General features: G+C 54.4%; 110 protein-coding genes, 3 tRNA genes and 1 pseudogene. 26 read left to right on the top strand and 88 right to left on the bottom strand.

From position 1 onward, the window contains the following. The first annotated feature begins 5 nt into the window (after window positions 1–5). Both B1757_RS02655 and B1757_RS15005 read left to right on the top strand, forming a co-directional pair. Window positions 6–1,526, top strand: coding sequence for a Do family serine endopeptidase (locus B1757_RS02655; RefSeq protein ID WP_101536842.1), 1,521 nt, complete (start codon window positions 6–8; stop codon window positions 1,524–1,526). Window positions 1,527–1,592: 66 nt separating this feature from the next. Next, window positions 1,593–1,754, top strand: coding sequence for a COG4705 family protein (locus B1757_RS15005; RefSeq protein WP_253253671.1), 162 nt, complete (start codon window positions 1,593–1,595; stop codon window positions 1,752–1,754). A 174-nt stretch (window positions 1,755–1,928) separates the two neighbouring features. Here B1757_RS15005 and B1757_RS02650 read toward each other — a convergent pair whose 3' ends face one another. The 8 genes and pseudogenes from B1757_RS02650 to B1757_RS15310 form a co-directional block, all read right to left on the bottom strand. Continuing rightward, the gene (locus B1757_RS02650; protein ID WP_172437567.1) at window positions 1,929–2,486 is read right to left on the bottom strand and encodes a hypothetical protein; all 558 of its coding nucleotides are present in this window, start codon (window positions 2,484–2,486) and stop codon (window positions 1,929–1,931) included. Between the two features lie 22 nt (window positions 2,487–2,508). After that, a pseudogene (locus B1757_RS15975) lies at window positions 2,509–2,808 on the bottom strand (efflux RND transporter permease subunit); the annotation flags it as partial. Window positions 2,809–3,373: 565 nt separating this feature from the next. Continuing rightward, window positions 3,374–3,901, bottom strand: coding sequence for a hypothetical protein (locus tag B1757_RS15000; RefSeq protein ID WP_141565701.1), 528 nt, complete (start codon window positions 3,899–3,901; stop codon window positions 3,374–3,376). A gap of 60 nt (window positions 3,902–3,961) precedes the next feature. Next, window positions 3,962–8,608, bottom strand: a complete 4,647-nt coding sequence (locus tag B1757_RS02635; RefSeq protein ID WP_010637450.1) for an RHS repeat-associated core domain-containing protein — start codon at window positions 8,606–8,608, stop codon at window positions 3,962–3,964. Between the two features lie 223 nt (window positions 8,609–8,831). Further along, window positions 8,832–9,917, bottom strand: a complete 1,086-nt coding sequence (locus B1757_RS14995) for a hypothetical protein (protein WP_141565700.1) — start codon at window positions 9,915–9,917, stop codon at window positions 8,832–8,834. A gap of 299 nt (window positions 9,918–10,216) precedes the next feature. Further along, complete coding sequence (locus B1757_RS02630; protein WP_101536841.1) at window positions 10,217–11,230, bottom strand: IS30 family transposase; 1,014 nt, start codon at window positions 11,228–11,230, stop codon at window positions 10,217–10,219. Between the two features lie 44 nt (window positions 11,231–11,274). Next, window positions 11,275–11,577 carry a hypothetical protein gene (locus B1757_RS02625; RefSeq protein ID WP_101536840.1) on the bottom strand — a complete coding sequence of 101 codons (303 nt, stop codon included), beginning with the start codon at window positions 11,575–11,577 and terminating at the stop codon, window positions 11,275–11,277. Window positions 11,578–11,732: 155 nt separating this feature from the next. Continuing rightward, window positions 11,733–11,879 (bottom strand): hypothetical protein, encoded by a 147-nt coding sequence (locus B1757_RS15310; RefSeq protein ID WP_158025114.1) that lies wholly within the window; start codon window positions 11,877–11,879, stop codon window positions 11,733–11,735. A 352-nt stretch (window positions 11,880–12,231) separates the two neighbouring features. On the opposite strand from B1757_RS15310, the gene B1757_RS02620 reads away from it, so the two are divergent. The 10 genes from B1757_RS02620 to B1757_RS14990 all read left to right on the top strand — a co-directional run bounded on the left by B1757_RS02620 (window position 12,232) and on the right by B1757_RS14990 (window position 16,018). Continuing rightward, window positions 12,232–12,948 (top strand): ATP-grasp domain-containing protein, encoded by a 717-nt coding sequence (locus B1757_RS02620; protein ID WP_253253669.1) that lies wholly within the window; start codon window positions 12,232–12,234, stop codon window positions 12,946–12,948. Between the two features lie 86 nt (window positions 12,949–13,034). Continuing rightward, window positions 13,035–13,493: a hypothetical protein gene (locus tag B1757_RS02615; RefSeq protein WP_143484196.1), complete on the top strand. Its 459-nt coding sequence runs from the start codon at window positions 13,035–13,037 to the stop codon at window positions 13,491–13,493. Window positions 13,494–13,561: 68 nt separating this feature from the next. Next, a complete protein-coding gene (locus B1757_RS02610) occupies window positions 13,562–13,792 on the top strand; it encodes a ParD-like family protein (protein WP_101536837.1) in 231 nt (76 codons plus the stop codon). After that, the gene (locus tag B1757_RS02605; RefSeq protein WP_101536836.1) at window positions 13,792–14,070 is read left to right on the top strand and encodes a type II toxin-antitoxin system RelE/ParE family toxin; all 279 of its coding nucleotides are present in this window, start codon (window positions 13,792–13,794) and stop codon (window positions 14,068–14,070) included. Before B1757_RS02610 ends, B1757_RS02605 begins: the two co-directional genes overlap by 1 nt. Before the next feature lie 31 nt (window positions 14,071–14,101). Next, on the top strand, window positions 14,102–14,416 hold the full coding sequence (locus B1757_RS02600; RefSeq protein ID WP_101536835.1) for a hypothetical protein: 315 nt from the start codon (window positions 14,102–14,104) through the stop codon (window positions 14,414–14,416). Window positions 14,417–14,496: 80 nt separating this feature from the next. Continuing rightward, a complete protein-coding gene (locus B1757_RS02595; RefSeq protein ID WP_101536834.1) occupies window positions 14,497–14,763 on the top strand; it encodes a hypothetical protein in 267 nt (88 codons plus the stop codon). A gap of 1 nt (window position 14,764) precedes the next feature. Continuing rightward, window positions 14,765–14,953 (top strand): hypothetical protein, encoded by a 189-nt coding sequence (locus tag B1757_RS02590; RefSeq protein WP_101536833.1) that lies wholly within the window; start codon window positions 14,765–14,767, stop codon window positions 14,951–14,953. Then, window positions 14,943–15,263 carry a hypothetical protein gene (locus tag B1757_RS02585; protein ID WP_101536832.1) on the top strand — a complete coding sequence of 107 codons (321 nt, stop codon included), beginning with the start codon at window positions 14,943–14,945 and terminating at the stop codon, window positions 15,261–15,263. Before B1757_RS02590 ends, B1757_RS02585 begins: the two co-directional genes overlap by 11 nt. A 273-nt stretch (window positions 15,264–15,536) precedes the next feature. Further along, on the top strand, window positions 15,537–15,794 hold the full coding sequence (locus B1757_RS02575) for a hypothetical protein (protein WP_101536830.1): 258 nt from the start codon (window positions 15,537–15,539) through the stop codon (window positions 15,792–15,794). After that, the gene (locus B1757_RS14990; RefSeq protein WP_143484195.1) at window positions 15,791–16,018 is read left to right on the top strand and encodes a hypothetical protein; all 228 of its coding nucleotides are present in this window, start codon (window positions 15,791–15,793) and stop codon (window positions 16,016–16,018) included. The genes B1757_RS02575 and B1757_RS14990 overlap by 4 nt, the downstream gene beginning before the upstream one ends. Window positions 16,019–16,088: 70 nt before the next feature. On the opposite strand, the gene B1757_RS02570 is transcribed toward B1757_RS14990, so the two are convergent. Then, the gene (locus tag B1757_RS02570; protein WP_101536829.1) at window positions 16,089–17,033 is read right to left on the bottom strand and encodes a tyrosine-type recombinase/integrase; all 945 of its coding nucleotides are present in this window, start codon (window positions 17,031–17,033) and stop codon (window positions 16,089–16,091) included. A gap of 194 nt (window positions 17,034–17,227) precedes the next feature. Between B1757_RS02570 and B1757_RS02565 the strand changes: the two genes are divergently transcribed. The 4 genes from B1757_RS02565 (at window position 17,228) to B1757_RS02550 (ending at window position 19,137) form a co-directional block, all read left to right on the top strand. Next, on the top strand, window positions 17,228–17,602 hold the full coding sequence (locus B1757_RS02565) for a hypothetical protein (RefSeq protein ID WP_143484194.1): 375 nt from the start codon (window positions 17,228–17,230) through the stop codon (window positions 17,600–17,602). Further along, window positions 17,574–18,167, top strand: coding sequence for a thioredoxin fold domain-containing protein (locus tag B1757_RS02560; protein ID WP_101536827.1), 594 nt, complete (start codon window positions 17,574–17,576; stop codon window positions 18,165–18,167). The genes B1757_RS02565 and B1757_RS02560 overlap by 29 nt, the downstream gene beginning before the upstream one ends. A gap of 155 nt (window positions 18,168–18,322) precedes the next feature. Further along, the gene (locus tag B1757_RS02555) at window positions 18,323–18,817 is read left to right on the top strand and encodes a hypothetical protein (protein ID WP_101536826.1); all 495 of its coding nucleotides are present in this window, start codon (window positions 18,323–18,325) and stop codon (window positions 18,815–18,817) included. A 23-nt stretch (window positions 18,818–18,840) separates the two neighbouring features. Next, on the top strand, window positions 18,841–19,137 hold the full coding sequence (locus B1757_RS02550; RefSeq protein WP_143484193.1) for a hypothetical protein: 297 nt from the start codon (window positions 18,841–18,843) through the stop codon (window positions 19,135–19,137). Window positions 19,138–19,236: 99 nt separating this feature from the next. Here the strand turns inward: B1757_RS02550 and B1757_RS15675 are convergent, their stop codons facing one another. The 38 genes from B1757_RS15675 to B1757_RS02380 all read right to left on the bottom strand — a co-directional run bounded on the left by B1757_RS15675 (window position 19,237) and on the right by B1757_RS02380 (window position 51,204). Continuing rightward, on the bottom strand, window positions 19,237–19,518 hold the full coding sequence (locus B1757_RS15675; protein WP_253253668.1) for a hypothetical protein: 282 nt from the start codon (window positions 19,516–19,518) through the stop codon (window positions 19,237–19,239). Window positions 19,519–19,566: 48 nt separating this feature from the next. Further along, window positions 19,567–19,728, bottom strand: coding sequence for a hypothetical protein (locus B1757_RS15670; protein ID WP_253253667.1), 162 nt, complete (start codon window positions 19,726–19,728; stop codon window positions 19,567–19,569). 51 nt (window positions 19,729–19,779) lie between these two features. Beyond that, window positions 19,780–19,983, bottom strand: coding sequence for a hypothetical protein (locus B1757_RS02540; RefSeq protein WP_101536824.1), 204 nt, complete (start codon window positions 19,981–19,983; stop codon window positions 19,780–19,782). Beyond that, the gene (locus B1757_RS02535; RefSeq protein WP_172437566.1) at window positions 19,980–20,672 is read right to left on the bottom strand and encodes a nuclease-related domain-containing protein; all 693 of its coding nucleotides are present in this window, start codon (window positions 20,670–20,672) and stop codon (window positions 19,980–19,982) included. The genes B1757_RS02540 and B1757_RS02535 overlap by 4 nt, the downstream gene beginning before the upstream one ends. After that, entirely contained in the window at window positions 20,669–21,517 is an 849-nt protein-coding gene (locus B1757_RS15305) for a hypothetical protein (protein WP_172437565.1), read from the bottom strand. Before B1757_RS15305 ends, B1757_RS02535 begins: the two co-directional genes overlap by 4 nt. Further along, window positions 21,517–22,305, bottom strand: a complete 789-nt coding sequence (locus B1757_RS02530) for a hypothetical protein (RefSeq protein WP_101536822.1) — start codon at window positions 22,303–22,305, stop codon at window positions 21,517–21,519. Before B1757_RS02530 ends, B1757_RS15305 begins: the two co-directional genes overlap by 1 nt. Further along, entirely contained in the window at window positions 22,302–22,634 is a 333-nt protein-coding gene (locus B1757_RS02525) for a hypothetical protein (protein ID WP_253253666.1), read from the bottom strand. The genes B1757_RS02530 and B1757_RS02525 overlap by 4 nt, the downstream gene beginning before the upstream one ends. Beyond that, a complete protein-coding gene (locus B1757_RS02520) occupies window positions 22,631–23,167 on the bottom strand; it encodes a hypothetical protein (RefSeq protein ID WP_101536821.1) in 537 nt (178 codons plus the stop codon). The genes B1757_RS02525 and B1757_RS02520 overlap by 4 nt, the downstream gene beginning before the upstream one ends. Then, a complete protein-coding gene (locus B1757_RS02515) occupies window positions 23,164–23,553 on the bottom strand; it encodes a hypothetical protein (protein ID WP_101536820.1) in 390 nt (129 codons plus the stop codon). The genes B1757_RS02520 and B1757_RS02515 overlap by 4 nt, the downstream gene beginning before the upstream one ends. Next, the gene (locus B1757_RS02510; RefSeq protein WP_101536819.1) at window positions 23,550–24,563 is read right to left on the bottom strand and encodes a phosphatase PAP2 family protein; all 1,014 of its coding nucleotides are present in this window, start codon (window positions 24,561–24,563) and stop codon (window positions 23,550–23,552) included. Before B1757_RS02510 ends, B1757_RS02515 begins: the two co-directional genes overlap by 4 nt. After that, the gene (locus B1757_RS02505; protein WP_101536818.1) at window positions 24,560–25,459 is read right to left on the bottom strand and encodes a disulfide bond formation protein B; all 900 of its coding nucleotides are present in this window, start codon (window positions 25,457–25,459) and stop codon (window positions 24,560–24,562) included. Before B1757_RS02505 ends, B1757_RS02510 begins: the two co-directional genes overlap by 4 nt. After that, a complete protein-coding gene (locus B1757_RS02500) occupies window positions 25,456–26,727 on the bottom strand; it encodes a hypothetical protein (protein WP_253253665.1) in 1,272 nt (423 codons plus the stop codon). The genes B1757_RS02505 and B1757_RS02500 overlap by 4 nt, the downstream gene beginning before the upstream one ends. A gap of 2 nt (window positions 26,728–26,729) precedes the next feature. After that, window positions 26,730–27,656 (bottom strand): hypothetical protein, encoded by a 927-nt coding sequence (locus B1757_RS14985; protein ID WP_143484192.1) that lies wholly within the window; start codon window positions 27,654–27,656, stop codon window positions 26,730–26,732. Further along, complete coding sequence (locus B1757_RS02495; RefSeq protein WP_101536817.1) at window positions 27,657–28,580, bottom strand: hypothetical protein; 924 nt, start codon at window positions 28,578–28,580, stop codon at window positions 27,657–27,659. A gap of 3 nt (window positions 28,581–28,583) precedes the next feature. Continuing rightward, entirely contained in the window at window positions 28,584–31,532 is a 2,949-nt protein-coding gene (traN, locus tag B1757_RS02490) for a conjugal transfer protein TraN (RefSeq protein ID WP_253253664.1), read from the bottom strand. Window positions 31,533–31,551: 19 nt separating this feature from the next. Then, window positions 31,552–32,805 carry a TraU family protein gene (locus B1757_RS02485; protein ID WP_101536815.1) on the bottom strand — a complete coding sequence of 418 codons (1,254 nt, stop codon included), beginning with the start codon at window positions 32,803–32,805 and terminating at the stop codon, window positions 31,552–31,554. A gap of 23 nt (window positions 32,806–32,828) precedes the next feature. Then, window positions 32,829–33,077 (bottom strand): DUF1496 domain-containing protein, encoded by a 249-nt coding sequence (locus tag B1757_RS02480; RefSeq protein ID WP_101536814.1) that lies wholly within the window; start codon window positions 33,075–33,077, stop codon window positions 32,829–32,831. An 11-nt stretch (window positions 33,078–33,088) separates the two neighbouring features. Further along, a complete protein-coding gene (locus B1757_RS02475; RefSeq protein ID WP_101536813.1) occupies window positions 33,089–34,345 on the bottom strand; it encodes a TrbC family F-type conjugative pilus assembly protein in 1,257 nt (418 codons plus the stop codon). After that, window positions 34,345–35,226, bottom strand: coding sequence for a hypothetical protein (locus B1757_RS02470; protein WP_253253663.1), 882 nt, complete (start codon window positions 35,224–35,226; stop codon window positions 34,345–34,347). The genes B1757_RS02475 and B1757_RS02470 overlap by 1 nt, the downstream gene beginning before the upstream one ends. Before the next feature lie 86 nt (window positions 35,227–35,312). Next, the gene (locus B1757_RS02465; protein WP_101536812.1) at window positions 35,313–36,326 is read right to left on the bottom strand and encodes a hypothetical protein; all 1,014 of its coding nucleotides are present in this window, start codon (window positions 36,324–36,326) and stop codon (window positions 35,313–35,315) included. A gap of 17 nt (window positions 36,327–36,343) precedes the next feature. Next, window positions 36,344–36,877 (bottom strand): signal peptidase I, encoded by a 534-nt coding sequence (lepB, locus tag B1757_RS02460; protein WP_101536811.1) that lies wholly within the window; start codon window positions 36,875–36,877, stop codon window positions 36,344–36,346. Further along, complete coding sequence (locus tag B1757_RS02455) at window positions 36,870–37,379, bottom strand: hypothetical protein (protein WP_143484191.1); 510 nt, start codon at window positions 37,377–37,379, stop codon at window positions 36,870–36,872. The genes lepB and B1757_RS02455 overlap by 8 nt, the downstream gene beginning before the upstream one ends. After that, entirely contained in the window at window positions 37,364–40,027 is a 2,664-nt protein-coding gene (gene traC, locus B1757_RS02450; RefSeq protein WP_101536809.1) for a type IV secretion system protein TraC, read from the bottom strand. The genes B1757_RS02455 and traC overlap by 16 nt, the downstream gene beginning before the upstream one ends. After that, on the bottom strand, window positions 40,024–40,728 hold the full coding sequence (locus B1757_RS02445) for a thioredoxin domain-containing protein (protein ID WP_101536808.1): 705 nt from the start codon (window positions 40,726–40,728) through the stop codon (window positions 40,024–40,026). The genes traC and B1757_RS02445 overlap by 4 nt, the downstream gene beginning before the upstream one ends. Beyond that, window positions 40,715–41,917 carry a GspE/PulE family protein gene (locus tag B1757_RS02440; RefSeq protein WP_101536807.1) on the bottom strand — a complete coding sequence of 401 codons (1,203 nt, stop codon included), beginning with the start codon at window positions 41,915–41,917 and terminating at the stop codon, window positions 40,715–40,717. The genes B1757_RS02445 and B1757_RS02440 overlap by 14 nt, the downstream gene beginning before the upstream one ends. Before the next feature lie 3 nt (window positions 41,918–41,920). Beyond that, on the bottom strand, window positions 41,921–42,751 hold the full coding sequence (dsbG, locus tag B1757_RS02435) for a thiol:disulfide interchange protein DsbG (protein WP_101536806.1): 831 nt from the start codon (window positions 42,749–42,751) through the stop codon (window positions 41,921–41,923). Further along, window positions 42,752–43,171 (bottom strand): conjugal transfer protein TraA, encoded by a 420-nt coding sequence (locus B1757_RS02430; RefSeq protein WP_101536805.1) that lies wholly within the window; start codon window positions 43,169–43,171, stop codon window positions 42,752–42,754. 40 nt (window positions 43,172–43,211) lie between these two features. Next, on the bottom strand, window positions 43,212–43,733 hold the full coding sequence (gene traV, locus B1757_RS02425; protein WP_101536804.1) for a type IV conjugative transfer system lipoprotein TraV: 522 nt from the start codon (window positions 43,731–43,733) through the stop codon (window positions 43,212–43,214). Further along, the gene (locus tag B1757_RS02420) at window positions 43,730–45,295 is read right to left on the bottom strand and encodes a TraB/TrbI/VirB10 family type IV secretion system protein (protein ID WP_101536803.1); all 1,566 of its coding nucleotides are present in this window, start codon (window positions 45,293–45,295) and stop codon (window positions 43,730–43,732) included. The genes traV and B1757_RS02420 overlap by 4 nt, the downstream gene beginning before the upstream one ends. Then, window positions 45,286–46,461 carry a TraK domain-containing protein gene (locus tag B1757_RS02415; protein ID WP_101536802.1) on the bottom strand — a complete coding sequence of 392 codons (1,176 nt, stop codon included), beginning with the start codon at window positions 46,459–46,461 and terminating at the stop codon, window positions 45,286–45,288. Before B1757_RS02415 ends, B1757_RS02420 begins: the two co-directional genes overlap by 10 nt. Then, complete coding sequence (traE, locus tag B1757_RS02410) at window positions 46,458–47,075, bottom strand: type IV conjugative transfer system protein TraE (protein ID WP_101536801.1); 618 nt, start codon at window positions 47,073–47,075, stop codon at window positions 46,458–46,460. Before traE ends, B1757_RS02415 begins: the two co-directional genes overlap by 4 nt. Next, complete coding sequence (gene traL / locus B1757_RS02405; protein ID WP_253253672.1) at window positions 47,072–47,341, bottom strand: type IV conjugative transfer system protein TraL; 270 nt, start codon at window positions 47,339–47,341, stop codon at window positions 47,072–47,074. Before traL ends, traE begins: the two co-directional genes overlap by 4 nt. Window positions 47,342–47,346: 5 nt before the next feature. After that, entirely contained in the window at window positions 47,347–47,658 is a 312-nt protein-coding gene (locus tag B1757_RS14980; RefSeq protein WP_143484190.1) for a hypothetical protein, read from the bottom strand. A 2-nt stretch (window positions 47,659–47,660) separates the two neighbouring features. Then, window positions 47,661–48,236 carry a hypothetical protein gene (locus tag B1757_RS14975; protein ID WP_143484189.1) on the bottom strand — a complete coding sequence of 192 codons (576 nt, stop codon included), beginning with the start codon at window positions 48,234–48,236 and terminating at the stop codon, window positions 47,661–47,663. Then, window positions 48,196–48,534: a hypothetical protein gene (locus tag B1757_RS02395; protein WP_253253662.1), complete on the bottom strand. Its 339-nt coding sequence runs from the start codon at window positions 48,532–48,534 to the stop codon at window positions 48,196–48,198. The genes B1757_RS14975 and B1757_RS02395 overlap by 41 nt, the downstream gene beginning before the upstream one ends. Continuing rightward, window positions 48,531–49,721, bottom strand: coding sequence for a hypothetical protein (locus tag B1757_RS02390; protein WP_101536798.1), 1,191 nt, complete (start codon window positions 49,719–49,721; stop codon window positions 48,531–48,533). Before B1757_RS02390 ends, B1757_RS02395 begins: the two co-directional genes overlap by 4 nt. Further along, window positions 49,721–49,975: a hypothetical protein gene (locus B1757_RS02385; RefSeq protein WP_101536797.1), complete on the bottom strand. Its 255-nt coding sequence runs from the start codon at window positions 49,973–49,975 to the stop codon at window positions 49,721–49,723. Before B1757_RS02385 ends, B1757_RS02390 begins: the two co-directional genes overlap by 1 nt. Window positions 49,976–50,181: 206 nt before the next feature. Continuing rightward, complete coding sequence (locus tag B1757_RS02380; RefSeq protein ID WP_101536796.1) at window positions 50,182–51,204, bottom strand: hypothetical protein; 1,023 nt, start codon at window positions 51,202–51,204, stop codon at window positions 50,182–50,184. A gap of 128 nt (window positions 51,205–51,332) precedes the next feature. Between B1757_RS02380 and B1757_RS02375 the strand changes: the two genes are divergently transcribed. From B1757_RS02375 to B1757_RS02365, 3 genes are all read left to right on the top strand, one after another. Then, complete coding sequence (locus B1757_RS02375) at window positions 51,333–52,259, top strand: AAA family ATPase (RefSeq protein WP_101536795.1); 927 nt, start codon at window positions 51,333–51,335, stop codon at window positions 52,257–52,259. A gap of 113 nt (window positions 52,260–52,372) precedes the next feature. Further along, window positions 52,373–52,753 (top strand): hypothetical protein, encoded by a 381-nt coding sequence (locus tag B1757_RS02370; protein ID WP_101536794.1) that lies wholly within the window; start codon window positions 52,373–52,375, stop codon window positions 52,751–52,753. Beyond that, window positions 52,753–53,070: a hypothetical protein gene (locus B1757_RS02365; protein WP_101536793.1), complete on the top strand. Its 318-nt coding sequence runs from the start codon at window positions 52,753–52,755 to the stop codon at window positions 53,068–53,070. Before B1757_RS02370 ends, B1757_RS02365 begins: the two co-directional genes overlap by 1 nt. 43 nt (window positions 53,071–53,113) lie before the next feature. On the opposite strand, the gene B1757_RS02360 is transcribed toward B1757_RS02365, so the two are convergent. The 9 genes from B1757_RS02360 to B1757_RS02320 form a co-directional block, all read right to left on the bottom strand. After that, complete coding sequence (locus B1757_RS02360) at window positions 53,114–53,734, bottom strand: hypothetical protein (protein ID WP_101536792.1); 621 nt, start codon at window positions 53,732–53,734, stop codon at window positions 53,114–53,116. 127 nt (window positions 53,735–53,861) lie between these two features. Continuing rightward, window positions 53,862–54,512 (bottom strand): transglycosylase SLT domain-containing protein, encoded by a 651-nt coding sequence (locus B1757_RS02355; RefSeq protein ID WP_101536791.1) that lies wholly within the window; start codon window positions 54,510–54,512, stop codon window positions 53,862–53,864. Next, entirely contained in the window at window positions 54,505–55,269 is a 765-nt protein-coding gene (locus tag B1757_RS02350; protein ID WP_101536790.1) for a hypothetical protein, read from the bottom strand. The genes B1757_RS02355 and B1757_RS02350 overlap by 8 nt, the downstream gene beginning before the upstream one ends. A gap of 5 nt (window positions 55,270–55,274) precedes the next feature. Next, window positions 55,275–55,481 carry a hypothetical protein gene (locus B1757_RS02345; RefSeq protein ID WP_101536789.1) on the bottom strand — a complete coding sequence of 69 codons (207 nt, stop codon included), beginning with the start codon at window positions 55,479–55,481 and terminating at the stop codon, window positions 55,275–55,277. Window positions 55,482–55,734: 253 nt separating this feature from the next. Further along, complete coding sequence (locus B1757_RS02340) at window positions 55,735–56,016, bottom strand: hypothetical protein (protein ID WP_101536788.1); 282 nt, start codon at window positions 56,014–56,016, stop codon at window positions 55,735–55,737. Continuing rightward, complete coding sequence (locus B1757_RS02335) at window positions 56,016–56,273, bottom strand: hypothetical protein (protein WP_101536847.1); 258 nt, start codon at window positions 56,271–56,273, stop codon at window positions 56,016–56,018. The genes B1757_RS02340 and B1757_RS02335 overlap by 1 nt, the downstream gene beginning before the upstream one ends. Before the next feature lie 67 nt (window positions 56,274–56,340). Beyond that, window positions 56,341–58,473, bottom strand: a complete 2,133-nt coding sequence (gene topA / locus B1757_RS02330; protein ID WP_101536846.1) for a type I DNA topoisomerase — start codon at window positions 58,471–58,473, stop codon at window positions 56,341–56,343. 100 nt (window positions 58,474–58,573) lie between these two features. Next, window positions 58,574–59,788 carry a helix-turn-helix domain-containing protein gene (locus B1757_RS02325; protein ID WP_101536787.1) on the bottom strand — a complete coding sequence of 405 codons (1,215 nt, stop codon included), beginning with the start codon at window positions 59,786–59,788 and terminating at the stop codon, window positions 58,574–58,576. Window positions 59,789–59,962: 174 nt separating this feature from the next. Further along, window positions 59,963–60,196 carry a hypothetical protein gene (locus tag B1757_RS02320; RefSeq protein ID WP_101536786.1) on the bottom strand — a complete coding sequence of 78 codons (234 nt, stop codon included), beginning with the start codon at window positions 60,194–60,196 and terminating at the stop codon, window positions 59,963–59,965. Between the two features lie 353 nt (window positions 60,197–60,549). Here B1757_RS02320 and B1757_RS02310 point away from each other — a divergent pair, with 353 nt between their 5' ends. The 4 genes from B1757_RS02310 to B1757_RS02300 all read left to right on the top strand — a co-directional run bounded on the left by B1757_RS02310 (window position 60,550) and on the right by B1757_RS02300 (window position 62,565). Continuing rightward, the gene (locus B1757_RS02310) at window positions 60,550–60,933 is read left to right on the top strand and encodes a helix-turn-helix domain-containing protein (RefSeq protein ID WP_101536784.1); all 384 of its coding nucleotides are present in this window, start codon (window positions 60,550–60,552) and stop codon (window positions 60,931–60,933) included. Window positions 60,934–61,008: 75 nt separating this feature from the next. Beyond that, the gene (locus B1757_RS15300) at window positions 61,009–61,179 is read left to right on the top strand and encodes a hypothetical protein (protein WP_172437564.1); all 171 of its coding nucleotides are present in this window, start codon (window positions 61,009–61,011) and stop codon (window positions 61,177–61,179) included. After that, on the top strand, window positions 61,166–61,384 hold the full coding sequence (locus B1757_RS02305) for a hypothetical protein (RefSeq protein WP_101536783.1): 219 nt from the start codon (window positions 61,166–61,168) through the stop codon (window positions 61,382–61,384). Before B1757_RS15300 ends, B1757_RS02305 begins: the two co-directional genes overlap by 14 nt. Before the next feature lie 2 nt (window positions 61,385–61,386). Continuing rightward, on the top strand, window positions 61,387–62,565 hold the full coding sequence (locus B1757_RS02300; protein ID WP_101536782.1) for a phage integrase Arm DNA-binding domain-containing protein: 1,179 nt from the start codon (window positions 61,387–61,389) through the stop codon (window positions 62,563–62,565). Window positions 62,566–62,637: 72 nt separating this feature from the next. Here the strand turns inward: B1757_RS02300 and B1757_RS02295 are convergent. The 32 genes from B1757_RS02295 to tldD all read right to left on the bottom strand — a co-directional run bounded on the left by B1757_RS02295 (window position 62,638) and on the right by tldD (window position 91,927). Next, window positions 62,638–62,714: transfer RNA gene (locus B1757_RS02295), tRNA-Pro, on the bottom strand. 37 nt (window positions 62,715–62,751) lie between these two features. After that, complete coding sequence (locus B1757_RS02290) at window positions 62,752–63,204, bottom strand: MerR family transcriptional regulator (protein ID WP_101536781.1); 453 nt, start codon at window positions 63,202–63,204, stop codon at window positions 62,752–62,754. Then, complete coding sequence (locus B1757_RS02285; protein ID WP_101536780.1) at window positions 63,179–63,478, bottom strand: integration host factor subunit alpha; 300 nt, start codon at window positions 63,476–63,478, stop codon at window positions 63,179–63,181. Before B1757_RS02285 ends, B1757_RS02290 begins: the two co-directional genes overlap by 26 nt. A gap of 10 nt (window positions 63,479–63,488) precedes the next feature. Further along, window positions 63,489–65,885 (bottom strand): phenylalanine--tRNA ligase subunit beta, encoded by a 2,397-nt coding sequence (pheT, locus tag B1757_RS02280; RefSeq protein ID WP_101536779.1) that lies wholly within the window; start codon window positions 65,883–65,885, stop codon window positions 63,489–63,491. Between the two features lie 12 nt (window positions 65,886–65,897). Further along, on the bottom strand, window positions 65,898–66,920 hold the full coding sequence (gene pheS, locus B1757_RS02275; RefSeq protein ID WP_101536778.1) for a phenylalanine--tRNA ligase subunit alpha: 1,023 nt from the start codon (window positions 66,918–66,920) through the stop codon (window positions 65,898–65,900). 20 nt (window positions 66,921–66,940) lie between these two features. Beyond that, a complete protein-coding gene (rplT, locus tag B1757_RS02270; protein ID WP_101536777.1) occupies window positions 66,941–67,300 on the bottom strand; it encodes a 50S ribosomal protein L20 in 360 nt (119 codons plus the stop codon). A gap of 18 nt (window positions 67,301–67,318) precedes the next feature. Next, window positions 67,319–67,516 carry a 50S ribosomal protein L35 gene (gene rpmI / locus B1757_RS02265; RefSeq protein WP_010641739.1) on the bottom strand — a complete coding sequence of 66 codons (198 nt, stop codon included), beginning with the start codon at window positions 67,514–67,516 and terminating at the stop codon, window positions 67,319–67,321. A gap of 9 nt (window positions 67,517–67,525) precedes the next feature. Further along, window positions 67,526–68,044 (bottom strand): translation initiation factor IF-3, encoded by a 519-nt coding sequence (infC, locus tag B1757_RS02260; RefSeq protein ID WP_101536845.1) that lies wholly within the window; start codon window positions 68,042–68,044, stop codon window positions 67,526–67,528. A gap of 16 nt (window positions 68,045–68,060) precedes the next feature. Further along, window positions 68,061–69,995, bottom strand: a complete 1,935-nt coding sequence (thrS, locus tag B1757_RS02255; RefSeq protein WP_101536776.1) for a threonine--tRNA ligase — start codon at window positions 69,993–69,995, stop codon at window positions 68,061–68,063. A 54-nt stretch (window positions 69,996–70,049) separates the two neighbouring features. Continuing rightward, window positions 70,050–70,124: transfer RNA gene (locus B1757_RS02250), tRNA-Val, on the bottom strand. A gap of 35 nt (window positions 70,125–70,159) precedes the next feature. Further along, window positions 70,160–70,474, bottom strand: coding sequence for a DUF2818 family protein (locus tag B1757_RS02245; protein ID WP_101536775.1), 315 nt, complete (start codon window positions 70,472–70,474; stop codon window positions 70,160–70,162). Then, entirely contained in the window at window positions 70,474–71,931 is a 1,458-nt protein-coding gene (gene nuoN, locus B1757_RS02240; protein ID WP_101536774.1) for an NADH-quinone oxidoreductase subunit NuoN, read from the bottom strand. The genes B1757_RS02245 and nuoN overlap by 1 nt, the downstream gene beginning before the upstream one ends. A gap of 13 nt (window positions 71,932–71,944) precedes the next feature. Further along, window positions 71,945–73,426 carry an NADH-quinone oxidoreductase subunit M gene (locus tag B1757_RS02235; protein WP_101536773.1) on the bottom strand — a complete coding sequence of 494 codons (1,482 nt, stop codon included), beginning with the start codon at window positions 73,424–73,426 and terminating at the stop codon, window positions 71,945–71,947. A 6-nt stretch (window positions 73,427–73,432) separates the two neighbouring features. Next, a complete protein-coding gene (gene nuoL, locus B1757_RS02230; protein WP_101536772.1) occupies window positions 73,433–75,415 on the bottom strand; it encodes an NADH-quinone oxidoreductase subunit L in 1,983 nt (660 codons plus the stop codon). Between the two features lies 1 nt (window position 75,416). Next, window positions 75,417–75,734 carry an NADH-quinone oxidoreductase subunit NuoK gene (nuoK, locus tag B1757_RS02225; RefSeq protein WP_029316355.1) on the bottom strand — a complete coding sequence of 106 codons (318 nt, stop codon included), beginning with the start codon at window positions 75,732–75,734 and terminating at the stop codon, window positions 75,417–75,419. Then, window positions 75,731–76,327 carry an NADH-quinone oxidoreductase subunit J gene (locus B1757_RS02220; protein WP_101536771.1) on the bottom strand — a complete coding sequence of 199 codons (597 nt, stop codon included), beginning with the start codon at window positions 76,325–76,327 and terminating at the stop codon, window positions 75,731–75,733. Before B1757_RS02220 ends, nuoK begins: the two co-directional genes overlap by 4 nt. A 15-nt stretch (window positions 76,328–76,342) precedes the next feature. Continuing rightward, window positions 76,343–76,834 carry an NADH-quinone oxidoreductase subunit NuoI gene (gene nuoI / locus B1757_RS02215; RefSeq protein WP_101536770.1) on the bottom strand — a complete coding sequence of 164 codons (492 nt, stop codon included), beginning with the start codon at window positions 76,832–76,834 and terminating at the stop codon, window positions 76,343–76,345. A 10-nt stretch (window positions 76,835–76,844) separates the two neighbouring features. Further along, complete coding sequence (gene nuoH / locus B1757_RS02210) at window positions 76,845–77,873, bottom strand: NADH-quinone oxidoreductase subunit NuoH (protein ID WP_253253660.1); 1,029 nt, start codon at window positions 77,871–77,873, stop codon at window positions 76,845–76,847. Then, a complete protein-coding gene (gene nuoG, locus B1757_RS02205; RefSeq protein ID WP_101536769.1) occupies window positions 77,870–80,227 on the bottom strand; it encodes an NADH-quinone oxidoreductase subunit NuoG in 2,358 nt (785 codons plus the stop codon). The genes nuoH and nuoG overlap by 4 nt, the downstream gene beginning before the upstream one ends. Beyond that, window positions 80,227–81,510 (bottom strand): NADH-quinone oxidoreductase subunit NuoF, encoded by a 1,284-nt coding sequence (gene nuoF / locus B1757_RS02200; RefSeq protein ID WP_101536768.1) that lies wholly within the window; start codon window positions 81,508–81,510, stop codon window positions 80,227–80,229. The genes nuoG and nuoF overlap by 1 nt, the downstream gene beginning before the upstream one ends. Continuing rightward, complete coding sequence (nuoE, locus tag B1757_RS02195) at window positions 81,500–81,991, bottom strand: NADH-quinone oxidoreductase subunit NuoE (RefSeq protein WP_101536767.1); 492 nt, start codon at window positions 81,989–81,991, stop codon at window positions 81,500–81,502. The genes nuoF and nuoE overlap by 11 nt, the downstream gene beginning before the upstream one ends. 3 nt (window positions 81,992–81,994) lie before the next feature. Beyond that, window positions 81,995–83,248 (bottom strand): NADH-quinone oxidoreductase subunit D, encoded by a 1,254-nt coding sequence (locus B1757_RS02190; protein WP_101536766.1) that lies wholly within the window; start codon window positions 83,246–83,248, stop codon window positions 81,995–81,997. After that, on the bottom strand, window positions 83,232–83,840 hold the full coding sequence (locus tag B1757_RS02185) for an NADH-quinone oxidoreductase subunit C (protein WP_101536765.1): 609 nt from the start codon (window positions 83,838–83,840) through the stop codon (window positions 83,232–83,234). The genes B1757_RS02190 and B1757_RS02185 overlap by 17 nt, the downstream gene beginning before the upstream one ends. Before the next feature lie 3 nt (window positions 83,841–83,843). Further along, on the bottom strand, window positions 83,844–84,320 hold the full coding sequence (locus B1757_RS02180) for a NuoB/complex I 20 kDa subunit family protein (protein WP_010641695.1): 477 nt from the start codon (window positions 84,318–84,320) through the stop codon (window positions 83,844–83,846). Continuing rightward, entirely contained in the window at window positions 84,311–84,667 is a 357-nt protein-coding gene (locus tag B1757_RS02175) for an NADH-quinone oxidoreductase subunit A (RefSeq protein WP_024893593.1), read from the bottom strand. Before B1757_RS02175 ends, B1757_RS02180 begins: the two co-directional genes overlap by 10 nt. Before the next feature lie 133 nt (window positions 84,668–84,800). Beyond that, a tRNA-Leu gene (locus B1757_RS02170) sits at window positions 84,801–84,885 on the bottom strand. Between the two features lie 37 nt (window positions 84,886–84,922). After that, window positions 84,923–85,357 carry a preprotein translocase subunit SecG gene (secG, locus tag B1757_RS02165; RefSeq protein WP_101536764.1) on the bottom strand — a complete coding sequence of 145 codons (435 nt, stop codon included), beginning with the start codon at window positions 85,355–85,357 and terminating at the stop codon, window positions 84,923–84,925. Window positions 85,358–85,362: 5 nt separating this feature from the next. Then, window positions 85,363–86,160 (bottom strand): triose-phosphate isomerase, encoded by a 798-nt coding sequence (gene tpiA / locus B1757_RS02160; RefSeq protein WP_253253659.1) that lies wholly within the window; start codon window positions 86,158–86,160, stop codon window positions 85,363–85,365. A gap of 96 nt (window positions 86,161–86,256) precedes the next feature. Next, on the bottom strand, window positions 86,257–87,597 hold the full coding sequence (gene glmM / locus B1757_RS02155) for a phosphoglucosamine mutase (RefSeq protein ID WP_101536762.1): 1,341 nt from the start codon (window positions 87,595–87,597) through the stop codon (window positions 86,257–86,259). Beyond that, window positions 87,594–88,406, bottom strand: coding sequence for a dihydropteroate synthase (folP, locus tag B1757_RS02150; protein ID WP_101536761.1), 813 nt, complete (start codon window positions 88,404–88,406; stop codon window positions 87,594–87,596). Before folP ends, glmM begins: the two co-directional genes overlap by 4 nt. Window positions 88,407–88,459: 53 nt before the next feature. Further along, window positions 88,460–90,385, bottom strand: a complete 1,926-nt coding sequence (gene ftsH, locus B1757_RS02145; RefSeq protein ID WP_101536760.1) for an ATP-dependent zinc metalloprotease FtsH — start codon at window positions 90,383–90,385, stop codon at window positions 88,460–88,462. Between the two features lie 96 nt (window positions 90,386–90,481). After that, window positions 90,482–91,927 (bottom strand): metalloprotease TldD, encoded by a 1,446-nt coding sequence (gene tldD, locus B1757_RS02140; protein WP_101536759.1) that lies wholly within the window; start codon window positions 91,925–91,927, stop codon window positions 90,482–90,484. A 319-nt stretch (window positions 91,928–92,246) separates the two neighbouring features. Between tldD and B1757_RS02135 the strand changes: the two genes are divergently transcribed. From B1757_RS02135 to B1757_RS02125, 3 genes are all read left to right on the top strand, one after another. Then, window positions 92,247–95,099 (top strand): ribonucleoside-diphosphate reductase subunit alpha, encoded by a 2,853-nt coding sequence (locus B1757_RS02135; protein ID WP_101536758.1) that lies wholly within the window; start codon window positions 92,247–92,249, stop codon window positions 95,097–95,099. A 20-nt stretch (window positions 95,100–95,119) separates the two neighbouring features. Next, on the top strand, window positions 95,120–96,235 hold the full coding sequence (locus B1757_RS02130; protein WP_101536757.1) for a ribonucleotide-diphosphate reductase subunit beta: 1,116 nt from the start codon (window positions 95,120–95,122) through the stop codon (window positions 96,233–96,235). 123 nt (window positions 96,236–96,358) lie between these two features. Continuing rightward, window positions 96,359–97,305 (top strand): zinc-binding alcohol dehydrogenase family protein (locus tag B1757_RS02125; protein ID WP_172437563.1); only part of this gene is annotated, 947 nt, incomplete at its 3' end.

Here is a 97,305-nt window from a genome sequence, read left to right as displayed (position 1 = left end):
GTCCTATGGCGAATAATCGCCCGAAAACCCTGTTGAAACGCCCGAAACTACTGATTACTGCTGTTGTTGCTGCGTGCTTTGGTTTTACCCTGGGTGCCACTGAATGGGCACAGGCCGATGCCACCCCTAGTGCACCCGCCTTATCCATCAACACCAACACCGCACCCCAACAGGCGCTGGTTGCCCTTCCCGACTTTACCCCCATCATTGACCGTTATGGTCCGGCAGTGGTCAACATCAGCAGCACCACCAATAAAGTCATTCACCAGCAGAACAATCCGTTTCCGCCAAACTCTCCTTTTTACCAGTTTTTTCAGCACTTCGGCGCACCCGGACAAGCTGGTCCCAGCCATCAGCAGCACGAAAAAATTCAATCTCTGGGGTCTGGATTTATCATCAGCCCGGATGGTTACATTGTCACCGCCGGTCACGTAGTACGGGGTGCCAATCATATTGTCGTCACCCTGACCAATCATCATGCCTATCCAGCCAAACTGATTGGACTTTCAGTACGCTACGACACGGCCCTGCTGAAAATTGATGCCAAGGATCTCCCCACGGTTCCCATCGGCAATTCTGATAACCTGAAAGTCGGCCAGTGGTTGCTGGCTGTAGGTGCGCCTTTCGGTTTTTACAATACCGTCACCCAGGGGGTAGTCAGCGCCATGAACCGGCCGCTGCCTGATGATGAATACATTCCTTTCATCCAGAGTGACGTACCGATCAATCCCGGCAACTCCGGTGGCCCGCTCTTTAACATGAAAGGCCAGGTGATCGGCATCAATGATCAGATTTATACCAATAGCGGCGGATACATGGGATTGTCTTTCTCCATCCCCATCAATACCGTCATGCGCGTGGTGCAGGACTTCAAGGACCATAAACCCATTCAGTTCGGGTACCTGGGTGTCGAAGTGCAGGATGTCACGCCGCAAATGGCCCAAGCCCTGCATCTTCAGGAACCGGTCGGCGCCCTCGTGGCTTCAGTGATGCCGGGCAGCCCCGCTGCCAAAGCTGGCATTCAGCCCGGTGATGTCATTGTGACCTATGACAGCAAACCGGTTTACAACGTCGGCCAACTGCCGCCCATGGTCGGCAACACGGTTCCGGGTACCCATGCCAGCGTCGGCATTCTTCATCATGGCGTCGCGGAAACCAAAAATGTTCTGGTCACCGCCCTGCCGAAAAACATGGATGAACAGCCCAGCAGTACCCAACCGGCAGCGCCTGCAAAGACCCTGAAAATCAGCCGGATGGATATTCATGTTCAAAATCTGACTCCAGACATTGAAAAACAACTGGATGTTCACCATGGTGTCGTGGTGGTGGGCGTCAGTGAAGGCCCGGCTGCGGAGGCGGGACTCATGCCCGGAATGATCATTCAGCAGATCAATCAGCACGATGTCCAAAATGTCAGCGACCTGGCGCGTATTGTCGCCGGGTTGCCCAAAGATCAACCCATTCCCATGTTGGTCCGTCAGGGTAAAGCGAGCATCTATGTGGTCATTACCCTGGCAAAGGACTAGCACATGATACCTCTGCACTCGTGTTGCCCCAAAAACTAAAATGGACAAAGACTCTTTCCATCCACAGTGACAAGACCATTGGGAGCCTCTTTCGCAGATTGGACAGACAAACCCCTTCAGTTCGGTGGCCTTGGTCTGGGTACGGGCCCGGTGAGCATATCGCTAACACTGGTTATTCTGATGCTGCTCATCTACTTGATAATTTACAGAGTAGATGATCCCAACTGAAATTTAGGCAATTGGTCCATCTACAGATTCTTCATGATGGAGATATAGCTGGAGTCCGACCGTAAGGTTCACTATTCGGAATGGCTCAGTATAGAGAAGGATATGGACTCCGGCAAAATTTCACGCTTTTTGAATCCAAAACAGTCTGAAATATTGAGCCCGCATCCCTGCATCTCATGAGGACATCATTCCCCGCATCATCGCAGGCATGCCCTCTTTGACAAAGCGCGTAATTTCACGCGCGTGGGCATGAATCACCTGGATCATTTCCGGATCTGATGATGTTTCTGTCACCGCCACCCCATCCTTGAGATAGTCCAGTTTTCGCTGGTATAGCGTTGGATGAGCAAACATGACGGGAACGCTTCGACTGGCCGGATAGGGGAAAGGTTGGTCTTCCGCCAGGCGCTGATACATCTGGGTCACATGTGCCTGGAGTAAAGCAACTGTATGTGGTACGGCTGAAATCGTGACCGCGTGTATCCCATTGGGCAAAAAAGTTACTTTGCGATGCACCTCTGCATGCACCTGGAACAACTCCATCCCGGTACGCATGGGTCCACGATTCTCCGGTGACATCATGGCACGCATGCCTTCGTGGTCATGGTCATTACCCTCCATCATGTTTCCCATCATGCTGCCCATACCAGAAGCATTAGCCCGGTCTGCCTGTACATAACCTGCTATAGCCAGTGCCGACAATATCGACTTCAACAACTGTCTTCTGTCCATGACATTTCTCCTTTTCTGAGTATTACCGCAATCTTAGACGACGCCGTTGCCATAAGGCATATAGAGCAGGGATAACGAGCAAGGCTAGCAGCGTTGCGCTCAACATGCCGCCGATAATAGGTGCTGCAATCCGTTTCATCATATCAGCGCCTGTGCCCTCGCTGAGCATGATGGGCAGCAGGCCCACAACGACCAGGGTAAACGTCATGGCCAGCGGGCGCAGGCGGAGCATACTTCCCTCCATGATCGCCAGCTGCAGATCGTGCCGGTTTTGCAAGGCATCGCGGGCCCGCCGATGCTGCAGAGCCTCGTCCAGATAAAGGCTCTCCGCCCAGGGCAAATGCTCGCGCACTTCGTGCCAAGCTCGCGCGACGTCCCGTTCCAAAAGAACGCGCGCTTCCTCTTCGGATATCCCTTGGGCGATCAGATTGCGGCCATAGCCAATGGTGGGGTTACCCTGAACCGTATAGCCGGGGACGATCTCATGCCCTGTTGCATCGTCGTAGACGAAGCGGCGATAGGATTCTTGAGATTGGAGTTGAGAAAGTAGCCTAATCACTATTGACCACCAGAACTGTCGGCAACAGGGGCGTATCGAGTAATCGCCAACCATTTGGTGTCCATGGCCCTTATTAGCTTGAACCCAGTTTTGCCGCAGACTTTGCGGCGATAGCGTTTACGATCGATCTGGATGAGGACACGCATGCCGTGCATGGATGTATCTGCGCATGTCTGAAGTGGGCAGCCACGGCGATTAAGCGCACTATAGCGGGTGGGGCAAGCAGTAGAAATTTGTCGCCTTTCGCCGCGACCTGGTAATGATCACCGAGATCCTGGACGTGGCGGATAGGGAGTTTAGGAAGCTGCAGAATTTCAGTCATGAGCGTCTATCCAACCGGGAACAGATCATGAACAGCCAGCCACAACACAACGACAGACAACAACACACCGGGAACAAGGCCGGAATAGTTCATGCTTTTTGCAAAGATGACTATTTGTCTGAAAATATGAGGTTTGTAACACTGAGAGATACTGCGGTTACGGCAAACGGCCGTTGTGCAAATAAAGCTGCTTTTTTTCAGCTTTTTCCGGTACATAACGTTCCCACAGAAACCCATAGTCACCTGCACAGTCCATGCAGACAACAATGGCACCGCATTCACCACAAAAGATTCAAGATTTTTGCTTCCGGTTGGTACCCATAACATTGGCGGCATCACTGAGAGGATACAAAAAACGATGGATAACGGTGTTAACGGACCAAAAAGAAAAGACACAAATGCTACAGCGTAGAGCCGTTTTGATAGCGCCCATACCCATGTAAAGAAAAATGCAGGATATGAAAAGCCGTATTTAACTTCGATATCGCTTTGACCACGGTTTTCTACCCTTTTGTAGATTGCGTACCAAGTCACAATGCCGTATCACCTCGTAGTTTATTTTGATGCATCAGAAGCTACAACGTGAATACTGAATTATTTTCCTATAACAAACGCACCACCTTTGTATCCGGCACTCCAAAGCGGTTCGTCTGCCTTGAATCTTTGCAAGAATGTTCCCGGATGCAACGCAAGCACAGCGGCATTTCCAAGAATCGCTATCAACTCAGGTATCCCTTCTGAACGCTCATAGACTCCAACTCCATAATTTGCGGCGCACACATACTGCGTATAATTTATGTTTGGCTTGTTCGGTATTGGCCGCTGATAATCGAAAGTTCCACCGTGCCACAACGCTGGAAATATAGCCCACCAAGGTGCGTGAGATGCATACCACGACTCCAATCTGAAGCTGGCATAAGGAGGAGCATAGAATGCTTGATGTAGGACCGGGTCATAATATAGTTGTGAACCAGGAAGCAATCTGTTCGTAACAAGTAGTCCGGCATAATCGGAATAATTTGATGGATTGTTATCGGAGTAGGTGTATTTATTGTCCAATATGGTTAGATTTACTGGGTCCCTACTAATCCACCGCCCCGCCTCCGGATCGTAAACCCGGAACACCGCCAGATACAGCCCACTCTGCTCGTGGAAGAACAAGCCGGCATACCGGTAATCCGAGGCCTTGCCGATGAATGGCGGCAGCCTCGTCTCGGTCACCCCATAGGGCGTGTAACTCATCCGCGCCTTAACGACGTGATCCTCCCCAACCGTCTCCCGCACGGAACCCAAGCGATCCCGCACATAGTACAGCTTGCGGCTGCCGTGGATCTCACCTTGCTTGTAATACCAGGTGGCCTCCGCCCCGGTCTGCCCGCGCAACAACTCGGTTCCATCCCACAGGAAAGTCGTGGTCTCGCTGACCGTACCGTTTGTCTCCGTCATGATCGCCCGGCGATTCAGGCCATCGTATTGGAATTGACTATGCTTCTCGGGCTGATCCATATAAGCGATAGCCACAAGGCGGTTCTCAGCGTCCCAGGTATAGGTGCGAACCCCATCGCTGGTCAGATTCCCATTGGCATCGTAGGAATACGATCGGTCGTTTCGCTCCACGATCTCGTTCACGTCGTTGTAGCTGGCTGTCCAAGAGCCTTCGGGGGCCTGCATCGAAGTGATATTGTCCGCTGGGTCGTAGCGATAATTCGTTACTCCACCAGGGTACGCGGCTTCATTGGTCAGGCGTCCAGCCGCGTCATATTGGTAGGACTTGTATTGCGGAATGAGTTGCCCCCCGATGTCCGTCGCCTGCACCACCCGGTCCTCCGGATCGCTCTGGTACAGAAAATCCATGACCTGCAAGGGAAAGAGCGCGTTGTGGTGAATCGCCCGCAGTTGCCGGGATTCGTTGAGCGGCCCATAGCGGAAATAGGTGTCCAGGACTCCGCCAATGGAAAGCAGCGCCGTGGGCAGGTCACTCTGCCCGGCGTACTCGTACTGGAAACTGCCTAAGGGGTTAGTGATCGAGAGAAGCCGGCCAATCAAGTCGTATTCCGTGCTCTCCACCACGTCGCCGACACGGCGACTGACCTTGCGGCCCAGGGAGTCGTACTCCCAGTCGATAGCACCGTGGGGGGTCGTTTCCTGCCCCACCTGCCCTGCCCCAAACTCGCCGACGGAATTGTAGGCGTAAAAGGTCGTGCCGATCCCATCGGTACGGCTCTTGATGCGGGGGTAATCCTCACCGTAAGTGAATGACACGTTGGGGGTGTCCACCAGAGTATCGGTATAGGCGATCTCGCTCACCCGCTCATCGATGGTGTAGGTGAGGGTTTTGACTTGGCCCATGGCGTCGGTCACGGTGGCCAATTGCCCCGTGGCCGGATCATAGGTATAGGTTTCCTTGGTGCCATTGGCGTAAATTTTCGCCGTCACACGATTTTGGATGTCGCGCTCCCAGGTGGTGACGTTACCGGCCGGATCAGTCAGCGTGGTGAGATAACCCGCTTCGTTATAACCGTAACGGGTGACGCGACCCACGGGATCGGTGACGGCGATGAGGCGACGCACCGCATCGTAGGCGTACCGAGTGGTCTCGCCCAGACGGTTGGTCTGGCTCACGAGATCCAGCTTGTCGTAGCCGTAGGTCCGCGTCGTGCCATCGGGATAACGCACCTCGGTCAGCCGATTGAGCGCATCGTACTGGAATCCCAAGGTGTAGCCCTCGGCATCGGTGACGCTGGCGACACGGCCATAGGCATCATAGGCAAAGCGGAGGGCGGTCACGGCGTTGGCGTTGACGACTTCCGTCAGGTAGCCCTGGGTATCGTAGCGGTAGGTCGTGACTTGTCCCAGGGCATTGGTAACCGTCAGGGGCTGGCCGGCATCGTTGTAGGTAAAGGTGGTCTGCTGGCCGGCGGCATCGGTGATGGTCAGGGGCAAGTGGCGATGGTCGTAGGTCGCCTGAAAAAGCACGTCCTGGCCACTAGCGGTTTTCTGGGCCACCTCGATGAGATCGACGCCATTCGGCGCGTAGGTAAAAAAGGTTTCGCGTCCGGCAGGATCGGTGAAGCTCGTGATGTGCCCATAAGCTCCGTAACCAATCTGGGTGAGCTGGGTGGTTCCGTCCTCCAGTACCCGCCCGATGATCGAGGGAAGATTCAGGGTACCCGTCGCCCCGCCCCAAACCTGGCCGGGGTAGTTGTACCACACCCGGCGGGTGAGCGGATCTTTCTGGCTTTCTATCACATCCGAAGAAAGGCTGGTGTTGGGTTCCCAATGCAGCCAGTGGTAGAGGTGCGCATTGGCGTAATCCACCCCGCCGTGGGCGTAGGCGTGGGCGTCCCAAAAGAACGAATTGCGGTCCATGAGATAGGCATTGAACAGGTTCATCCCCGACGGGGCGATAGGATCGCTGAACTCGATGGGCGCGTTCTGGGTGAATTTGAGATAAGACGTCTCTCCCAGGGGATCAGTCATCTCCAGCCAGAGGGTGGTGCCATCTTCTCCGTACTGGAACGTGCTCTTACCATAAGGCGTCGTCAGGGCCTCGATGAAATCGCCACTGTCGTAGGCGAAACCTGACACCATACCCATGACATCGGTTATGGATACGAGCCGCCCGGTATCGTCGTAGGCGATCCGCGCCGAGCGCCCGAAAGGATCGGTAACTGCCGTAACGAGGAGAGGGTTTTTGGGGTCACCATAGGTGAAGGCGGTCTTCTGACCCAGGGCATCTGTGATCTCCGTCAAACGGAGTTCGCCATCGTAACTGAGACTTACGGTGTTGCCAGAGGCGTCGCGCAACTCTGACAGCAACACATACCGGGTACCGCTCGTTGCCCCGTTACTCTGGGCGTAGATCTGTTGACTCCCGTCGGCCTTGGTGAGCACGTAACGTACCGGGGTCTCGCTCACCAATTGCAGGACCGCGCCATTGTCGGTTTGGGGCGTGAACTGGCCGGTCGCGCTGTCGTAGCCACTGTAATATTGGGTGCCACCGCCGGGAATCGCGCGGCTCACATTGTTGCCAGGATCGCCGGGGATGTCCTGAATCCACGCCAGCCAGTTGCTGTTCCACTTGGGACCAAAATTGAAAAAGGGGAAATTGGCCGGCTGACTGTCTTCCCGCTGCGCGTAGGTCATCTCCAGAGCAATAGCCGGTCCCTTGGGCGGGGTGTACCCCAAAGGGATGTCTTCCATCACCAGGGACACCGTGGCGGCGTAAGCAGTGTAGGTCGCCATACCGGTACACTTCTGGGGCTTGGTGGGTACCTTTGTGGACTCTTTCTTGTTCGCCCCGGGCTGCTGCCCCGACACATACCCGCGCCCGAAAGTGGCAGTCTTCTCCTCAGGGGTGGCCGCACGGAATCCCGGCGCGACGGTTGATGCCAAAAAGAACCCACTGCCTTCGCTATCTAGCGTATCCTCCGCAATCCAGCGGTCATTGGGGAACACGCTGTCCCGAAGAAGATAGCGACCGTCCCGATAATCCAGGAGCGTGGCAAAGTGGCCCACCTTCCAATGCACAACAGCGGGCGTGGTAACCGGCGTTTTCGCATCCTCCCGATGCACCGCCTGCAAGACGATGCCAACCTCTGTCGCCAATTGCTCCAGATCCAGAAGGTTCAGCCCATCGATACCGGAGCGGGCACTTTCCAAGGTTTTCAGGATCGGCAGGGCCGGTGATGGTTCTTTCGCCAGCAACACTCCCTTGAGGGCGGCTGCACCGCAACGGTGCGCCACACCCGTCTGATTACGCAGACTCCACAACGCGATTCGTGCCGCCGTGCGGGCCTCGGTAGCGGCTCCCCGCATCGAACGGGTATCCGCAATCCGCAGCCAGCGGTCGAGCGCCGTCACATCCCCCAGTCTGGCGGACAGCCTGAGCAATTCGCCTAACGTCCGGTCCACCAAGGACCTCATCTGCGTCTCCTGCACATCCTGACCGGCGAGAAACGCTTGTTCGAGCCAACGGAGCGCAACGGAAAAACACGCCTGTTCCACCGCAAGGATGCCCAGGTTCGCTTGCACGGCTATTGCCCATGCGGAATCCGGGTGCTGCCCAACAAACGTTTCCAGCGCCGCAAACGAATCAGGCCGCCCGCTGCGTTCCCATGCAGTGATGGCGGCCTGAAGTTCGGAGGCTTCCGCTTCCCCCGGTTCTCCTTGAGGGATCAGGGGTTCCGGAAAGGGGTGATGACCCTCGTTGAGCAGTGCGGCATTCGGATGGCTGGGCATATAAGCTTCTCCTTACGTTAACCTTGTCAATGACTTGAGTGAAAGATAGACGATCCTCAGAAAAATGCAAATGAACTTTTTGTGACAGTCAACCAAGACATCGTTAACCGGCGATCATGGATGGACTTGCCGAGCATTGGGGAAACATAAGAATCGTCAAAAACAAGATATTGCACAGTCATTCCAAAGCGGAGATGACCAACGAACAAGCTTTAGCCAAAAATCAAAAATTATGAATACGTCGAATACGCTTGCCATGCTTGGTACATGAATTCCCAAATAGATGTAATGGGCTAGTAATAGCGATCAAATACCGATTTGCCCCTGTTGACTTTTTGCCGATGAACACAAGCTTTCCGTGGGGAGCAATTGCATATATCTCAATTTGATGAAAACCACCTTGGGCCACCATCATATAATTACCTGATATCGTCATGGTATCACAGCCACGCAAAATCTTGGAAGGAAGACTCTGAACCAAACGGTATCCACCGTCATTTGTCACATGATAAACATTCAATGCCCCGTTGGTGCTTATAGTGTAGACAATTCTTCCGCCGCAAATGATTTTAGCACCCTTTACATTTGCCGCTCTTAGTGATCTAGACTGTATTTGGTTGCCCGTCTGTAAAGAAATTCCTGAAAGTAATACTTTGCGGTTCGTAATGGATGACACCAACCAGAGCATTCGGCCTTTATTAACGGGACGACTATAACTCGAACGATAGGCTTTTCTTGCTAAGCTTCGCAATGGCAAAAGAATATGGTCATCACCGATGGCAGAGGTTAAAAACAATTGTGGGCCACTCTTTAGATAAACAAGTCGCATTCCTGAAATTGCCATATTATGGATATCGAATTTTTTAACAGCGCAAGGCTTGCCCAGCCTGAACTCGATACGATAGATTGTAGATCCCAAAAGTGATGACGAGAAAATGTAGCGACGAAATGGAACCAAGAACCATGGAGAGTAAGGAACATTCTCTGACACCAAAGACGCAATAGAAGAGTTCGATACTAAAAATTGCGCAACAGTCCGTGCTGCCGCATTACTTACAAAAACCTGGTTTCCTGCTACTGCGACATTTTGCGGGTTACCACGCACCCATCTGGAAATAGCATTTAACGTCACTGTTCCAGAACGATGGATTTCAAAAGATTGCACCTGATATTGACCCAACCCGTTGCCAAATAAGCAGGTAAAATAACTTAGACTTTCTTGATTTTGGCTCGCAACTGCGCTAGAGAGAATGCTAGCCGCCAATAGAATACCAATGGTCGCGGCGATTCGGTGATTCTTACCGGCCATTTCTGATATGAATGAAATGACCAATTAGTCCAAAAATACAAGACAACCCACCAAACAGGGATAATATTGACACCCCAGTTGATATTCCGACGAGTAGAGATGTGAATCCGGCAATTACAAGGAATGTCCGAAAGCTGCAACTGTTTGTATAGAAGCACAGTTGCGTAAGCAACCTTCCGATAGCTTGAAATACCAAAATGAGCGGGTTGTCCAAGTTCTTTTACCCTACCCCAAGAAGTGCTATCTCGATAGCGTCCTCCCAATCTGCAGTAGCTACTGTGATGCAGGTCTGGGCGGTTTCAAGTTTGAAGTGCAACACCGCAGTTTAACTCCCTGATTTGCCGTGCCATCACTTCGGCTGGCGTTTGGAATCCCAAGGATTTCCTGGGCCGGTTATTGAGTTCCTCCGCCACCTGAGTCAAACGCCGTTGTGAATATTCGGATAAGTCCGTGCCCTTGGGGAAATACTGACGCAGTAGGCCATTCGTATTTTCATTGGTCGGACGCTGCCAGGGGCTATGTGGGTCAGCAAAATAAACACGTATGCCCGTATTTCGCTCCAGTTCCTGATGCCGAGCCATTTCGCGGCCCTGATCATAGGTGAGCGTTTGCCGGAAGCTCTTGGGCAGCGTACGCAAACGCCGCGTAAAGCTTTCCAGGATCGCCTCTGCCGTAGCATCCTCCACTCGCGCGAGGATGACGAAGCGACTGCTACGATCCACTAACGTGCCAATAGCACTGGCATTGAATGCCCCCTTGATCAGGTCGCCTTCCCAGTGACCGGGTACTTCGCGGGCTTGTGCTTCCTCCGGGCGCTCACGGATCGAGCGCATGTTCGTGATCCCGCCACGACGGTCTTTACCTCGTGTGCGGGGCTTGCGTTTGCTGTGCCCTCTGCGCAGCCCTGCAATCAATGTCTTGCGCAGTTCACCCGCCGGGTGGGCATAGATAAACTGGTAAATAGTCTCATGAGAGACGTGCCACTGTTTGTCTTCGGGATAGTCCATCCGCAACCTCCCCGCTATCTGCTCCGGTGACCACTTCCTTTGCAGAATAGCGTGTGTCACCGCGAGGGTTAAAGGCGAACCTTCAGTCAACTTCCTGACTCCCTTGCGTCGGCGCCTCTGCGCTTCTTCCCGACCGCATACGGCGTCATAGGTCTCTTCCACACGACCGCGCTGAATCTCCCGACTGATCGTGCTAGGGCTTCGGCCCAACTGCCTGGCAATGCCACGAATACTCAGCCCCTGATTCAATCCACGCTGTATCTGGTTTCGCTGATCGGGCATCAATTGCCTGTATTTTCTGGCCATCTCTCACCTCCGTCTGCCTTCGACCAGAGGTGTTGCACTTCATTTTAGAGCGCTCCCTGATATTCCTCGTTGCCATTCACAACACCAAGCCAGTTGCTAACTTCTTCGTAACCTATCTTCAAAACCGCCTTGATGAAGGCTGATGATGTTGCTTCTGGTGTGAGCAAATCCAGCAACGGCTTGGTGGCCCCCAATGCCTCTGAACATTTAACAATGGATTGCAGAACCGTATTCACATCAACGATTACCTGACTGTTAATCTGGCTTGGTGTTTGGCCGAGCCTGTTTCCGTACAAACTGGTCAAAATCTCGTTGTAAACTGTTTGCTCTTCTGTTGTGACACTCATGAAACATTCTCCTTTTAAAATACATTCAGCATTTTACACGTTTTCCGCACAACGCTCAGTTGTCGCAATACTTCTGGATAAACTCCTGATGCATCACTATCTAGCTACACGGGCTCCACAAGACCATGCAAGTTTCTGATCAGAGTTACCTCGCATCAGATCGTCTGCGCCTCGCGGCCGCCCCGCTTATCCACTGTTCCATCGGAGATTTCAGCATCCCCCGGTCCTCCTTGAGGGATCAGGAGTTCCGGAAAGGGATGGTGAGCCTCGTTGAGCAGTGCGGCATTCGGATGGCTGGGCATATAAGCTTCTCCTTACGTTAACCTTGTCAATGACTTGAGTGAAAGATAGACGATCCTCAGAAAAATGCAAATGAACTTTTTGTGACAGTCAGGGGCTGCAGTTCACGTCCTGTTCGACATGGACCATCCACTGCACTCAGAAAAACGCTCAGACAATACACAGGATTTTACGATTTTGAACATTGGACACGCGCTCGCCCATACACAAGTTATTGCGACTTTGGAACGTGGACATCTCCCGGAAAATCTGGGGCCATACACAACAAATTACGAATACCCCGAAAATTGGGTAAGGGTTCAGTCGATCTGGAAGCTGTGAATCGCGCCCTAAAATCACTGAGCGAACAAGAGATTGGAGATTCTTAAAATGCAGACCATAATTACGCAGCGCAAATATAGCCAAGAAGAAACATTCGTTGCTAAGACCTGGCATGACGGACCTGTCAAAACGGCGAGCATCGACGAGATACCGACGCTGCCGCAATCCGGCTGGATGCCGGTGGGATCAGTCGAGTTTTGCCGTGCAGCTATGATTCATCAGGGTATCCATACCCCTGAGCCAGTGGATTACCCGAATTGCCTGCAATCGTTCATGCCCGAAAAAGCGGCCTTGTATCATTGGGGACAAGCGCAAGAAATCATGGTAAATAAGACTGGCCAGCGTTGGCATGTAAAGCCGTGGCAAACTAAGCTGGAAGAAGATTTATGGGTGTTTGATACCCGTGTCTGGTTGATGCCGTGGCATGATTTTGTGGCCGAACATCGGGTGTATGTATGCGCTGGTGAACTTTTGGGATTAGGACGGTATGACGATGGCGAAGATGATCCAGTATGGAATCTGGAAGCTATCAACCAGATGATCCAGATTTACCAAGACAGCGGTTTTGCGCCCGCTGGATATGGTTTGGATATTGGGGTGTCTGCCATTGATGGAAAAACGTATCTGGTGGAAATCAATGATGGGTGGGCCTTGGGCTTCTATAAAGGGACGTGTTCACCATGGAATTATTTGAAATTGTTACAGGCCCGATGGGTAGAAATGGCGGGTATTTTGGCGGTAATTAAATAATGCCTACCTTCTTCACCAGTGACAGCCATTTTGGTCACAAGAATATCATGAAATATTGCAGCCGACCTTTCGATTCGACAGCAGACATGGACAAGGATTTAATGCGGCGCTGGAACAGCGTCGTGAAGCCGGATGATACCGTGTATCACTTAGGCGATTTTTCATTGCAACCCGCCAAACAGGTCAGCCAGTTGCTTTCTCACCTGAATGGAACCAAACATTTGATTGTGGGCAATCACGATACGGTCAAAGGTGTCCACGGTTGGTCCTCAGTGCAGGATTTGGCAATGACGCATGTGGATGACTACAAGGTTTTCCTCTGCCACTACCCGATGCGCGAATGGCCGGGCATGTGGCACGGCGCTTTGCATCTTTATGGGCATGTGCATGGCAATATGCAGCCGTTACCGGGAAGTATGGATATGGGCGCTGATGTGTGGGGCGGTTATCCAGTCACGTTGGACCAGATCATGAAGGCCATAAAGCCCTTTTCCAAAGATCTGCAGCCCAAGCAAGACCCGTTTCGGGTTTTGTCTTGGCCATAGAAGATGTTAGGTAATTACCACTTTTGTGGTATTATCAATATAACAGGTTAGCGACGGGTATTAATATCATGCAAACCACAACATCTGTGCGTATTGATCAGGCGCTATATGAGTTGGCGCGTTCCGATGCCAGTATTGAACATCGCACCATCGCCGGGCAAATCGAATACTGGGCCAAGATAGGTCGAGCTGCACTCGACAACCCCGATCTGCCAGCGAGTTTTATCGCGGAATCACTGGCTTCCATGGCCGAGCCACGGGAAGAGACAACAGCTTTCGTTCCCAGGTCGCGGACCTGATGCGCTATGAACTTCGCCAGACTCGTCGTTTTGCCCGTGCCTACAAAAAGCTGCATGACAATGTGGTCGTCGATGTGGATGCTGCCATCGAGGTTGTTGCTGCTGATCCATCCATCGGGGAGCGAAAGAAAGGCGATCTGGCGGAATTGCTCGTGTACAAGTTTCGCAGCCAGAATCAATGGTATCTGCTTGGTTACACCGTGGATGATTCGGTGCGCCTGGTCTATCTGGAAGCCATCGGTGCGCACGAGAATTTCTATCGTGATTTGAAACGCTGAAAGGCAAGGATGTTTGGGTTTGGTGAGATCGTTGTCAAGCAAAGAAATTATCGCGGCGGTGAATGGTGCATTGGACGATTCCTGGCAAAGCGCCCAGGAAATCGCGGACAAGCTGCAGATCCGGGTATTCAATGTCCGGGCGGCCATTTCCAGGTTGCATAATGATGGACTGGTCAGTAGTCATGGGGAGAAGCCCATACGCTATCGGCTTCGGGAAAAGCCAGATGAATCCGGACAGGAAACACGTCCAGAATACCGGGGTGAACCTGTGCCCTATATGCGCCAGGGCAGCTATACGCCACGTTCACACCCGACCATCACCATCAGGGATAGTGGAAAGGTATGACGGATCCTGGCAATCGCCAAGATCACCATAGAGCGGCATAGCGCAAGCGTGCCTGTTATGATCGAGAAAGGAGAAACAGTATGTTTGGATTTGGAGAACACCAGGAAAACATCACGGCCACCTGCCCCTGCTGCCTTGCAGGCGGCAGCCAGACCCAGATGCAGGACATGGGTGCCCACGGGATTCGGATGGGCGGGCTGACCGGAATCGGTGGCGCTGCCCTGGGGATGTTGGGCGGCCAGATGGCCGATGATGGCGAGGAAGCATTCGAGAAAAAACTCAAGGTGCAGGTTTTTGTCTGCCCGCAGTGTCATGAGGTTTCGTTCAAGTATCGTGGAGGATTGTAAAATGGAAAAGAACCTTTGGATAGATGGAAAAGACATGACCAAGCATGATGTCATTTTTGGTCCTTCCCGTTTTGGCATGAGTGATAAGGTTGGGCTTTGCGTTATAGACAAGTCCATGGCGGGTGATGGAGTCGTCGTGGTTGACGTGCTTTGTGACCGTGATAAAGGCCGCTCAAAAAATGACGAATGAACGCATAGAGGCATTATTGCTGGACATGGCGTTTGGATTGGTGCTGTTCTTGATCTATCTTGGCTTGTTTTTGATAGCCGCCATTATTGCTTATGCGGCCATGCTCTCCGGTAATACAGCGGTCATGGTGCTGTTCGGTGTGGCTGGTTGCTGTCGTGGTGCCTATCTGTTGTTCGTTTCAGCCAGGATACAGATAGATGAAGTGCCTGCGACGGATCTTGATATGCCTATATCGGGCATATGGGTACAAGAACCGATGCGTGCGCTGATGAATCCGCCGATCAGTTTGTCGAACAATTTGCCATGTTGATAACGCATCGAATATGCGGTACTGATGGAATGATAAAAGAATGATTATCCAGCTTCTCCGTTACAGGCAGTGCATCGACGCAGTTCGAGATAAATCCGTGGAGACCCCGCGCTCATTCATGTGGATGACCTTGGCGCTGACCTTGCAGGCAATCCCTGTAGGTTATTTCAGTTCATTTGCACCAGAGGCAGCGCACTTGCCTGTTCTGTATATGGTTGTTGCTACGTGGTTGCTACTTATGCATATTCTTTACCTTAAATTTGTGGAGGAAGTATGAAAAAGCGTGATGGAACAAATTTGTGGAAGGTTATAAAAAATAAAAATTATGGGAATAGACAGAATGTAAAGCGTGTTGAGTATAAGACAACAGCGGAACAACTTGAAGCTTTAGAGAGAGAACTTAGAGAAAAGAAAGCGATAGTAGAAATGCTTGATAACCGCATTAACGAACTCAAATCATATAATAGCTTAACGCATGACGGTGACACGTTAAGCAAAGATATAGACGCAGAAACTGAAGATAAAAAATGATTCGCGTGCGCTCAAAAATTTTGGTACTTCATACGGTTGGCGTTTCTTTTGCAGCATGGCTTGCATGGATTTTAGCAAATCCTATTACATCATTTATTCCTTTGTTTGGCGCTGATATCTTTCGAGCCGCAGTCATTGGTATGCTCTTTCTTTACTGGCTATATGAAGGCTGGACTATAGTTTCTGGCACACACAAGGCTGTAAAGTATTTTGAACGGCGCTGAGGTTCTGATTTATCTTGACGGGGTTGCCCACCCTTGGCGTAATAGATATAAAAAGCAAAATCCTCTCCTCCTATCCATCCAACAAATGCAGATACCGGCTGCTGGTCGCAATGTTGGAATGCCCCATATTCTCTTGCACCTGGCGCAAGTCCATGCCCTTGGCCAGCCACGCGCTCGCGGCGGTATGCCGGAGTAAGTGCGGCCCGTTCTGCGCTTTGTGGATCCCTGCCCGGTCGAGTATCCGGGAGATGATGGTATGCAACATCTTGGGTGGAATCGCGTTGCCCTGATCGGTCACGAACAGCATGTCGTTCTCCGGATGGGAGCGGTGCCGGATCTGCAGCCAGTTGCGCATCGCCTCGATACCTTCCGGCTGAAAGCCCTCCGCTGGCTGCAAGCCTTCCGGCTGAAAGCGCACCAGGCGTTCCTTGTTCCCTTTCCCGACCAGGCGGATCCGGCCCTCAAAATACGCGCTGGCGTCCTGGGTGGTCATGGCCACTACTTCGGCTGCCCGCAAACCGGTATCGAGAATAAAACGAACCAGCGCCTTGTCGCGCATGGCGGCATAGGTATGGCCCCGATCTATGTGATTGAGCAGCTTATCCACCTCTGCCCAGGATAATACCGGAACCAGCCGCTTTTCGATGCGTCCGCCCATGCCGCCTGATCTGCGCTCTTTTTTGCTCCGATTCTCTTCCTGATATTGAATCACGAGATTCGGTAATGAATGGTCCACATTCTCCAGAAACTCATAAAACAGCATCAAAGAGGCCATCTTGACGTATTGGGTGCTCCGCTTGCTTTTCTCGCCATGCTGCCCTGTTCGGATATATTTCCGCACCATGGCAATGCTGACCTCATGCAATAACTCCACTCCGTCATAATCCAGTGCTTCGAGAAAACGTCGAACATTCGCGCAATACCCGCGAATACTGACCTGCGAGTAGGGATTTGCGAAATTCGGTCCTCTGAGCCATGTTTCAAACTGCTGCATCCAATCATTTATGTCGATCATCGCGTCTTTTTCGCTTCTCTGTTTGGTGTGGATGGAACATTACGGGTATTGTTCCCTCTACAGTGACCCCGTATCGGTACCTGAAGCGCCTATTTTACACAAATCTTATTCCTACATAAAGCCAATAGTGGTTATTTGTGTCGTTACAGTGATATTATAACCGCACATCGAACACAAAACGGAGATTATACATCATGGCAAAGAGATCTGACCCCGGCCCAGTTCGTAGGGTATGCGCGGATATTATCGGTGATGATGCGGTTGATCTGGAGATTATGGAAGTTTCGCTCGGTATCCAGAGAATCGCCAAGAGCAAAAGTGATCGGGATGGATTACTCATTAAAGCGGCTCTCCGCTCTCTGGAGCGTTCTGTTGAGAACTATCGCGGAATGACCGGCATACGGCATCCTGAGTATGACGCCTTTATGGATTGGCTGAACAGCGATGGGAAAGGGAGTAAAGAAGAAAATATCCAGAAAGCGCCTGAAGCACAAATATCCAGCAGCACGGCTGAATTATCGGCTTCTCATGCAGATACAGATGCAAACCATACAGAAGTGGAAGCATAACCCTTTTTTCTTGGTCTGCGCCGTCCTGTTCGGACTTATAGCGATTGCGGAGCCGGCGCACGCATCGGGGGGCTGGCATCGGTTCTGGAAATCTCTGGCGACGACGGCCAATATCCAGATCGGTACCGGCCCGGTGGTGGTGTATGATTTTTTCGATCCGAACTGCCCGTACTGTGCGGAAGCCTTTCAGCGGGAACTGCCGTTCATCCAATCCGGAAAACTCACGGTGCGGTATATTCCGGTGGCCATTCTCACGCCGTCCAGTCTGGGCAAGGCAGCGTCCATTCTGGATTCGCCACGGCCTGGTCACGCCCTGGCGGTGGATTTTCAGGGGGTGTTGCGGGATGGGTCGGGGGGAATCCGAAGTATGACGCCCAGCGCCCCGGTGCGGGCCGGCATCGAGCGCAATCTGCAGTTTTTGCTGCAGACCGGGAATGACGTGGTGCCGGATCTGGTTTTTCGATTGCCTGACGGTCATGGTCTTGCAGACGGCCACGTCGGTATGATTCGCGGACTGTTTCCGGCATCAGCCCTGCAAGCGATTGTTCAGGGACGGATGCCCTGATGCCATCGCTGAGAAGTGGAAATACCCATATGCCTGCTGCGTCTCATGCGGGTATGGCGCAGAAAGTGAGGAAAAGCCGCAGAAAGTGGGGAAAAGCTGCAATATGTTATCAAAACCGCGCTGGCACATTGTAAGTTCGAGCACAGGAGCACGACATGCGACACCATCCCATCTCCATATCTGGAAGACTGGCCCAGGCCATCCACGCCACGATCCCTCGTGTGCGTCCGGTTTCCAGACCGGAAAACCATCCGGAACCGGCACCCAAACCCGCCTTGCCGCATCCGCAAAGGATGCGCGTCAATCATCAGGCCATCGCCGCATCCGTTACGGATCAGATTCTGTCCACGCGGGATCCGGAAACTGGCTGGATCACCGGCCTTTGGGAACAGCCCGGAAAGCAGCGGCTCTACCAGGTGGATCTCTGCCAGGATCTGTTCGGGGAATGGCTGCAGGTGGATACCTGGTGGCGCAAAAGCACAGCCTTTGGGGGCTGCAAGAAAACCTATCTGGGTTTCGATGTGTCGCCTGAGAAGATGCGGGAGCTTTTCAGAGCTGCAGCCCTGCGGCGTTCCCGGCACAAGTATCAGGTGATTGATTGGCGGAGTTTTCGGTTTAACAATATAATCAACAATGAGGATTCACAATGATAACAAAATCAAAGGAGCACGATATGCGACTTTCTACACAGGAAAAACAGGGTATTTTGAACGCAAAAGCCAGGGCTATGCAGGAGCGCATCAAGCGCACTCGTTGGATTTGCGGCGCAAGCATCGCAACGATAGTCACGACGGTGGCCGCTGCCGTGTATTTCCGCAGCGACATCATCGCTCTCAATCATGCTGGGGGCTGGCCTGGATTTATCGTTACGTTCGGAGGGTGTTGTCTGCTCGCAATCGCGCTCACGGTGTTGTTTGCGATCATTTTGCCCGACGATCTGAAGCAGGCACTGGGGCGCGGCTGGCTCTGATCGGCCCAACCTATTGCCCATGCTTTTTGGGGGGGGCACTATCAGCAAAGTCCTCAGTCGAATAGATCTCCGTACTCCAGACCTGGCTGGCGGGCGCTATCAAGTGGATACTCGAAAAACCAGCACACACACCCCCGCCGCCAGCAGCGGCCACAGTGACTTCCCAGCGATCCGCCAGTCCGCCGGCGACGGCATGCACTCGACCAGGCATTCTGCGGCGATGATTGGGATGATGACCACCCGCCAGGCCTGCGCCCAGCTCCATGCCTGCGGAGCACCATACACCATCGCTGCAAAGGCGATCACGATCAGCAACAGGGGCGACAGGCCGATAAACACCCCGTTGTACCAGCGGGGATTGCGAATGGGCACGCGGGCCATGATGTATCCGCCGGGGATTTTCTGCGGCCACAAGCGCGGAAATGATGGCTAGCCATTGGTGAACAAGGCCGTTGTCCAATGGCTGAGTTCGTGCAGTATTACCCCCGGCAATGCCGCCATCCAGAACAGCACGAAATAACGGCGCAGTCCTCTGAGCAGGACGACACCCGCAAGGGTCAGGATCATGATGACCGTTTTGGGCGGGATCATCGGTGATCTAAATGTATTCAGTATGGCCGACGGATATTTCAGTGAAAGCTGTCACCTCTCCCCCCTCCAGAGCGACCTTGTAACAACCACCTCCATCGCCGCCATGAAAAACAGCAAGACCGCAATGATCAGCACGTCCAGATGCCGTTCCGCGCCCGCCCACAGCAGATAGACGCCCCCCGCCGCGCACCCTATCGCCCCCAGCAGTGCAAAAACAGCCGAGATTTTCTCGATGAGCGCGGAAATCTGTTTCACAAAAAGATTCCTCCCAGAACCAGGGCCAGGCCAGCGCCCGTGATCCACGGTGCCCCGGTCTGAAGCCAGTAATTCATCCCGCCGCCCGTGACCTGACGCATCTGTTCCCGATGCGATGCACTGTCCCGATAATCCGCCTGCTGCAGCTTCACCCAGGCATCCTGAATCCGCTGCGGAACCGGCCCTTTGCAGGGTGCAACCCCTTCACCAAGATGCAGGCCTTTCAGCGTGCGCTTCAGCTCCCGTGTCGTGACCACCCCTTCGGGTGCGCCCTGGGGAAAGCGTGCGGAGCCTGCCAGGACCACAAAACCCGTCACCGGTACACCGGGCACCAGTGCTTCCACGGATTTGATGTGGCCGTAGTTCTGATCCAGAGGATTATGCAGCCGGTTCTGCTTCCCGCCCGGAAACCGCTGGATCCACCCTTGTCTGCGGCCTTGGTCGTACAGGGAGCCGCTGTAATTCTTGGTTTCCAGCACGACAATGCCGGAGCGCGTCAGCACCAGATGATCAATCTGCGTCAATCCCCGCTTGCCGGGAATCGTGACATCATTCTGGATGGGCAAGCCCATGCCCTTGATAGTCAGTGATACGGATTGTTCACCCACAGCACCCTTGATCTGGCGGCGTAGGAACCGCCCACCGATGCTCACCAGAATCACACCCGGAAAAATGACATCCCAGATCATGAAACCCCCTCTATGCGCAAGCCCTGAATATCCTTGAGGAGAATATGCAAAGGGAAGGTGTCGTTCGTCGAAAGTTTTGTCCCTTCCCAATCTCCCCAATGGATCAGGCAGGCTGCCAGCATTTGCCATTCCACAGCGAATGCTAAAACCATCAATAGTTTTTCCAGCCAGGCCTGATAAGAACCAAAATCCCAATGGTTTCCAGCATGGAAAAAAGCAATGACGCCCATGGCGACAGGGACAGCCAGCTTCAACACTCTCCAGATTTGGCGAAGGAAATCACCTTTCCCTTGTGCATAGGGCCACCAGACAGGATATTCTGGCTTTAAGCTTTGCAACAAACCCACAATGCTCGACCATTCGACAGAAGCTCGAATGGTTTGTACCGCATTTTCAGCTCTTGGCCTGAGCCACAATCGTATTTTTGCTCGACGTGTCATAGCGGCACCGATAAGCCCCAACAGTCCGGACAGCAGAAAAAAAAGCATGTAGCCAAAGAACAGGGAAAGCTGTAAAGGCTGTAGATGTCGAGATTCTGACACCAGTACGGCAAACAAAAAACCGTATAAACCGACGACCCAAATTGCGGTAACTATTGCCTGCAGGCGACGCAGCCATCGTGGAAGATGCGCGTCTCCATAAACTTCTGCCACATATTTGGCCGCTATCTGGTTCAAGGGAGCAGGAATTTTTCCGGGAGCAGGGTCTTTGCGAGCGTCACCAAAACAGGCATCCCAGAATCCTATTGAATAGCTTGCCGAAAAAATTTTCACCGATTCCAGTATGGCAACATACACCCATAAACCCACTAAAATCAGAACCAGAATGGTATGCGTATGCGACATCACGACACCAGCACCTCTCCCCAGGGGTCCGCGAGAAAGACGATCATCCGCCGGGTCAGGTCCGGGACCAATACCTCGCCAACAGGGGTGAAATCTTCGGGATCATCTTCCCAGATCGGCAGGCGCTCTCCCGGCTTCAGGCGGTCGTGGTAGTCCTTGACGATGCCGTAATCATCGGCAATCAGCACTTCCCGGTCATAGCGCCGTTCGCGGCTTTCCCGGTCGCAGAGAGCGACACAGGAAAGGTGACGGGCCGGAAAATAATCCCCGGTGTCCACGGTGATGGCCAACAGGCGACCATCCTCCATGATCCATTCCATATCCGGATAGGGATAGTCATCGTCCGGCAGCATCCGGCGCGTCCAGAATTTACGCATTCCGCCTTGCCGGTAGTTCATGGCCGTGAGCTGCTGCGACCAGATACGTTCATTGACGCGCAAATCGTTGCAGGTTTCCCAGTGCAGCTCCGGATATTCCCAGGGCTCGGCATAGCGTTTTCGGGCCAGTTCCAGCCCCTTTTCAGTAAGCACCAGAATCGCCCCCGGCGCTTCTTTTCCGGATTTTTCCGAATGAATCCCGCACGGAATCCCGCGTACCCAGCCCTGGGTAAACAGCGTCCGGTCCAGTCCCCGCGATTCCTGCGGGTTGAATAGATCCTGCGTTAGAAAATCACGGGTGGTACTGCCGAAGCGGTAGATCCAGTCGAGCGCGGCCATCTGGATATCCCGCATACGCCCCTCCGCGTGCAGATGCGGAGCCAGTGTGCGTACCTTACTTACGTTGCTCATGCACGGCCTCCCTTCCCTCTGGTACTCGCCATGCCCAGCAGTACCACCAGGCCACTGACGACGTTGATGGCCACGGTCATCAGCAAGCCGACACCCAGGGCGATGACGGCCCAGATGCCGGCGATATGCAGCGCCTGGTGTATGGTCTGCGTCCAGGGCAGGGGTTGTGCCGCCAGCCATGCAATATGGCCGGGATGATAACCCATGAAGTGATCCCGCCAGATTACGATCAGCATCGCCACAAGCCAGGTCAGCACGGCTCCTGCGACACTGTAAAGCAGTTGCCGGACCAGGGATCCTTTCAGGGTTTTGGGGGTTGTTATGCTCAAAGCGAACTCTCCTTCTGCAGTACCAGGTGCACACCGCCGAGGGGATGGAAGATCCACCACCACATCGAAAAAATCCCGATGGCGAACATCATCGGCAGATACAATAATCCCAGCGCCATGGCATCCGAAGACGCGCTGCTGATCAGCATGGCGAGCAGGACAAAAAGCAGGCTGTTGCGCCAGTTGAATCCCCACCAGCAGGACAGTGCCTTGTGCAGTATGGATAATGGCTGACCATTTTTTCGCACGACACTCACCTGAATGATCTCTCCCCGGATTTTCAGGGGACGGGTGATGAGTTTTCCGGCCCAGATGCCGATACCGTAGAAGAGCAACAGCAACAGAAAAATCAGCGTGCCGATATGGACTGTCATCAGCGCCTGCACTTTCGTGTAGTGGTGATGACTCAGCCACCAATGCGTTGTTTCATTCAGGATAACCGCGCCGAACAGCGTAAAGAGCGCCATGCGCCAGAAATAACGCCAGAAAATGATCATGCTCACATCGAGATCGAGCTTCCAATGGGCATTCATGATGACAATTCCTCAAAAAAATCGAGCTGGTTTTCCTGCAGATTCTCTGTCCTTGGCAATTCCACGCCGGAAACTTGCGCATCCTTGCAGGATGCGGGATCTGCTGGTGTGTTTTGTTCGTCAGGACGCGCGTCCTGAACGGCCTGAAGATACAACGGCCCCAACCGCTGCGCGATCATCCGGATTTGCGGCAGATCTGCCGGATCCCCGTTATACCAGGGTTCCAGATAAGCCTGGGCCATTTCCTGCGCCCAGCGATCAGTCAGATGGTCCAGGTAGCCGGCCATCAGGCGATAAGCGCCCAAGGCTTGCCGCCAGGACTGAATCCAGGACTCTCGATCTGCGGAGAGCGCGGGAATGGATGGCAGGCCGGTATGATCCGTCATGATTGCGCCTCGCTTACGCCTATGCCGCTTGCCGTGGTTCTTTGTGGCCGCACGACCGCAATGGTGCCTAGCGCCAGAGCAACCCCTGCCAGCACGTCCACCCCATAGTGCCCGCCCTGGGATGGCGCAGAGGCGATGATCAGTAGATTCAGGATCAGGAATGGATACCGCAGCCACTTCCATGACCAGGCACCCGCCGCGCAAATCACCGCGAGTGCGGCGTGAAAGGACGGAAATACCACCAGCCCCTGCGAGTTCAACAGATTGATGGTGTGTAATGTACCGGCCCGCAGATCCGCCATGACCGGCACATAGCCCGTATGCTGGGCGACGGGAAGATGGTAGTAGACGAAAGCCCCTTTTGCGGGCATCAACAGGCCCACAAAGATCGTGATCAGGGCTGTAACCATGTACCACAGAACCAGCCAGCGGGCCTTGCGGATATGGCCGCTCATGGGTAGTGCAATCACCAGCAGCACGATCTCGCCACCCACCAGGTCATAGACCACGCGCAAGGTTTCGTGAAAAACCGGATTCGCAAGCACAAAATGATACCAGTCGAGCCAGTGAAAGCCCAGAGCCAGGTCCCAGGCAGCGAAGCGGCTGTCCCATTCGGGCATGACCACGGATCCGGTCAGGATGTAGTCCAGAACGTCGGCAGCGGCATTGAACAGCACAAACGCCCCCAGGCCCATGAGGGTTTGTGTGGCCATGGCCTGCCGGGGATTACTCGTATTCCCTTTGCCGGGTGCAAGCCCTCTGCCGGCATAGAACGCATACGCAATGAAGCAGTATGCGATCATGATGCCAGTGGCCGCTACTGAAAAGTCATTGACCTGAAAGCCGCTGATGACCAGCAATAATCCGTCTATAGCGGCCAGAATCAAACCCAGTAACACCTCTGGCCAGGTGAACAGCGTGCGGATGCCGTTGCGGAAATTTCCCGTCCAGGCGCGGGGATGAAAAGCGATGACCGGGCGCGGCAGATGCAAAGCCTTGAGATTTCTCATTTGGATTCCTCTGGGGATACCCTCCAGGCGATCTGGACCAGCGCCAGGATCACCGCAAAAAACACGCCCGCATCGAGCGCAATGGGCCACGGTCCCAATAGCTGTGATCCGGCAACCGCACAGGATGTGTGTGAGAACAGGCTGCAGAAGCCTGCAACGGCGTGCGCGGCATGATGGATCTCGGCAAGCTGGGCGAAGACGGCCACCAGACCGACAACCGCTGAACCAAAAGCCAGATAGATCCCTCTGGTCCTCTGTATCCAGGTAACGGGGGATGACAGGATGATCCCGGCTATCGCAAAGCGTTCCACCCAGCACAAGGCACAAGGCTCCAGAGCCTGAAAAAACTGCAAGGCAAACACCCAGATCAAGGCGATAGCCGCCAGAGTGCTGGTCGTCAGCAGAATGCCCCACTGGATACGGGCAAAAAAACCCTGCCATCGTATGAGTAACGGCCCCAGGACCAGAGGCGTTACACCGACCGCGATAGCCAGGAGTTCCCCGCTTTTCCCCACGGGCAGCCAGTGCAGCTCCGCAATGACCGCTAAGGTGCCGCCCAGAGCTGAGAGTATCGCCAGACGAATCCCCGCCGGATGTCGGGAGAGGATGACGGCGGTATAGATTGTGGAGAGGATCAGTGCCGCGACCGCGAGCCTCATCCACCAGGGAAACGCGCTTTGTGTCAGGGACCCAGATACTTCAGCAGCGCCCTCAGCCGCACTGCTGGCAGCCGCAAATGCACTGAAACTCGTGGCGGATGCAGAAAATGTCGAGATACCCGCTTGGGCACCCGCGAGGCAGACTCCGCCCGCGCAAGCGCCGGCGCTGGCGGATACGACCGCTGCCAGGGTGCTACCCAGGCTCGTAAAGCTACCAGCAAGGTTTCGCGTACTCATCCGCACCCTCCCGCCGCACAGTTCTGCGGCGTATAGCCTGCCGGGAGCAGGCTTTGGGGGGAGGGGTCGGGACTGGTCGGGGGATTATCTATTTCTGTCCAATCGGTATCGTTGGTGGAAAGAATCGTCTGCCCGGCACTGTTGGTAATGGCCAGAATGCCTGCAGCCGGATTCTCGAACTCCGTAGGATCCGTGGATGGTGAATCGGGATCATTCATCACCATGAAATCCACGGTATCCTCCCCCGGCGGAAGTGATATGGCGATGGTCGTCAGGGACGTGTAGGTGTTCGTATAACCCACTTGTTCGCCATTGACCCATACCCAGCCGAAATTGTCTGCCGCAAAAGTCAGCGTCGCCGGCATCGTGCCGTCTGTGGGGTTGTCGTAGGTTGCCTGCATGATCGAGTAGCCAGCCTGTGCCGTGCCCGATATGCCGGTATTGGATCCGAATAACCATTCCGCGCCACTGCCTTGAATGGCGGGGTTCGTACAAACAGAACCGGGTTGCCAGCCGTTTTCGGAAGTGTTGCAGGCCCATGAATAGGTCGGCTGGTTCAACTGGCTCGCAGGGGGTGGCGTTTTACATTCCGTGGATAGCGGCGCGTATTGCTGACAGGTCCGCACCGACACGAGCTTGTAATTCTGGAAAACGACCGGGAATGACGGACTCTGTTCATATTGCCCTGGCGACAGATAGTTCCCGAACGTCACGGTGCCATTGAATGTGCCGTTCACATCTTCCCCGGTGATGCCATAGGTCGGCATCCAGTCAAAGTTCTGGTCGCAGTTGTTTGAACCGCCGAACACATTGTTCATGTTCAGGCCCTGACCGTAGTTGCCGCCTTGCGGCACCGATATGGGCACAGTCACGCCATAGTTTTTCTGCCCTACGCTGGCACCGGGATCGTAGGAGTTGTTCTGTAGCACGATCTGTACAACCCCGCTGTTCGTGCATTGCGTGTAGGCCTCGAAGGTATCACTTTCATAACCCCCGCAAGAGCTGTTTCCGGCATTGGTCCATTGCGCGAGCACATGATTTTGCGTGCCGGGGGTGCAGGTCGGTTCGGTTTCGATTTGCGTCGTACACCGATAACACGGCCCCCAGTAAGGCATGAGGCCGGTATGCCGGGAGTGGATATACGACTCGCCTAAAGTGTTCATCTGCAGGTCGTCACCGGTGATGCCGTACACTGATGCGGCCTGTGCCGCCAGCGGGAGGGTGATGGCGGATAGCGAAAAAAGGGCAAACAAGAGGCGGTTTCGCATGGCTATTCCGTCTTGCAGGTTTTCGTGGTGACGGGGTGGCAGGTGGTGACAGGAGGGCTGCAAGTTTTTTTCGTAGGACAGTTGCCTGTCTGCGTCAAGGTGCAATACCAAGAATCAGAAGAAAACTCGCTACAGTTACTACCAGTCACTTCCTCGGTCGTATCACTTATCCCGCATAAGCTGAAACTACTGCTGCTACCACTAAAACCAAACGACAATCCATCAGGATTGCGACCGCAAACAACAGTAGAATTATAATAAACTGCACAATTAGGCGTCGTCGTGCAACTCGGCTGCGTCGTCGTGCAGTTCTGCACCGTGGTGGTGGTACAGCAATTCGGTTCCGTGCTGGTTTGCGAACAGGTGCAGGTGGTGCTGCTATTTTCATAACTTCCAGCACGGCTCTCGCAAATACTGTAATCGCTGGTACATGCTGGCACCGCACTGGTCGCGGTCTGCGAACAGGTGCATTCATTGGTGCTGTTCTGATAATTCGGCAGCGCCGCTTTGCAGAGCTGATAGTAGCTCGTGCATTGCGGGGTACTGGCCCCGGTCGGGCAGGTGCAGTCTTCATACTGTGCATCGCTGCCCAGGCGATTTTCTTCGATCTGCAGAAGATTCGGACAATCCGATGCGGGTAATGCCGTACAGACGGGCTGTGTTGCCCCTACCGGACAATCACACTGCTCATCTGTGGGAATCTGTCCATCCCCCATTTCCTGCTGCAGAGTGGCTTCGCAGTTATTCGTCGGGGAAGTGGTCGGCTCCGATTGGGTCGGCGCGGACAGGGGAATGGTGTAGGACGTTGGCCCGCCAGAAAACTCACGGGCAATATCGTCCTGAATGGTGTCGCCGGAATACGCCCACGCCTGTACCGAGAATCCGAGCAGGATTCCGGTGAGGAGCCATTGGGTATTCCGGCTGAACATTTAGGACTCTGCCTTAGCCGATTTTGTAGGCTCTTTGCAAACTCCGTTCACGCAAAGCAGCGGTTCTTGCTTATATCGGGCAAGCACAAAAATCCAATGCGGATGTTTTTTGGAAAATGCCTGAGTATTTACTTCTTGCCGTGAAACTGATGTGTTAGAACCCCATTTCCATTGATCTGTTAGCGCATAGTTATTAGCAAGGGGCTTGAGCTTCGTCACCCATACAGCAACCGGGGAAAGCCTTACAGAAACACTGGCAGGACGGGCTTTGTACTTGATTTCGTAGGATCCAGAACCAAGTCTCCAGCGCATTTCATGCGGCTCCCAAATGACCCCATGATCTTTCCATGATGTATGTCCAACGACTACTCCAGCTAAATGAGTGGGTATATTTGCCTCCAGTATCGCAGCTTGAGGTGTTTCTGCCTTTGCCTCTTTGTCGTTGGCAAAAAAGCGTGTGGCATAGATAGCGTTACCAGCCTGATAGGTTTTTAGTCCGGCAAGATCTGGCCCACCATTAGCCAACAGTAATCCCGCTATTCCTAAAGCCATATTTCCGGAAGCGACACCTCCGATCCCAGCCATGGTCGCACCAGTGACAATTCTGGATATATTGATAGCATCCGAGAGTCCTTGCATTCCTGCGGGGAGATTGCCGCTCTTGACTGATCCGGAAATAAGGGGCGCTGGGCCTACTGTTTGGAGTATAAACTCCGTCTGGCACTCTCTATAATATTTTCCCCATGAACCGCTGCACCCTTTCCAATGGGTAACATTGGAAGTGTTTTTTAGCGCACGCTGTAATGTGGGAAATTTATGATTGTCGCCACTCGACATGACTGACGGTGCAGAAGCGCACCCGGCCAGTGCAACAACGGCAAAACCCAAACCACATTTATAAACAATTCTGGTCAGTTTTTTCATCTATTATTCCTCTATCGGTTGCGGAGCCATATCAGCATTGACATCACCATTTGGATGATCAATCTGCCCCGGCGTGTACATTTCAGAGCCAGCCTTATTGCTTCCAGCAGTCAAGCCAGCTTTTTGAAGCATAGCCGTCCATGCCGAAAGTGACACGTCGTTCCAGTCCACATCCGCCAGTTGCTGGGGAGTAAATCCGGAACAGTTCGGATTTTTGGGTGTCCCATATCCCCCTGCCACACTCGGTTGCCCGATTTTGATTTGCGATGCAATGATTCGGTCCAGAGGGGATCCATAGCAGCAGAAGATGTCCTTGTGCTCCAGGCAGAATCCCAGGAACTTCTCCGTGCAGTAGGTGCCGATGTTTTGGCATTCGTGGACCTTGCGCTTTTCACCCAGCTTGAACTCTTCTTTTGTACAGGATGTCAGAATCTGCGCGATAATTTGAAGAATCTGAAAAACCTCATAGGCCAGCATAATCCAGCCAACTATCGGGATAATGGTGCTGGTTATGGTGCTCATGATTTGATTCGCCATGTTTTGGCCAAATAAATTGGTGAGAATCTGTGTGGCTTCGTTCTTGAGCCATCCTTCAACTTGGCTTTCAACCCCAGATATAAGTCCTTTAGATGCCGCTGCGTGCGCTGCCGCTTTTGCCCCTGCTGAAGCCAATGCGCCTCCCGCACTGGAAGCCGCAGACGCCCCCCCAAAACCAAAAGCGTTTTCTACCCCCTGGGCCGCGCCTTTGAATGCACTGGTAATATATCGCCATCCGTCTGAGGCCCAGGTGTCAAACTGTTTATAAACACTTTCATTCCATGCGTGAAAATCACCAAACACTGAAACATTAGCATCCAGCTCAGAATTGTTGGCTATGCTCCAGGCATTTGTTCCTAACTCCAGATATTGACCGATATTCGGGCCGTTCGCCGCCGCCTGCTCACCCTCCTTACAACAATTATTGGTAAATGTCCCTCCAAATGGCCAGGTCCGGCAGTAACTTGCCTTCCCCTGAAAAATAATCGGCTGGCAATTTCCAGCAGCGATGGATGTGCCACTGGCACACTGCATACTCTGCTCCATCTGCTGCAGCGCAGAGAGTGCGGTTAGAGCTTCCGAAAAGTGCAAGTCCTGATTCCCGAAGAGCGCATGACATTGGGTACCCATGCACTTGATCGGGCTGTTGCAGAGGATGCTCTGCGCGTGGGTGTTGGGGTTGGTGCCCGTCACCGTCTGACCGGGGTTGATGGTGACGGTACCACTGGAAGAGGATCCATTGGTCGGGGTGTACAGCCAGTGGCCGTTGGTGTCGATGAGCACCTGCCGGGTGCCATTGACCGTCCCGATGATGGAGAGGATCCCGGCAGAGGGGTTGGCTGCTGTGGTGCCCGCTTCATCATTGGTGATGTAAAAAAGGATTTCATCAGGACCGGCAGGCAGGGATACCGGCACGGATACCACGCCGCCCGTAGAGGGATAGGCTTGCGATCCAGATTTTCCCTGATCGTTATAACTCGCCACCTGGGTGCCGTTGATGTCCACGACACCCTTGTCATCAGCGGCCATGTAGAGCGTGGCGTTGATCGTGGCCCCGGTCGTGTTGGAATAGGTGCCTTCCATCATGTCGGTCTGACCATTGGGCACGCCCGCCCCACAACCGCCAGTCGTGCCGTAGATCCACTTTGCATTCGGGTCCGGCCAGTCGGCGGCGTCGATCCATCCCGTACTCGTGTGGGTGGAGAGCGATTCCGAACAGGCGACCGGGTTCGACTGAATACTGGGCGCACTGGTGCTGGTGGTGGATACCGAAGTCGAGCTGGTCCCGCTGTTGGCAATGTCCAGATTGTTGTTCGTGCAGGCGACGTTCTGGTAATACTGGCTGAATACCGAAGGATTGCTCTCGATGAACGGCATCATCTTGTTGATCATGCCCTGATTCGCGGGGTTGGCCAGGAACTTGTTCAGCATCGGATCCGTGGTGTAGCTGTTCAGTCCGCCCGGATAGGTGGAAATATTTTCCAGATAGGATTGGGCCACATTGCACTGCCCGTAGATCTCTTGGTACTGACGCGATGCGGTAGTGGTCTGGGCATAGTTATTGGATAGTGCTATGGAACCGTTATCCCCGACTTCTGCAACACCTGTTGTTTGCCCGATGAGGCTGTCGGCCTTGTCTGACAGACCGTTGAGCGTATGACTGAGGCTTTCAGCTTCTGTCGGTGTCGTGATGCTCGTGGGGAGGGATCGGCAGGCATTCGTGACATTGTTCAGTGTACCCGCCCAGGTGTCGCCAAGACCGTTTAGACTGGGCACGCCAGCGCGACTCAAGAGATTGCAGGCCGGGGCATATTGATACTGGTTATGGATTTTCGGCGCACAGGTGGTCAGCAGTGCATTCCCGGCAGAATGCACATCCGCGAGCGAAGTGCCAAATTGATGGATACTGGCCAGGGCGTTCGTATAGGCCGCATTGCCGCCGCTGCTTTCGGCCTGCTCGATGGATTGAGATTCTGCATTGAGCGCCGTCTGGCACACCGTCTGGGCACGGGTAACGGCCCCCACTCCGGTGCTCTGGAAACTGTCCAGCGGTTGCGGCCACCCGTTCGGACAGGTCGGATCACTCATGAGGGCGGCATTGGCGCTGTCCGCCTGGTTGATGGCGTTGCCGGGGGTCAGGCCCACATTATCCGGTAGATAATACTGGGATGCACCCGACTCTCCGGGGGTCGGGTTGCTGCCCGCGAATCCCTGCATTTCCTGCTGCCCGGCACCAGAGGCCGCGTCTTCCTGACCGCCCAGCAGCAGATTATCTCCAAAATTCACGCCGCCCTGCGCCTGATTCACGAATTGCCCGGCCAATGCCGTGGCCGTGGACTCGTAATAGAGGCCAATACCGAGCATGGCGGCGATAAACGCCGATGCGACCGGGCGGCGGCGCGTGGAGTGAGACATCCAGCAGAAGAATCCCATATCAGCCCGTCATTCCTGTATGCCCAATGACGCCCAGACAGCAGTTGGTCCACTGCCAGACCAGATAGACGTAATTTTCTCCCGTCGCGGGCTGACTGTCCCATTCACCCCACTGGAAAGGCGTCTGGCCCATCCAGTGCGTGCATTCACCGGACTGGGTAGGCGGAGCCTGGATGTTCACGCCGCCGTTTTGCGTGACCGTGCCCTGGTTACTGGCGGCAGGGGTCACATAATTGGCGGGGGGGATGCTTTCCTGCCCCGTTTTTGTATTGCTATTGATATTCGGAGCCGTGACGCTGGCATTCGGCTCCTGATTGGTCTCGTCGTTGGGAAACATGATCTGGAAGCGATACTGGGCCTTGGGCAGCACATAGGTCCGCCGTGGGCCGCAGACGACGCTGTTGCCGGTCGTGCGCTCCAGAAATCCCAGCCGGAATCCCATGGCCAGCATCCGGGCCACATCCAGACTCGATGCCTGAATGGGATCGTCGCCACCCAGGTTGCTGCCGACCATGGGATAGAGCAATCCCCAGCAGCCCGCCGTCCAGTATTCATCGTCAATGGGTTGGGCACCCAGGGATTCCTGGGCGCATTCTTCGGTCGCACCGAGCAATCCGATAGGATTGTCGTAGAGCAATTCTTCGGGAGAAGCGAGGAAGCTCAACAGATCGTTATTCCAGGTCGGAAACACTTCGCTCATCAGCATGAGATTCATACCGTGATACCCGGTATTGCAGTCCGGAATATCGGCGAGCTGCATCATGGTGATCAGCGGAAAAGTCCAGAGCTGGACATTGAAGAACGTGGAATTGTGCTGGGATGTGCTCACGCCAGTCCCGACGTTGCCGCCCCAGGATCCGGTCCATTGGCTCCCGACCGTGGAGCTGGGATCGAGACTGACACCGCCCAGAACCGGTGAGCAGAACGGATGGCTCACTGCTTCGATCAGCATGGACGGCTGCCAGTATCCGATCTGGATACCGATGGTTGGAAGCTGCAGATGTTTCAAACTTCCGCCACAGATGCAGGTCGCTCCAGATGCCGCCCCATTGGGCACGCCTGAATTGCCACCGAACCAGGTCATACCCGCCACCCGCATCGGGAACATGGCCGACCAGCAGACGCCGCCAATCAGTTCTTTGAAAATCCCCGCATCCGGGCACATGGTGGCTACTTGTGCGCCTGCGGCGAGTGCCGGGGATGCGAACGCGAGCGCAGCGCAAAATATCAGCGCCCCGACACTTTTGCGTCGCATCTTTTTGCACGGTGGCAATATATTTACCCCTGATATTCCTTGAAACGCGCCGAAGTCTGGTAATTCAGATCGGGGGCCACACAAACCATGACCGTACCCGCCTCTTTTACATGAGAACCTATGCTGTATTCCTTATTGCCGTAGCAGCATTGGTGCGCCGGCTGAAAGGGATTGCTGCCGCAAGTGGGTGCAGGATTGCCGGCAAACGCCAAAGCCGAAAATCCCAGGGTGACTACGGCGGTAAAAACAGTGATGGATTTTTTGATCAACATTCGACTTGCTCCTATTGGCTATCTTTCAGTGGTTCCTTCGGCACCGTAATGGACAAGACCTTGCCATCGGGTCGAATGAGTGCGGGTACCCGGTTGATGCCCAGGCGCTGGGCCAGGTGCGGGGTAATGCCATACACGGGATGCTGCAACCGATCTACCAGCGTATTCTCGGCACCCCAGGTGGCGGGCAGTTCACTCGCCATCATCACGACATTGGGATAGGTGCTCTCCCAGGCTTCGACCTGGGCCACCTGCCAGGCCTGCGCGGGGTTGAAGACGATGTAGCTCTGGGTCCAACCAAAGGGCATGGCGGTCAGGGGGTCGAGCATCTGTCCCTTGTGGACCAGAATCTTGCCGGACGGCAGGCGGATCGTCGCGGTAGCGATGATGCTGGGGTTGTAGGTGTAGAAGCGGCCACGACGGGAATCCGGCAACTTGTCGCCGATCCGCATCCGGACCTCCTGCCAGTCCCGGTTTTTGGCTTCGGCTTCGGCTTTTTTCCAGTTAAAGGTTTTGATCTTTTTCTCGAACACCGTGACCATGTTGGGTTCAGCGATCTTCCAGGTCTGGCCGTGAATCTTGTGCGGATTCCCTTTGCCCGCATTGATGGCCTTGATCGCACCGCGCAGCCCGTCGCCATCACCGACAATGGATCCCCATTTTCCGTCAGGAGCCTGGTGAATGATCACCGGAGCCAGATTCACCCGATGATCGGTGAACTCGATGGGATTGATCTCCACATTGGCGGTCTTTTTGAAAGACGGCATGAGCCCGTTCACCTGGTTGATGATGTCCGGCAGGCCTTCGGGTTTGTTGGGCCAGCCGCGTAGCACGAAGACCGTGCTTTGAAAGAGCTTCTGGTTGTCAGCCACTTCCTTGAACCAGTGTCGCAAGATGCTGTGGGGCATATTCATGGAGATGAACACCAGTGTTTTCGCCTGCATCTCCTCTTTGTGCATCAACGTGTGATCCACATACTCCTGCAGGGCTTTCCCGTGCAGATTCGGTGGAATCACGGGCACGCCATGGACGCGCTTGCGGAGAAACGCCTGAGCCTGTGCATTGGATTCCATGGCGTATTCGGCGGCAAAGCGTTGTAAGTCGTTTTTGGCAGGCTGAACAAACTCTTTGGACGTAGGCCGATCACTCGCGGAGAGTTTTACGCCTCGTTTCTCCCACTCCGGGGCTTTCTGCTGGCCCGCCGAGCGCATGATGCTGTCCGAGCGTTGAACGATGGACTGCACCTGCGCCATGTTGATAGGCGGCATCAAGGAGCACCCCCAGGGGGGATGCTCCCGGCAGGGATGCTCCCGGCAGGGCTTTGCTGTCCGCCAGGACTGCTCCCCGCAGGGGGACTTTGCAAGCCCTTGGCCAGCACTTCAGCAGATCCTACGGCAGAGGCAACGCGCAAGAGGCTGTGCAACTGTATCGCCGCTGTCATATTGGCCTGGGGGAAGTAGAGGACCAGGAACGGGGGCTTCATGTGGATTTGCTGCAGTACCGTGTTATTGCGCGTGGCAAAATTCGCACCGAGCGTCGTGGTCGCGCCTATCGAGTGGTGATTGAGTGCATTCAGCAACCGGTCTTCCCGGCCCTGATTGTCGGCTGACAAGAGCGCCGGAGCCATGGGGCCGATAGGCACGAGCTTCAGGGACATGACGTGGAAAGCGTTTTTTTTCTGCAGGCTGCCCGCCTCACCCATCATCGCCCCCATCACGCGATAACCGAACTTCGTCGATGGATTGAATACGGCAATCATCTCATTGGCGGCCTTCGGGTTGCCGACCGTGATCCCGGACAGGGACGCGCACTGGAATGCGATCTGTTCGGCGGCCTGACCATGGACAATAGGGAGCTTGCCGATGTATTTGTTGCCGTAAATGCCGGTCAGGTTTTCACCGTTTTCGAGATTGGCCACCAGACCGCTGATCAGATATTTGCCGTCCGGCGTGAGGTAGGCAATGGCCTTGGAGCCATTGTAATCCATGACCACACCCGTCAATCCGTCAGGGCCGGGAAAAGTCCGAAGAATCTTCCCCGCATGATGGGATGCCAGCACATGCGCGAGGATGCCCGTCGGAGCGGCCAAGGCCTGCGGGATGCTGAAAATGCCAATAGTAGCGGCGATCAGGGTGGTACGGAATCTCAAATCAGGCGGCCTCGAATGTCATAGTGTAATAAACATGAATTTAATATACGACAAACTTGCCGAATCTCCAAGACCAGGCGAACAACCTATCCAGCGCAACTTTGGGTGTAGCAGTTTACCGTAGAGCCGGATGGCGGCGGTTTAGGTGTTGTTGGCGGGTTTTTCACTTCGTACCAAGATTGCGGTGAGGAAGACGAATAAACGGTGCCATTAGGACCGTCCACTTGATCTATCGTCCCATAGTAATCACCGATGGTGTCAGGATTTTCATAAGCAGAAGTGTCCAGAGTATTCTCTCCAGGCTGCAGAGTGATAGTGATTTTACTTACATCGCCATAGTTATTTGATTCACCGACTTGCTGGCCATTCAGGTAATACCATCCCTGGCGTTCCGTTTCAGCATACCAAGTAACCTTTTGGGGTGAGCCGGTTACGTTATCAATTTGGGTTTGAAATGTGGAATAAGCTCCAGGAACAAAATCTGATGGACTAGAATCTGAACCAGCATTAACAGATGAAATCCATTGTGCATTAGCCATATCTTGTCGGTACTGAGAACATTCCGAATTATTAAGTATTCCTGAACAGGTTTGATTTGCAGGAACAGCGTCAACAACTTTGCCACCGTCAGGAATGGTGTTGCATACAGGAGTGGACTCTTGCAGCGCGTTCGCAGAGCTGCAACTACAATAAGTGGTGTTGCTTTCTACTCCTGGAAGCGCCTGCTGACAGGCATCCGCATAGCTCTCACACTGCGGCGTCGATGATTCTCCGTTACAGGAACAATCCTCTCCGGTCTGCTCGTCCACACTAAACAAGTGATCTTCACAATAACGTGTGTTATTCACATATTGCTCCTCCTGAGCAAACTGTGACAACACCACCGTACAATCCTGATTCCAGTGGAACAGGTTCTCGACGACGGGCACCCCATAATACATGTCCAGCGCCCCGCCCAGCACATAGGGAATGGCTCCCGTCCAGCGGAAATACACCATCAGTCCAATCGCAAAGAGCAACCCGGCACCGAGCACCACCATTCCCAGGCCGCCTTGTGCCCAGCCCTGGAACTCGCAGATCATGGGAGAGAAACCGAGCATAAAAATCCTCTGTTAAACTATAAAGCCCAGGCACGACCAGTAATGTTCTTTGCAGGAACCAGTCCCCAGTAGCGCCCATCATAGGAACCCGGCGTGTTACCCATGAGCAGATAGTGGCCCTTGGGAATAACCATTGTCTCAGGCGGCAGAACATGCAGATGCTTATACCTCACCCAAGGCATCAACCATCTTTTGCCCCAGTAGCGATACGGCCCATGAGGGCCGGCGATCCAGATGCTGTTCGCCGTGATTTTGACGCGATCCCCAGGCACACCCGCCACCATCTTGACCACTTCAATCGGTTTCCCTCCAGAAATGGCGTCTACTTTCCGATCATGAAACAGGACCAACTCTCCCGGTAGCGGTTGTGTTGGCCCATACTCCACCAGAAAGTTCGACCAGGGCAGACAGGACTGATACTGCGGGTCCATGGACAACCCGTAGTGCATGGCGATGGCTGGCCGCACCAATACCCCTACCACCACTGCCAAAGCTCCCAACCCCAGAATCAGCACCATTTTGGAGCGCAGTGTCAGGCCGGTATTAGTCATCGGTTTGCCCGAACCGCTGGGCCAGACGTGCTTTCACTACAGCCAGCGCATCTGCGGTCATATTGTTGGATTCCGGAGCCGCCAGCACGTTGCGGGATAACACGATGTCTCCCTGTTTTGCGTATCCGGATGCGATTTCCTGAACCGTCAAACCGATAATATGGCCCATCTCCGCCGCCTGATGACGGGTCAGGGTTCCATTCATTTGAGATTTGAGCACATCGGCCATGATTTGCCCGGTGTTGATATACACCACGCGCACCATGCGGGGACCGTCTGATGTCGCACTCTGGTGTCCGCCATTCCAGGTAAGCATTCCCGACTGGACCAGGAAAGAGATGCCACCAGCCGCCAGCACGCCCACCACCAGCATAAGTGGATACGCATAACGCTCCCGGAATGTCGGCTTGGTCGGCGGTTCCGGGGCGGACGATGTTGCCCTCTCTGACTGCTCGATCTTCGGAACTGTTTCTTTGGGAGAATCTTTCAAAATATCTTCCATTTGCGCCTCGATCTGCCGGATGTATCGGTGTTTTGTGCTTGTTTCTCTGCTTCCTGCTGCGTTTTCAACATCTGATCTTCAACTTCCTTTATGGATTTGAGATAGTCCAGGTGAGTATCGTCAGCGTCTTCAGGATCCTTTTCTTCTTCGGCCAACTCCTGGGTGGCGATATAGGTTTTCTGCTGATCCAGAAAATCCCGGATCGCCTGATCCGGCGGAACCCCGCTGCGCATGGCGGCGATTACCTCCTCTTTTTCCGGTCCATCCGTCGCAAACAGCACCCGTCGATACGGGTCGAGTTTCAGACGACCAATACCCATCTGGTCTTCACTCATAATAAAACACTCGGCGTATTCACCCGTCTTTCGCAAGCTCCGCATCATTTCATACGCAGATCCACCGACCGAAAACAGTCGATCATTTTCAAGCTGGTCCAGCACATCCCGATGCTGTTTCATCACCAGAAAATGCGCCGTCTGGGAAGCTATGACACGGGTATAATCGTTCATATACAGATCTCTGAGTCCCTGCAGTCCGAGCCCCAGGGATCCGCGATTCTTGGCCACGCGGCGTGATAATCCTTCCAGGAATTTGGCCGCTGTCGGGATCTGCAAGAGTACGCTGGCCTCATCCACAAACAGCACTCTTCTGCGAATCTCTCCCGCCCCACCATCACCACGTCCGATTTCTCGACCGATGGCGAACATCATCTGCATCAGGACCACCATGAGCAGGTGATGACGGTTTTCGAGTTCTTTCAATTCCAGATTGACGAACCGGCCCCGCAAGTCCACGTTCATCGGTTGATTGAACCAGTGCCCATAAGCGCCGTGATCCGTGAAGCGGTGCAGCATTTTTCCCATTTCTATGGCGCGGGGGTCGTTATCCTGCGCTACCAGATATTCCGCCATGTGCGTCGGGGTGGCGTCCTGACCCATGTTGCCGAAAATGGATTCAATGGCCAGCTCAATGATATTCAGATCCCGGTCGCTGAGTTCGCCTTTCGGTGAAATCATTGTCCCTAATATACCGACCAATTCATCCATTTCGTCATGCAGATTTTCCACGACGGAAAATGGATTCAGACCAATATCCATATCCGGGCGCAGATCTATATGATCCCCTTGAAAAACCGTACAGAGTTTTTCAAAGGACCGGCCTATTTCAATCGCCCAGACCTGTGCGCCTAGGCTCAACTGGTCCAGTAGGAGCTGTTGAGCCGTCACAGACTTGCCCGAACGGGTACGCCCCGCCAGAACGAAGTTAAACCCGGATTCCGAAGCATACAGATCAAAGAGGAGCAGGTGCCCACGGCGGGTGACGAAAACGGTGCCCGCCCCTGGAACGGTCATGCGTTGGTTCCCCTGGATGTTGCCCGTCCAGTCCACCAGCAACGGCGCACAGACTGCCGCCTGACTGGTGGTGCCCGAAAGCATTCGCTTCGTCATGAACAAGCTCTGCTCGTCCGGAAAAAGCGGTAAGGCGTTCAGAAACATGGGTAATGCCAGAAAATTATCTTCCAGAAAGGTAAATCCCGCTTTGGCGGCTTGTGAAACAAACCCTTTGGCCGCCTTATCCGCCTCTTCCTTCGTCTTCCCCCAGATAATGCCGGTGACGTTCATCTCTACCGCATGATCGCCGCTGTCCAGTGCGTGAATCAGAAAGTCGATCCCCTCTTTACGCATTCCGAGGCGCGGCGACCACTTGGCCATCCTGCCGCGTGCCTGCATATTGGTAATGACCTGCTTGCTGTTCAGTTCATTCCGTTTCTTGACCTGATCCGGCAATCGCAGCGTAAGAACGACTGCAGCAGGGGTGAGCATCTGCCCGCCCTTCCCTAACGGATCTCCCATCAGGAAATTGGTAGAAGCAGCATTGATCGGTCGGGTAAACCCTTTTACGGAAAGCACTTTGATCACATCGCTTTCACCGTCACCATGCTGGATAGAAAACAGATCTGAACGATCATCCACCCCATCTCCCGGACCCAGTATCTGATCGCGCAGGAGCTGGTTTTCATCCACCCCATCAAACCAGTCACTCCGGATATGCACGAAGCGTCGCCACAAGGCCAGCGTGCGTCCTCTGGATAGACGAACCGGGCTAAAACTGTTCAGGCTCGACTGAAAAGAGGTGATGCGCTCATGCACCATTTGCACCTCTTCATCGGTCGGAAATTCCGCCACTGGCATCTTGATGGCGATAAAGACCTGGGATTCCGTCAACGGTACTCCGGAATCCCGGAAAACCGGCGCTTCAGCAGCATGAAACGTCCCATAATAGGCGGCAGTCTGGTCAGTAATCGTCGCCATCAACTTGCGCTGATTACCCGTGAGCCCTGGATCTTCCGCAATCGCGGAACGTGCCCCCTGGAAGGTCAGCAACTGATCCTGCACATCCGGGATATTCATCTGAATAATTTGCACAAAGGTATCCGGCGGCAAGTTCATGGCCCAGGCGGATTCCAGCTCTTCCGTGATACTGTCATCCATCCCGGAAAAGAGATTACAGGCCATCACACAGCCGATATATCCATGTGCCATGAAAACCAGTTTCAGTTTTTCGTCCCAGGCGTACCATGGGAAAAGGGTATCGAGGCTGTGCCGCTCCAACAGGCGATACAGTTGATCATTCAGGGTCGTACTCAATGGATGCTGCTCCCCAGTTTGTTTTGTGTGATACAGCGCGAAACCAGTGCGTTGGCCATCTCGAAGAACTCGGAATAATTGCCCTGCACATCACCGGGGTTCAGCACATAATGGCCGCAGATGATCAGCGACGGGGTTTTGCGAATGCGGGCCTTGGCCATGATTTTTACATCACGAAACACCATGTCCGTGACGGGTTTCAGATGAATGCCTATTTCAAAGATATTGGCAGGCACACCCACATCTTCGGCGGCTATCTGATAAGTATCGAGACTCCAGTAAGGCGAGTGCCGATCCTGAACTTCGGCAAAAGCTGCGTCATCAAATTTCGGAAGCAAGGCGGGGTTATAGCCTTCCACCGTAAAAAAAGCGCGGGTCATGGGAATCCACGACTTCCCGACAGCGGCGGGCATCTGTTCAAAATGCACACTCGCCGGCAGAGTGCGCGACCACCGCAGAATTTCCCGGTTCAGCGCCCGACAAAAAGGGCACTCATAAACCAGAGCCTCGATAACGGCGTTGTGCATCCCCGCAAGATCTACGGTGCGGTATGGTTGAAAGTGGGGCATCGTATTGTTCTGAGCACCGCCCATACCCAAATCAGGCATCCCCCCTCCCAAGCCATCCATGGCCCAAGCGGGCGTTATACCCATCGCCGCCACCAGGAGCGCCGAAAGCAGAACAGGTTTAGTCGCTGACATCAGAAAGACCCTCAAACAAGGCTTTGCTATTGGTGACACCTTCATGCACCAGTCGCGCTCCCCAGGTGGTCAGCGGCGCGAATTGCGGCTGCTTTTGAGCAGCGGCAAGCATGGCTTCCTGGTCCCCCAGCGCGTCACGGTACGCCTGGTCGTATTTGATTGCTTCAAACAAAACGCGCCGGGAAGCATATCCGGGATTACCCCGGCAATGTTCACATCCCGCTCCAATCATTTCCGAATCAGGAATCGGCAACCCGCTATCCTGCAGCATCTCCGGATATTGCACAGGCTGCGGTTGGGCACAATGCGGACAAACACACTTGATGATGCGCTGCGCAAAAACGACCCGTATAGCGGCTTTCATTAGATGTATTGGCAGACCCAGATCCTGCAATCGGGAAAACACTCCATTGGCGGAATTGGCATGGATAGAAGCCAGAACCTTGTGTCCGGTAATGGCGGCGCGAGCGGCCATTTGCGCGGTCTCTTCGTCGCGGATTTCGCCAATGAGAATGTCGTCGGGATCCTGGCGCATCATGGCGCGAATCGCGCTGGCGAAGGTTCGCCCTGTCCCCGATCCTACGGGGATCTGCTGAATACCGGGAAGCACGAACTCCACCGGATCTTCAGCAGTAATGAATTTGTTGTCGGGACGGCTGATAGCGCCGATCCCGGCATAAAGAGTCGTGGTTTTACCGGATCCGGTTGGTCCTCCGGCAATGATCGCGCCTTCTTTCTGTTGCAAGGCCCAGCGATACAGAGATTCCACCTCTGGTGGCATACCGAGATTTTCAATGGGCATCCCAGCGTTTTTGGAGTCCAGCAAACGACAAACGGCAGACACACCATTCACGGTCGGTACAATGTTCAAACGGATTTCCACCCGCCGACCTTCAATCTCCTGCACAAATCGCCCGTCCTGCTCTTTGCGTGTTTCGTCCACGGCGAGTTTGGAGCGGTACCGCAATTTGGCCAGGATCAGAATGCCTTCGTGGGGTTTGACGGTTTCCAGTGTAGTGAGCCGCCCCAGAATCCGGGAGCGAATCCGCATCGACTGGTCCAATTCTGTTTCAAAATGCAGATCTGACCATCCCTCCTCTGCCGCCTGATAAAACAGATCATTCAACAGATGAACGACCGAGCCATCCCGGTCGCTGGTGGAAATGAAGGCATGGGATTCCTGCGCCACAAACTACCCCTGAATCCCTTTCAGGAATGCCGCCGTATTCTCCGGCATCCCCGGATTGATGGCCCAGTGCCCCTGGGTGTTTTTATACACCAGGAACGGGGTGCCGTTGATGCCATGCTGGTTCATCCAGGTGTTATTGGCTTTCACGGCCCGGACATCACTGGCCGGGATTTTGGCGAGCGGCACGATGCCGCCTTCTTCTTCCGGCACATTGAAATGGGCCTCATCGTAGCGCCAGGCCTTTGCGGGATCCTTCGACGCCAGAATGGTTTCCGCCTTGGGTGCCGATGAGGGCTTGAGGAACCCGACAATGATCAGGTGAATTTTGAGCTTCCCGGTATTCACTGCCGGTTTCAGGTGCTCAAAGGTCAGATGGCAGAAAATGCAGTTGGGGTCAGCGACCATCCACACCTGCTTGGGTGCTTTAGGGTTTCCTATCAGGAAATTCGTGGTCTTTGTGACCGCCTTGCCCATCTCCGTCGGAGAGATCTTTTTCGGCAGATCGCTTGCGGGCAGATATTTGTGGGCATAACTGACAGAAAGATTCTGCCCCGCCTTGTTGAAGATGCCCCCCATGAAGACGTGTTGGCCATCTTTGGAGGTGTACATCACCAGCGCGTGTCCGGGGGAAAGCTGGACGGCATAGCCGTTCAGATCCGCGACCGCTGGAAATGTCCGAATGATCTGTGCCTGACCATGGCTCATGGCCATAATTGTTTTGGCACCTGCCTGGTAGCTTTGCGGCACAGTTCCCGCCATCGCCCAGGCGGACGAGGTGAGAAGCAGGCCGGCGGCCAGGCCGCCGACCAGGGACCGCGCTGGTCCAGACCGCATTTAGAGCACGCCTGCCGCGTGAGCGCCGCTGACGATCAAGGTCTTGGCCACACCCGCGCCAGCGGTCGCGGCGAATATGTTGATCAAGACCGGGATACCGTAATACAGCGCCACAGCGCCACCGACGACGATAGCCAGCACCGTTCCACGGCCCGTAAAGACCATACTGGCGACACCGAAGATCAGACCGCCAGCAACGATGGCGAGTCCCAGATCACCCTGCGCCCAGCCTTCGATCTTGGTGGCCACGGCAGAGAAGGAAGTGCCCCCCGTACCGGCATGGGCCTGGATCATCAGGGCAAGAGCGGCAACCACCATCAAAGCGGCAGTGACCACGACCTTTTTACTGCTGAGAACGCTGTTCATTTTTTCCATGAACAACTGATACCGCAGAGCGGTTGATTGCATGACTGCTTCCATATTTTCCTCCTGAAAGTCTCGGAAGCCAACGAAAACCCATTCATTCCACGGGCACTGGGACGCGGGCGGATCCCGCTGCGAAATCCCAGTGCTGCGGATGCAGAATGGAGTACACCACGCCCGGAAAATGCAGATTGCCTTCCGGACCACGGTAGGGTGCGACCCATACCCGCAATACACTCGGCTGCGTAATCAGCGGCTTTGGATATTGCAGTGGGGCCATCAACGATCCGGGGGTTTCACCCGGTACACCCGCGCTGGATGTGCTAATTTTGCTCGATCCGGTTGCCTGTGCGGACGAACCCGAAGTCGGAGCGGTATTTGGATGCAGATTCGGCGTTTGATCGGCGAGACTCGGCGGCTCCCGCAAGAGTTTTCTTGCCATCGCGTCTTCGCGCAGTGTTTCTTTATCAGGATTGACCTGATCCCGATGGTTGGTCACGCCATACATGGTGCGGGCATTGAGGCAGACCCCGCCTTTACCATGGATGCAAGGGTGTGCGGCGGCGCATCCCGCAAGGAGCGTGATCCCGCCCAAAATTAACCAGTGATGATATTTCAAGGTTGCCCCCTTACTTCAGGTTGTTGTCCGCCCTGATCTTCGCGCTCCACGGCCTGACGATTCGGAAATGCTGCAGCCACGGCAGAGGATTGTCCGCTTCCGGCGTATGGTGAGGTTTCTCCCGCATCCTGTGCGGATGCCTGTTGTGGCACAGCCTGATTATTCATCGACGACGCGGCAGCATAACTGGCTTCAGCAAGTTGTCCTGGAGTTTCACCATTGGTGTGAATCCGCACCCCGGACACCAGAAAAAGATCCACCGCCACCCCCGGATTGATCTGGATGGTGGGCAGCAACGATTCCGCCTCATGTAGATAGAACTTGGAAATCATGCCAGCGGGTGTACTGATACCGCCTGCCAAGGCACTCTCGCCCATATAAGCTGGATTAAATGCTTGGAAACCCGCCTGGGAACCACTGGTCGGGTTCAGATTCAAACCCTGCACGCTGGTAGGTTGAACCGCATTGCCCAGGCCGGAGAAGATTCCGGCCAACAGAGACTTCAGGATGACCGGCCCCTGATGAGAGATCACCTTCCCCGGAACCCCCAGGATACCCCCGCTTTCGACTTCCGCCTTGATCGGCGCGGTAATCACCTTGCCGCCCCTGCGTCGCACACAGGACAGCATATTTGAGCGCAGATACACTCGATGGGTGGACATATCCCCGTATCCTGATGCGATGATGAAGCAACTGGAGAAGTTCGCTCGAACCCCGTTGGGCAGGACAGCCCGCCGTTTAACGCGAATATCGACGATCTGCGGATTGGAATGGGCCTGTGGACCGGTTCCCGCCTGCAAACCTGTCAGCAGAACCCCCGACATGATGGTTCCTGCAGGCAGATATACTCCCTTCTGGCTTTTTACTGTCACTGCCTGATTGATATGTTTCAGCTTGCTGACATGATGGAACGTAAATCCGGTCTTGCTGGGAGCTTCAGGAGCTTTCGGCACTCCGTTTGCGGGAATAGGCGCTGTGCTTGTGGTGTCTGACGAAGACACCGCTTGCTGCGAACCTAAAACACGCGGCGCTTGCGCCGGATAAAAAACCGGCGCTGGCGTCAATGCCTGATAAGGGGCTTGTGACCGCTCCATGCGCAGTTCCGAGATCTGATTTTGCAATGCCTCTACATCCGCCTTGAGCGCCGCATCATTCGGATTATCCGTGCTTACCTGAACGCCATGCTCTTTCGCTATCTGAGCCAGTAGTTTTTTGCTGACATGATTGCTGAGATCCTTGATCTGATCAGCCTTGAGTCCCGCCATTCCCTCATCGAGCTTCACCAGATTTTTTACCTGATGACTGAGCGCCGAGATCTCGCTTTGCATTTCCTTCGGACTCATGGACTTGGGATGCTCGATATAAACCTCATTGCTAACCGCTTCGGCTTTCTTGAGCTGCGCCTCCTTCTCGGCACTATTTCCCGTTCCAGAAAGCTGCGAACCCACGATGACCGCGCCCATCACGCCGGCGGCGAGTCCGGCAAATTTGAGTTGCTGCTTGCGCTTGGGGGGCTGAGTTTTCCACCAGAGGCGCAGTCGATCCTTGGGTGTCAGCGCCATACATCCCCCAGGCCGTGACGGGAAGGCGGCAAGGTTTCCACCATATAAAGCCGCGTGCTCTCACCCGGATACAGCAAGTGATGCGGGTAGAGAGATACGGCCTCTACACCCCGGCTGTAGAAATCGTTTTCCGTCAGCGTGACCTTCCGGCTGAGATTGTTCTGGATCCGGTATTCGAGGATCTGATCATGATTCCCGACCCAGCGTTTCTCACCCGCCCAGGACAATGGAATAGCGACATTGAGTGGCGTGATTCTATGCGACTGCCGATAGTCTTCCGGTACCTGATTCATGACCACATCCCGCATAAGTGCCACCATTTGGCTGGCATAAGCAGAATGATCTGGGACAGAAGGAGCCTGGTTGGGCACGAATCCAGGAAACACCAGATGATAGATTTTTGCGGGCGTTTTTCCAGGAATGAGCGTCAGCGATACCACCGGATCTTCCGGATTCTCACCGGTAATATATATTCCTACCGGGAAACTGATCGTTGAGCCGATAAAAATGTCTCTCCCGTGGGTAAAGCGTTTGGCATAGCGGGTGTTACCCACGATGACCTGGGGATGGTGAAAAGGCGTGACAAACAGATTGGGAGCCACACCAGACACAGGCACGCCGTAAGTCACCCCATTCTCCACGCGAATTGTTTTCCCCGTTACAGGCGTACTATCCTTTCTGGCCTGGGCGAAACTCATGTGAGGCACCTCGCCGGCACTGCTGTATCCAGCCGTGTTCATGGCAGCCTGATGGATTTGAGTAGGCGTTGCCCCTGCTGGGGGTGGGGTATAAGGCACATTTTGAGCCGGCATGTGGGCGGCAGCGTTTGCTGTGACCGCTGGATGCGCATCAAATGCTGCACTCGTCGGCGGCGGCGGCGCATTCTCCGGGATGCGCCCTACCCCGCGAAAAGCCGGACTGACCGGATTCGCCCCGGAAACCGGACTGGTCGGCAAATGAAACTGCCCCGATCCATTATCCGCACCTTGGGCAAAGGCTTTCTGCCCCACGAACTCGTTGTACTCCGCCTGTGTTTTTTTCCCCATGACGGCCCCGGAATCCAAGGCTGATTGAGGAGCGCCCTGCCCGGGGGGCGGAGGCACAACACCCGCCCACGCGATCACAGGAATCGCGCTCAACACGGCTGCGACCAGGTATTTTTTCAATTAGTGCCTCCTGCTTTTACTTTGGGCGCGTTTTTCATCAACCATGCAATCGTGTGTGCAGGTCCGGGATAAGGCTCGAAACTCGACAACACCGGTTGCCCAGCTTCAATATGCACCTGCATCTGGAAGGTGTAGGGCAGCTTTTCTACCGTTTCGCCGCTCGAATTGATCTGGTGCAAAACGCCTTCAACAAAGACGGTATTATTCGCCGACTGCCAGATGGTTTTTCTCGCGCTGAATGTAAAATTCGCGTTATCCGCTTTTTCCTCTTCGGCGGATGTCATCACCTTACTTTTGACGCTTTGATAACTACCTGCGCCAAAGAGCTTCCCCAGTGCATCCGCCACATATTTCGCGTCTCCCGGCGTCAGGTTCCCGACCAGTTCGGCGACATAGAGGCCAAAACTCTCGTAATAGGCACTGTCGGCATCGGCATATCCGACTCTGACCTGTTTATTCAGATAGGGCGGAACAATGACGACTCGCGTGCTTTGCGTCGCTATCACCCAACCTTCGATGGCAATGATGATGCTCAGTAGCACTACCACCCCCACCAGGATTCTGGACTTTGAGGACAGTTCATCGACATTTTTACGGAAGAGATTGAAGTTCACGCAATCCACTCCTTGATATTGCCGTTTTTGAACACCTCATTAAGCCGCCACCAGCCGAACTTGTAGCTCATGTGGATAAGCACTCCGTTGAGCTGATTATTTTTCCAACCCTGAAACAGCTTCACCATGATGAACGCCAGCACAATACAGATGGTGAGTTCCCGCATGATGTAGCCAATGATGAAAAACATGGCACCGACCGCCACTTCGTCCATTTCCCAAAAGAGAATCATGGGCTGATCATCCACATGGCCGGGTATATGCACTGTCTTCAATGCGAACCCCCTTTCTGGCCGTTTTTCTTGCAGGCCCAGTAATCTGTTCCCTTTTTGCCGCAAAGCAAGGTCGTGGGTTTGCACTGCCATGGGTTGCGTTTGGCAGTGGCCGTTTTAACTTGACGTTTTCCCCCCTCCGCGAACCAGGCTTTCGGAATCTGGAAAGGATGGGCATTGATTTTCTGTTTATGGGCCGACGCAGGCATGTGAACAGACGGTGAAGGCTTTGATGGATACCCGTGCGGATAAGCCTGCAACCACAAGAGATTTGGCTCAGGAGAAAGCACGACGGCGGGATTTTTCTGCACGATCACGCGGGCGAGTCCTCTTTTTCCGACGCTCCCCTGCCAGCTATTGCCGAGTCTGGGCTGGGGTCGGTATCCGACAAACTGAATGTCTGCGCTTTTGGTGATTGCTCCGGTTTTTCCGGCATCGCCTCCCGCCGCTGCTTCCAGCCCATGCTGTAGCTCGGCGCAGGCCGTAAGGCCCATCCCAAGAGCGCCCCATACAGCCACACGAAGAAGAATGTGGACGCCGTGGCGTACAGCCGGAAGGCCGGAAACGCTGCGTGCGCAAAAGCGGTATAAGCCCACGGCGGAACACCGGCTCCCTCGTTCACATAGGTACATCCGCTTGGGATTGCGTAACCTGACGGCCAGAATCCCAAGGACATCCCGGAATAGATGCCGGCCCACAATGGATGGCTCATCTGCCAGTCCAGGGCTTCCTTGTAAGGATCGTGAGAAAACTCCTGATAGCAGGGCAGCATGGCATGAGGCACCCACGCGCTTTCCCAGGTGTGCCAGGCGAAACCAACCGCGAGGATCAGAACGATCAGCCGCCATTTAAGTGTTCTCCTGATGATTCGCCACAGGGCAACGGTCATATTGATCTCCAGGTATCAGTTTTCCGGGGTGTGTGACACACCACTTCCGGGCATAGAAGTAATCCCAGATGGTCAACTGACATCCTTTGTTGAAATTACTGAATCCACTGCTGATGCCTCCGCTGTAGTCCGTATCTGCTGCCATGGATGCCGAACTGAACACTTTGCCAACCCATATAACTGGCCTACACGCCCGATCAATGCGTTCATCGGGTGCTCCTGCCAGGAACACCCAGGCCACAAAGAGCACCAGGCAGGCCACCAGCGTTCCGGCAAAGAACTCGACGAGTTTTTTCAATGGCAGGTGCCTGCTGCTGACAGGATTGCTGACAAATCGCCGATAGCTCCGTCATTGGTCGCCACCTGCGCTTTACCCGCCTTGTCGCACCAGATCACAACGGGATCCCCGATATATCCGGCTGAAGCGAGCAGCGCCGTGTTCATGTTCACGATCTGCGTCATCGACAAACTGCCCTGTACTCCTCTGATTCCGCCACTCCAGGTGTTTCTGGCATTTTTCTTTCCCAGTCTTTCATCCGTACTCAAGACTTTTGCAGGACTGGGTGCAGAGAGGATCTGTTCTGCTTTAGTGAGGCTGCTCTTGTTCTTGAGAGCTACGAGTACATATCTGGCTCTGACTTTTCCTGCATCCACGGCGGATTGCAGTGCATCATAGAGGCGGTGACTGGCTTCGCTATTGGGGTCGATGTACACCGTGATCTCAGGTCCGGTTGAGCCCACAACAAATCCATCCCCGCGTGTCTTGAGGGCTATTAACGTATCTGTTGAATCGGAGCTTGTTTCATTACTGGATTTATTACTGATGGTTGCAGCGGTTTCCGGTGTGGGTTCCTGATCCGCCGCCATGCTGAACTGTGCGGCGTTATTGTAATTCTTCCCGTCACGACCAATCAGCGTGCCGATCAATACCAAACCACGATGGAGATTGACCCATGCAACCCCTTCGTTGTTGTTGACATCCTTGTAAATGACGCCATCCAGATGCCCCGGCCCCGGCCACACCTGAACCACCGTCACCGTGTTGTTGCTGGCATCGCTTAAAATGCTTTGAACGGCCTGCACAGAAACGGGGGCAGGCGATGTGACAGGGTTCATTTTTTCCGGCTTCACGGCCACCAATCCGCCGTTCGCGGGCATGGCGGGGATCGTTGAATTTGTATGTTTTGCGGGATGCGCAACCACTCCGGCGCTCATGCTCGGCAGCGCCGCCGCTTTCTCGGTCTGCGCATTTCCCGCATTACTCTCGTGATGCCCAACCACCACCTTGTTGGCAATCAAAATCGCCACAACCAGGACGGCAAGACTGCCCCAGACCAGTTTCTTTTTGTTCGCCTTAACCTTGGTATTTCCACCCATGATACCGTTAATAGGTTTTTTGGGTTCTGCGTCCTTTTGGGACATATCTGATACTGCATCCCCTGATCCGGGTGCCTCTTTCGATTTGCTTTTCAGTTTTTCAAACATCAAGACTTCCTCTGGATGCGTGCAATCTCACCGGACAGGGCTGTTTTCGCTGTTTTCAGTGCCACCAGCGGCTCGCTATCACCAATGTTTATTACACTACCATTTACGATCACCGTCATATCCCGGACTCCTTTCGGATACAGTACCTTGCTGAACAGCATGGTCAGCATGAACCCGGCGAACTCTGCGGGCGGAAGGCTTACCAACCGCCGGGCTTCATCGTCTAAATTTTTTTGATCAACAGCATGAACCAATAGAGTATTCCTGTCTGAAGCACCCAAAAAAGGCCCATCGCAAGAGCAAGACTTAACCCGCCCAATAGTATCAATCCCACCCCATAACGATGATGTCTCCGAGCTTTTTTGGGGATTTCCTGGCGATCACCTTTCAATCACAACCCTTCGATGAAGCAATAATAATTACACTATAATAAGTGGAAAGCAACAAATCAAGCGCAGAGTTAGCGCGTGATGAGCAACCCCTCTCGCTTGCAGGTCGCTTCGATAATCGCGGAGAGCTGCCCAGACGAAACAAAAGCGCGGTATCTCGCTTGATCGTCCCGTGTGGCCAGGTTGGTATTCGCATTGAGTATTTTGATCATATCCACCCTATGCGTGATGTCTCTGGCAATCTTGAAGTATTTATCCTTTCTCCAGTTGACAAAATGGTGATACATCTCCGTATTCTCACCGGTTATCGACAAGTGATGGGCCTTTCTTGCCCGGCTGATGACGCCTGCCGGTAGTTCGTACCGAATCCTTTTTGTTGTTCGGTCCAGATAGTCAATTTCAAGCTCTCCGACCAGCAAGCTCCCGTCGGGATTCAAATGCCATCGTGGTTGCCAGGTTCCCACTCGTCGCGGATGCCTCTGCTCTGGGTCGGGAATTTCTACCCGCATGGCCATTTCCCAGCGGCATCCTACCCGCTTTCCTGCGCAAATCTTTGGCCAGACGACCAGAAAAAACCGGTACACCTTTCCATTTTCAGGCGGTGGTCTGTGCATGATAAAGCGGAATCTTAACGGATCCTTTTTCCGATCCATCCAGACCGGCATTTTTACTTCATAGACCGGTTTTCCGTTTTTCTCATCAACGAGATGGGTTGTGACCAGAACAGTCGCCTCTTTCTTCCGGGTGTGCTTCAGCACGTTATCCCAGCTTTTTTGCTCCGCCTTGGTATGAAAAACCCCGAAGAGCACACCTTTATCACTGGATTCCTTCCGTTCTTCCAGGCTTTTCAAGGGTTTTCCTTTTTTTCGCCTCAGAATCATTCGGCGATGCTCTGTCTGGAGCCATCTTGCAGGATCCTGCCGATTTGGTGTCCACAGATCCGCAAGGCTTTCATAAAGCTGGTTTCGGGCATCCGGCAACTCTTCCAGTTGGGCCGCCCGCTCAAACTCGTAATACACCCTCTGGGCAGCTTCGATAATCTCCTTTTCCTCTGGAGATTCAATCCAGGCCTTGTACTTATAGGTTCTGATCATGGCAAAAGATGGTTAACAAAATTCATGTGTGAATCCTAGCACACTATAACCTTAATCTGCTCCCCCCCTATCCATACTTTCTGTCCGCCCACTGGTGTTTGGAATTCACTCACACCAGGAGATATGAAATGAGCACCATCGACTTAGGCGCAGCATTTGGGATCAAAGAGTTGTCCGGCAAAGCATTCCCGGCAAAAAAATCGGGGGAACGCACACCCTCCCCCGTGTTCGATTACGTTTTCCGCATGGATATTCTACGGAAAATGCTGGCCTGGGCTGGTGGGATCGTGACTACCAGCATTTACATTTCTGGCCCTGCCGGTTCCGGCAAGACCAGTCTTGTAGAGCAGGTCGCTGCCCGCATTGGTCAGGCCTGCACTACATTGTCGTGCAACTCACGAACAGAAAAGGCCGATATTGTGGGCTACATCGGCTTGCAAGAAGGCAAAACGGCTTTCATCGAAGGGCCGCTGGTTCGCGCCATGCGGCTTGGGGAATGGATCACCTTTGATGAGGGCGACGCACTTCCTCCGTCCGTGACCATTACCTTAAACCGGGTACTGGAAGGGTCTCCGCTGGTTATCCCGGAAACGGGGGATGTGATTCAACCTCACCCCGATTTTCGGGTCGCCTTTACTGGCAACACCCATGGTCGCGGTGACACTACCGGGCAGTATCGCTCCCGCAACGTACAGGATGCCGCTGTCCTGGACCGATTCTTGTTTGTGGAGGTGGGTTATCCAGAATCCACTGAGGAGTTAAACATTCTGACTCGAAAGTGTCCCAATGTGCCCGAAGATATTGCAGCGATACTGGTCCAGTTTGCCGTAGAGACCCGCAACGCTCATGAAGCGGGGGAGCTATCCGCCGCTTTATCCACTCGCGGTCTTTGCCGGATCGGGACCATCCTGGATTCGGGCACATTCGCTAAAAAAGAGGATCCCTTATGGGAATCCATTTCCTTTGGGTTCGCCGATGGTCTGTCACCGGACGAAAGGCTGGGTGTCCAGAAGATTCTGGAAACCATCAAGCAACCGCAGGGCGTTCAGCTCTGACTTCTATCCACCCCCACCCCACAGCTTCGGCTCTGGGGTTTTTCTTTGTCTGATGTTCCCATACATCCTGTCCACCCGCTGATTCTCCGGAACGGATTTCGAGAGGGAGAGTTATGAACATTGAAAGGATGGATCCGGGCGATGTGGTGTACGGGCCTTTTCCGGCAAAGGTCATCAAGGATGCCACGAAGATGAATCATTACTGTCTCGTACTGAGCGTTGATAGGGATAGCGGTTTGTTTCTGGCAGCAATAGGCACGTCGAACCATATTGACAGCAGCCCTCTTCCAACTGAGTTGCTGGTTTCCAGACAAGAAGATATTCGGAAAGCCAAGCTAAAGAAGCCTACGCGATTCGATGTTTCTGAGATGGCTTGGCTTTCCGCTGATGTGTTCGTGGAATGTGGGAATATTCGTTTTTCACAAAAGCTGATCTATGGCTTCTTCAAGTCATGTAAGGCGGCTGGATTGTTAAAAGAAGAGGAGTATGATTGATGAAGAAGATTTCTGGAGTAGGTATTATGGATTTTGTCACAAGTGGTTTTAACGAATGCGAAATCCGCTTCATGAAGGAGCGACTTGCCGACATTGCTGCCAAGTATCCTTGGGAAACTGAGCAAAGGCTGCTATCCATGGCTATTTCGCGCCTCTACCTTGATTTGGTGGATCCTCCTGTTGCTGATAGCTCTCCAGACGAGGAAAGCCTTGCTGCCATGCGCAACGGTAGATCAGAACGGTTTGTGACGACGGAAGACCTCCTGAGCGCAGGAAAAGGTCTTAGAAAGATGTTTTACCAACATCTAAAAACCTAACCACCCCCACCCTCATGCTTCGGCTTGAGGGTTTTTCTTTGTCCTATTTCCCGCCCAGAATGGCAATCACATCCTCCGGTTGCCCTGCGAATTTCACTTCCGGAAAATCCAGCAAATCTGTCTCAACGTCATTCCATACCACATCAAAAGATTCCATCGCCTGAATATTCTTTTGCGAAGGCCGCCAATAAATTACTTTTTCCGGCAACTCTACTGCCATTTTCAATGTCTCTATCATCCTTTCAGGAATGCAGTCGATATACAATTCCGGCTTTATTTTTCCGGGCCAAGCCACCTGATCCATAGCCAGAATACTGGATACCGGGGGCTGCATCGGCCAAAGTGTAGGTTTCGAGCGTATCCCGAAGTAATTGCTTAGTCCGGAAGTCAACATGACCAGATCCCAGTATTCAGCCACATTCTGTCTGATAGGTAGTGAAATCATGGTTCGCAGATCGTCGTATTCCATGATGTCTCTGACTGCTTGCATAAAACTCTCCAGCCATGGGGCTGTTTTCCAGCCATCTTCCCAGATGACAAGGGTGCCTATCGGGTTGATCAATATGTCCGGTAACAGCCACTCCCGCCGGGTACTAAAATACTGTTGTGTCCGTGAAATCCGTTTGTGATGCTGGGTATCGTGTGTTTCTACTGGTACGCCCATGTCGTGCTCCTTTGATCCAAACTCCCAGATCCCCACAACTGCAGGATATTGGTTTTAACAGCCCCTATCGGGGCGGGTACAGGTTCCCGGCTTGCGCCGGGACCGTTCAGGCCCATACGGGCCGGTATCAGGCTCTTCGAGCCGGGTCACGCCCTGACGGGCGCTGGGCACGTCCGGGAACGTGCGGGCACTTCCAGTGCCCTTGGGGTGCCAGATCCCAGTCTGTGCCGCTTCGGATCCATCGTGCCACCCGCCGCGCATAAGTCTCTGCCTGCGGACAAATGTTCCCGCTGGCCACCGCAGTCGGCCCTTCGTTATAGGCCAGCAATGCCAACCGGACATTCCCGTGAAAACGATCCAGCATCCGATGCAGAAACAGGGTGCCGCCCCGGATGTTCTGCCGCACGTCATCAGGATTCACGCTGAGAACCTGTGCCGTTAGCGGCATGAGCTGCATGGGGCCAATCGCCCCGGCGCTGCTGATCCTGCTCGCGGATCCGGTATAGTCCCCGCCGTTTTCCACATACAGGACCGATGCCACCAAGAGCGGGCGCACATGGAACTGCCGTGCAGAAAGCACTACCTGCCGGGCGTATGGCCCTGCCAGCCGGGTAATCCGTTTGATCCGGGTGGCTCTTACCAGTTGCGCGGCCTGCTTTGCCGCTTCCGCCTGGGATTTTTCCTGTGCCAGCGTTGCATGGCATCCGGCAAGGATGGCTAATCCCAGTGCGGCATAGCTGAGGCCGCCGACGAGTCCCTTTTTGAGCGGTTTAATCATTTTTCCACATTTCCTCCAGAAAAATCGCCACGGGGTAATTCATGTCGGGGACTGTCCGCCATTCCCCGAAAGCCAGGAGAAAACCGCTGATGGTGCTCGGCAACGCAAAAAACGCGACAAGCGACACTACTGCCGTCAGAAATCCAGTCCAATTCCCCAAGAAATGGAGATAGGTAGTAGCTATACAGGCCCAGAAAGCGATCCTTACGATACGATCCGCCCCAGAAGAGGCTAAAGGGAATGCCCAAATCGACAGTTTACTGCCCTCACGTGGTATTCTGTCCAGAAGTGATTGAACACATGCTTGCGCCGCCAATGTTCCGCCAAAGATTCGGCCCACAGCGTGAGTTTTTCGAGCGTGTAGCGGGTACGACCTCCATCGCGTCCAGCGCAGTACCGGCAATAGCAGTAAAAGACTGATGGCGGTAATCCATACCGACCACCATGCCCATTCTGGTACAGGCCCATGAATAACATGCCAGAGACCGACAAAAAGGATGGTGGCTGTCAACAAGATGCCTCCGATCCCCAGGATCAGCAGGATTCTATGCGTTTGTGATGGCCTGGAACCATAAACTTCCTGCAGATACCGTACTATTAGGTCATCATAAATCATGCTGCCACCATCGTGATATTCTTTTTGTACCCAATAGTTCACGGCAGACAGAAACCCGACCGTCCGCAGTGAGTCACCCTTCCAAAGAACCCAAATCAAAAAGAGAAACAGGGGAACGTCCTGCAACCACCAAGACACCATTTTAATTACCTTTGCCCTTCATCCGACGAACGCTCGGCGATTTGATCCAATACCTCCCTTGTTCGCCGTACCATCGCTATTTTTTCTTTTCGTAAAGCGTCAGTCCTTTCCCAGTTCTTATCGAAGTCCTTTTTGACCACCCAGCGAATAATAGCCCCGGACAGAATTATAAAAACGACAAGAAGAATTTTGAAGATCATTATGTTATCCATGTAGGATTTCTCCATCCGATGTTTAAGTACCAACTAAGTCAATGCCTTGTAGCCTTACGGTGGAAAACCCCAGACGTTGCGCCAATGCCTCAACCATCGGCTACGCGCCGTTCCCAGCCTGGCGCTGCCCAGCCTGTACTGAAATCGCGTAGTCCATCACTTACCCCCAAAATCTGTGGATAACCCTGCTGAGAAGTTTGCAAAAGGGTGACAAATCATCCGCATCACATCCTGCCCAAAATAGAGGCACAATTCAGGTGTATCGGGGCTCTCTCCCGCAGCTTCTCTCGAAAGCAATCCAGGCATCCCCATCACGACTGTCAATGCCCCAACACAACTCATTGGTTCCGCAAAGCCACATGACGCTTCCGCCACCAATCGCCCCAGGAAACGTCCATCGAGCTTCGTGGTTGTAAGTACCACCAAATCCGCACTCCCCACGCTTAAACGTAAAAGTGAGATCTGGCCGGGCTTTGCGGACCTGCTTTTTGAAAGCGTCGAAGCGGTCATCAGGCGATGATTGGCGTTCTTCCATCACGCATCCTCTTGCGAGGTTTTCCCCGCCAGATCCGCCGCCGTATCCAGCGTATCGCGCTCTTCGTCCACCACGTCGCCGGATTCCCGTTCTTTCTCGACCAGACTGATGATCTTGTTCAGTTTGGCGGGCTTGATGTCTAGGTATTCCGCAATGGCCTTGATGTCCTCTTTCAGTTGCTCCTGCATCGAGGCGATGGACGCCCTGCGGTTGATCACATCTTCGATGGCTTTTCTGGACTTCGTATCTATCTGCATGATGATCTCCATTGTGTATTCCGGCGCATGTGTCGCATTTTCTCGCATCGCCGTGCTGCGAGAAGACTTAATCCATGATCGTTGAACGACTTTTCTTTCCGGCTTTCCCGGTTCTTTTCGGGCTTTTTGCCGTGGATCCAGTCCTGGACTTCGCGGCACCGCCTTTACCGCCCTTACCCGCTGGTAGGGTCTCCCAGGCCTTGCCGATAGCCCCGTTATCGCTCCACCAGGAGCCGTGTCCCTGACTGCAGCGAAAGTAACCGTGTCCTTTGGCCGTCTGATACATCCCCGTAGGATGCCCGCACTTCGGGCAGGCAGGGCCATCGGTATTGGTGTTGGCCTGACCTTTCCCGGCTTCCCCGAAAGGTTCTCCGGGATTCCCGTTGTTGTCCGTCAGCAGGTTGTGCGCCTCCCGATTCGAGCATACCCAGAAGAAACTCCCCGGTTTTTTCCGGCTTTCCCGGCGTGTCACCGTCCCATCGCAGCCCTCTACCGGACAAGGCTGGGCTGTGGGATCGTCGGGCATGGCATCGAGCGTTTTTTTTAGGTCCGTATAGGATTGACTGAGCAAATCACGGGGCGGCATCTGCCCCTGGGTGATCGCATCCAGGCTGTCCTCAATCGCCCTTGTGTAATCCAGCCCGGAAAAATCAAATGGCAGCAGCGCATCCGACACGGATTCCCCGTGGGGCGTAGCGTAGAGCGCCGGCGCTTTGCCACGTCGCTTCATGTAATCGCGGGCGTAGAGCACCTTGATGATGCTGGCATAGGTGGATGGCCTGCCGACGCCATGATCTTCCAGCGCCTTGATGAGCGTGGATTCGGTATAGCGGGGCGGCGCTTTGGTCTTTTTGGCCAGCATCTCGCCGGACTCGGCCTTGGGCTTGTCGCCGACAGTCAGTTTGGGCACAGGGTTGGCCGCGACCTTTTCTGATTTTTCACCATCCCCTTCCGCATCCTCTTCGGATTCCCGATAGAGCGCCTGCCAGCCAGGATCCGTCAGGACCGATCCGACTGCACGGAACGTGGCCGCTCTTTCCCGAAACTGTCCACCATCCAGCGTGCAGGAAGTCTGCTGATAGATGGCATCCGGCATCTGGCTCGCCAGCGCCCGCTTGCGGATCAGGTCATAGAGTGCTTGCTGGTTCCGGTCTTCGCCGGCGTTCTCCCGATCCGACTTCGTGGGCCGGATCGCTTCATGGGCTTCCTGGGCATCGCCCTTGGCTTTCCAGCGCCGGGGGGTTTCCACTACGGGGAGACCGATTTTCTGGAGCGTGGATCTGAGCATGGTTTCCCCCTCTTCGGAAAGATTGGGACTGTCCGTGCGATGATAGGTAATGGCTCCGGCCTCAAAGAGCGCCTGGGCCGCTTTCATGATGTCATCCACCCCGATTTTCAGGGCGCGTGCGCCATCCATCTGCATGGAGCTGGTCGTGAACGGGGGGGATGGCGATTTGCGCGTCGGTTTGGATTCCGCTTTGGATACCACCAGCGGCAGAGTGGGAATCGCATCGGCCAGCGCCTGAGCGAACCCGCGATCCTGAAAATACTCGCCCTCTTTCGTCCCGTCCTGCCAAGTCGCCCGCCAGTTGCCTTTTTCTCCGGGCAGATGGGCGATGACCTGATAGAACGGTGTGGGTTTGAATGTCCGGATAGCCCGTTCCCGCTCGACGATCAGGCGCAATGCGGGGCTTTGTACCCGCCCGGCAGAGGCCTTGGCACCAATAGCACGGCTCAATATGGGCGACACTTCCCAGCCGACCATCCGATCCAGTGCCCGCCGCGCTTCCTGGGCGGCCACCAGGCGCATATTGACGGACCGGGGTTTGGTCAGCGCCTTGCGGATCGCGCTTTCCGTGACTTCCTGATAGGAAACCCGCTTCGCCTCTTTGGGATGGATCTTCAAGACTTGGCAGACATGCCAGGCAATGCCTTCGCCTTCCCGATCCGGGTCAGTGGCGATGAAGATGGTATCGGCGCTCGATGCGGCAGCCCGCAGTCCGGACACGATCTCTTGGTGTTTCGCATCCAGAATCTCATAGCGCATGGCGAAGTCCGGGGGACGGATATAAGCGGCTTCCCCGGTGAGGGGGAGATCCCGGATATGCCCCAGGGTGGCTTTCACGTTCCAGCCATCACCCAGGATATGCCGGATATGCTGGGCTTTTTTGGGGGATTCGACGATGAGTAGGTTGCTCAAGATGTTGTTTTCCTTATCGTTTGGGGCATGACCGAGCATGAAGTTGCCCGTTCACCTGGGGCAGAATTTTAATGGATTCCATGACAAAACCTCTTTTTGCCTACAAATGCGCATACATCATCTGCTTGAGATTGGCCCACCTGTCCGGAATCGTTTCCCTCTGATTCGGTTCCTGGTCGGGAGAATCCGATTTCCATGCCTGCAATACGCCAGACCGCACATTTTTGTGCAGCCATTCAAGCGACTTTGTACCTCGGATGATGGCGTCCAGACGTGCAGGATCCATATCGTACATTCGGACATCACCCTGGGAATTGACCTTCGCCCATATACCAGTGACGGGATCATGATAAGTCTGGTCTTGATACTTTTGGATCAAATAGTTAGCACGACTGATCTGATTCGCTTTTTCAACTCCGTCTGTCATATTGCTTTCCTCCACCCACTCTCCGATTTCCTGTATCTTCTCGCCATTCTGGGCTTTTTTGACCAAAGTTCTGAGATACCCCCCGGCATTCCGTGCTTTTTCCAGTGAAAAGCGTTTTTTCTGGACGATTTCGGTGAGGGTCAATGATGCCTTGCTCTTCCGGAGTGATTTCGACCAGCGAAAGAGATCCATCGCCCGAACGCCCCGATCCAGCAGGAACAGCAACTCCGCCGGCAATGACAGACGTTGTAACAAGGCGTGGCTAGCCATGGTTTCGCGCTGCCGGTTCCATGCAGCAGTCCATTGTTTTACGTCTATTTTTGCGCCGATCACACCGCCGACTTTTTGCAATCCGGCCATTGCCTGATCAAACAGGCTCTTCTGGCGCACGGCTTGGGGCAGATAGGGCATCTGTACCAGTTCGGCCACCAGCGGGGTGAAATAGGTGTGGGTGACACCACGATATCGGCCATGCGCCTTGCGCCGCACTTGCCGTACGATGTATCCACCGGCTTCGAGATTTTTGATAGCTTTGCTGACCGTGCGCACGCTGCGCCCACCGATCATCTCCCCTATGCGTTCCATGCTCGGAAATACCGGTTCAGCCAGATTGTTATAACGACAATGCAGAAATAACGCTTTCAAAACGTAGCGTTCCACCTCTTTCAAGGCGGTAAGCTCCGACAACAAAAAGAGCGGCTTTGCCAACATATCGGGGATATTGAGGTCAACAAACAGTCCCAGCGCACCCACCGTCCAGCCACGACGCTCCCGCACAAGGGCGTCAGGGCAGCCCAGGTCCAGGTGGATCTGGGTATTTTCCGGTGTGGAATCAGGCTTGCAACGCGGCTTACCCGAATCTATAATGGAATCGGTAAGATTGATCACGTTGTATCGGTCCTTTTTGTATCAGTCCTTTTACTTTTGCGGGTATTGGTCTTGGTCCTTTCGCGTGATTGTTGATCTGCGTTGTCGCGCAGTTCATACCATGGCTGCCGAGCCAAAAAGTGTACCCCCCAATGATTTGTCAGATCATTGGGGGTTTTGTTTTTCACAGGGTTATCAGTGCTGGTCAGGGCTTTCAATGCGGCTGTCCACGATGACAAATCTCTCAATGTCATCGACGGTTCCAGGGATAGTTAAATAACCCAGATATTCCAGATCCTCCTCTGCCGCCTTGCGGGTGGCGAAGTTCTTGCCTGGCCAACGCCTCCACCCGTAGGTGTAGGACACGCCATAAATCTGAAAGGGTCTGGATTTTCCAGTTTTTGTTCGATGTTTTGCGGGATTGGTCATGGGGGTATCCTGCGGACTAGCAGGCCGCGCTATGTGGTTGATCCTGTCGCCGCCTCACATCTTTGCTCCCATGTCGATAAGGAATAGCAGGCTCTGTTAAGGCCGCTCCGATCTGTTCAATAGGGATCCGGGTGCGCAGGGCTGCCCCTATAACCTGGTCTGTTTGACGGGTCGTTAGCACTTCTTGCCAAACCGTGAGGGACTGCTTGGATACGCCGAGGACATCTGCCAGAGCGGTGGCAGTTCCGAACATTTTTATCGCTGTCGCTTTTCTCACAGTAAAGTCTCCATACGTTGATCAGTAAGGTCGCCTTTGTTTTACCATTTTTTTTACAGGTGATGCAAGATGGGGCATGGAATCCACACTAAGCGAGAGAATACGGTTGGCCCGCGAAGCAGCAGGGCTCAGCATGTCGGAACTGGCACGACGACTGAACGTGTCCAAGCAGGTGGTCTGGTCCTGGGAAAATAGAGACATCAAAGACCCACGCCTTGAGCATATCCTGGCCCTTAGAGATATACTTAATATTTCAATAGATTGGCTTGTTACCGGCAAAGGAGAGATGAGAGAGAAAAATGATCCAGCACGGGTTCTCAGTGAACGTCAAAAATCCTTGGTCAATCTTTTTGATGCTCTTCCAGAATCCGAGCAGAATGAATTTTTCCGGCGTCTTCAAGAAAAGAAATCATATTTCGACACAATAATGGAAGAACTTCTGGCAAAGAAAAAATATTAAGGTCAATAATCGTTGACCTTTTGGTGGTATATCTATTACATTCTGAGCGTACACTACGCGCTGAGGTAATGGATTGTGTCCCGTCCCGGTCGTAAATCTCCCCAAATCACCGTCAAAGTAGCCCGCGAACCTGATCCCGAGCTTCTGGCTGAAGTGTTGGCTGGCTTCATCATCCTGACCGAAAAACGCGAACACCCAGCGGGGGAAATAGCTTTCATCCAGGAGGTTGATTTTGAAGCTGATTAAAGCAGATCGTTTCCGTGAGACCTGTTTCGAGGAGGGGTCCGCTCCTGATATGCGTACCGTCCATTCCTGGGTGAAAGATAGGTTGGTTCCTGGGGTTATCATCAATGGCCGGACGTATATTGATCTGGACAAATGGGAATCCATGGTGCCCAATGATAACGATAACGAGTTCAACGAGCTGATTGCCAGAGTCATCGGAGGGTAATTTTGTCCCCCAGGCCACGTTCTACATCCAAAAAACTGCCACCCAATCTCAGCCAGCAGGTCAGAGGGAACAAAATTTATTTCAGCTACCGCAACCCGCTCAATGGCAAGCGAGCGGGATTCGGTACCAACAAAGACAAGGCGATCAGTGCGGCGATTGCACTCAACGCGCATCTGGCCAAACAACTCCAGGATCAGGAATCACAACAACTGATAAGCCGCGTCATCACCAGTGAATCACATGGCACCATTGGGGACTTTCTGACTATTTTTGAGGAGCAGATATTACCCGCCAGACGGTCAAAAAAGGGATTCGGACTCTCCGAAAAAACGCTCCAGGACTATCACTGGATACTCGGCACGATACGGCAGGAGCTGGGGCATTTCCGCTGGGATGTGATCACCCTTCAGCACGTTGCGCATTTTCTGGATAAGCGCCCGCCCCGGTCCTCCAACATTCATCGAACCATTTTGGCTCAAGTGTGGCGTCATGCCATAGCTAAGGGGATCACCGGGCCAGGCAATCTACCAGAGATGACCATTCCGAAAACCCATGTTGTGGAACGCACCTCACTGACTCTTGAGGGGTTTCAAAAAATATATGCTATTGCAGAACCCTGGTTCCAGAACGCGCTGGATCTGGCTCTACATACCCTACAACGACGAGAAGATCTGGTCCTGTACCGTTTTGATGCGATTCAAATCGAGAATGGCATTCCCTACCTGCCGGTACGTCAAAAAAAGGTCGAACACAGCTCCGATGCTGGTCGTTTGTTACTGCCGATTGGAGAAGATCTGCAGGAAATCATCGACCGCTGCAGGGACAAGATATTGAGTCCGCTGATGATTCACCGAAATCCGAAGAAGAAACGTAGGGAATACCTGGACAAGAAAGAGCACTGGACGACGGTGTACCCTGTTCAACTCACTAGAGAATTTTCCAAACTACGTGACCGGTGTGGTTTTTATTCTAAAACGCCACAGGAAAAACGTCCGACATTTCATGAGATCAGAGCATTGGGGGCGGACCTGTACCGCCAGGCGGGATGGCCGGACGATTCTATCCAGAAACTCTTGGGGCACACATCAGAAAAGATGACCAAGCACTATCTGGACAAGCATCAGGAACCCTGGATTGTCACGGATACTGTGGGGCTTCCGAAACGTGTTTGCAGAAAATAACCAGAAAGTTTACAGAAAAGTTTTTCTGCTGTGCATATAAAAATTATAACATCATAATTATACTTAACAAATTGGTCGGGGCGAGAGGATTTGAACCTCCGACCACCTGAACCCCATTCAGGTGCGCTACCAGGCTGCGCTACGCCCCGTTAAGAGCCGCTACTCTAATGCTTCATAGGCAGCGGGTCAATGTTTTCCTGCACAAATTTTGATCAGAGCCGCCAACTCTGTCTGCAGATAGATAAGCCGGTTGGCGGCTCCCACAAACCCGGCAGAGGCATTATCCTCCATTTCCAGCTCCAATTGCGCCGCTGAAACCGAGTGACCCGGGCCGGACTCATGGCGCAAACTCTGGAGTCGTTCCCGGGCGCCGTGGATGGTGTAACCTTCCCCATAAAGCAGGCTGCGAATCTGTCGCGCCAGAAGCAAGTCATGACGCTGATAATAGCGGCGATTCCCTTTTCTTTTCAGCGGGCTGAGTTGCGGGAACTCCTGCTCCCAGTAGCGCAGCACATGGGCTTTCACTCCACAAAGCAGAGATGCCTCGCTGATGGAGAAATACTGCTTTTCAGGAATTTCCGGCAGCGCGGCGAGTTCTTTGCCCGCTTTACCTTTAGGCGATGTCTGGTTCGCTACCATTGACGTAGGCTTTGAGCTTCTGGCTCGGATGAAAAGTCACTACCCGCCGGGCGGTGATGGTGATTTCGACGCCCGTTTTGGGATTACGTCCTGGTCGCGGATTTTTATCACGCAGGGTGAAGTTGCCAAAACCCGAGAGTTTCACTTCTTCGCCCTGGGCCAGGGTTTCGCGGATATGATCAAACAGGGCTTCTACAATACCTTTGGCTTCCCGTTTGTTCAGGCCCATGGTTTCAAACAACATATCCACAATTTCAGCTTTCGTGACAGCCACTTTTTTCTCCCTATGCGCGAAGTTCAATGGAGCCGATTTGCTTCACGGCAGTGAGCATCCGCTCCAGTTCCTGTTGTACATCCACCTCAGTCAGGGTGCGCTCCCGATCCTGCAAAAGGAAAGCAAAGGCCAGACTGTAGGTCCCTGCCAGCAGGGGTTCCCCCTGATAGCGATCAAAAATCCGTATTTCCTGCACGATGGCGCTGGCTTCCTGACGCATGGCGGCCAGAACGGTGCCAGCCGCAATGGCATCAGGAATCACCAGCGCCATATCTCTTCTCAACGCCGGATAGGGCGACAATGGCGCGAAATGCCGCTCATTATCCAGATCTTCCAGCATTTCCATATCCAGATAGAAGAATAACGCGGTTTTGTCCAGGTCATGACGATCTGCCAGTATTGGATGCAAGGCCCCCAGCATACCGACCCGACGTCCGCCGACGAGAATTTCTGCCGCCTGTCCAGGATGCAAGCTGACCTCACTGGTCAAGACCCGAAATTCAAAGGAAGTTTGCGGCCATAAGGCCAGCATGGCGGCGACATCGCCTTTCAGATCAAAAAAATCCACATCCCTCGCCGTCTGTGCCCAGCTCTCGCGGTCGGCGCTACCGGCAATGCAGCCCGCCAGCACCATACGCTGCCCTTCGGCTGAAAATATCCGCCCCATCTCGAAAATCCGGATACGCTCCTGCTGCCGCTTCGCGTTGAATTGCAGGGTCTGCAACAAGCCCGGCCAGAGGCTGGCACGCATGACCGCCAGATCTGCAGACAGGGGATTCAGCAATGCCGGGGCGTCGGCTTCCGGGACAAAGTCCTTCTGGGCTTCCTGGCTGATGAAGCTGTAGGTAATGACTTCGTGATAATCCCGGGCCTGGAGAATATCCCGCATCCTACGCGCTACTGTGGAGGCGCTGGACGCGGCCTGCAAGATGCCCCGGGGGCGATGGGCCGGCAACTGTTCATAACCGTAAATGCGACCCACCTCTTCGATCAGATCCGCCTCAATACGCAGATCGAAGCGATGGCTCGGTACCGTGGCCTGCCAACCCTCGGGCACAGCACGGATCTGCAGCCCCAGGCGGGTCAAAACCCGCTCCACTTCTGACGCAGCGTAAGGCATCCCCATGACCCTCTGGAGGCGCTGCTGGCGCAAGGTGATTTCTGCGGGAAGCGGCAGACTGCCCTGCAAGGTAAAGGCGCGGGCACTGCGCAACTGTACCGGGGCGAGTGTAGCCATCTGTGCCAGCACGCCCCGGGCCAGCCGGGGAGCGAGCTGATAATCGACACCCCTTTCATAGCGCATGGCGGCATCAGTCTGTAACGACAGGCGCCGGGCCCGCCCCTGAATCGCTTTGGGCTGGAAAAATGCAGCTTCGAGAATGATTGAACGGGTGGCATCCGTCACACTGGTCCGCCGTCCACCAATAATACCCGCCAATGCCACTGGTCCTTGCGTGTCGGCGATGACCAGCATGTCCGGCTCCAGAGCCAGATCCCGACCGTCCAGGGCATCCAGCACTTCGCCGGCTTGCGCCCAACGTACACACAGGCCACCCCGGACTTTATCCGCATCAAAGGCGTGCAGGGGTTGACCGGTCTCAAACATCCACAGGTTCAACAAGTCCACCACTGGGTGAATACAGCGCTGTCCCATGCGCCGCAAGCGCTCGCGCAGATGATCCGGCAAGCGCGCGGGAACTCCGTCTATCCACAGCGCCGTATAACTGGGACAGACGGCGCGGGCGGCCGCATCCACTCCCACAAAATAATCACCTTCTCGCGCTGTTTGCGCCGCATCCAGTTGGCTCCACTCAGCGGCGGACGCAGACAAAACAGCCGGGACTTGCAGTTGTTCAGCACCCAGAGCATACAGATCCCGAGCCACTCCCAGCATGGACAAGGCGTCTCCGCGATTCGGGGTAATACCCAGACTCAGAATCTCATCTTCTAACTGCAGGTAGGCGCGCAGATCCTGACCCACCGGAGCATCGGCATCGAGCATCAGCAGACCACTGCTGCCATCATCCAGACCCAGCTCAGCCGCTGCACAGAGCATGCCTTCAGAACGCACCCCACGTAGCTCGGAAATACTGATTTTCTTGTCACCCGGCAATACTGCTCCGGGTAAAGCCAATGGCACTTTCTGCCCTTCGGCAAGATTGGCGGCACCACAGACGATGGTCCGCAATACGCCATCCCCGGCATCGACCTGCGCTATGCGGAGTTTGTCGGCTTCCGGATGGGACATGACGCTTTTCACGAAGCCGACCACGACCCCCTGAAAAGGAACAGCGGCCGGTTCAATGGCTTCGACTTCAATGCCGCCCATGGTCAAACGGTGAGCAATGTCCGCCGTAACCCAGGAAACATCCAATAATTCACGAAGCCATTGAATACTTACACGCATAAGCTGCTGCTCTCAGGAGAACTGCTTGAGGAAGCGCAGATCGTTCTCGAAAAAGAGACGCAGATCATTGACGCCATAACGCAGCATGGTCAGTCTTTCGATGCCCATGCCAAAGGCAAAACCACCGAATACTTCGCCGTCCACCCCTGCCCCGGCCAGCACAGCCGGATGCACCATGCCGCAACCCAGCACCTCCAGCCAGCCGCTCTGCTTGCACACCCGGCAACCCGATCCGCCACAGATCACGCAACCCACATCCACTTCTGCGGAAGGTTCCGTAAAGGGAAAGTAGGAAGGACGGAAGCGCACCGGCAAATCGGATCTCTCGAAAAAACTCTGGAGAAAATCTTCCAGCAGCCCCCGCAAATCGGCAAAGCTGGCCTCTTCATCGAGTAGCAAACCTTCCACCTGATGAAACATGGGAGTGTGGGTAATATCCGAATCACGGCGATAGACCCGCCCGGTCGCAATCATCCGCAGCGGCGGCTGGTGGGCCTCCAGAAAACGAATTTGCACAGTAGAAGTTTGGGTACGCAACAGGCGGTTTTCATCAAAGTAGAAGGTATCGTGCATGGCCCGGGCGGGATGATCTTCGGGAATATTCAGGGCCCCGAAGTTGTGATAATCATCTTCGATTTCCGGACCATCGCTGGCCTCAAAGCCCAGGCCAGAAAAATACTGCTCTATCCATTCAATCGTCTGGCGTACAGGATGACTGCCACCCAGAGCTACCCGCCGACCAGGCAGGGTCACATCCACCCTTTCACCGGCCATGCGCTCCTGAATACGCGCATTCTCCAGGGCCGTGCGCCGGGCTTGCAGAAGGTTTTGCACCTCCGTCTTGCGCACGTTGAGCAACTGCCCTGCCTCTCGGCGCGCTTCCGGTGAGAGCTGACCCAGTTGCTGCATGGCTTGGGTCAGGACCCCTTTTTTACCCAGCCAGTGCAGACGGATTTGCTCCAAGGCAGGTAGATCCGCAGCGGCGGCGATATCTCGCGCAGCCTCTGCGACGGAAGCCATGGAAGACAGGGACATATCCACAGCTTCCGTCACGATCAGGCGGCCAGTTGGCCCTTAGCCACCTCAACCAAGCGGACAAAAGCAGCCTTGTCACGCACGGCAATGTCGGCCAGAACCTTGCGATCCAGCTGAATACCAGCGCGCAGCAAGCCATTCATGAAGCGGCTGTAGCTCAAGCCTTCGGAACGGGCGGCCGCATTGATGCGGACAATCCACAAACTGCGGAAATCCCGCTTCTTGGTCCGGCGATCGCGGTATTCATAGGTCAGGGCCTTCATCACCGCCTGATGGGCGATGCGGAAGTTGCTCTTGCGTTGACCACGGAAACCCTTGGCGCGGGCCAGGACCTTTTTATGGCGGGCGTGGGCGGTTACGCCACGTTTTACTCTAGGCATGTTACGATTCCTCTGTCATCAAGCGTAGGGAAGCATGCGCCGCAGGGCGGCCTGATCGCTTCCCGAGGTCACCAAGGTATGACGCAGATGACGCTTCCGCTTGGTGGTTTTCTTAGTCAGGATATGGTTCAAAAAAGCCTGACGATGCTTAAACTTGCCGGAACCGGTGCGTTTGAAACGCTTGGCCGCTCCGCGATTGCTCTTCATTTTTGGCACGATGTTCTCCTATTTTTTCCGTGGGGCGACAATCATCACCATTTGCCGTCCCTCCATGCGTGGCCGCTGTTCAACCACCCCGACTTCTGCTAAATCCTTTTCCACCCGATTGAGCAATTCCATACCCAACTCCGGATGCGACATCTCACGGCCACGAAAGCGCAGGGTGATTTTTGCCCGGTCGCCATCATCAATAAAACGCATGATATTACGGAGCTTGATCTGGTAATCGGCATCATCCGTACGGGGACGGAATTTGATTTCCTTGACCTGCGTCTGCTTCTGCCGCCGTTTCGCTTCATGCTGGCGCTTGCTTTCCTGAAAACGAAACTTGCCATAATCCATGATTCTGCACACGGGTGGCTCCGCCTGAGGAGCGATCTCGACCAGATCCAGATCCGCTTCTTCTGCGGCCGTCAAGGCTTCCATAAAGGAAACCACCCCCATTTGCTCACCCTCTACACCTATCAACCGGACCCGCGCTGCGGTAATTTCCCGATTAATATTGACTTCTTTCTCTGTCGCGATCGCCTTATCCTCCTCGCTAACCTTGCCACTCCAGGGTATTTTGCCGCTCTTGAACCATTTTCTGCAGAGCGGCACCCAGCGCAGCAACGCTATGGGAACCCAAGTCCTGACCGTTCCTATCCCTGAGCGCTACGGTACCTGCTTCCTGTTCGCGTTCTCCGACGACCAGCATGTAAGGCACCCTGCGCAGGGTGTGGGCGCGTATCTTATAACCTATCTTCTCGTTTCTCAAGTCCGTTTCGACACGCAGACCGAGTTTCGCCAATGTCGCTCGGACCGAATCGGCATAGGCGACAAAATGTTCGCTGATGGGCAGCACCGCCACCTGCACCGGCGCCAGCCACAGGGGGAACTTGCCTTCGTAGTGCTCAATCAGTACACCAAAGAAACGCTCTACAGAACCGAATATGGCGCGGTGAATCATGATGGGCACCTGGCGCGTACCATCTTCGGCGACATATTCCATGCCAAAGCGTTCGGGCAGGTTGAAATCCAGTTGAATGGTACTGCACTGCCACTTGCGACCAATGGCATCCTGAATTTTCAGATCGATTTTGGGACCATAAAAAGCGCCACCGCCTTCATCCACCTGATATTCCAGACCGGCACGTTCCAGGGCGACGCGCAGCGCATGGGTGGCCGTCTCCCAGATAACGTCACTGCCTACCGAGTGGTCTGGCCGGGTCGATAGATTGATTTCATAGCGATCAAAACCAAAGGTGCCGAGAATTTTCTGGACCAGGGTCAGCACTGCGCCGATTTCGGCCTCGATCTGATCGGGACGACAGAATACATGGGCATCATCCTGGGTGAAGCCGCGTACCCGCATCAGGCCGTGCAACGCGCCGGACATTTCATGGCGATAGACGGTGCCCAGCTCTGCCCAGCGCAGGGGCAAGTCCCGATAGGAGTGTAATTTGTCCTTGTAAACCAGAATATGAAATGGACAGTTCATGGGCTTGAGCTGATAGGGCTGGCCTTCGTCCTGCATGGGGTCAAACATGGATTCCGCGTAAAAATCCTTGTGCCCGGAGGTATGCCAGAGCTGCTCATGGGCAATATGGGGCGTGAACAGCAATTCATACCCGCCTTCCACATGGGCACTGCGCCAGAAGTCCTCGATGACCCGGCGAATCCGCGCGCCCATGGGATGCCAGAAGACCAGTCCGCCGCCCGCATCTTCCTGAATGGAAAACAGTTCCAGTTCTGTACCAATGCGCCGATGATCGCGCTTTTCGGCTTCAGCCAGTTGCTGCAAATACGCGTCCAGATCTTTCTGACTGCCCCAGGCCGTGCCATAAATGCGTTGCAGCATGGGATTGCGGGAATCTCCCCGCCAGTAGGCTCCGGCAACCCGTTGCAGCTTGAACACACCGAGGCTACCGGTAGAGGGTACGTGGGGCCCCCGACAGAGATCCACAAAATCACCCTGATGATACAGACTCAGTGCTTCCGCAGCGGGAATATCCCGGATAATCTGCACCTTGTAGTCTTCACCCATTTTTTCAAAACGCGTAATTGCCGCATCCCGGGAGACGACCTCGCGTTCTACAGCCAGATTCTGCTTGACCAGCTCCCGCATCCGGCGCTCTATGGCAACGAGGTCTTCCTCGGTAAAACTGCGCTCAGCAGCAAAATCATAATAAAATCCGTTTTCGATGACCGGACCAATGGTCACCTGCACGCCCGGATACAGGGACTGCACCGCCTGGGCCATCAGATGGGCGGTGGAATGACGGATAACCTCCAAACCTTCGGGGCTGTCCTTGGTAATGATGGCGACGGCTCCATCCTGGTCCAGGACGGTGGAGAGGTCCTTGAGGACGCCATCGACACTTATGGCCACGGCGGCCTTGGCCAGGCCGCTGCCGATAGTGCGCGCCAGCTCCAGCCCGGTAACGGGCTCAGGAAACTGACGATGACTACCATCTGGCAACTGAATGTCTGGCATATGCCCTCTCCAAAGAAAAAGCACCAGAGAGATTCTTCCCTCTGGTGCGGGATTTGGTAGGCACGGGCGGTTTCGAACCGCCGACCTCTACCGTGTCAAGGTAGCGCTCTCCCCCTGAGCTACGCGCCTGCAGCCCGCAAATGTACCGATTACGGGCGCCCCGGTCAAGATCTGCGCAACATGGGCAGCACGTTGAAGCGCCAGATAAAACCCGGGATGGCAAAAACGGCAAACATGCACAGGGCGATCACATAGAATTCCCAACCCTGGCCGTGCAGGCTGCCATCCAGACTTTGCTCAATACCCATGCCAATCAGGCCGACAATGAAGTACATGACCAGCCATTCCAGCAGATACCATTGGAGGGCTTTACCCTCAGCCATTTTGCGCACAAAAAACAGGCGTTGACTGAGCCAGGGCAGGTTCGCCGCCACAAAAGCCAGTAAAATATAGACCAGTGCCCACTGTTGCATATCCATCAAATCACTCCCTGCATGGCGTAAAAACAGAAGGCCATCAACGGTCCAGGCACAATCCCCAGCACCAGTAAGGCCAGACTGTTCATACTCAGGGTAGCACTGGCGAGATCATCCCGCACGATCGGCGCATTTTCGGAATCCACATCCGGATCGGGCGCATCAAAAAACATGACCTTCACGACCCGCAAATAATAGAAGGCACCAATCACCGCCAGCAGCACACCAATCACCGCCAGCCATACATACCCTGCCGCGATGACCGCCTGAAACACGGCGAGCTTCGCATAAAATCCCACCGTAGGCGGTACACCGGCCATGGAAAACATGATGATCAGCATCAAAAAGGCATACCAGGGCTTGCGCTGGGCCAGGCCCTTGAAATCGTCAATACGTTCAGCCTCAAAGCCCGCCCGGGACAAGAGCAGGATCATTCCGAAACCCGCCAGGGACATCAACACGTAAACTATCGTATAGAAAAAGGCACTGGCAAAACCAGCCGCCGTTCCAGCAACGATGCCCAGTGACAGAAAGCCCACGTGTCCCACCGTTGAATAGGCGAGCATTCGTTTCAGGTTCTGCTGGGCGATAGCAATCAGGTTGCCGACGACCAGGGACACCAGGGTCAGGGCAATGAATATCTGCTGCCAGGATTCCAACATGCCGTAACCACCATCTATCAGCAGCCGGACAATCAGAGCGAAGGCCCCGATTTTAGGTGCCGAGGCCAGAAAAGTGGTCACCAGGGTAGGGGCCCCCTGATAAACGTCCGGCAGCCACATATGGAAAGGGGCAGCCCCCAGTTTGAAGGCAATGCCCGCCACAATAAATACCAAGGCAAACACCAGAATGAGATTACTGCTGTTGACATTGACCAGGGCTGCGGCAATGTGCCGCACATCCAGGGTTCCGGTCAGACCATAGAGCAGTGACATACCGTAGAGGAGCAATCCTGAAGCCAAGGCGCCAAGCACGAAATATTTCAGTCCCGCTTCGGTCGCGCTCAGACTGTCGCGATGGAAAGCCACCAGGGCATATTGACTGAGCGCCAGCAGCTCGAGCCCGAGATAAATGGTCAGCAGGCTGCCTCCTGATACCATCACCATGACCCCGAGCAGGGCAAAGAGCAGCAACACATAAATTTCGCCCCGATAGATGCCGCGATCCATCAGATAGCGCCGGGAATACAGGACCACCATCAATACCGCCAGATAACTGAACAGTTCGGCCACATTGGTAAAGGGATCCAGAAGCAGTTGTCCGGCAAAGGCCGTACCACTTTGTCCTATTTCAAAAAAGGTCAGGACCGCAGCACCCAGCAGAGTCAGCACCGTCAATACCGGGGCCACATCCCGGAGGCGTTCACCCAGGTACAAATCAGCCAGTAATACGACGCAGGCCATGCTCAATACCCAGATTTCCGGGATGGCGAAAGTCCAATGCAGCAGAAAAGCATTCATAGGCAGAGTCCTTCTACGCCGGTATCTTCGATACAGCGACCTGGGCCACCAGATGCTGTACCGAACTATGTACAATATCAAGGAAAGGTGCCGGCCACACCCCCAGCAGCAGGGTGAAAGCCGCCAGGGTGCCGAGCACCAGCATTTCCCGCAGATCCAGATCCTTCAGGGCAGCGACTTCCGGGTGGACAATACCGCCGAAAATAGCCCTCTTAAATAACCACAGCGTATAGCTGGCACCGGTAATCAGGCCGGTAGCGGCGAGAATCGAGAACCAGGGATTCACCTGATACGCGCCGAGGACCACCATAAATTCACCCACGAAGCCGGAAGTACCCGGCAAACCGACATTACCCATGGCAAAAAGCATCATCAGTGCGGCAAAAATCGGCATGACATTGGCTACCCCACCATAAGCCCTGATGTTGCGGGTGTGCATGCGGTCGTAAAGCACGCCAATGCACAGGAACATGGCGGCACTGATAAAGCCGTGGGATAGCATCTGAATGATGCTGCCTTCAATGGCCACACTATCAAACACAAAAAATCCCAGTGTCACAAAACCCATGTGGGCAATGGAAGAATAGGCCACCAGTTTTTTCATGTCTTCCTGGACAATCGCCACCAGCGCCACATAAATAATGGCAATCAGAGACAGCAGGATCATCAGCCAGGCCAGTTTATGACTGGCATCGGGAACAATGGGCAGACTCAGGCGCAGAAAACCGTATGCGCCCATTTTCAGCATGATCGCCGCCAGCACTACCGAGCCAGCGGTAGGTGCCTCGACATGGGCATCGGGCAACCAGGTATGCACCGGCCACATGGGAATTTTGACCGCAAAGGCCACAAAAAAAGCGATGAAAATAAGAATCTGGGCGGTCATTCCCAGGGGAGTATGCTGATAGACCAACAGATCAAAACTGTTGTTACTATGGAAATACAGGTAAAGCAGGGCCACCAACATCAACACCGAGCCGAGAAAGGTGTAGAGAAAAAACTTGATGGTGGCATATACCCGTCGCGGCCCACCCCAAACGCCGATGATCAAAAACATCGGGATCAGCATGGCTTCCCAGAACACATAAAAAAGAATGGCGTCGAGGGCACAGAACACGCCGATCATCATGCCTTCCATGATCAGGAAGGCGGCCATGAATTGCGCTACCCGGGTCTGGACATTACGCCAGGAGCTGATCACCACCAGCACCGTCAGAAAGCTGGTGAGCAGCACAAACCACAGGGAAATACCATCCACACCCAGGTGGTAGTAAATATTCAGGGAGGGAATCCAGGCCACCCTCTCGCTGAACTGCATGGCCGCCGTGTGGGTATCAAAACCGGTATATAGCGGGATGGTGACGGCAAAGGCGAGCAAGGACACCAACAGTGCCAACCAGCGCGCCAGCTGCGCACGGCGGTCACCGACGGCGAGAACCAGCAAGCCGCCGACAATCGGCACCCAGATAGAATAACTGAGGAGCTGAGCATTCATCCTGCCTTACCCCTTCCAGACCACAAAATATGTCATGAGTAAAATCAACCCGATAATCATGGCAAAAGCGTAATGATAGATGTATCCCGTTTGCACGCGCCGCCAGGACAATGCCAGTTTGCCAATACCGAAGGCCGTCCCATTCACCATCAGGCCATCGATGAGCTTTTCGTCGCCGACATGCCAGAACAGTCGTCCGAACTGGATAGCCCCCCGCACCAGCACGGCATTATTGAAGGCATCAAAGCCAAATTTGCTTTGCAGCAGCCAGGTTGCCGGGCTGAGTAACCGACTGAGGGATTCAGGCAGACCACTGCGCCAGGCGTAAAAGTAAGCCGCACAAATAATGCCGGCAATGGCCAACCAGAACGGCCAGGCTTCCAGACCATGGACGAGAAAAGCTCCAGCACCTTGCCAATGGGCGGCGATTTCGCCAATGGTATTGAACTGGGGCGCAATCACCAAAGAGGAATCGAGAAAATGTCCCAGGCCGACTGGACCAATGTAGGCCCAGCCGGCATAGGCTGCCGGAATGGCCAGGGCAATCAGTGGCACCGTGATCACCCAGGGAGATTCGTGGAGATGATCGCGGGTGTAGGGATCCATCCGGGGCTCACCATGGAACACCATGAAAAACAATCGAAACGTATACAGCGCGGTGACAAAGGCCCCGGCCACCAGCATGAATTCGGCCCAGCCTGCCCCCGGCAAGGTGGACAAACCCACCGCTTCAATGATCAGATCCTTGCTGAAAAAACCGGCAAAGGGTGGAATACCTGACAGGGCAAGGCCCCCAATCAGGAAAGTGATATAGGTGATGGGCATGGCCTTGCGCAAACCGCCCATTTTGCGGATATCCTGCTCGTTGGCCATGGCGTGAATCACCGAACCCGCTGCCAGGAAGAGCAATGCCTTGAAAAAGGCATGGGTCATCAAGTGAAAAATAGCTGCCGAAAAGGCTGAAGCACCCAGGGCGGCGGTCATGTAACCCAGTTGCGACAGGGTCGAATAGGCAATAATGCGCTTGATGTCATTCTGCACCAGGCCGATCAGCCCCATGAACAGGGCGGTAATGGAACCAATCAACAGTATGACGGTTAGCGCCGTGGCTGACTGCTCATAAATGGGGGACATCCGGGCTACCATGAAAATACCGGCGGTCACCATGGTTGCCGCGTGAATCAGGGCTGAAATGGGGGTCGGGCCTTCCATGGATTCCGGCAGCCAGACATGAAGGGGCACCTGCGCGGATTTACCCATGGCACCGATAAAGAGCAGCAGCGCAATCCAGGTCAACACATTCCAGGGATGCCCGGGAATGATCTCCACCGTCTGGCCGACCAGATGGGGAACCATGGCAAACACGGTCCGGTAATCGAGACTGCCGCAGTAGTGATATACCGCTGCAATGCCAATCAGAAAACCAAAATCGCCCACCCGATTGACGATAAAGGCCTTGAGGGCAGCCACATTGGCGCTTTCGCGCTGAAACCAGAAGCCAATGAGCAGATAGGACACCAGGCCCACCGCTTCCCAGCCGAAAAACAGCTGCAGGAAATTGTTGCTCATGACCAGCATGATCATGCTGAACGTGAAGAGCGAAATATAACTGAAAAAGCGGGCGTATCCAGGGTCACCGTGCATATAGCCGATGGTGTACAAATGCACGCAGAGAGAGACAAACGTCACCACTACCAGCATCAGGGCCGTCAGACTGTCCACATCAAAACCGATGGGCACCTGTAGATGCCCCATCACCGCCCAAGTGTACACATTGCCATAAAAATCCTGGCCATGGAGGGTCTGGAAAAGCACTGCCAGCGCCAGATAGAAAGCAACCGCCACCCCTGCCAATGGCGCCCAGTGGGCCTGCTCCTGCAATTTCCAGCCCGCAAAGCCCGCCACCAGCGAGCCAGCCAGGGGTGCCAGAGGAATGATCAGATACACCACGAGAGGCGGAAAGACATGTAACCAGTCAAAAACCCACATATCAGCCTCTCAACTCATCAATATCTTCAACGTTGATACTGCGGCGGTTGCGGAAGTACACCACCAGAATGGCCAGACCGATGGCTGCTTCAGCAGCCGCTACGGTCAGGATGAAAAATACAAATACCTGTCCTTCGAGATTACCCAGATACCGCGAAAAGGCGACCAGATTGATGTTCACCGCCAACAGCAGCAACTCGATGGCCATCAGCAAAATAATCACATTTTTGCGGTTCAGAAAAATACCCACGACGCCAATGGAAAACAGGATGGCGCCAAGAATCAGATAGGCGGCCAGTGTCGGTTGTCCGCCCATCATTGTTCCGGCCCTCGTAAATTGACCAGACTGAGGCGATCCTTGGCACGTACTGCCATTTGCGCGTCGATATTCTGGGTTTTGGTACCCTGGCGACGGCGCAGGGTCAGGGCAATGGCCGCAATGATGGCTACCAGCAAGATCACAGCGGCAATCTCAAAAGGATACAAATAGTGGGTATACAGAAGCACACCCAGGGCACGGGTATTGTCGGCATTGGCAGGAATGGGCGCCGGTGCCGGAACATGCCCCAGCGGCGATGTCCAGAACACCACCGCCAGCTCCAGCACGCCGAGAATGGCAATGGCCAGACCCAAAGGCAGATAACTCAGGAAACCTTCCTTGAGGCGGGTCAGATTGATATCCAGCATCATCACCACAAAAAGGAAAAGCACCATGACCGCGCCGACATATACCAGAATCAGTACCAGCCCCAGAAACTCTGCCCCCAGCAAAATAAACAGGGCGGCGGCATTAAAAAAGGCCAGCACCAGAAAAAGCGAGGCATATACCGGGTTTCTCGCGGTAATCACGGCGGTTGCCGAACCCAGCAAAATGGCTGAAAACAGGTAAAAAAGGATGGTGGTTATCAACATGTTCTGATTATCCTGTCAACGATACGCGCGGTCTGCTTCGCGATCCGCCGCCAGTTCTGCTTCCAGGCGGTCACCATTGGCCAGAAGCATGTCCTTGGTATAAATCAGGTCGCTACGCATTTCACCGTGGTAGGACAGCACTCGACTTTCGACAATGGAGTCCACCGGGCAGGACTCCTCGCAGAGGCCGCAAAAAATACATTTGCTGAGGTCAATATCATAGCGGGTAGTGCGCCGGGTACCGTCACTGCGCTGTTCACTCTCAATGGTGATGGCCATGGCCGGACAGACAGCTTCACATAATTTACAGGCAATACAGCGCTCCTCCCCGTTTTCATAACGGCGCAGGGCATGCAACCCGCGAAAGCGTGGAGACTGAGGGGTCTGCTCTTCCGGATACTGCACCGTAATTTTGGGCGCAAAAAAATATCGGCCGGTCAACTGCATACCACGCAGCATTTCGGTCAGAAAAAAAGTCTTGAACCACTGCTTTGGACGAATGTGCATCTTGTTCTCCTCAGCGCAGAAGGGCACGCATGGGTGTTTCCAGGGCAATACCCACCACCACAATCCAGGCAATGGTTACTGGAATAAATACTTTCCAGCCCAAACGCATGATCTGGTCATAGCGATAACGGGGAAAGGTAGCCCGTATCCATAAAAACACATAGAGCAGAAAAGCGGTTTTGAGCAGCAGCCAGACCAGGCCCGGTATCCAGTTCAATAGCGGCGTGTTAATGGGCGCATACCAGCCGCCCAGAAACAGTACCGTAGTCAACAGGGAAACAAAAATCATGTTGGCGTATTCGGCCAGGAAAAACAGGGCGAAGGCCATGCCGGAATATTCCACATGAAAACCGGCGACAATTTCCGATTCGCCCTCCGCCACGTCAAATGGCGCACGGTTGGTTTCTGCCACACCGGAAATGAAATACACCAGGAAAAACGGAAAAAGTGGCAACCAGTACCAGGACCAGAAGCCACCGCCGGCCTGGGCCTCGACAATTTTGCTGAGATTCAGGGTCTGGGCCAGCATCAGCACCCCGACCAAGGCAAAACCCATGGCAATTTCGTAAGCAACCAGCTGCGCAGCCGCGCGCATGGCTCCCAGGAAGGCGTATTTGGAATTGGAAGCCCAGCCGGCGACGATGATGCCATAAACCCCCAACCCGGCTATGGCCAGTACATACAGCAATCCGGCATTCATGTTGGAAATGGCCACATCCGGACCAAAAGGCACCGCTGCCCAGACCAGGAGCGCAGGGACAAAAGCCAGCACCGGCGCTGCCAGAAACAGGAAGCGATTGGCGCTAGTGGGAATGATGACTTCCTTGAACATCAATTTCAGGGCATCGGCAATGGGCTGCAATGAACCCCGGAAACCGACACGATTCGGCCCCAGGCGCACCTGCATGTAGCCGATGACCTTGCGCTCGGCCAGGGTCAGATAAGCAACCCCTAGCAGTAAGGGGACAACGACAATGACAATTTTGATGATGGACCAGAGCACCGCCCACCAGCCGGAATGAAAAAAGTCCTGCATCATGAGGCCCTCAGGCTTTCCGGCTGGCGCTCAGGCAGAGCCGCCATGACCACCGAGCAGGGAGTATAAGCCGCACCCAGCACGGCAGTTTCGGAATATCCCAGGGGAACCCAGATACAGCCCAGGGGAATATGGGTATCCAGTTCCAGCGCCAGGGTCACTTTCCCCGCTGCCGTACTCACTTCCACCACTTCCCCCTGAATACCTGACAAGTGAGCCTGCTGCGGATGCATTCTGGCGCGCAGCGGGTTGTGCAAGGGAGCGGCGCGACGGACCAGGGGATCACCCTGATAGATGGGCCAATCACCGAGGCGCAATAATGGACCGGCAGGAAGGGCTTGTGTCGCATGAAGGGGCGGGAAAGCCTGAAAAGGGGGAATATCCATACCATAGTCGCCTACCGCATGTTGCCAGGCGGCACTGACTTCGCTGAGTTCGTTATACTGAAAATCGGGCAGCTTCAGGCTGTCTCCCAGCACCCGCAGAATTTTCCAGCCCGGCCGCGCTTCACCGGGTAATTTCACCGCCGCGCGGAAAGACTGCAAGCGCCCTTCATTATTCACATAAGAACCCGCACCTTCGGCAAAGGCTGCCATGGGCAGAATCACATCAGCATACTGCCGGGCCTCCTGGGCAAAATGGCTGATACTCAGGACAAATTCGGCATTGGCCAGACGCTGAACGGCTTCTGCGCCGCGCATACTATCCACCCCGGGCTCAACGCCGAACAGGATAAAGCCCTGCATCCCAGCTTCCCAATACGCATCTGCAGGCAAACCTGCTGCGTCCACAGGATGACCACCGGGACCACGGTGCGGCACACAGCCACTCAGCCAGGCGCCCGCACTATTGGCTTCCTCGGCCAGCCAGCCAATCCGGCCACCGGACAACTCGGCAATACTTTCCACCTGAGCCAGCAAATCAGCCGCCTGGGGATGATGCAACAAGGCGCTGCCAATCAGAATAAGAGGGTTGTCGGCTGCCGCCAGCTCCTGGGCCAGCACCGCCAGAGGATCTCTCTGTGGCGCTTCATGCAGATGCGCAAAATGTTCCGCTAACTGCTGATACAAGTGACCATCTGCTCCAGCTTCAGCCACCAGTTGCGTGACTGGAAAGTTGAAATCCTGGTGAATACTGTCGATGCTCACCACTTTCCCGCCGTTCAGAACCGCCTTGTGCAAACGATGGTTGGTCAGAGGCTGCTGATGCCGAGTGAAAGCATGACAGAGCACAATCAATGGCTCTCTTTCTAGTTCTTCCAGCGTCATGCTGAGCGCGGGATACCGCGGCATGGCGGCATCCGCCCGGAAATCCTGCTGACGCAGGCGATGGTCGAGATGCGGGCTACCCAGCCCCCGCAGCAAACCCTGGAAGAGGAAAAGCTCTTCATTACTGGATTGTGCAGAGATCAGCCCTGCAAGTTTGTCTGCACCGTGACGGGCCAGCATCTTATCCAGACCGGCCAGGGTCGCTTCCAGGGCCTCCGCCCAGGAAACTTCCGCCCATTCCCCATCTTTCTGGCGTAGTAAAGGTTTGGTCACTCGATCGGGAGCATTCAACCCGGTATAGGCATAGCGACCCTTGTCGCAAATCCACTGTTCGTTGACTGCCTCATTGTGGCGCGGCAAGACCCGCAGAACTTCCTTGCCCAGACTTTGCACGTCAGTATTACATCCGGTGGAGCAATGAGGACAAACTCCCGGGGTATGCTTCAACTCCCAGGAACGCGCCTTGTAGCGAAATGGTTTGCTGGTGAGCGCCCCGACCGGACACAAATCAATCATGTTACCGGACAGCTCGGATTGCACGGCCTTGGCCACATAAGTGCCAATAGCCATGTGTTCGCCGCGCCCGGTAGCACCCAGCTCCTTGATACCGCCGATTTCCTGACCAAAGCGCACGCAACGGGTGCATTGGATACAGCGGGTCATTTCGGTCGTAATCAGGGGGCCGATATCTTTGTCTTCGACCACCCGCTTTTCTTCCTGATAATGACTGTGGGGATTGGCAAAGCCCATGGTGATGTCCTGCAGAGGACACTCACCGCCCTGATCACAAATGGGGCAGTCAAGGGGATGGTTGATCAGCAAAAACTCCAGAACACCCTGCTGGGCCATTTTGGCCTTGCGCGAAGCGGTGGCAATTTTCATCCCGTCGGCCACCGGAGTGGCGCAGGCTGGCAAGGGTTTAGGGGCTTTTTCCACATCCACCAGGCACATGCGGCAGTTGGCCGCCACGGAGAGTTTGGGGTGGTAGCAGAAAAAAGGAATATAGATTCCCAGCGACTCTGCCGCCTCCATGATAGTGGTACCGGCTGCCACCTCGATGGACTGTCCGTCTATTTCAATATGCGGCATCAGTGCTCCCCCATACTGATCATGCAACGCTTATGTTCAATGTGATATTCATATTCCTCACGAAACAGCTTGATAGAACTCACTACCGGAGCCACACCGCCATCGGCCAGGGCACAGATGGTCCGGCCCTCGATACGCGATCCCACATCCAGCAATAATTGCAGGTCGTCTTCCCGACCCTGGCCGTTTTCCAGGCGGTGCATTACCCGCCATAGCCAGCCCATGCCTTCCCGGCAGGGCGTACACTGGCCGCAGGATTCATGCATGTAAAAGCGGGCAATACGTTCTACGGTACGCACCATGCAAACACTATCGTCCATGACAATCACCGAACCGGCGCCCAAAGCGGAACCCGCCTTGGAGATGGAATCATAATCCATGGTCACATCCATCATCACTTCTCCGGCAATCATTGCCGTACTGGTTCCACCGGGAATGACCGCTTTCAGCTGGCGTCCGGGACGCAAACCACCAGCCATCTCCAATAGATCCCGGAACGGCAGTCCCATGGGCACTTCATAATTGCCGGGTTTCTGCACCTGGCCAGTGACCGAAAAAATCTTGGTCCCACCGTTATTCGGTTTACCCAGATTCAAAAACCATTCGCCGCCCTTGGTGATAATATCCGGCACCGAGGCAAAAGTTTCGACATTGTTGATGGTGGTGGGACGGCCATAAAGCCCGTAACTGGCCGGAAAAGGCGGCTTGAAGCGCGGTTGCCCCTTCTTGCCCTCCAGGGCTTCCATCAGTGCCGTTTCTTCACCGCAAATATACGCGCCAGCACCACGATACACATAAAGATCAAAGGAAAAATCCGTGCCGAGGATCTTCTTGCCCAGATAGCCAGCAGCATAGGCTTCCGCCAAAGCGTCTTCAACAATATTGATGGGCTCGATGAACTCGCCACGAATGAAAATATAACCAGCGGTTGCGCCCATGGCGTAGGCACCAATAATCATACCCTCAATCAGCCGGTGCGGTTCATACCGCATGATGTCCCGATCCTTGCAGGTACCGGGCTCACCTTCGTCGGCATTACAGAGCAGGTACTTGGTGCCACTGACACCCTTGGGCATGAAGCTCCATTTCAGTCCGGTGGGGAAGCCCGCCCCACCCCGCCCGCGCAGGGCGGATTTTTTCATCTCGGCAATGATCTGTTCTGGGGCCATGGGCTCCTGCAACACTTTGCGCAGGGCTTCATAACCCCCGGTTCCGGCATATACGGAAAGGCGATGAGAATCAGGCACACCACGGTTTTTCAGAGTCACGCCATTAACGTACATCTGTAGACCCTCCCTGCAATTCGGCAATCAAGGCGTCAAGGCTTTCCGGAGTGAGATTTTCGTAGTAGCGATCACCCAACTGCAGCATGGGGGCATCTTTGCAGGCGCCCAGACATTCCACTTCCTGGAGGGTGAACAAACCATCCTCTGTCGTTTCGCCCAGACCAATACCCAGCCTTTCACTGAGGTGACGAATAATCCGGTCGGAACCATTGAGAAAGCAGGACACGCTACCACACACACAGAACTTGTGACGGCCCACAGGCTTGAGGTCATACATGGTGTAAAAAGTAGCCACTTCAAAAGCCTGAATGGGCGGCAAGTCCAGCAGATTGGCGACATAGGTGATGAGTTCATCACGCAGGTAGCCCTGCTCTTCCTGGGCAATCCGCAACGCAGCCAGGAGGGCCGAACGGGATTCTTCGGGCGGATACTTGCTGCGCTCAAAAGCAATAGCCTCCAGGGACTTTTCCGATAACATGCTTTACCTGTCAATCTCGCCGAAAACAATATCCATGGTGGACAATATCGCCACCACATCTGCAATCATGTGGCCTTTGGCCATTTCATCCATGGCCGCCAGATGGGAAAAACCCGGCGCGCGAATTTTCATCCGATAGGGTTTGTTGGCCCCGTCAGAAATCATGTAGATGCCAAATTCGCCTTTGGGTGCCTCAACGGCGGTATAGACTTCGCCGGCAGGCACAGACATCCCTTCAGAAAACAGTTTGAAATGATGAATCAGGGCTTCCATGCTGGTCTTCATTTCTTCGCGCGGCGGGGCGGCTACCTTGAAGTCATCACTGATCACCGGGCCCGGATTTTTCCGTAGCCAATCCACACACTGGGCAATAATCCGGTTGCTTTGCCGCATTTCGGCGACCCGCACCAGATAACGGTCATAACAATCGCCGGTACTGCCCACCGGAATCTCAAAATCGAGGTCCGCATAGGCCGCGTAGGGCTGGGTACGACGTAAATCCCAGGCGACCCCCGAGGCCCGCAACATGGGACCCGTAAATCCCAGTTGCACGGCTCTTTCCGCATCGACGACACCGATACCGACGGTGCGCTGTTTCCAGATCCGGTTGTCGGTCAGCAGGGTTTCATACTCATCAACATACCCTGGAAAACGGCGGGTAAAATCTTCGATGAAATCGAGCACCGAGCCCTGACGATTGGCATTGAGGGATTCCAGGCGCCGCGCATCCCGATAGGGCGAGGCCACATACTGGGGCATCTGTGCGGGAAGATCGCGATACACTCCTCCAGGACGGTAGTAGGCGGCGTGCATCCGCGCTCCCGACACCGCCTCATAAACGTCCATGAGGTCTTCCCGCTCGCGAAAGCAATACAGGAAAACACTCATGGCGCCTACGTCCAGAGCATAAGCGCCCAGCCAGAGCAGATGGTTGAGCACCCGGGTGATTTCATCAAAAAGGGTGCGGATATACTGGGCACGCCTCGGCACTTCCAGACCCAGCAGTTTCTCCACCGCCAGACAGTAGGCATGTTCGTTACACATCATGGACACATAGTCGAGGCGATCCATGTACGGCAAGTTCTGCAAATAGGTTTTATTTTCTGCCAGTTTTTCGGTGGCTCGATGGAGGAGGCCAATATGGGGGTCGGCGCGCTCAATAACTTCGCCGTCCAGCTCCAGCACCAGACGCAGCACCCCGTGGGCCGAGGGGTGCTGCGGCCCGAAATTCATGGTGAAATTATTGATTTCTGGCATGGTAGCGCCCCTCCTCTTCACTGCGGATGATGCGCGGCACCACGACTCTTTCTTCGGTGCGGGTGGGTTCGTAAATGACCCGGCCCTGATCGGCGTCATAACGCATTTCTACAGTCCCCACCAAAGGAAAATCCTTGCGGAAGGGATGACCCACAAAGCCATAATCCGTCAGAATCCGCCGCAGATCGGGATGACCATCAAACAAAATCCCGTAAAGATCAAAGGCCTCTCTTTCAAACCAGTTGGCTGCCGCCCAGATATCCACCACTGAAGGCACAATAGGCAACTCCGTATCGGCATATACGCGCAGCCGGATACGCTGCCGATGAGGCAGGGAAAGCAGGTGATACACCACGGCAAAGCGCGGTCCTTCCCAACTGCCGTCGCCATATTCGGCGTAATCGACCCCACAGACATCGATGAGCATGTCAAAACGGCAGGCAGGATCATCACGCAGCCAGAGACAAGTCGCGAGCAATGCTTCCGGGGTCAGTTCCACAGTCAGCTCAGCCCGCTCCAAACGAGCTTCATGCAGGCTGTCCCCCAGTTTTGCGCTCAGTGTCTGGCGCAGATTTTCGAGTGCGTCAGTCATGGTTCACCTGGCTATGGTATTGGTGCGACGGATTTTTTTCTGCAACTGGATGAGGCCGTACAGCAGGGCTTCAGCCGTTGGCGGGCAACCGGGAACATAAATATCTACCGGTACAATGCGATCACAACCGCGCACAATACTGTACGAGTAGTGATAATATCCCCCGCCGTTGGCGCAGGACCCCATGGAAACCACCCAGCGCGGCTCCGGCATCTGGTCATAGACCTTGCGCAAGGCTGGTGCCATTTTGTTGACCAGGGTTCCGGCCACAATCATGACATCCGACTGGCGAGGGCTGGGACGGAAGACAATACCAAAACGGTCCAGATCATAGCGCGCCGCGCCGGCATGCATCATTTCCACAGCACAGCAGGCCAACCCAAACGTCATGGGCCAGAGAGAACCGGTTCGACTCCAGTTGACCACGGTATCTATGCTGGTGGTCACGAAGCCTTTTTCGAGGATACCTTCTATTCCCATTCCAAGGCTCCTTTTTTCCATTCATAGATGAAACCCACCACCAGAATGGCGAGAAAAATCATCATGGCCAGAAAGCCCATCATGCCGATCTGGTCAAAAACCACCGCCCAGGGGAAAAGAAAGGCAATTTCCAGATCAAAGAGAATGAAGAGAATGGCCACCAGATAATAACGCACATCAAATTTGACGCGCGCATCTTCAAAAGCCTCAAAGCCACATTCATAGGGCGAGAGCTTTTCGCTATCCGGTTTATGCGGTCCGAGCGAGGCTCCCATCAGTAATGGGACCACACCGACCACCAGTGCCACCACAATAAAGATGAGCACGGGTAAATAGTGGTTCAACATCCCCAACACTCCTCCACCCAAATATGGACCTGGGACAGCCTTTCCAGAATCCGCTATAAATTAATTTTCTTATATATAAATCAGTGCCCTGGTATATTCCAGAGACAAAAAAACAGCCCTATAGGCTGCAATTTGGTGCCGAAGACCGGATTCGAACCGGTACAGCTTGCGCCGCCGCCCCCTCAAGACGGTGTGTCTACCAATTTCACCACTTCGGCCGAAGTCTTAAAACTTTCTCATGACCCGCCAGTTACGTCAAGGCTTCTCAGGTGATTTTGCAGCAGAAACCGGTGTTGCCAACTTCGGCTTCTGTGCAGGGCTTGTCAGTGCCGGAGCGGCTGATGTAGCTGCGCCTGCTGCGGGCTGGGTAACTGGCGCCGTACTGACGGGTTTCACCGGCATAGTGCTGGTCACAGGAGCCTTACTCGGCAAGGCAATCCCGGAAGTCATGGTGGACGCGGCGTGATCCGAAAGATAAGCCAGACCCAGACTGTTCAAAAAGAAAATCGCCCCCACTACTGCGGTGGTATGGCTCAGAAAATTGCCTGCACCCTGGGCGCCAAATACGGTTTGCGAACCGCCTCCACCAAAGGCCGCGCCCATATCCGCCCCCTGCCCCTTCTGAATCAGGACCAGCCCCACCAGTACCACACATATAATGACCTGAAACACCAGTAACGCGGTGTACATGATAATCAACCTCCTCGCCCTGCCGATTCGGCAGCACGACAAATCTGGATAAACTCTCCGGCGATCAGGGATGCTCCACCAACCAGGGCACCATCAATATCATCCTGGTTAAACAGTGCTGCGGCATTATTTCCCTTGACGCTGCCTCCATACAACAAAATGATTTTTTTGGCCAATTGGCTGGAATATCCGGCGATCAGGTTGCGGATAAAGGCATGCACAGTCTGGGCCTGCTCTGGACTGGCACTCAACCCGGTACCAATGGCCCAGATAGGTTCATAGGCAATAATCAGATTCGGTTGGTTGGACTCCCGATTCAAGAGGGGCAATATGGCTTCCACCTGGCGCTGCAGGACTTGTTCTGTTGTTCCCTGTTCCCGCTCTGCCGCACTTTCGCCTACGCAAACCACCGGTATCAAGCCCGAGGTTAGTGCTGCCTTGACCTTGTGAGCAACCAGATCATCGCTTTCTGCAAAAATCTGTCTTCTTTCCGAATGTCCTATCAAAACATAACGGCAACCCATATCTCTGAGCATTGCTCCAGATATTTCACCGGTATAGGCACCATTGGCTTCCCAGAAGAGATTTTGCCCTCCCCAACGCAATGCCGTACCTTTGGCTTCTTGAGAAACCGCATGCAGCAGGGTGAACGGTGGGAACAGCACCACCTCAGGACGCAGCTGTTCCAGCCCGGCGCTGAGAATGGCTTGGGTGAGATGGACCGCATCGGCGCTGAGGCCATTCATCTTCCAGTTTCCGGCAACCATGGTCGGGCGCAAATTGAATCTTCCTTTTTCAGTCATATGTCATAATCGTCTAATGAGCGCCCGAGTGTAAAGACTCACTCGGCAGTGGTCAATTTTGCCGGCGCTGGTGCTATTATTCATGACCTATCAGGATCATCCTGCTGCCAGAATTTCCAGTTCTGTGGCCAGTTTTTTGGCAACGCGATCCGCCAACTCCGCCGATTTCGCTTCTACCATGATCCGCAGCAAAGGCTCTGTCCCTGAGGGGCGGACCAGCAACCGCCCCTGGTCTGCCAGGTCCCGCTCCGCTCCTGCAATGTACTGGCGGGCACTTGGATTATCCAACATCCGGCGCGCCTCCGCCAGACGGATCCCAATGAGTACCTGGGGATAAGGCCGATAGCCTGCACGTAGCGCTTCCAGACTTTTGTTATGTTTACGCATAATCGCCAATATCCGCAAAGCCGCCAGTATGGCATCGCCCGTGGTATTGGCAGGGGTGATAATATGACCCGATGATTCTCCGCCCAGATTAAAGCCATTCTGCTGCATGGCTTCCAGAACATAACGATCACCTACGGCACTGCGCACAAAGGGTATCCCCAGTTCAGCCAGCCCCTGTTCCAGGGCGAGATTGCTCATGAGCGTGCCAACCACGCCCGATAGCGCATTTTGTTGTTGCATATCCCGCGCCAATAACCAGATGAGCTCATCACCATCCAGCACTTCACCTTTTTCATCTACCAGAATCAGGCGATCGCCATCCCCGTCAAAAGCAATACCTAGATCCGCTTGGGAATTGCGAACCTTCTCCTGCAAAATTTCCGGGCAGGTCGAGCCGACTCCCGCATTGATGTTGATACCGTTAGGTTCCACACCCAGCAAGGTCAGCGTTGCACCCAACTCCCGGAATACCATGGGACCCACCTTGTAATTGGCGCCGTGGGCACAATCCACCACCAGATGCAGACCGCGCAAATCCAGGTTGGCCGGGAAGGTAGTCTTGCAAAATTCCACATATCGACCGGCCGCATCTTCTACCCGGCGCGCCTTTCCCAGTTGCTCGGAATCCGAAACCAGCATGGGCCGATCCATCCAGGCTTCGATGGCTTCCTCCTGGGCGTCGGGTAACTTGTAGCCGTTTCCAGAGAAAAACTTGATGCCATTATCCTGATAGGGATTATGGGAAGCACTGATGACAATGCCAGCATCGGCGCGCAAAGTGCGGGTCAGATAGGCAATGGCCGGTGTGGGCAGGGGACCAACCAGCAACACGTCCACCCCGGCGCTGGCAAGGCCGGATTCCAGAGCGGATTCCAGCAGATAACCGGACAGGCGCGTATCCTTGCCTATGACCACACGGGGACGTTCGCTCGCTCCGGCGGTCAGCACATGGCCCGCTGCCCAACCCAGCTTCAATACCCATTCGGGATGAATGACCGAATCACCAACCCGGCCTCTCACCCCATCTGTACCAAACCACTTTCTACTCATACTGTTGTCCTCAAGGACACGTCAGTGCCCTGTTCCTGTATACCTGTCCAGACCCTGATGGCCTGCACCGTTTCTGCCACATCATGGACCCGCAGCACCTGCGCACCATGGGTCATGGCCCACAGCGCGGCGGCAATGCTTCCCCCCAGCCGCAGGGCGGCTTCCGAAACCCCGGACAGAGTGCCAATCATGCTTTTCCTGGAGGCGCCGACCAGAATCGGCAATCCCAAGGACTGCAAAGTTTCCAAGCGCCTCAGCAACAAACAGTTTCCCTGCAAATCTTTGGCAAATCCCAACCCGGGATCCAGCAGCAAGTGATCACGCTGAATACCGACGGCTTCGCAAGTCGAGATTCTTTCCCTGAAAAATGCCTCCACTTCGCCGAGCAGATCGGAATAGTCGGTTTGCGTCTGCATATTCCTGGGCGTGCCGCGCATGTGCATCAAACAGACAGGAATCTGCAACTCGGCGAGCAGCGCCAAAGAATCCGGATCACCGCGTAGTGCCGTCACATCATTCATCATCCCGGCACCCAAAGACCAGGCTTCACGCATAACCGATGCCTTGGAGGTGTCTATGGAAACCGGCAAAGGCACTGCAGCCATTACTGCTTCCACAACCGGCAGCAGGCGCTCCATTTCTTCACTGTCAGATATGGCGGGAGCGCCGGGACGGGTCGATTCTGCGCCAATATCAATGATGTCAGCACCACTCTCCCAGATCTGGCGAGCGCGCATGACCGCCTGATCCGGACGGATACAAACACCTCCATCTGAAAAAGAGTCGGGGGTAACATTCAAAATCCCCATAACACAAGGGCGCCCCAAATACAGCGGGCGCCCATTGCAATCCAGCGTTACGGTCAAACGGGGTGCTCTCCGGGATTCAGGCCAGGCAAAGACTGGCCGCCGGTTTTGTCCGAGCTGGCCGCGTTGCCATCAGAGGGCACGCTGGGATAACTACCGGCCCCATCCACTGGCGGACGTGGATCACGCCCAGCCATGATATCGCTCACCTGATTGGAATCCAGGGTTTCATATTTGAGCAAAGCCTGGGCCATGGCCTCCACCTTATCGCGATTTTCCTCGATAAGCTTGCGAGCAATGTCATAACGTTCACGAATGATGTTGCGGATTTCTCCGTCCACCGTCATGGCCGTCTGCTCGGAAATGTTACTGTGCTTGGTCATTTCCCGCCCGATGAACACCTCTTCTTCCTTTTCGCCAATGACCATGGGACCAATGCTGGACATACCCCACTGGGTCACCATTTTCCGGGCCAGATCGGTGGCGCGTTCAATATCATTGCCCGCACCGGTGGTCATCTGGTTCAGGAAAACTTCTTCGGCAATACGTCCACCCATGAGAATGGAGATGTTACTGAGAATTTCCAGCCGCTCATAGTTGAAGCGATCTTCCGTCGGTAACTGCATGGTCACACCTAAAGCCCGACCACGCGGAATGATGGTCACCTTGTGCACCGGATCAGTACCGGGCAGCAACTTGGCTACCACCGCATGACCGGATTCATGGTAGGCCGTGGTCTCACGTTGCTTGTCGCTCATCACCACCGACTTGCGCTCGGCGCCCATCATGACTTTGTCCTTGGCATTCTCGAAGTCAAGCATGTCCACCAGACGCTTGCTTTTCCGAGCTGCCATCAAGGCCGCTTCGTTGACCAGGTTGGCCAGGTCGGCGCCGGAAAAACCCGGAGTGCCCCGGGCAATAACCTTGGGATCCACGTCAGGGGTAATGGGCACCTTGCGCATATGCACCTGGAGAATCTGCTCACGACCACGAATGTCCGGCAACGGAACCGTAACCTGCCGGTCAAAACGGCCGGGACGCAGCAGGGCGGGATCCAGCACATCGGGACGATTGGTAGCCGCCACCACAATAATGCCTTCCGTGCCTTCAAAACCGTCCATTTCTACCAGCAGCTGATTGAGGGTCTGCTCACGTTCATCATTGCCACCACCCAGACCGGCGCCACGCTGGCGTCCAACCGCATCAATTTCGTCGATGAAAATAATGCAGGGCGCATGTTTCTTGGCCTGCTCGAACATGTCCCGAACCCGGGAAGCACCAACACCCACGAACATTTCCACAAAATCGGAACCGGAAATGGAGAAGAAAGGCACCCGTGCTTCACCAGCGATAGCCCGCGCCAGCAAGGTCTTGCCCGCACCCGGTGAACCCATCAACAGCACGCCCTTGGGAATACGTCCACCGAGGCGCTGAAACTTCTGGGGATCGCGCAGGAAGTCGACGATTTCCGCCAGCTCTTCCTTGGCTTCTTCCACACCGGCGACATCGGCAAAAGTCACCTTGTTGTTTTCTTCGGTGAGCATCCGCGCCTTGCTACGTCCGAAGGTCATGGCGCCGCGACCGCCTGCACCACCACCGCCCATCTGCCGCATGAAGAAAATCCAGACGCCGATGAGGAGCAACATAGGGAACCAGGAAATCAGGATGGACAGGAGAATAGACTGACCTGCCGGGGGTTTGACATTGATTTTTACCCCTGCCGCCAGCAATTGAGGAACCAGTTGGGTATCGTTGGCAGGTGTATAGACGCTGAACTTTTGGCCCGAACTGAGGCTGCCCGTGACATGATTAGCATCAATATTCACATTGGCCACTTGGCCCTGCTTGACGCTGTTCACAAAAGTTGAGAAATCCATGGCCTGAGCTGGTGTCGAGTTACTCGTATTGAGGTTCTGAAACACCAACATCAGGATGACGCCTATAGCCACCCACAACAGCACATTTTTTAAGACATTATTCATAATTTACCCCCCACAAGGGAGAATTTAGACCTGATTCAACATGGACACATGCTTTGATGTTAGTCCTCTGTAAAGCTACTGACAATAATCTTTTTTTCACCCCTGAGTTCCTCCGACCGTCAGATCGCGTATTTTGAGGGTGGGCTGACCGACACCTACTGGCACGCTCTGACCATCCTTGCCACAAGTACCCACACCTGTATCTAGTTGGAGATCATTACCGATCATTTCAACCCTGGTCAGCACATCTGGACCATTGCCAATCAGTGTCGCGCCCTTAACAGGCCGAGTGATTTTACCATTTTCAATCAGGTAGGCTTCTGAGGCAGAAAAGACAAATTTACCGTTGGTAATGTCTACCTGACCGCCACCAAAATTCACTGCGTACAGACCGCGCCGCACGCTGGCAATGATTTCTTGGGGATCCCGATTTCCTGCGCGCATGTAGGTATTGGTCATCCTCGGCATAGGTAAATGCGCAAAGGACTCGCGACGACCATTGCCGGTCGAACGGGTCCCCGTCAGGCGCGCATTGAGGGTATCCTGCAGATAGCCCTTGAGAATACCGTCTTCAATCAGCGTGGTGCATTGGGTGGGCGTACCTTCGTCGTCCACGTTGAGACTGCCCCGGCGATTTTCCAGGGTACCATCATCCACCACGGTCACCCCTGGAGCCGCCACCCGCTCGCCGACCCGGCCACTGAAGGCGCTGGTTCCCTTACGGTTGAAATCGCCTTCCAGGCCATGACCGATGGCTTCATGCAGCAGGATCCCCGGCCAACCCGGCCCCAGCACCACGTCCATGCTGCCGGCCGGGGCGGCTTCAGCCTCCAGGTTGACCAAGGCCTGGCGGGCTGCTTCCCGGGCGAAATCTTCCGCCATCTGACCTTCCAGGAAATTTTGATAGTCAAAGCGTCCACCACCGCCAGCACTGCCCTGCTCCCGTCGCCCGCCCTGCTCGGCAATGGCAGAAACATGCAGACGCACCAACGGCCGCACATCTGCCGCCATGCTGCCATCCAGCCGCGCCACCAACACCGCTTCGAAGCGCGCACTCAGACTGGCCATCACCTGAACAATCCGGGGATCTACAGCCCGTGCCGTACGCTCGACTCGCTCCAGCAAGGCAATTTTTTCTTCATTGGGAATCGATGCCAATGGATCGGTGGGCTGATAAAGGGATAAACCCTGACGCCGTTGCCAGACCAGCCCCCGGTTTTCTCCACTTTGATGGACAATGGCCCGGGCTGCGTCGGCAGCGGTCAACAGGGCATCCACGGCAATTTCATCGGAATAGGCCAGCCCCTGCCGCTCACCGTTGATGGCGCGCACGCCCACGCCCTGCTCGATGGAATGACTCCCGTTTTTGACCACGCCTTCTTCCAGACTGAAACCTTCGCTGCGGCTGTATTGAAAATACAGGTCCGCATCATCCAGGGCGCGGTCCGACAATCGGCCAAATACTTTTTCCAGCTCCCCTTCGCTGATGCCGCCGGGTGCAAACAAAGTGGCGCGTGCTATATCCAGGGTTGAAGCCGTCATAAATATCCTTCCTTGTGTGTCTATGGGCTTCAGTATGCGCCCAAGAACCCTTTTAGAACAAGTCCAGGTTTATCGAGCTGTAATTTCGCCTCGGAAAATATCGCGAAATCCTTGAAAAATGATGATGCTGGATATCTTATCCACATCTTGTCACATAGTTATCGACACCCCCATCCACAACATGTAGTTGACAACACCTCAAATGGGACTATATTTTGTGGGTGAGGTGTCTGGCAAGTCATTATTCTCCCGGGTGCCCGTCGCGTAACTATTACGCCGCTCTTTCCTGATCTTTTCGCCTTGCTTCGGAGTCTTAGACATGCTCAATCCTGCCGCTCAAGCCGTTGTCAGCAATCCCGCCTACGATCCATCTGACGCTGACCACTACAAGGTAATCCGTCGCAACAATGCCGTGGTCACCTTTGATGCCAGCAAAATCCATATCGCCATGACCAAAGCCTTTCTGGCCGTGGAAGGCGGCGGTGGCGCTGCCAGCGCCCGGGTGCGCGATCTGGTCACCCGTCTGACCGGACAGGTCATCGAGGCCTTGCAAAGGCGCCAGCCCGGGGGCGGCACCTTTCATATTGAAGACATTCAGGATCAGGTAGAACTGGCCTTGATGCGCGCCGGTGAACATGAGGTCGCCCGTGCCTACGTGCTCTATCGCGAAGAGCGCGCCCGTGAGCGTCGCCAGCAGAACGCTGCCACGCCCCTCACCGACATTCCGCAAATCCAGGTGAAATATCCCGATGGCAGCCAGCGCGCTCTCGATATGCAGCGCCTGCGCGCGGTGCTAGAAGAAGCTTGCAGCGGTCTCGGCGAAGCCGTTTCCGTGGATATGCTACTGAACAATACCAGCAAAAATCTCTACGACGGCATCAGTGAAGATGAGCTTTTTCAGGCACCGATTCTGGCAAGCCGGGTCATGATCGAACGCGATCCTGCCTACGCCTATGTTTCTGCGCGTCTGCTGCTTGATCGGGTGCGTTGGGAAGTGCTGGGAGAAGCTGCCACCCAGGCAGAAATGACCCTGCGCTATTCCGAATACTTCCGGGACTATCTGCAAACCGGCATTGCCCATGAACTGATTGACCCTCGCCTGGGACAATATGATCTGGAGCGGATCACGGCAGCTCTGAAACCAGAACGGGATCTCAATTTCCAGTATCTGGGCTTGCAGATTCTTTATGACCGCTATTTCCTGCATGTGCGCGATCGCCATATTGAACTGCCTCAGTCCTTCTGGATGCGCGTCGCCATGGGTCTGGCCATCAATGAGGTTGATCGGGAAGAACACGCCATCGCTTTTTATGAAGTACTCTCCAGCTTCGATTTCGTCAGCTCAACGCCGACCCTGTTCAATTCCGGCACCTTGCGTCCGCAATTATCCAGCTGCTTCCTGACCACCGTGGGGGATGATCTGGACGACATTTACGAGGCTATCAAGGAAAATGCCCTGCTTTCCAAATTCAGCGGCGGCCTGGGTAATGACTGGACCCCGGTGCGGGCGCTGGGATCTTTCATCAAGGGTACCAATGGCAAATCCCAGGGTGTGGTTCCCTTCCTCAAGGTCGTCAATGACACCGCCGTAGCGGTGAATCAGGGCGGCAAGCGTAAGGGCGCGGTCTGCGCCTACCTCGAAACCTGGCACATGGATATCGAGGAGTTTCTTGAACTGCGTAAAAATACCGGTGATGACCGGCGTCGTACCCACGACATGAACACCGCCAACTGGATTCCCGACCTATTCATGGAAAGGGTCGAAAACGGCAGAGACTGGACCCTGTTCAGTCCCAATGAAACGGCCGACCTCCATGACCTGACCGGCTCCGCATTCCGCGAGCGCTACGAACATTATGAGCGCTTGGCCGATGCCGGCGAAATCGAACTCTACAAGAAAATTCCGGCCATTCAGCTCTGGCGGAAAATGCTGACCATGCTCTTTGAAACCGGGCATCCCTGGATTACCTTCAAGGACCCCTGCAATCTGCGCAGCCCGCAGCAACATGTGGGTGTCGTCCACAGCTCCAACCTCTGCACGGAAATCACCCTCAACACCAACGACAAGGAAATTGCCGTGTGCAACCTCGGTTCCGTCAACCTGGTGGCGCACCTGAAAACCACGGCTCTGGCTGATGTTCCCGCCCTGCGCACCGAGAGCACGCCCGAAGACTTGCTGGCACTGCTGGATACGGACAAGCTGGGGCGCACCATCCGGATTGCCATGCGCATGCTCGATAATGTCATCGACATGAACTACTACGCGGTCAGCAAGGCGCGCAACAGTAACCTGCGTCATCGCCCGGTGGGCCTCGGCTTGATGGGCTTTTCCGACGCTCTGTTGGAAATGCGCATACCTTATGCTTCGGCGGCCGCGGTGGCATTTGCTGATATCAGCCAGGAAGTGATTTCCTACCATGCCCTGGACGCCTCGGCGGATCTGGCCCGGGAACGTGGCAGCTATCCCAGTTTTCAGGGGTCGCTCTGGAGTCAGGGCATATTACCCATCGACAGCATTGAAGTACTTGCCGCCAGCCGTGAGCATGGGGTGGATGTGGATCGCAGCTATCGTCTCGATTGGAGCGCGCTGCGCAACAAGGTCCGCGAGGGTATCCGTAACAGCAACTGCCTGGCCATCGCACCCACGGCGACCATTTCCAATATTGTCGGCGTCAGTCAGGGCATCGAACCCATTTATCAAAATCTGTATGTCAAATCCAATCTTTCCGGCGAATTTACGGTGGTGAACAGCTATCTGGTGCACGACCTCAAACGTCAGGGCCTCTGGGATGAAGTCATGGTCAATGATCTCAAATATTTTGACGGTTCCGTCATGCCTGTGGATCGCATTCCTGCCGCACTCAAGCCCCTGTATGCCAACGCCTTTGAAACCGATCCGGATTGGCTGGTAGAAGCAGCGGCACGCCGTCAGAAATGGCTGGACCAGGCGCAGAGTCTGAATTTGTATTTTGGGCAGCCCTCCGGCAAGAAAATTGACGAAACCTATCGCCTGGCCTGGAAGCGTGGCCTGAAAACCACTTATTACCTCCGTTCGCTGGGCGCTACAGCGGCGGAAAAATCTACTGTACAAACAGGCACTCTCAACGCCGTGCCCGGCCACCAGCCGAAGGCCTGTGCCATTGATGATCCCACCTGTGAAGCCTGTCAATAAGCAGAGGAGAATTTATAATCATGTTGAATTTTGAAAACAGTTTGCGTCCCGAGCCACTGCGTAGCAGCAGTCTGAATGATTTGCCAGAGTCCTTGCCCGAAGATGAAAGCATCCGCTTCGCTCGGGTACGGGCCGAGGACAAGCGCATCATCAACGGCCACGCCGATGTCAATCAACTGGTGCCCTTCAAATATCAGTGGGCCTGGGACAAGTATCTGGCAGCCTGCGCCAACCACTGGATGCCCCAGGAAATCCAGATGTCCCGGGATATTGCCCTGTGGAAAGATCCCAAAGGCCTCACCGAAGACGAACGCCGGATCGTCAAGCGCAATCTCGGCTTTTTCGTCACCGCCGACAGTCTGGCCGCCAACAATATTGTGCTGGGCACCTATCGCCACATCACCGCCCCGGAATGTCGGCAATATATGCTCCGCCAGGCCTTTGAAGAAGCCATCCATACCCATGCCTATCAATATATTGTGGAATCCATTGGCCTGGACGAGGGAGAAATCTTCAACATGTACCACGAAGTACCATCGGTACGTGACAAGGACCAGTTTCTCATGCCCTTCATCGACATTCTGGCGGACCCCCACTTCAAGACCGGCACTCTGGAAAATGACCAGAAACTGCTGCGCTCCCTGATTGTTTTTGCCGCCATCATGGAAGGCACCTTCTTCTATGTCGGCTTCAGCCAGATTCTGGCCATGGGTCGGCAGAACAAGATGGTCGGCGCCGCCGAGCAGTATCAGTACATTCTTCGCGACGAGTCCATGCACTGCAATTTCGGCCTGGATATGGCCAACCAGATCAAGGTTGAAAACCCGCAGCTCTGGACGGAAGCCTTCCAGCAGGAAATTATTGACCTGATCCGGCGTGGGGTGGAGCTGGAATGTGCCTACGCCGACGACACCATGCCGCGTGGCGTGCTGGGCCTCAATGCCCCGATATTCAAGGATTACGTCAAATTCATCGGTAACCGGCGCCTGGTCCAGCTGGGCCTGCCCCAACAGTATCCGGGTGTGCAAAACCCCTTCCCCTGGATGAGCGAAATGATGGACCTCAAAAAGGAGAAAAACTTTTTTGAAACCCGGGTGACGGAATATCAAACTGGGGGGGCATTGAGCTGGGATTGATTCCGGCTAAGTGGCGCTTTGCCGGTACGATCGCTTCCAACGCAAACCCGTATCTGTGCGTACTGGTCAAAGCAACTTACTACAGTCAACGTTAATGTTGATTCACTTTCCATGAGAATGACGATGCGTGCTTTTGCCTTTGATACTGCTTTATTTCAGTCCTCTTCCACCCAGCTTTATGCCGTAAAAATCCCTACTCCTCAACCGACAGGCTACGATTTGCTCGTGGAGGTTCATGCCGTATCAGTGAATCCTGTCGATCTGAAAATACGGTCTGGAATACAACCTTCTCCTGGAGAACAACGTATCTTGGGTTTCGACGCCGCCGGAGTCGTGGTAGCCGTCGGCGAATCTTGCACCTTGTTTCAACCTGGAGATGCTGTGTACTACGCTGGTGCGATGCAACGACCTGGAAGTAATGCCGAATTTCAGTTGGTGGATGAGCGTATTGTTGCCCGCAAGCCGCAAAGTCTGAGTTTTGCCGAAGCGGCTTCCTTACCCCTGACGGCGCTGACAGCCTATGAAATGCTCTTTGACCGCCTCCAGATACAGCAACGATCGCAACATAATGATCAATTACTGATTATCGGGGCTGCGGGTGGCGTAGGCTCCATGGCTGTTCAATTAGCAAGAAGGCTGACCGACCTGCACATAATTGCTACTGCTTCGCGGCCTGAGAGTCAAGCCTGGTGCTTGGAACTTGGGGCGCACATGATAGTGGATCATACGCCAGCCTTTTCAGAAACCTGGATTTCTCAATCGTTAGCACAGCCAAACTTTGTTTTTTGCACAACCCATTCAGAAACATATGCTCCACAACTTCCCGCCCTGATGGCTCCGCAGGGACATCTTGGCCTGATCGACGATCCCCAAATATTTGATATCATTCCCTTCAAACAAAAAAGTATCAGTATTCATTGGGAATTCATGTTTACCCGGACTATGTACACGACGCCCGACATCCAGCGGCAACAGACAATCCTCTCAGAAGTTGCAGCACTTGTGGATGAAGGGAAAATCCGCCATACAGCAACTAGAATTATTGAAGGTTTTAATGAATCTGGTTCCTC

The sequence above is a fragment of the Acidithiobacillus marinus genome (assembly GCF_002847505.1).
GTDB classification, from domain to species: Bacteria; Pseudomonadota; Gammaproteobacteria; order Acidithiobacillales; family Acidithiobacillaceae; genus Acidithiobacillus; species Acidithiobacillus marinus.
The sequence above is the reverse complement of the archived record's forward strand: the minus strand, read 5'-3'. Positions and strand labels throughout refer to the sequence as shown.

Bases quoted from the DNA above. Each gene is read 5' to 3' on its own strand.
- B1757_RS02655 (WP_101536842.1), top strand. From the start codon at position 6: ATGGCGAATAATCGCCCGAAAACCCTGTTGAAACGCCCGAAACTACTG.
- B1757_RS02650 (WP_172437567.1), bottom strand. From the start codon at position 2,486: ATGGACAGAAGACAGTTGTTGAAGTCGATATTGTCGGCACTGGCTATA.
- B1757_RS02635 (WP_010637450.1), bottom strand. From the start codon at position 8,608: ATGCCCAGCCATCCGAATGCCGCACTGCTCAACGAGGGTCATCACCCC.
- B1757_RS14995 (WP_141565700.1), bottom strand. From the start codon at position 9,917: ATGGCCGGTAAGAATCACCGAATCGCCGCGACCATTGGTATTCTATTG.
- B1757_RS02630 (WP_101536841.1), bottom strand. From the start codon at position 11,230: ATGGCCAGAAAATACAGGCAATTGATGCCCGATCAGCGAAACCAGATA.
- B1757_RS02625 (WP_101536840.1), bottom strand. From the start codon at position 11,577: ATGAGTGTCACAACAGAAGAGCAAACAGTTTACAACGAGATTTTGACC.
- B1757_RS15310 (WP_158025114.1), bottom strand. From the start codon at position 11,879: ATGCCCAGCCATCCGAATGCCGCACTGCTCAACGAGGCTCACCATCCC.
- B1757_RS02615 (WP_143484196.1), top strand. From the start codon at position 13,035: ATGGACAAGGATTTAATGCGGCGCTGGAACAGCGTCGTGAAGCCGGAT.
- B1757_RS02610 (WP_101536837.1), top strand. From the start codon at position 13,562: ATGCAAACCACAACATCTGTGCGTATTGATCAGGCGCTATATGAGTTG.
- B1757_RS02605 (WP_101536836.1), top strand. From the start codon at position 13,792: ATGCGCTATGAACTTCGCCAGACTCGTCGTTTTGCCCGTGCCTACAAA.
- B1757_RS02595 (WP_101536834.1), top strand. From the start codon at position 14,497: ATGTTTGGATTTGGAGAACACCAGGAAAACATCACGGCCACCTGCCCC.
- B1757_RS02590 (WP_101536833.1), top strand. From the start codon at position 14,765: ATGGAAAAGAACCTTTGGATAGATGGAAAAGACATGACCAAGCATGAT.
- B1757_RS02585 (WP_101536832.1), top strand. From the start codon at position 14,943: ATGACGAATGAACGCATAGAGGCATTATTGCTGGACATGGCGTTTGGA.
- B1757_RS02575 (WP_101536830.1), top strand. From the start codon at position 15,537: ATGAAAAAGCGTGATGGAACAAATTTGTGGAAGGTTATAAAAAATAAA.
- B1757_RS14990 (WP_143484195.1), top strand. From the start codon at position 15,791: ATGATTCGCGTGCGCTCAAAAATTTTGGTACTTCATACGGTTGGCGTT.
- B1757_RS02570 (WP_101536829.1), bottom strand. From the start codon at position 17,033: ATGATCGACATAAATGATTGGATGCAGCAGTTTGAAACATGGCTCAGA.
- B1757_RS02565 (WP_143484194.1), top strand. From the start codon at position 17,228: ATGGCAAAGAGATCTGACCCCGGCCCAGTTCGTAGGGTATGCGCGGAT.
- B1757_RS02560 (WP_101536827.1), top strand. From the start codon at position 17,574: ATGCAAACCATACAGAAGTGGAAGCATAACCCTTTTTTCTTGGTCTGC.
- B1757_RS02555 (WP_101536826.1), top strand. From the start codon at position 18,323: ATGCGACACCATCCCATCTCCATATCTGGAAGACTGGCCCAGGCCATC.
- B1757_RS02550 (WP_143484193.1), top strand. From the start codon at position 18,841: ATGCGACTTTCTACACAGGAAAAACAGGGTATTTTGAACGCAAAAGCC.
- B1757_RS15675 (WP_253253668.1), bottom strand. From the start codon at position 19,518: ATGGCCCGCGTGCCCATTCGCAATCCCCGCTGGTACAACGGGGTGTTT.
- B1757_RS15670 (WP_253253667.1), bottom strand. From the start codon at position 19,728: ATGATCCCGCCCAAAACGGTCATCATGATCCTGACCCTTGCGGGTGTC.
- B1757_RS02535 (WP_172437566.1), bottom strand. From the start codon at position 20,672: ATGATCTGGGATGTCATTTTTCCGGGTGTGATTCTGGTGAGCATCGGT.
- B1757_RS15305 (WP_172437565.1), bottom strand. From the start codon at position 21,517: ATGTCGCATACGCATACCATTCTGGTTCTGATTTTAGTGGGTTTATGG.
- B1757_RS02530 (WP_101536822.1), bottom strand. From the start codon at position 22,305: ATGAGCAACGTAAGTAAGGTACGCACACTGGCTCCGCATCTGCACGCG.
- B1757_RS02520 (WP_101536821.1), bottom strand. From the start codon at position 23,167: ATGAATGCCCATTGGAAGCTCGATCTCGATGTGAGCATGATCATTTTC.
- B1757_RS02515 (WP_101536820.1), bottom strand. From the start codon at position 23,553: ATGACGGATCATACCGGCCTGCCATCCATTCCCGCGCTCTCCGCAGAT.
- B1757_RS02510 (WP_101536819.1), bottom strand. From the start codon at position 24,563: ATGAGAAATCTCAAGGCTTTGCATCTGCCGCGCCCGGTCATCGCTTTT.
- B1757_RS02505 (WP_101536818.1), bottom strand. From the start codon at position 25,459: ATGAGTACGCGAAACCTTGCTGGTAGCTTTACGAGCCTGGGTAGCACC.
- B1757_RS02500 (WP_253253665.1), bottom strand. From the start codon at position 26,727: ATGCGAAACCGCCTCTTGTTTGCCCTTTTTTCGCTATCCGCCATCACC.
- B1757_RS14985 (WP_143484192.1), bottom strand. From the start codon at position 27,656: ATGTTCAGCCGGAATACCCAATGGCTCCTCACCGGAATCCTGCTCGGA.
- B1757_RS02495 (WP_101536817.1), bottom strand. From the start codon at position 28,580: ATGAAAAAACTGACCAGAATTGTTTATAAATGTGGTTTGGGTTTTGCC.
- traN (WP_253253664.1), bottom strand. From the start codon at position 31,532: ATGTCTCACTCCACGCGCCGCCGCCCGGTCGCATCGGCGTTTATCGCC.
- B1757_RS02485 (WP_101536815.1), bottom strand. From the start codon at position 32,805: ATGCGACGCAAAAGTGTCGGGGCGCTGATATTTTGCGCTGCGCTCGCG.
- B1757_RS02480 (WP_101536814.1), bottom strand. From the start codon at position 33,077: ATGTTGATCAAAAAATCCATCACTGTTTTTACCGCCGTAGTCACCCTG.
- B1757_RS02475 (WP_101536813.1), bottom strand. From the start codon at position 34,345: ATGCCGCCTATCAACATGGCGCAGGTGCAGTCCATCGTTCAACGCTCG.
- B1757_RS02465 (WP_101536812.1), bottom strand. From the start codon at position 36,326: ATGCTCGGTTTCTCTCCCATGATCTGCGAGTTCCAGGGCTGGGCACAA.
- lepB (WP_101536811.1), bottom strand. From the start codon at position 36,877: ATGACTAATACCGGCCTGACACTGCGCTCCAAAATGGTGCTGATTCTG.
- B1757_RS02455 (WP_143484191.1), bottom strand. From the start codon at position 37,379: ATGGAAGATATTTTGAAAGATTCTCCCAAAGAAACAGTTCCGAAGATC.
- B1757_RS02445 (WP_101536808.1), bottom strand. From the start codon at position 40,728: ATGTCAGCGACTAAACCTGTTCTGCTTTCGGCGCTCCTGGTGGCGGCG.
- dsbG (WP_101536806.1), bottom strand. From the start codon at position 42,751: ATGCGGTCTGGACCAGCGCGGTCCCTGGTCGGCGGCCTGGCCGCCGGC.
- B1757_RS02430 (WP_101536805.1), bottom strand. From the start codon at position 43,171: ATGGAAGCAGTCATGCAATCAACCGCTCTGCGGTATCAGTTGTTCATG.
- B1757_RS02420 (WP_101536803.1), bottom strand. From the start codon at position 45,295: ATGGCGCTGACACCCAAGGATCGACTGCGCCTCTGGTGGAAAACTCAG.
- B1757_RS14975 (WP_143484189.1), bottom strand. From the start codon at position 48,236: ATGACCGTTGCCCTGTGGCGAATCATCAGGAGAACACTTAAATGGCGG.
- B1757_RS02390 (WP_101536798.1), bottom strand. From the start codon at position 49,721: ATGTTTGAAAAACTGAAAAGCAAATCGAAAGAGGCACCCGGATCAGGG.
- B1757_RS02380 (WP_101536796.1), bottom strand. From the start codon at position 51,204: ATGATCAGAACCTATAAGTACAAGGCCTGGATTGAATCTCCAGAGGAA.
- B1757_RS02375 (WP_101536795.1), top strand. From the start codon at position 51,333: ATGAGCACCATCGACTTAGGCGCAGCATTTGGGATCAAAGAGTTGTCC.
- B1757_RS02370 (WP_101536794.1), top strand. From the start codon at position 52,373: ATGAACATTGAAAGGATGGATCCGGGCGATGTGGTGTACGGGCCTTTT.
- B1757_RS02365 (WP_101536793.1), top strand. From the start codon at position 52,753: ATGAAGAAGATTTCTGGAGTAGGTATTATGGATTTTGTCACAAGTGGT.
- B1757_RS02360 (WP_101536792.1), bottom strand. From the start codon at position 53,734: ATGGGCGTACCAGTAGAAACACACGATACCCAGCATCACAAACGGATT.
- B1757_RS02355 (WP_101536791.1), bottom strand. From the start codon at position 54,512: ATGATTAAACCGCTCAAAAAGGGACTCGTCGGCGGCCTCAGCTATGCC.
- B1757_RS02350 (WP_101536790.1), bottom strand. From the start codon at position 55,269: ATGGTGTCTTGGTGGTTGCAGGACGTTCCCCTGTTTCTCTTTTTGATT.
- B1757_RS02345 (WP_101536789.1), bottom strand. From the start codon at position 55,481: ATGGATAACATAATGATCTTCAAAATTCTTCTTGTCGTTTTTATAATT.
- B1757_RS02340 (WP_101536788.1), bottom strand. From the start codon at position 56,016: ATGGAAGAACGCCAATCATCGCCTGATGACCGCTTCGACGCTTTCAAA.
- B1757_RS02335 (WP_101536847.1), bottom strand. From the start codon at position 56,273: ATGCAGATAGATACGAAGTCCAGAAAAGCCATCGAAGATGTGATCAAC.
- B1757_RS02320 (WP_101536786.1), bottom strand. From the start codon at position 60,196: ATGACCAATCCCGCAAAACATCGAACAAAAACTGGAAAATCCAGACCC.
- B1757_RS02310 (WP_101536784.1), top strand. From the start codon at position 60,550: ATGGAATCCACACTAAGCGAGAGAATACGGTTGGCCCGCGAAGCAGCA.
- B1757_RS02290 (WP_101536781.1), bottom strand. From the start codon at position 63,204: ATGGTAGCGAACCAGACATCGCCTAAAGGTAAAGCGGGCAAAGAACTC.
- pheT (WP_101536779.1), bottom strand. From the start codon at position 65,885: ATGCGTGTAAGTATTCAATGGCTTCGTGAATTATTGGATGTTTCCTGG.
- pheS (WP_101536778.1), bottom strand. From the start codon at position 66,920: ATGTCCCTGTCTTCCATGGCTTCCGTCGCAGAGGCTGCGCGAGATATC.
- rplT (WP_101536777.1), bottom strand. From the start codon at position 67,300: ATGCCTAGAGTAAAACGTGGCGTAACCGCCCACGCCCGCCATAAAAAG.
- thrS (WP_101536776.1), bottom strand. From the start codon at position 69,995: ATGCCAGACATTCAGTTGCCAGATGGTAGTCATCGTCAGTTTCCTGAG.
- B1757_RS02245 (WP_101536775.1), bottom strand. From the start codon at position 70,474: ATGGATATGCAACAGTGGGCACTGGTCTATATTTTACTGGCTTTTGTG.
- nuoN (WP_101536774.1), bottom strand. From the start codon at position 71,931: ATGAATGCTTTTCTGCTGCATTGGACTTTCGCCATCCCGGAAATCTGG.
- B1757_RS02235 (WP_101536773.1), bottom strand. From the start codon at position 73,426: ATGAATGCTCAGCTCCTCAGTTATTCTATCTGGGTGCCGATTGTCGGC.
- nuoL (WP_101536772.1), bottom strand. From the start codon at position 75,415: ATGTGGGTTTTTGACTGGTTACATGTCTTTCCGCCTCTCGTGGTGTAT.
- nuoK (WP_029316355.1), bottom strand. From the start codon at position 75,734: ATGATGGGCGGACAACCGACACTGGCCGCCTATCTGATTCTTGGCGCC.
- B1757_RS02220 (WP_101536771.1), bottom strand. From the start codon at position 76,327: ATGTTGATAACCACCATCCTTTTTTACCTGTTTTCAGCCATTTTGCTG.
- nuoI (WP_101536770.1), bottom strand. From the start codon at position 76,834: ATGCACATTCGTCCAAAGCAGTGGTTCAAGACTTTTTTTCTGACCGAA.
- nuoH (WP_253253660.1), bottom strand. From the start codon at position 77,873: ATGATGCAGGACTTTTTTCATTCCGGCTGGTGGGCGGTGCTCTGGTCC.
- nuoG (WP_101536769.1), bottom strand. From the start codon at position 80,227: ATGCCGCATATTGAAATAGACGGACAGTCCATCGAGGTGGCAGCCGGT.
- nuoF (WP_101536768.1), bottom strand. From the start codon at position 81,510: ATGTACGTTAATGGCGTGACTCTGAAAAACCGTGGTGTGCCTGATTCT.
- nuoE (WP_101536767.1), bottom strand. From the start codon at position 81,991: ATGTTATCGGAAAAGTCCCTGGAGGCTATTGCTTTTGAGCGCAGCAAG.
- B1757_RS02190 (WP_101536766.1), bottom strand. From the start codon at position 83,248: ATGCCAGAAATCAATAATTTCACCATGAATTTCGGGCCGCAGCACCCC.
- B1757_RS02185 (WP_101536765.1), bottom strand. From the start codon at position 83,840: ATGACTGACGCACTCGAAAATCTGCGCCAGACACTGAGCGCAAAACTG.
- B1757_RS02180 (WP_010641695.1), bottom strand. From the start codon at position 84,320: ATGGGAATAGAAGGTATCCTCGAAAAAGGCTTCGTGACCACCAGCATA.
- B1757_RS02175 (WP_024893593.1), bottom strand. From the start codon at position 84,667: ATGTTGAACCACTATTTACCCGTGCTCATCTTTATTGTGGTGGCACTG.
- secG (WP_101536764.1), bottom strand. From the start codon at position 85,357: ATGTACACCGCGTTACTGGTGTTTCAGGTCATTATATGTGTGGTACTG.
- tpiA (WP_253253659.1), bottom strand. From the start codon at position 86,160: ATGACTGAAAAAGGAAGATTCAATTTGCGCCCGACCATGGTTGCCGGA.
- glmM (WP_101536762.1), bottom strand. From the start codon at position 87,597: ATGAGTAGAAAGTGGTTTGGTACAGATGGGGTGAGAGGCCGGGTTGGT.
- folP (WP_101536761.1), bottom strand. From the start codon at position 88,406: ATGGGGATTTTGAATGTTACCCCCGACTCTTTTTCAGATGGAGGTGTT.
- ftsH (WP_101536760.1), bottom strand. From the start codon at position 90,385: ATGAATAATGTCTTAAAAAATGTGCTGTTGTGGGTGGCTATAGGCGTC.
- tldD (WP_101536759.1), bottom strand. From the start codon at position 91,927: ATGACGGCTTCAACCCTGGATATAGCACGCGCCACTTTGTTTGCACCC.
- B1757_RS02135 (WP_101536758.1), top strand. From the start codon at position 92,247: ATGCTCAATCCTGCCGCTCAAGCCGTTGTCAGCAATCCCGCCTACGAT.
- B1757_RS02130 (WP_101536757.1), top strand. From the start codon at position 95,120: ATGTTGAATTTTGAAAACAGTTTGCGTCCCGAGCCACTGCGTAGCAGC.